Origin of the sequence: Streptomyces sp. NBC_01549, from assembly GCF_026339955.1 — a bacterium.
Lineage (GTDB): Bacteria > Actinomycetota > Actinomycetes > Streptomycetales > Streptomycetaceae > Streptomyces.
The window spans coordinates 4,600,935-4,716,277 of the sequence record NZ_JAPEPW010000001.1 but is presented as its reverse complement, the minus strand read 5'-3'; the positions used below and the strand labels follow the sequence as shown (position 1 = coordinate 4,716,277).

85 protein-coding genes, 4 tRNA genes and 3 pseudogenes (2 of these 92 cut by a window edge) are annotated in these 115,343 nt (G+C 69.7%); 24 read left to right on the top strand and 68 right to left on the bottom strand.

The features are described 5' to 3' along the window. Positions 1-463, top strand: partial view of a DUF3097 domain-containing protein gene (locus OG819_RS20910; protein WP_266650814.1) — the 3' portion only. 353 nt of this gene lie to the left of the window's left edge; 463 of the gene's 816 nt are visible here — the last part of the coding sequence; its start codon lies off the left edge, out of view; its stop codon occupies positions 461-463. Between the two features lie 202 nt (positions 464-665). Here OG819_RS20910 and hemW read toward each other — a convergent pair whose 3' ends face one another. Both hemW and OG819_RS20900 read right to left on the bottom strand, forming a co-directional pair. After that, on the bottom strand, positions 666-1,898 hold the full coding sequence (hemW, locus tag OG819_RS20905) for a radical SAM family heme chaperone HemW (protein WP_266624659.1): 1,233 nt from the start codon (positions 1,896-1,898) through the stop codon (positions 666-668). Positions 1,899-2,006: 108 nt separating this feature from the next. Next, positions 2,007-4,064, bottom strand: a complete 2,058-nt coding sequence (locus OG819_RS20900; protein WP_266624660.1) for a SpoIIE family protein phosphatase — start codon at positions 4,062-4,064, stop codon at positions 2,007-2,009. A gap of 163 nt (positions 4,065-4,227) precedes the next feature. On the opposite strand from OG819_RS20900, the gene OG819_RS20895 reads away from it, so the two are divergent. Beyond that, on the top strand, positions 4,228-8,406 hold the full coding sequence (locus OG819_RS20895; protein WP_266650813.1) for a HAMP domain-containing protein: 4,179 nt from the start codon (positions 4,228-4,230) through the stop codon (positions 8,404-8,406). 11 nt (positions 8,407-8,417) lie between these two features. Beyond that, positions 8,418-9,002 (top strand): response regulator, encoded by a 585-nt coding sequence (locus OG819_RS20890; protein WP_266650812.1) that lies wholly within the window; start codon positions 8,418-8,420, stop codon positions 9,000-9,002. 81 nt (positions 9,003-9,083) lie between these two features. On the opposite strand, the gene OG819_RS20885 is transcribed toward OG819_RS20890, so the two are convergent. After that, positions 9,084-10,958, bottom strand: coding sequence for a long-chain fatty acid--CoA ligase (locus OG819_RS20885; RefSeq protein WP_266624662.1), 1,875 nt, complete (start codon positions 10,956-10,958; stop codon positions 9,084-9,086). 466 nt (positions 10,959-11,424) lie between these two features. Further along, entirely contained in the window at positions 11,425-13,293 is a 1,869-nt protein-coding gene (lepA, locus tag OG819_RS20880; protein WP_266414027.1) for a translation elongation factor 4, read from the bottom strand. 224 nt (positions 13,294-13,517) lie between these two features. On the opposite strand from lepA, the gene rpsT reads away from it, so the two are divergent. Further along, positions 13,518-13,784: a 30S ribosomal protein S20 gene (rpsT, locus tag OG819_RS20875; RefSeq protein ID WP_054231951.1), complete on the top strand. Its 267-nt coding sequence runs from the start codon at positions 13,518-13,520 to the stop codon at positions 13,782-13,784. A gap of 428 nt (positions 13,785-14,212) precedes the next feature. Here rpsT and holA read toward each other — a convergent pair whose 3' ends face one another. From holA to leuS, 9 genes are all read right to left on the bottom strand, one after another. Continuing rightward, the gene (holA, locus tag OG819_RS20870; protein ID WP_266624663.1) at positions 14,213-15,199 is read right to left on the bottom strand and encodes a DNA polymerase III subunit delta; all 987 of its coding nucleotides are present in this window, start codon (positions 15,197-15,199) and stop codon (positions 14,213-14,215) included. A gap of 202 nt (positions 15,200-15,401) precedes the next feature. After that, a complete protein-coding gene (locus tag OG819_RS20865; protein ID WP_266414026.1) occupies positions 15,402-15,647 on the bottom strand; it encodes a hypothetical protein in 246 nt (81 codons plus the stop codon). A 41-nt stretch (positions 15,648-15,688) separates the two neighbouring features. Beyond that, on the bottom strand, positions 15,689-16,570 hold the full coding sequence (locus tag OG819_RS20860) for a YceI family protein (protein WP_266650811.1): 882 nt from the start codon (positions 16,568-16,570) through the stop codon (positions 15,689-15,691). 174 nt (positions 16,571-16,744) lie between these two features. Further along, entirely contained in the window at positions 16,745-17,572 is an 828-nt protein-coding gene (locus OG819_RS20855) for an arylamine N-acetyltransferase (protein ID WP_266624665.1), read from the bottom strand. A 4-nt stretch (positions 17,573-17,576) separates the two neighbouring features. Next, complete coding sequence (locus tag OG819_RS20850) at positions 17,577-20,090, bottom strand: ComEC/Rec2 family competence protein (RefSeq protein WP_266650810.1); 2,514 nt, start codon at positions 20,088-20,090, stop codon at positions 17,577-17,579. Positions 20,091-20,224: 134 nt separating this feature from the next. Beyond that, positions 20,225-21,418 (bottom strand): ComEA family DNA-binding protein, encoded by a 1,194-nt coding sequence (locus tag OG819_RS20845; protein WP_266650809.1) that lies wholly within the window; start codon positions 21,416-21,418, stop codon positions 20,225-20,227. 182 nt (positions 21,419-21,600) lie between these two features. Then, a complete protein-coding gene (locus OG819_RS20840; RefSeq protein ID WP_266414009.1) occupies positions 21,601-22,446 on the bottom strand; it encodes a DegV family protein in 846 nt (281 codons plus the stop codon). A gap of 69 nt (positions 22,447-22,515) precedes the next feature. Next, positions 22,516-23,232 carry a hypothetical protein gene (locus OG819_RS20835; protein WP_266624668.1) on the bottom strand — a complete coding sequence of 239 codons (717 nt, stop codon included), beginning with the start codon at positions 23,230-23,232 and terminating at the stop codon, positions 22,516-22,518. Between the two features lie 163 nt (positions 23,233-23,395). Continuing rightward, positions 23,396-26,284 carry a leucine--tRNA ligase gene (gene leuS / locus OG819_RS20830; RefSeq protein WP_266650808.1) on the bottom strand — a complete coding sequence of 963 codons (2,889 nt, stop codon included), beginning with the start codon at positions 26,282-26,284 and terminating at the stop codon, positions 23,396-23,398. A 417-nt stretch (positions 26,285-26,701) separates the two neighbouring features. Between leuS and OG819_RS20825 the strand changes: the two genes are divergently transcribed. Continuing rightward, on the top strand, positions 26,702-28,018 hold the full coding sequence (locus OG819_RS20825; protein WP_266624670.1) for a cytochrome b/b6 domain-containing protein: 1,317 nt from the start codon (positions 26,702-26,704) through the stop codon (positions 28,016-28,018). Next, positions 28,015-29,634, top strand: a complete 1,620-nt coding sequence (locus OG819_RS20820) for an NADH-quinone oxidoreductase subunit NuoF family protein (protein WP_168491452.1) — start codon at positions 28,015-28,017, stop codon at positions 29,632-29,634. The genes OG819_RS20825 and OG819_RS20820 overlap by 4 nt, the downstream gene beginning before the upstream one ends. Before the next feature lie 51 nt (positions 29,635-29,685). Here OG819_RS20820 and OG819_RS20815 read toward each other — a convergent pair. Continuing rightward, positions 29,686-29,758 (bottom strand) — tRNA-Ala (locus OG819_RS20815). Between the two features lie 147 nt (positions 29,759-29,905). Here OG819_RS20815 and OG819_RS20810 point away from each other — a divergent pair. Continuing rightward, positions 29,906-31,090 (top strand): glycosyltransferase 87 family protein, encoded by a 1,185-nt coding sequence (locus tag OG819_RS20810; protein WP_266624671.1) that lies wholly within the window; start codon positions 29,906-29,908, stop codon positions 31,088-31,090. Here the strand turns inward: OG819_RS20810 and OG819_RS20805 are convergent. The 3 genes from OG819_RS20805 to OG819_RS20795 all read right to left on the bottom strand — a co-directional run bounded on the left by OG819_RS20805 (position 31,059) and on the right by OG819_RS20795 (position 32,903). Beyond that, complete coding sequence (locus OG819_RS20805) at positions 31,059-31,292, bottom strand: hypothetical protein (protein WP_010986886.1); 234 nt, start codon at positions 31,290-31,292, stop codon at positions 31,059-31,061. The genes OG819_RS20810 and OG819_RS20805 overlap by 32 nt on opposite strands. Before the next feature lie 3 nt (positions 31,293-31,295). Next, entirely contained in the window at positions 31,296-31,469 is a 174-nt protein-coding gene (locus OG819_RS20800) for a hypothetical protein (RefSeq protein WP_101405208.1), read from the bottom strand. 69 nt (positions 31,470-31,538) lie between these two features. After that, on the bottom strand, positions 31,539-32,903 hold the full coding sequence (locus OG819_RS20795; RefSeq protein WP_266650807.1) for an MFS transporter: 1,365 nt from the start codon (positions 32,901-32,903) through the stop codon (positions 31,539-31,541). A 224-nt stretch (positions 32,904-33,127) separates the two neighbouring features. On the opposite strand from OG819_RS20795, the gene OG819_RS20790 reads away from it, so the two are divergent. Beyond that, positions 33,128-34,087 carry a helix-turn-helix transcriptional regulator gene (locus tag OG819_RS20790; protein WP_266650806.1) on the top strand — a complete coding sequence of 320 codons (960 nt, stop codon included), beginning with the start codon at positions 33,128-33,130 and terminating at the stop codon, positions 34,085-34,087. A 38-nt stretch (positions 34,088-34,125) separates the two neighbouring features. Here the strand turns inward: OG819_RS20790 and OG819_RS20785 are convergent. The 7 genes from OG819_RS20785 to OG819_RS20755 all read right to left on the bottom strand — a co-directional run bounded on the left by OG819_RS20785 (position 34,126) and on the right by OG819_RS20755 (position 38,823). Next, positions 34,126-34,198, bottom strand: a tRNA-Ala gene (locus OG819_RS20785). 107 nt (positions 34,199-34,305) lie between these two features. Then, a complete protein-coding gene (locus tag OG819_RS20780) occupies positions 34,306-34,926 on the bottom strand; it encodes a histidine phosphatase family protein (RefSeq protein WP_266634318.1) in 621 nt (206 codons plus the stop codon). Between the two features lie 125 nt (positions 34,927-35,051). Beyond that, positions 35,052-35,495, bottom strand: coding sequence for a ribosome silencing factor (gene rsfS / locus OG819_RS20775; protein WP_168491454.1), 444 nt, complete (start codon positions 35,493-35,495; stop codon positions 35,052-35,054). A 173-nt stretch (positions 35,496-35,668) separates the two neighbouring features. Beyond that, positions 35,669-37,498 carry an LCP family protein gene (locus OG819_RS20770; RefSeq protein ID WP_266650805.1) on the bottom strand — a complete coding sequence of 610 codons (1,830 nt, stop codon included), beginning with the start codon at positions 37,496-37,498 and terminating at the stop codon, positions 35,669-35,671. Positions 37,499-37,523: 25 nt separating this feature from the next. Beyond that, positions 37,524-38,258 carry a nicotinate-nucleotide adenylyltransferase gene (gene nadD, locus OG819_RS20765; protein WP_266650804.1) on the bottom strand — a complete coding sequence of 245 codons (735 nt, stop codon included), beginning with the start codon at positions 38,256-38,258 and terminating at the stop codon, positions 37,524-37,526. Positions 38,259-38,347: 89 nt separating this feature from the next. Further along, positions 38,348-38,509: a hypothetical protein gene (locus OG819_RS20760; RefSeq protein ID WP_266624675.1), complete on the bottom strand. Its 162-nt coding sequence runs from the start codon at positions 38,507-38,509 to the stop codon at positions 38,348-38,350. 155 nt (positions 38,510-38,664) lie between these two features. Next, positions 38,665-38,823 carry a hypothetical protein gene (locus OG819_RS20755; protein ID WP_266413994.1) on the bottom strand — a complete coding sequence of 53 codons (159 nt, stop codon included), beginning with the start codon at positions 38,821-38,823 and terminating at the stop codon, positions 38,665-38,667. Between the two features lie 103 nt (positions 38,824-38,926). On the opposite strand from OG819_RS20755, the gene OG819_RS20750 reads away from it, so the two are divergent. Next, a complete protein-coding gene (locus OG819_RS20750; protein WP_266650803.1) occupies positions 38,927-40,069 on the top strand; it encodes a M48 family metallopeptidase in 1,143 nt (380 codons plus the stop codon). 52 nt (positions 40,070-40,121) lie between these two features. On the opposite strand, the gene OG819_RS20745 is transcribed toward OG819_RS20750, so the two are convergent. The 5 genes from OG819_RS20745 to proB all read right to left on the bottom strand — a co-directional run bounded on the left by OG819_RS20745 (position 40,122) and on the right by proB (position 45,325). Next, a complete protein-coding gene (locus OG819_RS20745; protein ID WP_266624677.1) occupies positions 40,122-41,189 on the bottom strand; it encodes a hypothetical protein in 1,068 nt (355 codons plus the stop codon). A gap of 146 nt (positions 41,190-41,335) precedes the next feature. Then, complete coding sequence (locus OG819_RS20740) at positions 41,336-41,992, bottom strand: hypothetical protein (protein ID WP_266650802.1); 657 nt, start codon at positions 41,990-41,992, stop codon at positions 41,336-41,338. 151 nt (positions 41,993-42,143) lie between these two features. Beyond that, positions 42,144-43,430 (bottom strand): glutamate-5-semialdehyde dehydrogenase, encoded by a 1,287-nt coding sequence (locus tag OG819_RS20735; RefSeq protein ID WP_266624679.1) that lies wholly within the window; start codon positions 43,428-43,430, stop codon positions 42,144-42,146. Positions 43,431-43,491: 61 nt separating this feature from the next. Then, positions 43,492-43,980, bottom strand: coding sequence for a hypothetical protein (locus tag OG819_RS20730; RefSeq protein WP_266624680.1), 489 nt, complete (start codon positions 43,978-43,980; stop codon positions 43,492-43,494). A gap of 205 nt (positions 43,981-44,185) precedes the next feature. Further along, complete coding sequence (gene proB / locus OG819_RS20725) at positions 44,186-45,325, bottom strand: glutamate 5-kinase (RefSeq protein WP_266650801.1); 1,140 nt, start codon at positions 45,323-45,325, stop codon at positions 44,186-44,188. A gap of 248 nt (positions 45,326-45,573) precedes the next feature. Between proB and OG819_RS20720 the strand changes: the two genes are divergently transcribed. Continuing rightward, positions 45,574-46,971 (top strand): polysaccharide pyruvyl transferase family protein, encoded by a 1,398-nt coding sequence (locus OG819_RS20720; RefSeq protein WP_266650800.1) that lies wholly within the window; start codon positions 45,574-45,576, stop codon positions 46,969-46,971. 124 nt (positions 46,972-47,095) lie between these two features. On the opposite strand, the gene OG819_RS20715 is transcribed toward OG819_RS20720, so the two are convergent. From OG819_RS20715 to OG819_RS20665, 11 genes and pseudogenes are all read right to left on the bottom strand, one after another. Continuing rightward, complete coding sequence (locus OG819_RS20715; protein WP_266413984.1) at positions 47,096-48,301, bottom strand: glycosyltransferase family 2 protein; 1,206 nt, start codon at positions 48,299-48,301, stop codon at positions 47,096-47,098. A gap of 194 nt (positions 48,302-48,495) precedes the next feature. After that, positions 48,496-50,598 carry a hypothetical protein gene (locus OG819_RS20710; protein WP_266624682.1) on the bottom strand — a complete coding sequence of 701 codons (2,103 nt, stop codon included), beginning with the start codon at positions 50,596-50,598 and terminating at the stop codon, positions 48,496-48,498. Between the two features lie 174 nt (positions 50,599-50,772). Further along, complete coding sequence (locus OG819_RS20705; protein ID WP_266624683.1) at positions 50,773-52,272, bottom strand: bifunctional cytidylyltransferase/SDR family oxidoreductase; 1,500 nt, start codon at positions 52,270-52,272, stop codon at positions 50,773-50,775. 204 nt (positions 52,273-52,476) lie between these two features. After that, the gene (locus OG819_RS20700; protein ID WP_266650799.1) at positions 52,477-53,688 is read right to left on the bottom strand and encodes a hypothetical protein; all 1,212 of its coding nucleotides are present in this window, start codon (positions 53,686-53,688) and stop codon (positions 52,477-52,479) included. Positions 53,689-53,777: 89 nt separating this feature from the next. Continuing rightward, positions 53,778-55,329: pseudogene (locus OG819_RS20695) on the bottom strand (alkaline phosphatase). Positions 55,330-55,577: 248 nt separating this feature from the next. Continuing rightward, entirely contained in the window at positions 55,578-57,014 is a 1,437-nt protein-coding gene (obgE, locus tag OG819_RS20690) for a GTPase ObgE (protein ID WP_266624686.1), read from the bottom strand. A gap of 132 nt (positions 57,015-57,146) precedes the next feature. Continuing rightward, positions 57,147-57,401, bottom strand: coding sequence for a 50S ribosomal protein L27 (gene rpmA, locus OG819_RS20685; protein ID WP_028802588.1), 255 nt, complete (start codon positions 57,399-57,401; stop codon positions 57,147-57,149). A 14-nt stretch (positions 57,402-57,415) separates the two neighbouring features. Further along, positions 57,416-57,736: a 50S ribosomal protein L21 gene (gene rplU / locus OG819_RS20680; RefSeq protein WP_054231928.1), complete on the bottom strand. Its 321-nt coding sequence runs from the start codon at positions 57,734-57,736 to the stop codon at positions 57,416-57,418. 251 nt (positions 57,737-57,987) lie between these two features. After that, entirely contained in the window at positions 57,988-62,073 is a 4,086-nt protein-coding gene (locus OG819_RS20675; RefSeq protein ID WP_266650798.1) for a ribonuclease E/G, read from the bottom strand. 261 nt (positions 62,074-62,334) lie between these two features. Next, positions 62,335-63,111: a TIGR03936 family radical SAM-associated protein gene (locus OG819_RS20670; protein WP_266650797.1), complete on the bottom strand. Its 777-nt coding sequence runs from the start codon at positions 63,109-63,111 to the stop codon at positions 62,335-62,337. Between the two features lie 48 nt (positions 63,112-63,159). Next, a complete protein-coding gene (locus OG819_RS20665; RefSeq protein WP_266650796.1) occupies positions 63,160-64,356 on the bottom strand; it encodes a hypothetical protein in 1,197 nt (398 codons plus the stop codon). Between the two features lie 189 nt (positions 64,357-64,545). Here OG819_RS20665 and OG819_RS20660 point away from each other — a divergent pair, with 189 nt between their 5' ends. Then, positions 64,546-65,130 carry a TerD family protein gene (locus OG819_RS20660; RefSeq protein ID WP_266624690.1) on the top strand — a complete coding sequence of 195 codons (585 nt, stop codon included), beginning with the start codon at positions 64,546-64,548 and terminating at the stop codon, positions 65,128-65,130. A 156-nt stretch (positions 65,131-65,286) separates the two neighbouring features. On the opposite strand, the gene OG819_RS20655 is transcribed toward OG819_RS20660, so the two are convergent. The 12 genes from OG819_RS20655 to OG819_RS20600 form a co-directional block, all read right to left on the bottom strand. After that, a complete protein-coding gene (locus OG819_RS20655) occupies positions 65,287-67,830 on the bottom strand; it encodes an amino acid permease (protein ID WP_266650795.1) in 2,544 nt (847 codons plus the stop codon). Between the two features lie 367 nt (positions 67,831-68,197). Then, entirely contained in the window at positions 68,198-70,168 is a 1,971-nt protein-coding gene (locus tag OG819_RS20650) for a TIGR03960 family B12-binding radical SAM protein (protein ID WP_266650794.1), read from the bottom strand. 81 nt (positions 70,169-70,249) lie between these two features. Then, on the bottom strand, positions 70,250-71,866 hold the full coding sequence (locus OG819_RS20645) for a CYTH and CHAD domain-containing protein (RefSeq protein WP_266650793.1): 1,617 nt from the start codon (positions 71,864-71,866) through the stop codon (positions 70,250-70,252). A 470-nt stretch (positions 71,867-72,336) separates the two neighbouring features. Then, the gene (rodA, locus tag OG819_RS20640; protein WP_266624694.1) at positions 72,337-73,533 is read right to left on the bottom strand and encodes a rod shape-determining protein RodA; all 1,197 of its coding nucleotides are present in this window, start codon (positions 73,531-73,533) and stop codon (positions 72,337-72,339) included. After that, positions 73,530-75,791 (bottom strand): penicillin-binding protein 2, encoded by a 2,262-nt coding sequence (mrdA, locus tag OG819_RS20635; protein ID WP_266650792.1) that lies wholly within the window; start codon positions 75,789-75,791, stop codon positions 73,530-73,532. The genes rodA and mrdA overlap by 4 nt, the downstream gene beginning before the upstream one ends. Before the next feature lie 152 nt (positions 75,792-75,943). Continuing rightward, on the bottom strand, positions 75,944-76,609 hold the full coding sequence (gene mreD, locus OG819_RS20630) for a rod shape-determining protein MreD (RefSeq protein WP_266624696.1): 666 nt from the start codon (positions 76,607-76,609) through the stop codon (positions 75,944-75,946). A 13-nt stretch (positions 76,610-76,622) separates the two neighbouring features. Further along, complete coding sequence (gene mreC / locus OG819_RS20625) at positions 76,623-77,561, bottom strand: rod shape-determining protein MreC (RefSeq protein ID WP_266650791.1); 939 nt, start codon at positions 77,559-77,561, stop codon at positions 76,623-76,625. Between the two features lie 201 nt (positions 77,562-77,762). Then, positions 77,763-78,782, bottom strand: coding sequence for a rod shape-determining protein (locus OG819_RS20620; protein ID WP_037747701.1), 1,020 nt, complete (start codon positions 78,780-78,782; stop codon positions 77,763-77,765). A 417-nt stretch (positions 78,783-79,199) separates the two neighbouring features. Next, positions 79,200-79,613 carry a nucleoside-diphosphate kinase gene (gene ndk / locus OG819_RS20615; protein WP_054231901.1) on the bottom strand — a complete coding sequence of 138 codons (414 nt, stop codon included), beginning with the start codon at positions 79,611-79,613 and terminating at the stop codon, positions 79,200-79,202. Positions 79,614-79,850: 237 nt separating this feature from the next. Then, on the bottom strand, positions 79,851-80,204 hold the full coding sequence (locus OG819_RS20610) for a DUF4233 domain-containing protein (protein ID WP_266624698.1): 354 nt from the start codon (positions 80,202-80,204) through the stop codon (positions 79,851-79,853). 5 nt (positions 80,205-80,209) lie between these two features. Beyond that, positions 80,210-81,751: a folylpolyglutamate synthase/dihydrofolate synthase family protein gene (locus OG819_RS20605; protein ID WP_266624699.1), complete on the bottom strand. Its 1,542-nt coding sequence runs from the start codon at positions 81,749-81,751 to the stop codon at positions 80,210-80,212. A 277-nt stretch (positions 81,752-82,028) separates the two neighbouring features. Continuing rightward, a complete protein-coding gene (locus OG819_RS20600) occupies positions 82,029-84,659 on the bottom strand; it encodes a valine--tRNA ligase (RefSeq protein WP_266650790.1) in 2,631 nt (876 codons plus the stop codon). A 136-nt stretch (positions 84,660-84,795) separates the two neighbouring features. Here OG819_RS20600 and OG819_RS20595 point away from each other — a divergent pair, with 136 nt between their 5' ends. Continuing rightward, complete coding sequence (locus OG819_RS20595) at positions 84,796-85,794, top strand: hypothetical protein (protein WP_266624701.1); 999 nt, start codon at positions 84,796-84,798, stop codon at positions 85,792-85,794. Positions 85,795-85,903: 109 nt separating this feature from the next. On the opposite strand, the gene clpX is transcribed toward OG819_RS20595, so the two are convergent. From clpX to OG819_RS20570, 5 genes are all read right to left on the bottom strand, one after another. After that, on the bottom strand, positions 85,904-87,190 hold the full coding sequence (clpX, locus tag OG819_RS20590; RefSeq protein ID WP_054231969.1) for an ATP-dependent Clp protease ATP-binding subunit ClpX: 1,287 nt from the start codon (positions 87,188-87,190) through the stop codon (positions 85,904-85,906). A 171-nt stretch (positions 87,191-87,361) separates the two neighbouring features. Next, positions 87,362-88,042 (bottom strand): ATP-dependent Clp protease proteolytic subunit, encoded by a 681-nt coding sequence (locus OG819_RS20585; protein WP_266624702.1) that lies wholly within the window; start codon positions 88,040-88,042, stop codon positions 87,362-87,364. 137 nt (positions 88,043-88,179) lie between these two features. After that, positions 88,180-88,785, bottom strand: a complete 606-nt coding sequence (locus tag OG819_RS20580; protein WP_266421778.1) for an ATP-dependent Clp protease proteolytic subunit — start codon at positions 88,783-88,785, stop codon at positions 88,180-88,182. Positions 88,786-89,215: 430 nt separating this feature from the next. Further along, positions 89,216-90,622 (bottom strand): trigger factor, encoded by a 1,407-nt coding sequence (gene tig, locus OG819_RS20575; protein ID WP_266624703.1) that lies wholly within the window; start codon positions 90,620-90,622, stop codon positions 89,216-89,218. 259 nt (positions 90,623-90,881) lie between these two features. After that, positions 90,882-90,958: transfer RNA gene (locus OG819_RS20570), tRNA-Pro, on the bottom strand. A 152-nt stretch (positions 90,959-91,110) separates the two neighbouring features. Between OG819_RS20570 and OG819_RS20565 the strand changes: the two genes are divergently transcribed. After that, positions 91,111-91,184: transfer RNA gene (locus tag OG819_RS20565), tRNA-Gly, on the top strand. Positions 91,185-91,470: 286 nt separating this feature from the next. Here the strand turns inward: OG819_RS20565 and OG819_RS20560 are convergent. Then, entirely contained in the window at positions 91,471-91,665 is a 195-nt protein-coding gene (locus tag OG819_RS20560) for a hypothetical protein (protein ID WP_054231893.1), read from the bottom strand. Between the two features lie 634 nt (positions 91,666-92,299). Here OG819_RS20560 and OG819_RS20555 point away from each other — a divergent pair. Further along, positions 92,300-93,496, top strand: a complete 1,197-nt coding sequence (locus OG819_RS20555) for an acyltransferase family protein (RefSeq protein WP_266650789.1) — start codon at positions 92,300-92,302, stop codon at positions 93,494-93,496. Positions 93,497-93,502: 6 nt separating this feature from the next. Here OG819_RS20555 and OG819_RS20550 read toward each other — a convergent pair whose 3' ends face one another. Together OG819_RS20550 and OG819_RS20545 are read right to left on the bottom strand one after the other, a co-directional pair. Then, positions 93,503-93,958 (bottom strand): HD domain-containing protein, encoded by a 456-nt coding sequence (locus OG819_RS20550; RefSeq protein ID WP_266650788.1) that lies wholly within the window; start codon positions 93,956-93,958, stop codon positions 93,503-93,505. Between the two features lie 154 nt (positions 93,959-94,112). After that, complete coding sequence (locus OG819_RS20545; RefSeq protein ID WP_266413942.1) at positions 94,113-95,285, bottom strand: PP2C family protein-serine/threonine phosphatase; 1,173 nt, start codon at positions 95,283-95,285, stop codon at positions 94,113-94,115. Between the two features lie 150 nt (positions 95,286-95,435). Between OG819_RS20545 and OG819_RS20540 the strand changes: the two genes are divergently transcribed. Further along, positions 95,436-96,665, top strand: coding sequence for a GNAT family N-acetyltransferase (locus tag OG819_RS20540; RefSeq protein WP_266650787.1), 1,230 nt, complete (start codon positions 95,436-95,438; stop codon positions 96,663-96,665). Positions 96,666-96,687: 22 nt separating this feature from the next. Here OG819_RS20540 and OG819_RS20535 read toward each other — a convergent pair whose 3' ends face one another. Then, positions 96,688-97,497, bottom strand: a complete 810-nt coding sequence (locus OG819_RS20535; RefSeq protein WP_266650786.1) for a DNA-formamidopyrimidine glycosylase family protein — start codon at positions 97,495-97,497, stop codon at positions 96,688-96,690. Between the two features lie 280 nt (positions 97,498-97,777). Further along, the gene (locus OG819_RS20530; protein ID WP_266624722.1) at positions 97,778-98,266 is read right to left on the bottom strand and encodes a ribose-5-phosphate isomerase; all 489 of its coding nucleotides are present in this window, start codon (positions 98,264-98,266) and stop codon (positions 97,778-97,780) included. A 238-nt stretch (positions 98,267-98,504) separates the two neighbouring features. Between OG819_RS20530 and OG819_RS20525 the strand changes: the two genes are divergently transcribed. Further along, complete coding sequence (locus OG819_RS20525; protein WP_266624723.1) at positions 98,505-99,980, top strand: amino acid permease; 1,476 nt, start codon at positions 98,505-98,507, stop codon at positions 99,978-99,980. An 81-nt stretch (positions 99,981-100,061) separates the two neighbouring features. Here OG819_RS20525 and OG819_RS20520 read toward each other — a convergent pair whose 3' ends face one another. Continuing rightward, positions 100,062-102,095, bottom strand: coding sequence for a serine/threonine-protein kinase (locus tag OG819_RS20520; RefSeq protein WP_266650785.1), 2,034 nt, complete (start codon positions 102,093-102,095; stop codon positions 100,062-100,064). A 184-nt stretch (positions 102,096-102,279) separates the two neighbouring features. Between OG819_RS20520 and OG819_RS20515 the strand changes: the two genes are divergently transcribed. Continuing rightward, positions 102,280-103,005 (top strand): LPXTG cell wall anchor domain-containing protein, encoded by a 726-nt coding sequence (locus tag OG819_RS20515; protein ID WP_266650784.1) that lies wholly within the window; start codon positions 102,280-102,282, stop codon positions 103,003-103,005. A gap of 136 nt (positions 103,006-103,141) precedes the next feature. Here the strand turns inward: OG819_RS20515 and OG819_RS20510 are convergent, their stop codons facing one another. Next, complete coding sequence (locus tag OG819_RS20510) at positions 103,142-103,732, bottom strand: biotin transporter BioY (RefSeq protein ID WP_266624726.1); 591 nt, start codon at positions 103,730-103,732, stop codon at positions 103,142-103,144. 494 nt (positions 103,733-104,226) lie between these two features. On the opposite strand from OG819_RS20510, the gene OG819_RS20505 reads away from it, so the two are divergent. Further along, positions 104,227-104,499 carry a hypothetical protein gene (locus OG819_RS20505; RefSeq protein WP_323139357.1) on the top strand — a complete coding sequence of 91 codons (273 nt, stop codon included), beginning with the start codon at positions 104,227-104,229 and terminating at the stop codon, positions 104,497-104,499. Positions 104,500-104,514: 15 nt separating this feature from the next. On the opposite strand, the gene OG819_RS20500 is transcribed toward OG819_RS20505, so the two are convergent. Further along, entirely contained in the window at positions 104,515-105,882 is a 1,368-nt protein-coding gene (locus OG819_RS20500; protein WP_266647750.1) for an IS701 family transposase, read from the bottom strand. A gap of 100 nt (positions 105,883-105,982) precedes the next feature. Between OG819_RS20500 and OG819_RS20495 the strand changes: the two are divergent. The 3 genes and pseudogenes from OG819_RS20495 to OG819_RS20485 form a co-directional block, all read left to right on the top strand. After that, positions 105,983-106,981: pseudogene (locus OG819_RS20495) on the top strand (RNA-guided endonuclease InsQ/TnpB family protein); the annotation flags it as partial. Between the two features lie 143 nt (positions 106,982-107,124). Continuing rightward, positions 107,125-107,439: pseudogene (locus OG819_RS20490) on the top strand (TauD/TfdA dioxygenase family protein); the annotation flags it as partial. Between the two features lie 122 nt (positions 107,440-107,561). Beyond that, on the top strand, positions 107,562-108,956 hold the full coding sequence (locus tag OG819_RS20485; RefSeq protein ID WP_266650783.1) for an amino acid permease: 1,395 nt from the start codon (positions 107,562-107,564) through the stop codon (positions 108,954-108,956). 110 nt (positions 108,957-109,066) lie between these two features. Here the strand turns inward: OG819_RS20485 and OG819_RS20480 are convergent, their stop codons facing one another. Further along, positions 109,067-109,723 carry a histidine phosphatase family protein gene (locus tag OG819_RS20480; protein WP_266650782.1) on the bottom strand — a complete coding sequence of 219 codons (657 nt, stop codon included), beginning with the start codon at positions 109,721-109,723 and terminating at the stop codon, positions 109,067-109,069. Between the two features lie 157 nt (positions 109,724-109,880). On the opposite strand from OG819_RS20480, the gene OG819_RS20475 reads away from it, so the two are divergent. After that, on the top strand, positions 109,881-110,117 hold the full coding sequence (locus OG819_RS20475; RefSeq protein ID WP_266650781.1) for a hypothetical protein: 237 nt from the start codon (positions 109,881-109,883) through the stop codon (positions 110,115-110,117). A 12-nt stretch (positions 110,118-110,129) separates the two neighbouring features. Here OG819_RS20475 and OG819_RS20470 read toward each other — a convergent pair whose 3' ends face one another. Further along, positions 110,130-110,786 carry a DsbA family protein gene (locus tag OG819_RS20470; RefSeq protein ID WP_266413920.1) on the bottom strand — a complete coding sequence of 219 codons (657 nt, stop codon included), beginning with the start codon at positions 110,784-110,786 and terminating at the stop codon, positions 110,130-110,132. A 180-nt stretch (positions 110,787-110,966) separates the two neighbouring features. Between OG819_RS20470 and pepN the strand changes: the two genes are divergently transcribed. Then, a complete protein-coding gene (gene pepN / locus OG819_RS20465; protein WP_266650780.1) occupies positions 110,967-113,558 on the top strand; it encodes an aminopeptidase N in 2,592 nt (863 codons plus the stop codon). A 211-nt stretch (positions 113,559-113,769) separates the two neighbouring features. Beyond that, a complete protein-coding gene (locus tag OG819_RS20460) occupies positions 113,770-114,831 on the top strand; it encodes a hypothetical protein (RefSeq protein ID WP_266650779.1) in 1,062 nt (353 codons plus the stop codon). Positions 114,832-114,918: 87 nt separating this feature from the next. Here OG819_RS20460 and OG819_RS20455 read toward each other — a convergent pair whose 3' ends face one another. After that, positions 114,919-115,343 carry the 3' portion of a hypothetical protein gene (locus OG819_RS20455; protein WP_266624731.1) on the bottom strand. The gene runs 100 nt beyond the window's last position, so the window shows 425 of its 525 coding nt (coding positions 101-525); its start codon lies off the right edge, out of view; its stop codon occupies positions 114,919-114,921.

Sequence of the window (115,343 nt, the reverse complement as noted above, 5' to 3'; positions counted from 1 at the left end):
CCACGACGCCGAGCTGGTCGAACGGGTCTGGGGCGACGATCTGCGCATCGAGGGCGTCGTGGTCGAGTACCTGGAGGGCATCGACGACCTGCCCGCGATCGTGACGGAATTCTCACCCGGGCCGGACGCCCGCCTCGGCGTCCTCGTCGACCACCTGGTCCCCGGCAGCAAGGAGTCCCGCATCGCGGCGTCGGTCACGAGCGATCACGCCCTGGTCCTCGGCCACCCCTACATCGACATCTGGGAAGCCGTGAAGCCGTCCTCCGTGGGCATCCCGGCCTGGCCCCGGGTCCCCCACGGCCAGGACTGGAAAACGGGCGTCTGCCGCGCCCTCGGGTGGCCCGAGAACACCGGCGCCGCCTGGCAGTACATCCTGTCCCGCGTCCACTCCTACAAGGACCTCCAGCCGGAGCTCCTGGGCCGAGTGGAAGAACTCATCGACTTCGTCACAACGCCGCACTGACAAAACCGATCTTCGCCCCCGCCGCCCCGACCCGTCCCATCCCTACTCGGGGGCTCCGCCCCCGAACCCCCGACCGGCCCGAACGGCCTCGTCCTCGAACGCCGGACAGGCTGAAGGCTTTTAGGGGCGCGGGGTACTGCGTGACCAGCCCCCACCCGCCCGCAGCCGAGGAACACAGCCGGAGGTGGGGGCGCAGCCCCCCTCAGTCCACCAGGTCCCTGACCACCGCATCCGCCAGCAACCGCCCACGCAACGTGAGAACCGCCCGTCCCTCGCCGTACGGCCCGGACTCGAGCAACCCTTCAGACAGCGCACGCCCCGCCGCCGCAAGCCCCGCGGGCCGGAGCAGAGACAACGGACACCCCTCCCGGAGTCGCAGCTCCAGCAGGATTCGCTCCACCCTCCGGTCCTCCTCGGAGAGGAGCTCACGCCCCGCCCCCGGAGACCGCCCCGCGGCCAACGCCCCCGCATACGCCCCGGGATGCTTCACGTTCCACCACCGCACCCCGCCCACGTGGCTGTGGGCCCCGGGACCGGCCCCCCACCAGTCGGCACCCCGCCAGTACAGCTCGTTGTGCAGGCACCGGCCGGCGTCCGAAGTCGCCCAGTTGGACACCTCGTACCAGTCGAATCCCGCCTCGGAGAGCACCTCGTCGGCGATCAGATACCGGTCCGCGTGCACATCGTCGTCCGTCATCGCGACCTCGCCCCGCCGGATACGACGGGCGAGCTGCGTCCCTTCCTCGACGATCAGCGCGTACGCGGACACATGGTCGGGCCCGGCACCGAGCGCGGCGTCCAGCGAGGCCCGCCAGTCGTCGTCGGACTCACCGGGCGTGCCATAGATCAGGTCGAGGTTCACATGCTCGAACCCGGCCGCACGCGCCTCCGCGACACACGCCTCGGGCCGGCCGGGGGTGTGCGTACGGTCGAGCACCTTGAGGACGTGCTGCCGTGCGCTCTGCATGCCGAAGGAGATCCGGTTGAACCCTCCGGTCCGTAGCGTCCGCAGATACTCCGGGTCCACCGACTCCGGGTTCGCCTCGGTCGTGATCTCCGCGTCGTCCGCGAGCCCGAACTCGTCCCGGATCGCCCCCAGCATCCGTACGAGATCGTCGGCGGCCAGCAGCGTGGGCGTACCGCCTCCGACGAACACCGTACGGACGGGTCGAGGGTCGTCGCCGAGGACCTTGCGGGCGAGCCGCACCTCGTCGATCAGCGTCTCCGCGTAGTTGTCGCGGGAGGCGAGCACGCCTCCGGTGCCGCGCAGCTCGGTCGCCGTGTAGGTGTTGAAGTCGCAGTAGCCGCAGCGGGTCGCGCAGTACGGCACATGGAGGTAGAACCCGAGGGGGCGCTCGGCGGCTCCGGCCAGGGCGTGCGCGGGCAGCGCCCCGTCGGCGGGGACGGGCTCACCGTCGGGAAGTGCGGAAGGCATGCCTTCCATTGTCCCGTACCCGGCCGCATACCCCTTTCCAGCCGCTCACCTGCCGTTTCTCCCCTGCGCCCCCTGCTCCGCCCACTCCCCCCACTTCGCCCGCTCTCCCTACTCCGCCTGCAGCACCAACAGCGCCAGGTCGTCCTCCGGCGGCTTGCTGCCGAACTCGTGCACGAGTCGCCGGATGCGTTCCGCGACGAGCTCGGCGCTCAGCCCCGTACAGCCCGCGAGGGCCTCCGCGAGCCCTTCGTCGTCATCGAACTGGCGGGGCCCGCTGCGGCGCTCCGTCACCCCGTCGGTGACGCACAGGACGGTGTCGCCGGGGTACAGGTCGAAGGTCTCGGAGACGTAGGTCGCGTCCTCGAAGACACCGAGGAGGGTCTGCGGCTCGGCCACTTCCCGTACGTCGCCGTCGGGGCCGAGGATCAGCGGCAGCGGATGCCCGGCGGAGGCGAGGGTGCAGCGTACGCCGCCCTCGAAGGGCACCAGCTCGCCGTACAGCATGGACAGGAAACGGGTCTGCGGGCCCTCGTCGGGGCCGAGACCGGGCCCGCCCGCGGCCACCAGCGCGCGGGCAGCCGCGTCCGCCGCCTCCGTCGCGTCGTCGAGGAGGAGCTGGTTGAGACGGTCGAGGACGTCCGCGACGTGGTAGCCCTCACGGGCCAGCAGCCGCACCCAGGGCCGGGCGAGGCCGATCACGACGGCGGCCTCGGGCCCTTTGCCCTGGACATCGCCGAGGACGAAGCACCAGCGCCCGTCGCCCGCGGGGAACAGATCGTAGAAGTCGCCGCTGGGTCCGCCCTTGTCGAGCGGCTCGTACACGAGGGCGCTGCGCACCCCGGGGATCTCGGCGACCGCGCCGGGCAGCAGGCCGCGCTGGAGGACCCGGCTGATGGTGGCCTGGCGGGCGTACTGGCGGGCCGCGCCGATGGCGAGGGCGATCCGGCGGCTGAGGTCCTCGACGAGCCCGGTGATCTCGTCGGGGAAGGCGGTCAGTCCGGCCCGACCGATGACGAGGGTGCCGAGCGGCCGGCCGCCCGCGATCAGCCGGTACGCGAGCGCCGCCCCGCCCGCGCCCTCCATCTCCCCCGACACCTGTCCTGTGCCCAACGCCTCGTCCGTGCCCAACGCCTCCCCCGGCCAAGGCACCGGCACCGCCCGGGACCGCACCGAGTCCGGCAACCGCGGCGGATCCTTCTCCAGGTCCCGTCGCAACTCCTCGATCCGGTTCTCACTGCCGTGCCAGACCCGGGCGAGGCGTGGCCCCAGGGCCAGTCCGAGCCCACCCGCCCGGTCGGTGGCCTCGTCCTCCAGCCATACGGCGCACCAGTCGGCGAGCCGCGGTACGAGGAGCTGCCCGGCGAGCGCGGCCACGAGGTCCTCGTCGAGCTGCCCGGCGAGCAGGTCGGAGGCCTCGGCGAGGAAGGAGAGGGCGCCCCGGTTGAGCCAGTCGCCGTCCTGTCGCGGCCTTCGCCGCGGTCCGGGAGCGACCGTCTCGCCGGCCGGTCCCGGCCCGATGCCCGTCCCCCTGTCGGCACCGAGCCCATCACCCATACTCAACCCACGCTCAACGCCGAACCCGCCTTCAACACCCACCCCGTCTTCAACACCTAACCCACCTCCCACACCTAACCCACCCTCAACACTCGCCCCACCTTCAAGCCCCAACCCACCCTGGACCCCCAGCCCCTCGTCGCCGCCCAGCCCCCCGTCCACGGGCAGCCGCGCCCACACGGTCTTGATTCCGGTCCGATACGTGATCCCCCACGCCTCCGACAGAGTGGCGACCAACCGCAGCCCCCGCCCGTACTCCGGTGTGCCGTAAGCCCGTTCGGCCGCCTCCTCGCGTACCGCCCGCGAGGGATGGTGGTCGGAGACCTCGACGACCACCGCGCCCACCGCACCGCCGTCAGTGATCTCCAGCCGGCACAGCAGCTCGACGTCGGTGCCCGCGTGCACGACGGCGTTGGTGACGAGTTCGCTGACGACCAGGACGGCGTCCTCGGCCAGGCGCTCGCGGACGATCTCGGCGCCGGGCAGGGCGAGTTCCCCCCAGTCGGCGAGCGCCTCGCGCACCATACGGCGGGCGGCGCCGGGCGCGAGCGGAGTACCCGGCAGCGCGGCGCGCGCTATGGCTTCCTGGCCCACGCGGTAGTGCGCAGGCATACCAGGGGCAAGCGCCATGGAGTCCGGTTGCGACTCCCGTTGCGTCGGAATGGCCCCCACTGTGCGGCTCCCTGAGCAGTTCGGACGAATACGCCTCAGGCGACACGGACAGAGTGACAGACTGGCCACGCCCATAAGCACCGAGTTACCGAAGTGGGCCGCCATGAGTGAGAACAGTGCTACGCGTGTGCTCGAAGACGGACAGATTCGGGCATTCGAAGACGGCCGGATCGCCGCGTCCGATCTGCGTCCGCTGCTCGCCGCGATGACCGCCGCACGGGACGGCGACTTCACCAAGGTTCCGGAGACGGGGCACGGCCTGGTGGCCGACCTGAGCGCGGCGTTCAACCAGATCATCGACCGCAGCACCCACTTCAACACGGAAGTGCAGCGGGTCCGGCGGGAGCTGGTCCGGCACGGACGGCTCGACGAGCGGCTGTCGGCGAGCCCGGGACAGGGCGGTTGGACGACCCGCGTGAACGACGTGAACCAGCTGCTCGACGCCCTGGTGGCGCCCGCCGCGAACGCGACACGCGTCCTGGACGCGGTGGCCGGCGGCGACCTCACCCAGCGGGTCGACCTGCACGACGGCAACCGCCAGCTCAGAGGCGATCTGAGGAGGTTGGGGCGAGCCGTCAACAAGATGGTCGATCAGCTCTCCCTCTTCACGGGCGAGGTGACCCGGGTCGCGCGCGAGGTCGGTACCGAGGGCCGTCTCGGCGGGCGCGCCAAAGTGCAGGGGCTGTCGGGCAGTTGGCGCGATGTGACCGAGGCGGTCAACACGATGGCGTCCCGGCTGACGGCCCAGGTCCGTGACATCGCCCTGGTGACCACGGCGGTGGCGCGCGGCGACCTGACCCGTACGGTGACCGTCGAGGCGACCGGTGAGCTGCTCGAACTGAAGCTCACCGTGAACACAATGGTCGACCAGCTGTCCGCCTTCGCCGACGAAGTCACCCGCGTCGCCCGCGAGGTCGGCACCGAAGGGCAACTGGGTGGCCGCGCCCAGGTCAGGGGCGTCTCCGGGGTCTGGAAGGACCTCACCGACAACGTCAACTTCATGGCCTCGAACCTGACCTCCCAGGTCCGCAACATCGCCCAGGTCACCACGGCCGTGGCCAACGGCGACCTCAGCCAGAAGATCACGGTGGACGCGAAGGGCGAGATCCTCGAACTCAAGTCGACCATCAACACCATGGTCGACCAGCTCTCCGCCTTCGCCGACGAAGTCACCCGCGTCGCCCGCGAAGTCGGCACCGAGGGAAACCTCGGCGGTCGCGCCCAGGTCAGAGGCGTCTCAGGCGTCTGGAAGGACCTCACCGACAACGTCAACTTCATGGCGGACAACCTGACCTCGCAGGTCCGCAACATCGCCCTCGTCTCCACGGCCGTCGCACAGGGCGACCTCGGCAAGAAGATCACGGTCGAGGCGAAGGGCGAGATCCTCGAACTCAAGTCGACCATCAACACCATGGTCGACCAGCTCTCCGCCTTCGCCGACGAAGTCACCCGCGTCGCCCGCGAAGTCGGCACCGAGGGAAACCTCGGCGGTCAGGCCCAGGTCAGGGGCGTCTCGGGCGTCTGGAAGGATCTGACGGACAACGTCAACTTCATGGCCCTGAACCTGACCTCCCAGGTCCGCAACATCGCCCAGGTGACGACGGCCGTCGCGAACGGCGACCTGTCGAAGAAGATCACCGTCGACGCCCGTGGCGAGATCCTGGAGCTGAAGGACACCGTCAACACGATGGTGGAGCAGCTGCGCGCCTTCGCCGACGAGGTGACCCGGGTGGCCCGCGAGGTCGGCACCGACGGGCGGCTCGGCGGCCGAGCCCAGGTCCTCGGTGTCTCCGGCGTCTGGCGGGACCTGACCGACAACGTCAACTACATGGCCGACAACCTGACTTCACAAGTACGGAACATCGCCCAGGTCGCCACCGCCGTGGCGCAGGGAGACCTCTCCAAGAAGATCGACGTGGACGCCCGCGGTGAGATCCTCGAGCTGAAGACGACCATCAACACGATGGTCGACACGCTCTCCTCCTTCTCCTCCGAGGTCACCCGGGTGGCCCGCGAGGTGGGTTCGGAGGGCCAGCTCGGCGGTCAGGCGCGGGTCGAGGGCGTGTACGGCACCTGGAAGCGCCTCACGACCAACGTCAACGAGCTCGCCTCCAACCTCACCACCCAGGTCCGCGCGATCGCCGAGGTGGCCTCCGCCGTGGCCCAGGGCGACATGTCCCGCTCCATCACCGTGGAGACGCAGGGCGAGGTCGCCGAGCTGAAGGACAACATCAACCTGATGGTGGCCAACCTCCGCGAGACGACCCGCGCGAAGGACTGGCTGGAGTCGAACCTCGCCCGCCTCGCCGCGCTGATGCAGGGCCACCGCGACCTGATGGAGGTCGCCGACCTGATCCTGCGCGAGCTGACCCCGCTGGTGAACGCGCAGTACGGCGCCTTCTTCCTGGCCGACCCGGAGGAGGACGGGACCTCCCTGCACACCGCCGTCCCCGCCAAGGGGCTCGCCTTCATCGCCGGATACGGCTCGGCGCAGGGCGCCACGGTCGACACGGGCGGCATGCCGGTGCACGGCCTGGTCCGACAGGCGGCCCGCGAGAAGAAGCGGATCCTCGTGGAGGAGGCCCCACCGGACTACATCAAGATCAACAGCGGTCTGGGGGAGGCCGCCCCCGCCAGCGTCGTCATCATCCCGATCCTCTTCGAGGACAAACTCCTCGGCGTGATCGAGCTCGCCTCCTTCTCCCGCTTCTCCGACGTCCATCTGGCCTTCTTCGACCAGTTCGTGAACACCATCGGCGTGGCCATCAACACGATCATCGCCAACTCCCGTACGGAGTCCCTGCTCGGCGAGTCCCAGCGCCTCGCCATCCAGCTCCAGGACCGCTCGGACGAACTCCAGTCGCAGCAGGCGGAACTGCAACGCTCGAACGCCGAACTGGAGGAGAAGGCGGCGCTCCTGGCGACGAGCTCGCAGTACAAGTCGGAGTTCCTGGCGAACATGTCGCACGAGCTGCGCACCCCGCTGAACTCGCTGCTGATCCTGGCCCGGCTGCTGTCGGACAACCCGGACGGCCATCTCTCCGACCAGGAGGTGCAGTTCGCGGCGACCATACACCGCTCGGGATCGGACCTCCTCCAGCTCATCAACGACATCCTCGACCTGTCGAAGATCGAGGCGGGCCGCATGGACGTACGCCCGAAGAAGCTCCCCCTGATCAAACTCCTCGACTACGTCCACGCCACGTTCCGCCCGCTCACCCTCGACCGGGGTCTCGCCTTCGAGGTGACGGTCGGGGAGGACGTACCGCGGGAGATGTACTCGGACGAGCAGCGGCTCCAGCAGATCCTGCGCAATCTGCTGTCCAACGCGATCAAGTTCACCGCGACCGGCCGGGTCGAACTGCGCGTCAACCGCCTCAAGGACCCCGACCACGCCTTCACCCGGGAGAACAGCGACGACGTGATCGCCTTCGCCGTCTCCGACACCGGCATCGGGATCGCCGCCGAGAAACTCCCGGTGATCTTCGAGGCGTTCCAGCAGGCCGACGGCACCACCAACCGCAAGTACGGCGGCACCGGCCTCGGCCTCTCCATCAGCCGGGAGATCGCCGGGCTGCTCGGCGGCCGCATCATCGCGGAGAGCGCCCCCGGCAAGGGCTCCACCTTCACGCTGTACGTCCCTGTCATCAGCCCCGGACACACGGCGACCGGCCCCGCCCCCGAGGACCACCGGCCGCTCGTGCCCGAGCAACTGTCCACCGAGCCGTACACCTCGCACGACACCGACGACTCCTGGCCCACCCCCACCAAGCTGGAGGCGTGGAAGGCCGGCCGGGCCGGTCAGGTCCTGCCGGGGCGGCGGGTGCTGATCGTGGACGACGACATCCGCAACGTCTTCGCGCTCACCCATGTCCTGGGCCGCGTCGGCATGCCCGTCCTGTACGCGGAGAACGGCCGCGAGGGCATCGAGACCCTGGAGCGTAACCCCGACGTGGAACTCGTCCTGATGGACATCATGATGCCGGAGATGGACGGCTACGAGACGATCTCCGCCATCCGCCGCACCCCCCGCTGGACGGGCCTGCCGATCGTCGCGCTCACCGCGAAGGCGATGCCGGGAGACCGCGAGAAGTCCATCGCGCGCGGTGCCAACGACTACGTACCCAAGCCGGTGGACGTCGACCAGCTGCTCACGGTCGTCTGCGCCCTCCTCGACCCGGAGAGCGCGCACGACGCGGAGCGGGGCGACTCCGAAGGATCCGTTGTTCCGGGGCCGAGCACATCGTCCGAGGAGGCCGCGGCCCCGCCGACGACCGAATGAGGACAGTCACCATGAGCGCTGAGGAAACGACCTACGAGCGCGCCAGCATCCTCCTGGTCGACGACATGGAGGACAACCTGATCGCGCTGGAGGCCGTCCTGGGGTCCCTCAACGAGCCGCTCGTACGTGCGCGTTCGGGCGAGGAGGCGATGAAGGCACTGCTCAGGCAACGCTTCGCCGTCGTCCTCCTGGACATCCGCATGCCGGGCATGGACGGCTTCGAGACCGCCGCCAACATCAAGCGGCTCGACCAGACCAAGGACGTCCCGATCATCTTCCTGACCGGCACCGACGCCGACGCGGGCTACGCCTTCCGCGGCTACGCCACCGGCGCCGCCGACTACCTGACCAAGCCGTTCGACCCCTGGGTCCTGCGCGCCAAGGTCACGGTCTTCCTGGACCTCCACCGCAAGAACCAGCAACTGGAACGCCTGCTGACCCAGGAACACACTCATGCGGCCCAGATCAGCACGCGGCTTGCGGCCTTGGAGAAGCGCTTGTCGTCCGAGGACCCCCCGGACGTTTCCGACCTACGGAGGCAGGTCCGAGAACTGCAGAGCCTGGTGGCAGGGCTGGGCCGCAACCGCGCCCTTTAGGGGCGCGGGGCCGCGACATATGCGGCTCCGCCGCGTGGGCGCGACCAGCCCCCACTCACCCGCAGCCGACAACGAACAGCCTCACGCTTCCCGAGAACCCGCGTACATCTCCTCAATCAACGCCTTGTACTCCCGCTCCACCACCGGCCGCTTCAACTTCAGACTCGGCGTGATCTCCCCGTGCTCCACATCGAGATCCCGCGGCAGCAACCGGAACTTCTTGATGGTCTGCCACCGCTGGAGCCCCTCGTTGAGTTCCTTGACGTACCCCTCGACGAGGGCGACCGTGGCGGGGGCCGCGACGACCTCGGCGTACGACTTGCCCTCCAGCCCGTTCTCCTTCGCCCACTCCAGGATGGACGGTTCGTCCAGGGCGATGAGGGCGGTGCAGAAGTTCCGGTCGGCGCCGTGCACGAGGATGTTGGAGACGTAGGGACAGACGGCCTTGAACTGGCCCTCGACCTCGGCGGGCGCGATGTACTTGCCGCCCGAGGTCTTGATGAGGTCCTTCTTGCGGTCGGTGATGCGCAGGTACCCGTCGGGCGACAGCTCGCCGATGTCGCCGGTGTGGAACCAGCCGTCGGATTCGAGGACCTCGGCGGTCTTCTCGGGCAACCCGTGGTAGCCCTCCATGATGCCGGGGCCGCGCAGCAGGATCTCGCCGTCGTCCGCGATGCGCACCTCCGTGCCGGGCAGCGGCTTGCCGACCGTGCCGGTGCGGTACGCCTCTCCGGGGTTCACGAAGGAGGCCGCGGAGGACTCCGTGAGGCCGTACCCCTCCAGGATGTGGATGCCGGCGCCCGCGAAGAAGTAGCCGATCTCGGGGGCGAGCGCGGCGGAGCCGGAGACGCAGGCACGCAGCCGGCCGCCGAACGCCTCGCGGATCTTGGCGAAGACGAGCGCGTCCGCGACCTTGTGCTTGGCGCCCAGCCCGAAGGGGACGGAGGCCGTGCCGGTACGGCGGAAGTTGTCCTGGCTGGCCTTCGCGTACTCGCGGGAGACCTCGGCGGCCCACTGGAAGATCTTGTACTTGGCACCGCCGCCGGCCCGCGCCTTGGCCGCGACCCCGTTGTAGACCTTCTCGAAGATGCGCGGGACGGCCGCCATGTACGTCGGCTGCACGACCGGCAGATTCAGGATGATCTTGTCGACACGGCCGTCGACGGCGGTGACGTGCCCGATGTCGATCTGGCCGGAGGTGAGCACCTTGCCGAAGACGTGGGCGAGCGGCAGCCACAGGTACTGCACGTCGTCAGGGCCGAGCAGCCCGGTCGCGGCGATGGCCTTCGCCATGTACGACCAGTTGTCGTGCGGGAGGCGGACGCCCTTGGGGCGGCCGGTGGTGCCGGAGGTGTAGATGAGGGTGGCGAGCTGGTCGGCGGTGATCGCGCCGACGCGCTCCTTGATCAGCTCGGGGTTCTTCTCCACATACGCGGCACCGCGCGTCTCCAGTTCGGCGAGGGTGAGCACCCCGTCACCGGTCTCGACGCCGGCCGGGTCGATGACGACGATGTGGGTGAGTGCGGGCAGCTCGGCGCGCTTCTCCCGCGCCTTGGCGAGCTGAGCCGCGTCCTCCGCGATCAGGACCTTGCTGTCGGAGTCGGAGAGGATGAACGCGGACTCCCCGGCGTTCGTCTGCGGGTAGATCGTCGTCGTGGCCGCGCCCGCGCACATGATGCCGAGGTCGGCGAGGATCCACTCGACCCGGGTGGAGGAGGCGAGCGCGACGCGCTGCTCCGGCTGGACGCCCAGTTCGATCAGTCCGGCCGAGATGGCGTAGACCCGCTCGGCGGCCTGCGCCCAGCTCAGTGACTTCCACTCGTCCGGGCCCTCGCCCGAGGCAGGCGGGACCGGGTAGCGGTAGGCCTCGGCGTCCGGCGTGGCTGCCACGCGCTCCAGGAAGAGGGCCGCCACGGACGGCGGACGGTTCTCGATCAGGGTCTGTGTGTCGCTCACGACATCCTCCGGGGCCCGCGACAGTACGTGCGTCTGGCTCGACCGACTGTTGACTGTTGCTGTGCGGCTGGCTGGTTCGGCTGTTGTTTAACTCGCGAGTAACCATCGAGCAGGGATCAGAGTAAAGCGCGACCGGCCCCTACGTAAGAGGCCACGGTCCGCGATCTTGCGAATCCCCCGGATTCTTCATCTGCGGACCGCGTACGCTGCGCCCAGTGCGTCGCGAGAGCCAAGCGCGCGCTAATCCTTGACATTTGATGTCAACCGGGCTGGTTCCAACCCGGCTGGTGTTGATCGCGTGAGACTGGACCGTTCGCTGAGCGGCCGAGCAGCGTGAACCAGGAATCCCCTGCTTCGGCTGGGGCGGGTTCAATTGCTACAGAGAGCGACCGTTCGCATACTGAGGGCCCGCCGCGCATTCGCGCGACGGGCCCCTGTTGCGCCCGGCTTTCCGAGGCGAGCGCCGTTACTTCTTGCCCTTGGCCGAACCACCGCTGTCGTCGCTGGACAGCACGGCGATGAAGGCCTCTTGCGGAACCTCCACAGAGCCCACCATCTTCATCCGCTTCTTGCCCTCCTTCTGCTTCTCCAGCAGCTTCCGCTTACGGGAGATGTCACCGCCGTAACACTTGGCGAGGACGTCCTTGCGGATGGCGCGGATGGTCTCGCGCGCGATGACGCGCGACCCGATGGCGGCCTGGATGGGCACCTCGAAGGCCTGCCGCGGGATCAGCTCGCGCAGCTTGGCGACGAGCCGCACACCGTACGCGTACGCAGCGTCCTTGTGGGTGATCGCCGAGAAGGCGTCCACCTTGTCGCCGTGCAGCAGGATGTCGACCTTGACCAGGCTGGAGGTCTGCTCACCGGTGGGCTCGTAGTCGAGCGAGGCGTAACCCCGGGTCTTCGACTTCAACTGGTCGAAGAAGTCGAAGACGATCTCGGCGAGCGGCAGCGTGTACCGGATCTCGACCCGGTCCTCGGACAGGTAGTCCATGCCGAGCAGGGTGCCGCGCCGGGTCTGGCACAGCTCCATGATCGAGCCGATGAACTCGGAGGGCGCGAGGATCGTGGCGCGCACGACGGGCTCGTACACCTCACTGATCTTCCCCTCGGGGAACTCGCTCGGGTTGGTGACCACGTGCTCCGCCCCGTCCTCCATGAGGACGCGGTAGACCACGTTGGGCGCGGTGGCGATGAGATCGAGCCCGAACTCGCGCTCGAGCCGCTCCCGGATCACGTCGAGGTGCAGCAGCCCGAGGAAACCGACGCGGAAACCGAAGCCGAGCGCGGCGGAGGTCTCCGGCTCGTAGACGAGCGCGGCGTCGTTGAGCTGCAGCTTGTCGAGGGCGTCGCGCAGCTCGGGGTAGTCGGACCCGTCCAGCGGATAGAGCCCGGAGAAGACCATGGGCTTGGGGTCCTTGTACCCACCGAGCGCCTCGGTCGCCCCCTTGTTGAGGGTGGTGATGGTGTCACCGACCTTCGACTGCCGGACGTCCTTCACACCGGTGATGATGTAGCCCACCTCACCGACGCCCAGCCCGTCGGCCGGCGTCATCTCGGGGGACGAGACGCCGATCTCCAACAGCTCATGGGTCGCTCCGGTGGACATCATCCGGATCCGCTCACGCTTGTTGAGCTGCCCGTCGATGACACGCACATACGTCACGACACCGCGGTAGGAGTCGTAGACGGAGTCGAAGATCATCGCACGAGCGGGGGCATCCTGGACGCCGATCGGGGCGGGGATCTCGGCGACCACCTTGTCGAGCAGGGCCTCGACACCCAGCCCCGTCTTGGCGGAGACCTTCAGCACGTCATCGGGGTCACAGCCGATGAGGTTGGCGAGCTCCTCCGAGAACTTCTCCGGCTGCGCGGCCGGCAGGTCGATCTTGTTGAGTACGGGGATGATCTTGAGGTCGTTCTCCATCGCCAGGTAGAGGTTGGCGAGGGTCTGCGCCTCGATGCCCTGGGCGGCGTCGACGAGGAGAACGGTCCCCTCGCAGGCGGCCAGCGACCGGGACACCTCGTACGTGAAGTCCACGTGCCCGGGGGTGTCGATCATGTTGAGGATGTGGGTGTTGCCCGGATCCTCCGTCGGGGCCCAGGGCAGCCGGACCGCCTGGGACTTGATCGTGATGCCGCGCTCGCGCTCGATGTCCATGCGGTCGAGGTACTGAGCACGCATCTGCCGCTGCTCGACCACCCCGGTCAGCTGGAGCATGCGGTCGGCGAGCGTGGACTTGCCGTGGTCGATGTGCGCGATGATGCAGAAATTGCGGATCAGAGCCGGGGCGGTACGGCTCGGCTCGGGCACATTGTTAGGGGTCGCGGGCACGCAGGGTCCTGTCTCTTGAGGCGCCTGTCGCCTCGGGTCGGATCGATACGTAGGCTCCATGGTCCCACGGGTGGGGAGCTGCGACCGGTTTGGGCCGGTCGTGCGGCTACTGGTAGCCTGGGTGGCTGTGTCTCGTGCCCTCTCTGCAGGAGGCACAGCCCAAGGAAATCAAACGGCGAGCGAGACGTGCTGTCTCGCGCGCCTGAACCTGTAAAGGCTCATTCGTGGCGAACATCAAGTCCCAGATCAAGCGGATCAAGACCAACGAGAAGGCTCGGCTGCGCAACAAGTCGGTCAAGTCCTCCCTGAAGACCGCGATCCGCAAGGCCCGCGAGGCCGCTGCCGCGGGTGACGTCGAGAAGGCCACCGAGTACACGCGCGCTGCGTCGCGCCAGCTCGACAAGGCCGTCTCGAAGGGCGTCATCCACAAGAACCAGGCCGCCAACAAGAAGTCGGCGCTTGCTTCGAAGGTCTCTTCCCTCAAGGGCTGAGTCGGCTGGGCCCTATCGGGCTCAACCCCTGACTTGACCGCCGGAAAGGACCCAGCGGGCCCTCTCTTCCGCTCCTGCCCGGCACCCCCGGACCCACGCGCGGCCTGCGTTCGCCACGCGGGCGTGGATCCACCATCGTGAACCGAAGGCCCCGTTCCCCTCCTTCCCCAGGAGGACGGACGGGGCCTTCGGCGTGGGCGAAGCCCCGTCCGGGGGCGGACAAACGGGAATCGGGGCGAGGCCCCGCCCGAGGGGCGCGGGGAACTGCGCGACCAGCCCCCACCGGCCCGCGGCCGAAGATCGCACCCCAGGGGCCTGGGGGCGGAGCCCCCAGGTCGGGGATGGGACCGGGTAGGGGCGGCGGGGGCGAGAGAACCCGGGCTCAGCCCACTCTGGCTCAGCCCACCCAGACTCAGTCCAGCCGGGCGCTAGCCCCGACGAGACCGAGCCGCCCGAGCGATCGCCACGACCGCCTTCTCCAGCGCGTACTCAGGATCATCTCCCCCACCCTTGACCCCCGCATCGGCATCGGCGACCGCCCGCAGGGCGACCGCGACCCCGTCCGGCGTCCACCCCCGCATCTGCTGCCGCACCCGATCGATCTTCCACGGCGGCATCCCCAGCTCACGGGCAAGATCGGCCGGCCGACCGCCCCGCGCGGAGGACAGCTTCCCGATCGCCCGCACCCCCTGAGCCAACGCACTGGTGATCAGGACGGGCGCGACGCCGGTCGACAGAGACCACCGCAACGCCTCCAACGCCTCCGCGGCCCGCCCCTCCACGGCCCGGTCGGCCACGGTGAAGCTCGACGCCTCGGCCCGCCCGGTGTAGTACCGCCCGACGATGGCCTCGTCGATCGTCCCCTCGACATCCGCGGTCAGCTGCGACACCGCGGACGCCAGCTCCCGCAGATCACTCCCGATCGAGTCGACCAGCGCCTGGCAGGCCTCGGGCGTCGCCGATCTCCCGAGCGCCCGGAACTCCCCGCGCACGAACGCCAGCCGGTCCGCCGGCTTCGTCATCTTGGGGCACGCCACCTCCCGCGCCCCCACCTTGCGCGCCGCGTCGAGCAGCCCCTTGCCCTTGGCCCCACCGGCGTGCAGCAGCACCAGGGTGATCTCCTCGGCCGGCGCGTCCAGGTACGCCTTCACGTCCTTGACGGTGTCGGCCGACAGATCCTGCGCATTGCGTACGACCACGACCTTGCGCTCGGAGAAGAGCGAGGGACTCGTGAGTTCGGCCAGCGTGCCGGGCTGCAACTGGTCCGGAGTGAGGTCTCGTACGTCCGTGTCGGCGTCGGCGGCCCTGGCGGCGGCCACCACCTCCTGCACGGCACGGTCGAGCAGGAGGTCCTCCTGGCCCACGGCAAGCGTGACGGGGGCGAGAGGGTCGTCTTGAGCGGTCTTCTTGGCCATCACCGAAAGCATCCCACGCGCCACTGACATTGATACTCGTAGGCGGTTTTGACGGTCGTGGCTCCGCCGCTGAGTGACAAGGCGTCCCGCACGATGACCCGCGCGACCAGCCCCGCCCCACCTCCAGACCCCCGAGCCGGCGAACCACCCGCGGCTCCCCGCCTCGGCAAGCCACCCGCACTCCCCGCCCCCCGGCGGAGCGCTACGGCTCCTCGCGCCAGCCGTCCCACTCCCGCGCGAACTCGTCCAGCTCCTTCGGATCGAGCCGCTCCCCGGGATCCGTCAGGACCACCAGCCACTGCGCGTCCTCGGCATCGTCCTCACCGGCCAGCGCGTCCCTGACGAGCTGCGGCTCCTCGTCGAGCCCGAACCGGTCCCCGATCGCCTCCACCGCCTCTTCCGCGGCATCACGGTCGGGCAGTACCAGCACATGTCTCACATCGCTCACGAGGACATTTTCCGCCACGCCGGACAGCGCCGACGCCGGGGTCAGCTCTTCTGGACGATCTGCACGTCCAGCTCGATCCTGATGCTCGGCCCGACCACCGCGATGCCGCGCGCGAGCATCGTCTGCCAGCTCACCGTGAAGTCGTCCCGGTGCAGCTCGGTCGTGGCCCGGCAGGCCGCCCGCACCTCGCTCTCCATCCCGTGGCCGAGCCCGAGGTACTGCGTGTCGAGCGTCACCGTACGCGTCACCCCGTGCAGCGACAGCGCCCCCGTCACCGCCCAGCGGTTGCCGCCCCGGTGCACGAACCGCTCGCTGTAGAACTCCAGCGTCGGAAAGCGCGCCACGTCCAGGAAGTCCGCGGACCGCAGATGGTCGTCGCGCATCTTGACGTTGGTGTCGATGGACGCAGCGTCGATCACCACATGCATCGCCGACCGCTCCACGCCCTCGTCGATCCGTATCGCCCCCGCGAACGTGTTGAACCGCCCGTGGATCCTGGCCAGTCCGATGTGCCGCGCGGTGAAGCCGATCGACGAGTGCATCGGCTCGATCTCCCAGTCGCCCGGCTGCGGCAACACCGGTGGCTGGGCCACCTGCAACGTCACATCACCGAGCGAGGCCAGCGCGTTCTCCCCGACCACCGCGTTCGCACGGTAGGGCGTGTACCCCTCCGCCGACACCGCGAGCCGGTACTCACCCGCCGGCACCGTCGCCACGAAGGACCCGAACGGGTCCGTTCCCCCGCCCATCACCTTGCGCCCCATGGCGTCACTGACCGCGAACTCCGCGTGCGGCACCGGCTCGTTGACCGGGTCGAGCACCCGGCAGCTCAGCACCCCGGCACTGGGCGGCGTCTGCACCGCGGCGAGAGGACCCGTCCGCTGCGTCCGATCCGTTCGGTTTCCCCACCAGCGGCCGATCATCCACGACACCCCGCACGACTTGAAAGCACCTGTTGTCGAAGATGCATTCGACCACTGGTGCGGCTTTCGGGGCAACTCGGGGCCACATCACGGGAATCCAGCACATGTGCTGGGACTACGCACGAGTAACCCTATTTGACCCCTCCGACCGACCACTCTCCCAAAGAGCCGGAATCAGTCCTTCCGCACCTCCGGCACCCGGCCCAACTCGAGCCCGAAGCGCTCCCGGTAGAACGCCAGCACCTCCTCGTCCGTGGCGAGTTCGGACACCTCCTTCGTCCCGTCCGGCGCCGTCGCCGTCAGGTTCCGACCGCTGAGCGTGATCCGCCCTCCGTCGTCCGTCACCCGCGAACAGACCAGCGATCGCGTGAAATGCGACTTGGGCGAGGTGCTGTGCCACCAGGCCCCGGTGACGAAGTCCCCCAGCACCCGCGGCCGCACCTCCAGGCGGTACTGCGGACCACCGTCCCTGATGACGTCCAGATCCTCGGCCTCCCGCCGCCCGCCGACGCCCCGCACCCCCGCCGAGTCCGGCCCGGCCTCGACCACCCTGAACGTGCCGCCCGGATCCACCTGTTCGGCCCGCACCCCGAAGGCCAGCGGATAGTGGCTGTGCGCCCCGAACCCGACGTCCGCCAGCCAGTCGCCCCCGTCCACCGTCCGCACCCGCAGCGCGAGATGGTCGTACGGGACCCCGAGCTGCCCCTCCTCCCCGTACGCCCGTCCCGCGAGCAGCGTGACGTCGAAGCCCAGCGCCCCGAGCAACGCCCCGAACGCGCCGTTCAGTTCGTAGCAGAAGCCACCCCTGCGCGCGCCCACCACCTTGTCCAGCAGCCGCTTCTCCTCCAGCACGATCTCCTCACCCAGATGGATCGACAGGTTCTCGAACGGCACCGCCTTCAGATGACGCAGGTGCAACTCGCGCAGCACACCCGAGGTGGGCCACGCGGGGTGATGGGCCCCGATCCGACGGAGGTAGGCATCGGCCTGTGCGGAATTCATGACCTCAGTCTCTCGCCACACTCAGCCCGCCGCCCGCGCCGACGACGGCCAGCGCCCCGTCCCTGTCCGTCCGCAGCACCACGGCTCCCCCGGCGCGCAGCGCCGCGACCGTGCCGGGCGCGGGATGCCCGTACGGGTTGTCCCGGCCGCACGAGATCAGGGCGAGCCGCGGGGCCGCCCTCCGTATGAGCTCCGGATCCTGATAGGCCGAGCCGTGATGGGCGACCTTGAGCACGTCCACGGCCGCCAGCTCCCCGGCCGCGGGCGATCTCAGCAGCGCCTGCTGCGCCGGTGGTTCGAGGTCGCCGAGCAACAGCAGCCGCAGCCCCGCCGACCGTACGAGGAGGGCGACGCTGGCGTCGTTCGGCCCGTCCGGTGTGGGTGCCGGGCTCGATGGCGGCCACAGCACCTGCCAGTCGAGACCTCCGACGCGCTGCCGTTCACCCGCCACGGCCGACGTCACCGAGATATGCCGTTCGGCCGCCTCCCTCCGTACGAACTCGGCCTGGTCCGGCGGCTCCGCGAACCCCGTCGTCTCGATCGCCCCCACCGCACGCCCGCGCAGCACCCCCGGCAGCCCCGCAACATGGTCGGCATGGAAGTGCGTCAGTACGACGAGCGGGATCCGGGTGATGCCGAGCGTGGTCAGACAGTGGTCGACCAGCGCCGGATCGGGTCCCGCGTCCACCACCACCGCGGTCCCCTCACCCGCCGCGAGCACCGTCGCATCACCCTGTCCCACGTCGCACATCGCGAACCGCCAGCCGGGCGGCGGCCATCCCGTGATCACCCTGGTGAGCGGGGCCGGCTGAACCACGACCAGCAAGAACACCACGACACAGGCCCCGCTCAACCAAGGGTGCCTCAGGAGCCGTCGGCCGACGAGCACGACGACCGCCGTGACCAGGGCGAGCAGCAGCGCCCCCGGCCAGCTCGCAGGCCAGTCCACTCCCCCACCGGGCAGCGCGGCGCCGGTCCGGGCGATGTCGGCGATCCAGTCGGCCGGCCAACTCGCGCACCACGCCAGCCCCTTGGCCACGGGCGGCGCCAGCGGCGCCGTCGCCAGCGTCGCGAACCCCAGTACCGTGGCCGGCGCGACGGCGAACTCCGCGAGGAGATTGCACGGCACCGCCACCAGACTCACCCGGGCCGACAGAACCGCGACGACCGGCGCGCACAGGGCCTGTGCGGCACCCGCGGCGGCGAGAGCCTCGGCCAGGCGCGGCGGCATCCGGCGTCTCTGGAGCGCCGCGCTCCACCGCGGGGCGAGCGTGAGCAGGGCGCCGGTCGCCAGCACGGAAAGCAGGAAGCCGTAACTCCGGGACAGCCAGGGGTCGTACAGCACCAGCAGCAGTACGGCCGTGGCCAGGGCGGGGACCAGCGATCTGCGGCGGCCGGTCGCGAGGGCGAGCAGCGCGATCGATCCGCAGGCCGCGGCCCGCAGCACGCTCGGGTCCGGCCGGCACACGATCACGAAGCCGAGCGTGACCGCGCCACCGAGCAGGGCGGTGGCCCGCAGCGGGATGCCGAGCCTCGGTGCCAGGCCACGCCGCTCGGCGCGCTGAGCGAGACCCGGCGGTCCGACGAACAGGGCGAGCAGGATCGTGAAATTGCCTCCGCTGACAGCCAGCAGATGCGTGAGATCCGTCGCCTTGAACGCGTCGTCCAGCTCGGGTGTGACCCGTGAGGTGTCCCCCACGACCAGGCCCGGCAGCAGCGCCCGCGGGTCCACCTCCAGCCCGTCGGTTGCCTGCCGCAGGCCCTCGCGCAACCGGCCGGCGAACCGCTGCAGCCCGGACGGGGGGCCCACCACCTCCGGCGGCGCGCTCCCCCGCACTCTCAGCACGGCCGCGATCCGGTCCCCGTCCGACAGCGCGGGAGCCAGCCTCGCGGCCACCCGCAACCGTGTGGACGGCAGCAGCGACAGCCAGGGCGAGCGCCCGCCGGGCAGCCGGGGCGAGCCCCTCGGCGAACGCGCGTCGACGATCACCAGCACCGGCGTACGCGTCGTCACCACGGCCCCGTCTCCGCCCGCCCGGGTCACACGCCGGACCTCCGCATCGAGCAGTACCGCCATGGGAGACGCGTGATCCCCCTTGATCCGGGGCCGGGTCAGCCATGGGTCGGAGGTGACCTCCACTTCGGCGGTCACCTGGGCGTACTGCCGTGCCAGGGCGGGGATCGGGCCGCGGCGCACATCCGCCCCGTGCAGCCCCGCGGAGGCGGCGGCCGCCGCGACACAGAGCAGCGAGGCGGCGACGGAGACCCGCGGCCACGCGCCGGACCGTAGTGCGCCGTACGCCGTCGCGCCGCGCACCCTGATCCGACCCACCACCAACAACGCACCGGCCACGACCAGGCAGCCCACCACCACGGCTGTGACCGGTCCGGGCGGGGCGCCCACTGTCACCGCCGCCGTCACCCAAGCCGCGAGCGCGGGTGGCACGAGCCGCAGATCCGTCGGCCCTTCCTCCCGGGGGTGCGCGCTGCCGAGCCGCTTTCCCGAGGCGGCGTGCACGGCTCGGCGGCTCCGGGAGTGCCGGATGCTCCGCGTGGCATCCGTCGGCGCGGAGGCCGCGTCGGCCGAAGAGAGCGATGAGGGCGAAGAGGGTGAAGAGGTCACGGAAGTCGGCGAGGACCTGGTGGGCCCGCTCATGGCCGTACGAGTTTCTGCAGATCGGAGAACCGGCGGTCGCCGATTCCGTTGACCTCGCGGAGCTCGTCGACCGAGCGGAAGCCGCCGTGCTGGGTTCGGTAGTCGATGATGTGCCGGGCCAGGACGGGACCGACGCCCGGCAGGGTGTCGAGCTGGTCCACGGTGGCCGTGTTGAGGGAGACCGGAGCCGAAGGAGCCGCTCCTGAGGCGGATCCGCCGGTCCCGGTGGCGCTGGAGCCGCCACCCGTGACCGGTCCGGCCACGGAGGCGGAGGCACCCACCACGATCTGTTCGCCGTCCACCAGGAGGCGGGCCCGGTTGAGCCCCTCGGTGTTCACCCCCGGCCGCACCCCGCCCGCGGCCCGCAGCGCGTCCTCGACCCGGGAGCCGGCCGGTAGTCGTTGCAGCCCAGGACTGCGCACCTTGCCGCTGACGTCCACCACGATCGCGGTCCCGGTCGAGCCGGTCGAGCCGGTCGGGGTCGGCGCCCCGGCCGATTCTCCCGGCTCCGTGGACTTCCGCTCCACCGAGCCGCTCTGCCCGCCGTACGGCGCCACTGCCCGCACCACCTCGGGAGCCCGCACCGACTGCGTCCTACCGCCCCAGAACTGCTGCACGGCGAAGACGACGGCGACAACGAGCAGTACACCGAGTGCGGTCACACTCCTGCGCTCCAGACCGCACCTCGACTGAAGCCACAGCGGCATCCGCTCCCGCACCGCAAGCCCGGCCCGCTCCCGCCATGCCGCCGATACCCCGGGCGCGGAAGCGCCGCGCTCCGCACGGTGACCCGCACTCACACTTGGATTCGCACTCGGGCTCCGGCTCGGTTCGGCACGGTCCAGGACGCTGGTGTGCGAAGAGCCGCCGCTTCCCCGAACCTCGGCGAACCCGACCCCTGCCGCGGTGCTCCCCCTTGGGCCTCCCACATCCCGGTCCACGCCCGGTGGCCCGTTCCCCAACTCCCCTCGTGTGCCGGACCTTTCTGAGAAGAGCGCCTGCGCGCGCAGCCGGAGCGCCTCGGCCGAGGCATCGCGGCGTCGGACGCGGGCGCCAGTGCCGGCACCTGTACCTGTACCTGCGCGGCTTGGCGAGTGGTGGCGGCGGTGGCGGGTGCGGCCGTCGGAGACGGGACCGCGGCCCGGACCGCTGGTCGGTGTGGCGGTGCGTGAGCGTGATCGAAGTGCCATGCGTCGAGGATCGGGCAACTCCCCACCCTCGCGATGATCTTGCTCAAATCTCGGGGAAAACTACCCACTTGTGGATAACTCCGTCACCCACACGAGTCACCCCAGGCACAACAGACGCAGCAGACACAGTGGTCCCGGCAGACGCGGCCGCCCGCGCTCCGCCACCACCGAATTCCTCCGCCTCACCGAGGCGAGACGACCGCCCCCAGCAGTCCGGGGCCCGTGTGCGCCCCGATCACCGCGCCGACCTCACTCACATGCAGATCGACCACGCCCGGCACCCGCGCCCGCAAACGGTCCGCGAGGGCGGACGCCCGCTCGGGGGCGGCGAGGTGGTGCACGGCGATGTCGACCTGGGCGCTGCCCGCGCGTTCGGCCACGATCTCCTCGAGCCGGGCGATCGCCTTGGACGCCGTCCGTACCTTCTCCAGGAGTTCGATCCGCCCTCCGTCGAGCTGCAGCAGCGGCTTCACCGCGAGCGCGGAGCCCAACAGCGCCTGCGCGGCGCCGATCCGGCCACCGCGGCGCAGATAGTCGAGGGTGTCGACGTAGAAGTACGTGGAGGTGCCGGCGGCCCGCTTCTCCGCGGCCGTGACCGCCTCGTCAACGGTGCCCCCCGCCTCCGCGGACTCGGCCGCGGCCAGCGCGCAGAACCCGAGGGCCATCGCGACCATCCCGGTGTCCACCACCCGCACGGGGACCGGGGCCTCACGGGACGCGAGGACGGCGGCGTCGTACGTGCCGGAGATCTCGGCGGACAGATGGAGCGAGACGATGTCGGTCGCGCCGGACTCGGCGACCCTGCGGTAGACCGAGGCGAAGACCTCGGGGCTGGGCCGGGATGTGGTGACGGGGCGCCGCTTCTGGAGTGCCTGCGCCAGGGAGCGGGCCGAGATCTCGGTGCCCTCTTCGAGCGCCTGGTCGCCGAGAACCACGGTCAGGGGCACCGCGGTGATGCCGTGGCGCTCCATCGTCCGGGGCGGCAAGTAGGCCGTTGAATCGGTGACGATCGCGACATGGCGGGACATGAGCTGGAGGTTACCTGCCGGGGGGCGCGGACGGCAGCCCGCCCCCTTTCACCTGCGGTCTAGGTCAGGTCAAGTCGTGCCCTCGGGACGGGGTTTCTTCTGCCAGGGGTAGGCGGGCCGCTGTCCCGGCGGGGCGATGGCGGAGCGCGGCGGCTCGCTTGCCGGGCGGGACTGCGGGGGCTCCGGCCAGGTCTGGCCGCTGGACGTGTCCGGGGTCGGCGCCTCGGGCCAGGAGGCCGTGGGCCTCGGCTCGGTCGTCCAGTGCCGCAGGGCGCCCGCCTCGACGTCGATCTGGTCACTCAGCGAGTCCAGGTCGTCGGCGGCGAACCGGCGGGCCCGGTCGCGTGCGGCCCAGCGCAGTGAGTCGGCGGACTGCGTGATCCGTTCGGTGCGCTCGCGCAGCTCGGGCAGCCGGGTGGAGAGCGTCCTCTTGTCCGGTTCGCTCTCCAGGCGCCTCAGCTCGTCGTCCAGCTCGCGCCCGTGCACACTGAGCCGCTCGAACAGTCCCAGGGATTCCTTCAGGGACTCGTCCTCGGTCACGCCCGAGTGCAGCGCGTCCTGCGTGGCCCGCATCGAGGTGCGCAGCGTCAGCCTCAGCTGGGCGATCTCGCCCGCCGGGCCCGGCTGGGCGAGGGTCCTGGCGCGCAGGGTGGTGTCCTCGACCGCGCGGCGGGCCTGGGAGACCGTGCGGTCCACACCGCGCTTGGCGGCGCCGATCACCTTCACAGTGGCGTATGCGCCCAGCACCACGAACAGCAGGAAGAGCAGGGCGATTACTGTGATCACGGCTTCCACCACGCTCCTCCTCCGGACGGTCGCGGCAGCCGCCGCGTCGCTCTTCAACGGTAAACGCAACGGGCAGGTCCGGAGTTCCGGAAGAACCCCGAACCTGCCCGTAGGGGACTACCCCTAGCCAAGCCACCCATCCGTGCCGGACCGGGACAAACGGCTACGCCGTGACGATGTTCACGAGCTTCGGCGCCCGCACGATCACCTTGCGGATGCCCGCGCCGTCCAGCGCGGCGACGACCTTCTCGTCGGCCAGCGCGATCTTCTCCAGCTCCGCGTCCGAGATCGACGGGGAGACCTCCAGGCGCGCCTTGACCTTGCCCTTGATCTGCACGACGCAGGTCACGGCCTCGTCCACGACGTACGCCGGGTCGGCCACCGGGAAGTCCTGGTGGACGACCGAGTCGGTGTGGCCCAGTTTGCGCCACAGCTCCTCGGCGATGTGCGGGGCCAGCGGCGCGACCAGCAGCACCAGGGCCTCGGCGACCGTGCGCGACACGGGGCCGCCGGCCTTGGTCAGGTGATTGTTCAGCTCGGTGACCTTGGCGATGGCGGTGTTGAAGCGCAGGCCCTCCAGGTCCTGGCGCACGCCGTCGATCGCCTTGTGCAGCGCCCTCAGGGTGTCCTCGTCGGCCGGGGTGTCGACGACCGTGACCTCGCCCGTGGTCTCGTCGACGATGTTGCGCCACAACCGCTGCAGCAGGCGGTACTGGCCCACCACCGCGCGCGTGTCCCATGGCCGCGACACGTCCAGGGGGCCCATCGCCATCTCGTACAGGCGCAGGGTGTCCGCGCCGTACTCGGCGCAGATCTCGTCCGGAGTGACCGCGTTCTTCAGGGACTTGCCCATCTTGCCCAGCAGCCGGGAGACCTTCTCGCCCTGGTAGTAGTAGGCGCCGTCGCGCTCCTCCACCTCGGCGGCGGGCACCGCGATGCCACGGCTGTCGCGGTACACGAAGGCCTGGATCATGCCCTGGTTGAACAGCTTGTGGAACGGCTCGGCCGAGGAGACATACCCCAGGTCGTACAGCACCTTCGACCAGAAGCGCGCGTACAGCAGGTGCAGCACGGCGTGCTCGGCGCCGCCGACGTACAGGTCGACGCCACCGTGCGGCTGGCCCTCGCGCGGGCCCATCCAGTACTGCTCGATGGCCGGATCGACCAGCTTCTGGTCGTTGTGCGGGTCCAGGTAGCGCAGCTCGTACCAGCAGGAACCGGCCCAGTTGGGCATGGTGTTGGTCTCGCGGCGGTACTTCCGCGGGCCGCGGCCGTCACCCAGGTCCAGGGTGACGTTCACCCAGTCCTCGTTGCGGGACAGGGGCGTCTCCGGGGACGTGTTCGCGTCGTCCGGGTCGAAGGTGCGCGGCGAGTAGTCCTCGACCTCCGGCAGCTCCAGGGGCAGCATCGACTCGGGCAGCGAGTGCGCGACGCCGTCCTCGTCGTAGACGATCGGGAAGGGCTCGCCCCAGTAGCGCTGGCGGCTGAACAGCCAGTCGCGCAGACGGAAGTTGACGGTGCCCTCGCCGATGCCCTTGCGCGCCAGCCACTCGGTGATGCGCGCCTTGGCGTCGACGACGCCCAGGCCGTCCAGGGAAACCTCGTCACCGGCGGAGTTGACGATCTTCGCGTCGTACGAGGCGAAGGCGTCGTCCCAGGTCGAGGCGTCCGTACCGCGGTCGTCGGAGGGCTCGACGACGCAGCGCATCGGCAGCTCGAAGGCGCGCGCGAACGCGAAGTCGCGGGTGTCGTGCGCGGGGACGGCCATGATCGCGCCGGTGCCGTAGCCCATCAGCACGTAGTCGGCGATGAAGACGGGGATCCGCTCGCCGCTGACCGGGTTGGTCGCGTACGCGCCGGTGAAGACGCCGGTCTTGTCCTTGGCCTCGGCCTGGCGCTCGACGTCGGACTTCGAGGCGGCCTGGGCGCGGTACACGGCGACGGCCTCGGCCGGCGTCGCGTGACCGCCGGTCCACACCTCGTGGGTGCCCTCGGGCCAGGTTTCGGGGACGAACTTGTCGACCAGCGGATGCTCGGGCGCCAGCACCATGTAGGTGGCGCCGAACAGCGTGTCCTGGCGGGTGGTGAAGATCGTGATGACTTCGCCGTCGATCGGGAAGTCGACACGGGCGCCCTCGGAGCGGCCGATCCAGTTGCGCTGTTGCAGCTTGATGGCCTCGGGCCAGTCCAGCGCCTCCAGGTCGTCCAGCAGCCGGTCGGCGTACGCGGTGATGCGCATGTTCCACTGGCGCAGCTTGGCCTTGAAGACGGGGAAGTTCCCGCGCTCGGAGCGGCCGTCGGCGGTGACCTCCTCGTTGGCCAGCACCGTGCCCAGCCCGGGGCACCAGTTGACGGGCGCGTCGGAGGCGTACGCCAGTCGGTACTCGCTCAGGACGTCGGCACGTTCGGCGGCGGTCAGCTCGTTCCACGCGCGCGTGGCGCCGTCAACGCCCGGTACGGCGCGCTCGCCGCTCTCGAACTGGGCGATCAGCGCGGAGATCGGGCGGGCCTTGTCCGCCTCGTCGTCGTACCAGGAGTTGAAGATCTGCAGGAAGATCCACTGGGTCCACTTGTAGTACCCCGGGTCGATCGTGGCGAACGACCGGCGCTTGTCGTGACCCAGGCCCAGCGCGCGCAGCTGAGCCTTCATGTTCTCGATGTTGGCCTCGGTGGACACGCGCGGGTGGGTGCCCGTCTGCACGGCGTACTGCTCGGCGGGCAGACCGAAGGCGTCGAAGCCCAGGGTGTGCAGGACGTTGTGGCCCGTCATGCGCTGGAACCGGGCGAATACATCGGTGGCGATGTAGCCCAGGGGGTGGCCGACGTGCAGACCCGCACCCGAGGGGTACGGGAACATGTCCATGACGAACTTCTTGGGCTTGGCGGCCAGCTCCGGGTCGCCCGCCAGGTCACCGCTGGGGTTCGGCGCCTCGTACGTACCCTCGGCGTCCCAGAAGTCCTGCCAGCGTGCCTCGATCTCAGCGGCCATCACAGCCGTGTAGCGGTGCGGCGCTGCCACCTCGGAGGCGGCAGCGGGGTTCGTCTCGCTCATGATCCTCAAAGCTCCATCGATCGTCTCTGCCAGCGGCTTAGAAATGAAAAATCCCCTCGCACAGGAGGGGACGCCGCGCCGATTCCGACCACGAGTCGTCAGTGGCCGGGACTGATCAGCGCGGCTCGCTAAGCAGAAGGCGTACGGCACGCATGGCGTCAGGGTACCGCAGCCCCCGCGCGCGCCGCGACGAGCTTCCGGCGGCGCTCGACACGCCGTGCCCCTCGTCACAATCACGCCAAAAAAACTGAACAATATTCAAATATTACTTCGCGTAACGGCCACTAAGGGGACAACGCAAAGACCTGGAAGCTCTTTGGTAACAACGCAATAACTCAAACCTCGTACCCATCGGTATGGCTCGACTTAGAGTTCGGCTTCGGGACCGCTTCCCCGAACCGTTGGGAGTAACCCCCTATGAACCCTCGTCGCAGTGGCAGCACGCTTCCCCGACCGGGCCGCTCGGCCTACGGGGTGGCGACGGCTGCCGTCCTGCTACTCATACCCGTGGTCGTGCTGACTGGAGGCAACCGACTCCAGGACTTCCTCAACTTCGGTGCGGGCGTCCTGTCGCTCGTCTCCCTCACGTGTTCGGTCATCTGGGGCCTCATCGCCCAGGACCGGCTCATCCTCAACACGCGTCAGCGGATCGTGGCACAGGGCATCCACCGCGTGACGGCCGTCGGCTCGATCGCGTTCCTCTTGGTGCACATCACCATCAAACTGGCGCTGGACCACACCGTCCTGATCGCCGCGCTGATCCCCTTCAGCCTGGGCGTCAAGGGCAGCGCCGGACTCATCGGCCTCGGCTCTCTGGCCGGGCTGCTCATGATCTTCGTGGGTATCACCGGCGCACTGCGCAACCAGTTCGCCGCCCCGGCACCGGTCGCAGCGCGCTGGCGCGCGATGCACATGCTGGCCTACCCGGCCCTGTGCGCGGCGCTGATCCATGGTCTCTTCGCGGGACGGGCGGCGAAGCCGTTCTTCATGGTGTCGTACGAGCTGTGCCTGGTCGGGGTCGGCGCGGCCCTCGCCCTGCGTGCGGCTCCCCACCCCTTCAAGCGCAAGGTCGCCGACCGGATCCTGGCGATCCTCGGCGAGGGCGGCGGTGCCGGTGGCCGCGCCGCCCGTGAGGACCTGACGGCCTCCCGTGCCGCCCTGGCGGAGAACTCTCTGCCGGGCTTCGCCCCGCGCCCCGCACAGCAGTCCTCTGGCGACTCCTTCGTACCCCCGCAGCGCACGCCGTCCCCCGAGCAGACGCTGTACCAGACCCCGGCCGACCCCGCCGCCGCGGACACGACGTCCGGCTTCGCGGCCGCCTACCGGGCCGTCTCGGGCACGCCCGGCGCGAACCCCCCCGGCGCCTCCCCGACCGAGCGCATCCAGATGCCCATGAACATGCAGCCGACGGAGACGTTCCCCCGCGCCGACAGCGGTGGCAGCACGTCGGGCAGCTGGCCCGTCCCCTCGCCGCCGCCGGTCGGCGAGGCGCCCCGCTCCGCGTACGACCCGCTCGCCGACACGGGATACAACATCCCCGTCTACGACAATTCAGCCACCGGCGGGTACGGCACGAGTGATGTGTACAACAACAGTGAGTCGAACCCCGCCTTCGGTACGTACAACACCAACGACACGTACGACAGCGGTCCCACGACTGACGTACTGCCGGGCGCCTTCGACGCTCCTGGCTCCGGTGAACCATGGAACGCCCCTTCCGGAGGCTTTAAGTGAACGAGGCCCTGCCCGACGTCCCGGAGGTCCGCGTCGTCGGACTTCCGCAGCTCACGTCGGGCTTCGACCTGGTTGAACGGCTCGATCTGCCCATGCACCTCAAGGTGCACGGGCCGCTCGAGCCGATGGGCGGTGAACAGCTCGCGGGCCTCGCCGAGGCCATCGGCCTGAAGGGCCGCGGCGGCGCGGGCTTCCCCTTCGCCAAGAAACTGCGCTCGGTCGCCGAGTCGGCCATCAGCAAGGGCATCCGACCCGTCGTGGTCGTCAACGGAAGTGAGGACGAACCCGCCTGCCGCAAGGACACGGTGCTCATCAACCGTGCCCCTCACCTCATCCTGGACGGCGCCCTGCTGGCCGCGGAGGCCATGGGCGCCCGCACCCTGGTCATCGGGGTGACCCGTGAGTCGACCCAGCGGTCCATGGAGGCCGCGCTGGCCGAGCGCGGCCTGAGCGACCGGCGCGGATCGCCGCTGCGCGCGCGCGTGCAGCGCAATCCGGTGCGCATGGTGACCGGAGCGGCCGCTTCGCTCATCCGTTCCATCGACGGCGGCCCGGCCGTCCCGCCGGGCCGCAAGATCAGCGCGTCACAGAGCGGCGTCGGCGGCGCGCCCACCCTGCTGTCGAACGCCGAGACGTACGCGCAGCTGGCCATCGCCGCCCGTATCGGCCCCGACCGCTACCGCAACACCGGTCTGTACGACGAGCCCGGCACCGTCATGCTCACCATCTCCGGCGCGGTCGCCCGCCCCATGGTGATCGAGGTCCCCACCGGCGTGCCGCTGCGCTATGTGCTCCAACTGGCCGGCGCCCCGCCGATGCCCCAGGGTGTACTGACCGGCGGCTACCACGGCAAGTGGCTGGACGCCGCGACGGTCAACGAGGCGATCGTCTCGCGCAACTCCCTGGACGCGGTGGGCGGCGCGCTCGGCGCCGGCGCGATCCTCCCGATCACCCAGGAGACGTGCCCGCTGGGCGAGTCGCTCCGGGTGGCCCAGTGGCTGGCCGAGGAGAGCGCGGGACAGTGCGGTCCCTGCTACCTCGGCCTGCCCGCCGCGGCGCGCGGCCTGGAGGACATCCTCAACGGCGGTGGGCCGGCCGCCCTGGAGGCCGTGAAGCAGGTCGCCAAGGCCGTGAAGCGACGCGGCGCCTGCTCGCACCCGGACGGCTCGGCGATGTTCATCGAGTCGACCATCAAAGCGTTCACGGACGACCTGGCCGCCCATGTCCTCGGCAATGGCTGCGGAAGGCCCGTGGAGGGCGTTCTGCCGCTCTTCGAGGGCGGTCAGCTCCCCACCGGCATCCCGGGCGGCCAGGCGGTCGAGGAGGCGGGCCCCAGCCGCCAGAAGATCTACGTCGACTGGACCCTGTGCCGCGGGCACGGCCTGTGCGCGGACATCCTCCCCGAGGTCTTCGAACTGGGCGCCGACGGCTTCCCCACCGTCGCGCAGGCCCAGGTGCCCCGGTACGCGGAGGCGAAGGCACTGCGGGCCGTACGGCGCTGCCCGGCGCTCGCGCTGCGCATCGAGGAGGACACCCGGTCCTCCGCCCCGGCACGCAACAACCTGCCGGTCCTCTCGCAGCGGCGTGGCCGTCGGGCCCTCGGCAGCGGCCGCTGAACAACGACGAAGGCGGGTCACCCTGATCGGGTGACCCGCCTTCAATCTTTGTGGAGCTAAGGAGAATTGAACTCCTGACCTCCTGCATGCCATGCAGGCGCTCTACCAACTGAGCTATAGCCCCTCGCGGCCATGCGGCGAAACCGCATATCCACCGTGTCGCCCGGTTTCCCCGGCGGCGACGCCAACATTACACGGTCCTCCCCGTGGACCACCAAATCGATTAGGCGCCGTGCGGACAATACGGACATGAGGGATAGTGTCGGCCTTCGTGACCGTGATCGCGCTCCCCCGTGTCCGCCGCCGTGCGCCCGTCGCCCTGGGGGCGTGCCTGTTGTCCTTCGCCGTCTTCTGGTGGGCGCAGCGGGCCGCGCACGTGTCGATGATCGATCTGATGGTGTACCGGGCGGAGGGCGAGACCGTCCGCGCGGGCGGCGACCTCTACGCGCTGCGTACGACCGAGGCCCATCTGCCGACCACCTACCCGCCGTTCGCCGCGCTGCTGTTCACACCGCTGACGCTGCTGGACACGTCGACCATGCGGACCCTGGCGACGGCAGGAAACCTGGCCCTTCTTGTGGTGTTCGTGGCCTTCTCGCTGCGGCTCGTCGACCACGCGCGCGTAGAGGGCGTCTGGTGGGCGTCCGCGATGGCCGTCTGGTGCGAGCCGGTGTGGACGACCGTGCGGTACGGGCAGATCAATCTGCTGCTCGGTGCGCTGGTGCTGTGGGACCTGACACGGCGGCCCTGGCACCGCTGGGCCGGGGTGGGCATCGGACTCGCGGCGGCGATCAAGCTGACACCGGCACTCTTCGCGGTGTTCCTGCTGGCCACCGGCGTCGTGGCCCGCGCGCGCCAGGGCCCCGGAGGTCCCTGGCTGCGGCACGCGCGCGGGGCGGCGGTCGCGTTCGCCGGGGCGACACTGCTGGCGGCCTCCGTGCTGCCGTACGACTCATGGCACTTCTGGGGGCGCATGGTCTTCGAGACGGGCCGGGTCGGGCTCGTGGAGGACACCGCGAACCAGTCGCTGCGGGGCGTGCTGGCCCGGCTGCTGCACACCGCGCGACCGGGCCTCTGGTGGATCGCCTCTGCGGCCGTGGCCGGCTCCCTGGGCATCGCGTTCGCCGTGGCGGCGGAGCTGCGCGGACGGCGCGCCTGGGCGGTGGCCGCCTGCGCGGTCACGGCGCTGTTGATCAGCCCGGTGTCCTGGTCGCACCACTGGGTGTGGTGCGTGCCGATGGTGCTGATCCTCGGCACGCGCGGCCGAGCGGCCGCCGTCGGTACGGCGCTGGTCTTCTGCTCGTACGCGCTGTGGTGGGTGCCACACGGCCCGGGACGGCTCGAACTGCACCAGACGAGCGCCCAGTTGACGTTGTCGGCCCTCTACGAAGGAGCCGGTCTCGTCTTCCTGACCCTGATCGGGGTCAGGCTGTGGCGAACGAATAGAACCGTTTGAGCGTGCAGTGCTCGTCGAGGAGCCGGCCGTAGATCGGCTCGCCCTCCAGCTCGCGGTACGTCTCGATCGGGTCGCCTTTTATGATCAGCGCCCGAGCGCACTCCTCGCACCAGTACTGGTAGTCGTGGTTGACCGGCTCCATGTCGCGGACGATCGGCGTACCACTGCCGCACCAATCGCACTTCCGCCTGTGTGCACCCATCGATCAGCTCCAGCTGTGGCCGCAGGCCGTGCACACGTAGGAGATCCCGCCGTTGTCGCCGAGGACCTGGGCGACGTGGACCGATCCGCAGGAAGGGCAGTCGAGGAGAGTGGCTCTTCTACGTGTCTGTGCCACATCGAGGAGATCGTCGACCTCCTCGAGGATGCTCGCAGGCATCGCTTCTCCCTCCCGTCGGGCCGCGCCCCCTTCCGGCCGTTTGATTCTGCCACGGCCGGAGCAATACGGTCAGCGACGCCTTCGTACCAGTCCGGACACGGCACCCGACGTGGCCGTCGCGGCCAGCGCATACGTGCACACGAGGAGCGCGTCCGCAGAGGTATACGCCCCGGGAGCCCCAAGTGACTCAAGCCGGTTCAAGAAGAGTGTGCCGAAGGCCGCGACACCGATCAGCTGACCGAGCTGGGTGACCGTCGCGAGCAGTCCGCTGGCGTCCGCCGCGTCCTCGGGCCGCACCGTGGCCAGAGCCCTGGTCAGCGTGGGGCTGAAGCCCAGCGCGAGACCGGTCCCCACGCCCGTGAACGCCACATACAGCCAGGGACCGCCGTCGCCCCCGCCCTTCAGCACGGCTCCGACGCCGGCCACGGAAGCAGACGCGATCGCGAAGCCGACCGGGATCAGGACACGTTGCAGGGCGGCCGGCCAGTTGCGCCAGGTCAGACCGACCAGGCCGAAGACCACCGCGGTCGGCGCGAAGGTGAGACCGGCGCGCAGCGCGCTGTACCCGAGGCCGCCCTGAACGTGCAGAGTGAGCACGAACAGGAAGCCCGCATTGACCGCCATCACCGCGAGCAGGCGGAAGACCGCGAGGCTCATGCCGGGGTGGCGCAGCACCTGGGGCGCGATCAGTGGCGCCCCACCGCGCCGGGAGAGCCGGGACTCGTACAGGCAGAAAAGGGTGAAGGAGGCCGCGGCCGCGCCGAGCGACAGCCAGGACCACAGCGGCCAGCCCTCCTGCTGGCCGAGCACGAGCGGCACGGCGAACAGCGACACGGCGGCGGCGAGCAGGACGAGGCCCGGCAGGTCGAGGCCGCGTGAGCGCTCGACGGCTCCCTCCTCGTCCCGGGGCAGGACGCGGCGGCCGACGGCCACGAGCACGAGGCCCACGGGCACGTTGACCAGGAAAACCGGCCGCCAGCCGGTGCCGAACAGGTCGGCGCTGACCAGTACACCGCCCAGCACCTGTCCGGCCGCGGCGCCGGTCGCGAGGACGGCGGAGTACGCGCCGAGGGCACGGGCCCGGGCCTCGCCGGTGAAGTGTCGCTGGATCAGGCTGAGCACCTGCGGGATCATCACGGCCGCACCGGCGCCCTGCACCAGCCGGAAGGCGATCAACTCCCCGGTTCCCCGCGCCAGTCCGCAGGCCAGCGAGGCGGCCGTGAACAGCCCGAGCCCGGCGAGGTGGACGCGGCGGTGGCCGAGCAGGTCGCCGAGGCGCGCGCCGGTGATCAGCAGTACGGCGTACGCGATGGAGTATCCGGCGACCACCAACTGCAGTCCCGCGCCGGACGCGTGGAGTTCGGAACCGATCGTGGGCACGGCGACGTTCACGATGAAGACGTCGAGCAGTGCCATGAACTGGGCTGTGAGCACGACCGCGAGCAGCCGTCCGGGGCGATTGTCAGTGCCGGGGGCTTTACTGGTTGCAGGACGTGAATCCGCTGCGGGACCTGTGCCCGCGGGGGTCGTCGTCGTCATGGCTCCGAGCCTGGCGGCGGCCGGATACGGGTGACGAGAGCCCGCCGATGCTGGTACTGACAGCACCTGGCAGCGGGCGGGTTCGGCACGGACGATGAAAGACGGGGGAAGTGAAGCCGATGAACACGACACAGCGTCGCAGGCCGGAGCTGGCCGCCTTCTTGCGCGGCCGGCGGGCGCGGGTGACACCCGCCGACGTGGGAATGCCCCCGGGCTTCCGGCGCCGTACGCCGGGGCTGCGCCGCGAGGAGGTCGCACAGCTCTCCGGAGTCGGTGTGACCTGGTACACATGGCTGGAGCAGGGCCGCCCCATCAACGCCTCTCCTCAGGTCTTGGACGCGGTGGCGCGCACCCTGCGCCTGGACCAGACCGAGCGGGAGCATCTGTATCACTTGGCCGAAGTGCCCTACGAGGCAGAGCCGGAGCTCCCCGCGCACACCGTGGGCGCGGAGATCCAGGGCATCATCGACGCCCTCGAGCCGCGCCCCGCGGCGGTCTACAACTCGCGGTACGACATCCTCGCCGCCAACCCCCCTTACCGCGACCTGTTCTTCGTGCCGCAGACGCTCGACATCGGCGTTCCCAACGTGTTGTGGACCCTGTTCACCGTGCCCGAGCCCGGCTGTCCCGTGGTGTTCCGGGACAGCGAACTGCCGTTGATGGTGGCGACGCTGCGCTCCGCGTACGGCAGACATGTCGGCGAGCCCGCCTGGGAGGACTACATACGCAGGCTGTCGGCCGCCAGCCCGCGCTTCGCCGAGCTGTGGGCGGGCGGGGACGTCCTCCCGCCGGGACCGCGTGTGAAGACGTTCCGCCATGAGGCGGTGGGCGAGCTGCGGATGACCTCGGTGTCGTTGTCCATCGACGGGATGCCGGAGTGCCGGATCGTCGCCTACACCCCGAACGACGAGAAGGCGCGCAAGGCGCTGGCGATTCTGCGGGAGCGGCGGGAGCGGTTGTGGCCACCGTCACTCGCGGCGGCCACGGAGTCCCTGGGACCGACGTCGTCCATGTCGCCGACATCTTGGGGGACAGGAAGAAATCCCGCTCCTCGAAAGGAACGGGATTCTCATCACTGATCTGTGCTGATCTTTGACAACTCAAGAGAGTTGATCTGTGGAGCTAAGGAGAATTGAACTCCTGACCTCCTGCATGCCATGCAGGCGCTCTACCAACTGAGCTATAGCCCCTTGCGTTCTTCCCGCCCGGCGGGGCGAACAAGAAGAACTTTAGCCTGCGACCTGCCAGAAAGTGAAATCAGGTCCCGCTCGGCCCCCGGGACCGGACAGAGGGCCGCTCAGTCGTCGTCGCCGAGCACCGGCTCCGGCAGTGTGCCGGCGTTGTGCTCGAGCAGTCGCCAGCCCCTCGCGCCCTCTCCGAGGACGGACCAGCAGCAGTTGGAGAGGCCACCGAGACTCTCCCAGTGCCGGGACTCCAGGCCGAGCAGGCGCCCGATGGTGGTCCGGATCGTGCCGCCGTGGCTGACCACCACGAGGGTGCCGTCCTCGGGGAGCTTGTCGGCGTGACTCAGCACCACGGGGGCGGCGCGGTCGGCGACCTCGGTCTCCAGTTCGCCACCGCCGCGGCGCACCGGCTCACCGCGCTTCCAGGCGGCGTACTCGTCGCCGTACCGGGCGATGATCTCCTCGTGCGTCAGCCCCTGCCAGACGCCCGCGTAGGTCTCGCGCAGGCCCTCGTCGTGGACGACGTCGATGTCGGTGAGAGCGGACAGCTCGGCGGCCGTGTTCGCGGCGCGCTGAAGGTCCGAGGCGACGATCGCGTCGGGCTTCAGCGAGGCGAGCAGCCGGGCGGCGCGGCGGGCCTGCCCGATGCCCGTCTCGGTGAGCTCGACGTCCGTGGTGCCCTGGAAGCGGCGATCCACGTTCCAGGAGGTCTGGCCGTGCCGCCACAGGATGATGCGGCGGCCCCGGCCGGGCTTCTCCCCGGCCTCGACACCGGCGACGGTCGGCTGCCGCCCCGCCTGGGCGCCGCCCGTGGCCGGCGCCCTCCCCGGCTCGGCACCCGGCTCTGCGCCCGCCGCGGTCACCGCAGCTCCCCGAGTTCGGCGGAGTCCTCCTCGGCCTGCAGCTTGGCATGCTCGGCGGCCTTGCCGCGGGTGGCCTTGGCGTCGGCGGGCAGGTCCAGCTCCGGACAGTCCTTCCACAGCCGCTCCAGGGCGTAGAAGACACGCTCCTCGCTGTGCTGCACGTGCACCACGATGTCGACGTAGTCGAGCAGGACCCAGCGGGCCTCGCGGTCGCCCTCGCGGCGCACCGGCTTGGCGCCGAGCTCCTTGTTCAGCCGCTCCTCGATCTCGTCGACGATCGACTTGACCTGGCGGTCGTTGGGGGCGGACGCCAGCAGGAAGGCGTCGGTGATCGAGAGAACGTCGCTGACGTCGTAGGCGATGATGTCGTGCGCGAGCTTGTCTGCGGCCGCCTGTGCGGCGGTGGTGATGAGCTCGATGGAGCGGTCCGTGGCGGTCACTACGCGGCTTTCCGTCGGCGGTCAGTAATGACTCAAGGGTCTCACGGACCGCCGACGGCACCCCACGCGTTTCCGGGGCCACGTCCCGGGAGCCTCGGAACGTGGCGCCTACCGCTTCGGAGTGTTCACGAGTGACCACTCTTCGTGATCGCCCGGTGAAGTGGTCACCGCGATCACCCGGTGGAGGTGGTCACCTTGTAGTCCTGGCCGAGGACCACCGAGACGTCGGCGCTGGACGAGCCGCTGCCCTTCTTCACGGTGCTGGTGGGCAGGCCGAGGGTCTTCGCGACCTCGATGGCGTCGTTCTTCTTGGCGGCGTCGGTGTACGTGATCTGGGACACGCTCTGGGCGGTGGCGGCGGTGCCGGAGTCCAGGAAGGTGTAGCCGCCGTTGACCAGGACGACGCGGACCTTCTCGGTGGCGTCCTTGTTCCCGGTGGCGTTCTTGATGCCGACGCGGACGGCGGCGTCGGCGTCGGGGCTCTTGGCGGTGCCTCCGAGCACGTTCTTGACCACGCTGTTGGTGTCGCTCTCGCTCAGGGTGCCGTCCTGCTGCACGGGCAGCAGTGCCGTCTTGTAGTCGCCGCCCTTGGCGAGGTCGGCGAGCTTGGCGAGGAAGGCGCCGAGGTCCTGGTCGGTCAGGGAGGGGTCGAGGATCTGCGCCAGGGTCTGCACGGTGGTGGTCGCGGCCTGCTTGTCCGAGGACAACTTGCGCAGCACGCCCTGCATGACCTGCCCGAACCGCTCCAACTGCGCGTTCTGGGCTTCGCCGGAGGCTCGGTAGGTGGCGTAGGCGACGGCCATCTTGCCGCTGAGGGTCTGGTTCTCGCCCTTCTTCACGAGGGGCGCCTCGCCCTTCTTCTTCGCAGCGGGGTCCGGCACATCGGCGTTGGTGGTGAGGTCGATGTTGCCGACGAGGTCGACAAGGTTGTTGAGATAGGGGGTGTCGAGGCGCCAGGTGCCCTGGATGTCGGTCCCGAGGACCGTGTCGATCGCGTCCCGGGTCCCGGAGGAGCCGTCGTCGCCGACGGACTTGGCGAGCGTGGTCGTCGAGCCGCTGTCGTCCGTCAGGGCAAGAGAGTTGGGCAGCAGGACGGTGGTGCCCTGCTTGGTGGTGGTGTTGTCGACGAGCAGCGCCGTGGAGGTGCCGCCGCCCTTCGTGTTGTGCAGGTGGACGACGATCACATCGCGGTTCTGGGCGCCCGTGGCCGTCGTCGCGGCGGACTTGCCGCCGGAGGAGGTACCGGGCAGCTTCCCCGCGTACCAGAGGTAGCCGACGCCGCCGACCACGACCAGGGCGAGCACCACGGCCAGGGCGACGATCCTGCTGCGGGCGCGGCGCTTGGCCTCCTCACGGCGCTCGGTGCGGTTCTCTGTGAAGTTCAGCCAGTCGATGACGTCTTCGGACTCGGCTTCCTGCTCCTCGACGAAGGCGAACTGCTCGGTGCGGTAGTCCCGGTCGGCCCGGGGCTCGTTCTCCTCCGCGGGGCGCGCCTGCTGCGGGATGTAGGCGGTCTGCTCGGCGACCCGAGGCTGCTGCCCGGTGCTCGTGCCCGCGGCGCCGGCCCCGGTCCGGGACTGGCCGACCTGCCCGCCCCGCCCCGGCTGCCTGCCCCGGCCTGTCTGCCCGGTCTGCCCCACCTGCCCGGTGTGCGCCGACTGCGCCGTCTGCCCGTAGGGGTCGTACGACGTCGTCCCGGCGGCACCGGACGCGCCGGCTCCGTACGGGTCGTAGGGGTCGTAGGCGGGGACCGCGGTCTGCTGACCGGTGTCGTACGAGGACACGGGCTGCTGCTGACCGGTGTCGTAGCTCCCCGTGCCGGTCGCGTAGGGGTCGTAGCCGTAACCCTGGTGCTGCTGGGGCTGCTGCGGCTGCGCATAGGGGTCATAGCCCTGCTGCGGCGGCTGGGGCTGCACCTGCCGGTACACAGGCTGCCCGAACTCGTCGTAGCCGACGAGCTCGTACTGGTCGCCGCCCGCGTATCCGTCGTATCGGTCGTTCACCGGTGCCCCTCTCGGCTTACTCGCCTCACTCGCCGCGGTACAGCTCACGCTTGTCGATGTAGCGCACCACACCGTCCGGCACCAGATACCAGACGGGGTCGCCCTTGGCGACTCTCGCACGGCAGTCTGTGGAGGAGATGGCCAGCGCGGGAACCTCGACCAGCGAAACGCCGCCCTCGGGCAGGCCCGGGTCGGTCAGGGTGTGACCGGGCCGGGTGACGCCGATGAAGTGCGCGAGGGAGAACAGCTCCTCCGCGTACCGCCAGGTGAGGATCTGACCGAGCGCGTCGGCACCGGTGATGAAGAAGAGGTCGGTGTCGGGGTTGAGAGCGCGCAGGTCGCGCAAGGTGTCCGTGGTGTAGGTCGGGCCGCCGCGGTCGATGTCGATGCGGCTCACCGAGAACTGCGGGTTCTCGGCGGTGGCGATGACCGTCATCAGATAGCGGTCCTCGGCCGGGGAGACCTTGCGGTCGGACTTCTGCCACGGCTGCCCGGTCGGCACGAACACCACCTCGTCGAGGTGGAACTGCGCGGCGACCTCGCTGGCCGCCACGAGGTGCCCGTGGTGGATCGGGTCGAAGGTTCCGCCCATGACGCCGAGGCGGCGCTTGCCCGGATTCGAGGGGCTGTTCCCTGGACCGGTCGTCAGCCGGCTCACCCCGCCTGTGACCGGGCCGCCGAGCGCGTCACCCGCGGCGCCGCCGACGGCGCCGCTCTCCGTGTCACTCGCCGGACCGGTAGGCATGTCCTGCTCTCCCATGCGTGCAGACCCTACCGGCCCGGTCGACGGGCTCCGCCCGACAGGGGTCCCCGGGACGGCTCCGAACTGCTCCGAACGGCTGAAAAGGCTCAGCGGTCGCGGTTGAAGCGTGTGGTGATCCACAGCAGCAGGAGCAGCACGAGCAGCGCGCCACCGCCGGTCAGGAACGGATTGAGGCTCTCGTGGTTACCACCCTGCTCGCCCTCGGCGGCAACGGTGACCAACTGTGCAGCGGTGCTGTGGAAGCTCATCTCGGCAGGACCTATCCGGTGTGGGCGGGATAAAGACGTCGGCCCATCGTATGCGGGGGTCTCGGTCGCGATCACGCCGACTCCGCCGTCGGGGACGCCGGTTGCTCCGGCCTCCCCGGCCGGAGCACGCCTCAGTCGTCCCGCTTGTACCCGCCTCAGTCGTCCCGCTTGTACCCGCGCAGCAGGAACCAGGCGGTGAGGGCCACCCCGATGATCATCACAATCAGCACGACACGGAGCAGATTGCCCGGGCCCTGCTTGTCTGCCGCGCTCGCGGCCTCGGTGAGCCAGGCGGCTGCGGGGATGTGCTCCATGGCGTTGGACTCCTTCTCTGTACTGCCCGTCCACGGTATATCCGCCTAGGCTGGGCCGTGCCTTGGGGGCGCATAGGGCACTCAGACGCACATGGGGGAACACATGTCCGACAACGGCCACCAGCAGAACGGGCACGAGAACGTGCACGAGAACGTGCCGAGCAGGCAGCGCAGGCGTTTCGAGGGGATCTCCTCGCGCACCTACGAACACCCGGCGGACCGCTCGGCCCTGGTGGCCCTGCGCAAGCTCAGCGGCTTCGACACGGTCTTCAAGGCCCTGAGCGGCCTGCTTCCCGAGCGCAGCCTGCGGCTGCTGTTCCTGTCCGACTCGGTGCGCGTCTCGGACGCCCAGTTCGCGCACCTCAACGTCATGCTGCGGGACGCCTGCCACATCCTGGACCTGGAGAAGGTCCCGCCGATGTACGTCACCCAGGACCCGCAGCCGAACGCGATGTGCATCGGCCTGGACGAGCCGATCATCGTCGTCACGACCGGGCTCGTCGAGCTGCTGGACGAGGAGGAGATGCGGGCCGTCGTCGGGCACGAGGTCGGCCACGCGCTGTCCGGTCACGCCGTCTACCGCACGATCCTGCTCTTCCTGACCAATCTGGCGCTGAGGGTGGCCTGGATCCCGCTGGGCAACATCGCGATCATGGCGATCGTGACCGCGCTGCGCGAGTGGTTCCGCAAGTCGGAGCTGTCGGCCGACCGGGCGGGCCTGCTCGTCGGGCAGGACCTGAAGGCCTCGATGCGCGGCCTGATGAAGCTCGCGGGAGGCAATCACCTGCACGAGATGAACGTGGACGCGTTCCTCGAGCAGGCCGAGGAGTACGAGGCCGGGGGCGACCTGCGCGACTCCGTGCTCAAGATCCTCAACACCCTCCCCCGCACGCACCCCTTCACCACCGTGCGCGCCGCCGAGCTGAAGAAGTGGGCAGAGACCCGCGACTACCAGCGGATCATGGACGGTCACTATCCGCGGCGCACCGAGGACAAGGAAACCTCGGTCTCGGACTCCTTCCGGCAGTCGGCGGCGAGCTACGCCACCGACGTCAAGAACTCCAAGGACCCTCTGATGAAGCTGGTCAGCGACATCGCTGGGGGCGCGGGTGACCTCGGCGGGCGGGTGCGGCGCGGGTTCGGTGGCTTCGCAAGCGGCGCCCCGAAGGACCAGACCACCCCGAACGACCAGACCGCGCCGAAGGACCAGCCGCCCCACGACAGCACCCCCGAGGACGACGACTGACACGCACGGAAGCGCACGGAAGCCGGGGACGCGACGGTCACGGTCGGACGACTCAGACCTTCGGCTGCGCGCTCGTCGCCAGTGAACCGCACAGCGCCGTCGCACTGCCCGTCGCGTACGGGTCGGTGCCGGCCGGGCCGCCCGCCTTCGCCGTCTGTCCCGCGAGCAGCGGGTTCAGACGGTTCACCGAGTCCTCGGAGCAGGCGAGCGGTCCGGCCTGGACGTAGGAGACGACCAGCTCGGCCTGGTGCATGCGCAGGTCGTCGCGGTCGAAGCGGAACTGCAGCTCGCGCCGGACGGTGAACAGCGAGGCCTTCGCCTTGGCGTCCGAACCGGTCGGCTTCAGGGCGTACACGAAAGTGTGGTCGGCGACGACCTCAAGGGTGCTGGAGTCGAACTCGGCGGCCTGAAGGGTGCCCTGCACCCTGATCCTGGAGTCGGCGAGCTGGGCGCGGGTGGGGTCGACGCGGACCAGCCAGCCCGTGGGCGCGTGCCGTCCGTCGGCGGCCGGGTGGTCGAAGCTCTGGTCGAACTGGTCGAGCTGCTGTGGGGCGAGCAGGATCCGTACGGGCCGGTTGGTGGCGCCCCTGAGCACCTCCGGATCGAGCGAGGACTTCACCAGGTAGTCCTTGGCGGTGGTCAGGGCGGCCACGACCTGGCTGTCGGAGAAGTGCGCGGTGCGCCGGTAGGCGGGCAGCGCGATGCCGTCGGCGCCGACGCCGAACTGGGCGGCCGGGCTGTGCGCGTACAGTTCCTCGGCGCTCGTGGCCCCGGGCACGGCGGCCTGGGGCGCGAGGGGTATGACGGTCATCCGCAGAGGTTCGGGGGGTTGGGCGACCGGGGTCTGGTACGGGTGCCGTACGCCCATGTAGATCGCGGTGCCGAAGGCGACGGCGATCAGCAGGACCAGGATGAGTGCCTGCCGGGGCAGACCGCGCTGGAGGGTGGGGCGGCGGCGTACGGCCGGGGCGTGGTCGGCCATCCGCTCCTGCGCCGAGAACTCCTGGAGGCGGGCAGCACGGACGAACGACTCGTCGAAGACGACGGATCGGTATTCGTCCTCTCCACCAGCGGGAGCGCCCTCGGGTGTCCCCTCAGGTGGGTCTCCAGGCCCGCCCATACCTTCAGAGTAGGTCTCCGGGAGCTCAGGTAAACGCCGTGGTACACGACAACTTCTGACAGGTTCTCACCAGGATCGCCAGGGACCGTCGGGATCGCCAGGATGTTCGAAAGGCCGTCGGAGGCGGCGCGAGTGCCGCCCCCGGGTCAGGGCGTTCGGGGAACCGCCGACACGGCGGGCTGGGAGTAGTCGGCCGAGGCGGAGGGGCCGGTGACGGTGCCGGTGATCTTGTCCTGGCCTTGTTCCAGGCCGGTCGAGGCGGGTGGCGGGACTTGGTCCTGGCGGCCCGATGAGGCGCCCCGGTAGACCGCCGTGAAGGCCAGGGCGACCATGCCCACGCCCATCACGAGGGCGAGCACCCAGGCGACGGGGCGGTGCCAGCGGGCCTGCTTCCCGTAGGCCCTGCCGTATCTGCCGTACGGGCCCGGCACTCCGTAGCGGCCTTCGAGGACCTCGGTGTCATCGAGGTCGTCCAGGTCCGGATCATGGCCGTAGTGGCCAGGGCCGTCGGGCCCGAATCCGTCGTCGTAGCGCTCGTCGTCGCCGCGGGCACCCCGGGAGTGCGCCCGGCGCGCCTCGGCCTCTGAGGCCTCCGCGCGGGCCTGCGCGGCTGCTAGGAGGCGTTCGACGGCGGTCGGCTCATGGATCACCGCCGCACGTACGAAGTCCTCGTCGAAGACCACGGAGGCGAACTCTTCGTCCGCACCCCCGCGGTCGCGGTCGTCGTCGGGCTCCCAGCCGTCAGGGAACGGCGTGCCCCCCACGTCCTCCGGCACGGATCCAGAGTAGACCTGGGGGGTCATTTTGGGCAGACGGTATGGAAATTCATCCGCCTGACGAGACGCGCCTCACGCGGAACGCGGGCCGCGCACCGCACGCGGCGCGCCCCCTGACCGGCCCCGGCGCCTCCCTGACACCCCGGCGCCGGATGTGTCCGGCACTTCTCCCGGCGCCTCAGCGCCGGATGTGTCCGTCGCCCGTGACGATGTACTTGGTGCTCGTCAGCTCCGGCAGCCCCATCGGCCCCCGCGCGTGCAGCTTCTGCGTGGAGATGCCGATCTCGGCGCCGAAGCCGAACTGGCCGCCGTCGGTGAAGCGGGTCGAGGCGTTCACGGCGACCGTGGTGGAGTCCACCAACTGGGTGAAACGGCGGGCGGCCTGCTGCGAGGTGGTGACGATGGCCTCGGTGTGGCCGGAGGTCCACAGCCGGATGTGCTCGACGGCCCGGTCGAGCGAGTCGACGACGGCGGCGGCGATGTCGTACGAGAGGTACTCGGTCTCCCAGTCCTCGGGCGTGGCCTCGACGACGGTGGCCTTGGAGTCCTTGGCGTAGGCGAGAACGCGCTCGTCGGCGTGCACGGTGACCCCGGCGTCCGCGAGGGCGTCCAGCGCGCGCGGCAGGAACACGGGCGCGATGTCCTGGTGCACGAGGAGCGTCTCGGCGGAGTTGCAGACACTGGGCCGCTGCGCCTTGGAGTTGATCAGGATGTCGATCGCCATGTCGAGGTCGGCGTTCGCGTCGACGTACACGTGGCAGTTGCCGGTGCCGGTCTCGATGACGGGGACGGTGGACTCCTGGACGACCGTGCGGATCAGCGAGGCACCGCCACGCGGGATGAGGACGTCGACCAGACCGCGGGCGCGCATCAGCTCGCGCACCGACTCACGGCTGTCGCCGGGCACCAGCTGGATGGCGTCGGCGGGCAGTCCGGCGCCGCCCACGGCGTCGCGCAGGACCCGGACCAGGGCGGTGTTCGACTCGAAGGCCGAGGAGGAGCCGCGCAGCAGGACGGCGTTGCCGGACTTCAGGCAGAGGGCGGCGGCGTCGACCGTGACGTTCGGGCGGGCCTCGTAGATGATCCCGACGACGCCGAGCGGGACGCGCACCTGGCGCAGGTCGATGCCGTTGGGGAGGGTCGAGCCGCGCACGACCTCGCCGACCGGGTCGGGCAGCGAGACGACGTCCCGTACGTCCGAGGCGATGGCACGCACGCGCTCGGGCGTGAGCGTCAGCCGGTCGATGACGGTCTCGCTGGTGCCGGCCTCACGGGCGCGCGCGATGTCCTTGGCGTTGGCCGCGACGATCTCGCTCGTACGGACCTCCAGCGCGTCCGCGATCGCGAGCAGCGCGTCGTCCTTCTCGGCCCGCGGCAGGGGCGCGAGGTCGGCGGCGGCGGCCTTGGCACGGTAGGCGGCCTGGGTGACCGGGGACATCGAGTCGTACGGCGAGAGCGTGGTCATATCGGAAGCGTAGTGCGCCGGACGGACCCGTTCAGCGGTTGTCCCACACCCCGAGACAGGGTCAAAAGGGATGGACTCCGACCGGAGTGGCCGGAAGGGTTCCATACCCCTCCGCGATGCGCTGGTGGTACGTCTCGCGGTCGATGACCTCCAGGCCGACGATCTCCCAGGGCGGAAGCTTGGCGGTCTGGCGGTGCTCGCCCCACAGACGCAGGGCGACGGCCGCCGCGTCGTGCAGGTCGCGGGCCTCTTCCCAGTAGCGGATCTCCGCGTGGTCGTTGGCGTACCGGCTGGTCAGCAGGAAGGGGTGGTCGTGAGCAAGCTGTTCGAGGGCACGCCTGACCTCCTTCAGTGGGGCCTCGCCACCCGAGACGCTCAGCGTGACGTGCCACAGCCGGGGCTGGTCGGCGGGCTTCTCGCCCTCGTAGGTGTCACCGGCCGCGACGCTCGTCAGGGCCCGCTCCTCGCCCGCCGTGCGGGAAGCCGGACCACCCACTCGGGAGGCGGCACCGCCGCGGGACGCCGCCGCCCCAGGGCGTACTCGTCTCACGACGGCCTCCTTTTCACAATGGTCCGTAATGACCCGTAATGGTCAGCAACCGTCATACCGCAACGGGGTCTCCCCGCAACAAAGTTGAGCAGGTGGGGAGCCGTCGTGTGGCGCTTTTACACAACGTCCTCCGGCGGGGGCCTCGGAATCGGCCTTTTACGGGTGTACTGGACAGCTGTTTCGTAGGTGGTGCGGAACAGGCGTCTTACGGATGCAGGAGCACGAGGTCGTCCCTGTGTACGACCTCGCGTTCGTACGCCGGGCCCAGCTCACGGGCCAGCTCGCGGGTCGAGCGCCCGATGAGCTGGGGGATCTCCTTGGCGTCGAAATTCACCAGGCCCCGTGCGACCGCCCGCCCCGTACCGTCGCGCAGTTCGACGGGGTCGCCCGCGGTGAAGTCGCCCTCGACGGCCGCGATGCCCGCCGGCAGCAGCGAGGTGCGCCGGTCGACGACGGCGCGCACGGCCCCGTCGTCCAGGACGAGCGCGCCCTGCGGGGTCGAGGCATGCTGCAGCCACAGCAGCCGGTCGGCGGAGCGTTTGCCGGTGGGGTGGAAGTACGTGCCGGTGTCCCCGCCCGCGAGGGCCTCGGCGGCGTGCACGGCGGAGGTGAGTACGACGGGGATGCCCGCGGCCGCCGCGATCCGGGCCGCCTCGACCTTGGTGACCATGCCGCCGGTGCCGACCCCCGCCTTGCCCGCGCTGCCGATGTCGACGTGCGCGAGGTCCTGCGGCGCGCGGACCTCCGCTATCCGCGAGGTGCCCGGCTTGCTGGGGTCGCCGTCGTACACGCCGTCCACGTCGGAGAGCAGGACCAGCAGGTCGGCGCGTACCAGGTGGGCGACGAGCGCGGCGAGCCGGTCGTTGTCGCCGAAACGGATCTCGTCCGTGGCGACGGTGTCGTTCTCGTTGACGACCGGCAGGGCGCCCATCGCGAGGAGCTTGTCCAGGGTGCGGGCGGCGTTGCGGTGGTGGGCGCGGCGGCTGGTGTCGTCGGAGGTGAGGAGCACCTGCCCGACACGGACGGCGTGGCGGGCGCAGGAGGCGGTGTAGCGGGCGACCAGGAGGCCCTGGCCGACGCTCGCGGCGGCCTGCTGCCGGGCCAGGTCCTTGGGGCGGCGGCGCAGCCCGAGCGGGGCGAGGCCGGCCGCGATGGCGCCGGACGAAACGAGGACGATCTCCTTCTCGCCACCGCTGCGGTGCTTGGCGAGGACATCGACGAGCGCGTCCACGCGGTCCGCGTCGAGACCGCCCGCGGCCGTGGTCAGCGACGAGGAACCCACCTTGACGACGATCCTGTGGGCCTCGGCCACGGCCTGCCTCGCCCCTGCCACCTGGCCTGCCATGTGCCCAGTCACCTGCCCTGCCACCTGCGGTGTGTCCCCTCGCGTCGGTTCCGCCCGGCAATCTACGCGAAAGGGCGGGGGTGGCGCCCGTCGGTCCAGTACGCGGACGGCGCCCGGCCCTCATTGATCATCGGCGTGTAGCCACTCGCTCACGTCCCGCGTATGCAAAAAAGGTTGTGCGGGTTCCTCATAGAACTTAAATATGGCGCAAAGATAAATTGACCAACGTGGCATCTAATGTTCATCCGGTGAAGCGCATACTCCTGAGATCAGGGAAAAGCCCGTACGACGTCGTCCCTGTGGAGCAGGCTCTCCATCAGGACGTCATCGCCACCAACGCGGGAAACCTGATCTTCAGTGACGCCGCGCACAAAATCCTCGAGACGCCCCGCGCCGAGGTCGTGTCGAACGGCATCCGTACCAACGTCGCCGCCGCGGGCCGCATCAACGAGGAGTACGACGCCTTCGTCGTTCCGCTGGCCAACGCGTTCCGGCCCTCGTTCGAGCCCCAGCTCAGGCGGCTGACGCAGCTCATCAGCAAGTTGAAGATCCCGGTGGTCGTGCCGGGCATCGGCGCGCAGACCGGTCTGGACTACAACCCGGCCAGGCTCAAGCCCATGGAACCGGCCGTCCGGGAGTTCGTCGGCGCGGTGCTCGAGCGCAGCGCGTCCATCGGGGTGCGCGGCGAGTTCACCGAGCGATACCTGAAGGACATGGGCTTCCGTGACGTCGAGGTCATCGGCTGCCCGTCCATGTTCATGTACGGCAGGGATCTCGACGTACGCAAGAACGCGCCCGCGCTCGGTCCCGAGTCCCGGATCGCGATCAACGGCTCGCACAGTGCGGTGAAGTCCCAGGGCCTGGACCGGATCATCCGCCGGGCGCACGCCCGCTACCCCCATCTGCGGTTCATCGGACAGAACCTCAGCGACGCCCGCCAGCTGCACTGGCGCGACCTGTCGGATCCGAACGGTTCCGTCACCGCGATGCCCACGCACCCGGATCACCCGATGTACCGCGAGGACAAGGTCCGTGTGTACATCGACCCCGTGACCTGGATCGACGACCTGCGGGACTTCGACTTCTCGTTCGGCTCCCGCATCCACGGCAATATCGCGGCGCTGCTGGCGGGTACGCCCGCCACCGTGCTGTGCGCCGACTCGCGCACTCTGGAGCTGTGCCGCTACTTCGGCATCCCGCACCGCAGGATCAACGCGCTGCCGGAGGACCTCGATCCGGCCGAGCTGTACGCGGAGGCGGACTTCGGCGCGCTGACGGGCGGCCACCGGGAGCGCTTCGACCGCTTCATGGGCTTCCTCGAGCACAACGGCCTGGAGAACACGTTCACGCACGGCGACGGGGGCGCGGCCCACGAGAAGCGGCTGCGCTCGCTCGCCTTCCCGGCCGGCGTCCGCCCCTGGAACGACGCCGACGTCGCCTCGCTGACCAGCCGGTTCGGCTGGCTCCAGACCCGTATCGGCGAACTGTCCACGGACAACGCGAAGCTCAAGCGTGAACTCGACAAGGCCCGCAAGACCGCCGTGAAGCCGGCGGCCGCGGCGGTGCCGCAGCGCTCCGTCTACCGCATGGCCCGGCGGGCGGTGGGGCGCCCGCTGCGGAAGGCTCTGCAGTCGGGGCGCCAGTAGCCCTCAGCGGCCCTGAGCGGCCCTCATCGCCGGCCTTGGACGGCCTTCATCGGCGGCCTTGAGGCCAGGCGGTTCATCGAACGCCCGTTCCGTAACCCTCCGGGTCGCGGAACGGGCGTCTTCGTCAGCCCGCGCGGCGCGGTCCGAGGACCTTGCGCGCCATCTTCCGGGCGGTGCGCATGCCCGGGAAGTGGGCGGCGGGGGGGAACTTGAAGCTCTCGATGGTGACCGTCTCGCGGGAGGTCGGGATGAACCAGCTGTCCGGCAACGGCGCCGCCTTGTCCCGGAAGTGCGGGTAGGCGAGGTAGGCCTTGCGGCTGCGCGGGTCCACGTGGAGGGTGGGCGCCTTCTTCTTCTTGATGAAGTCCAGGACGTCCACCAGCAGGTCGCCGCGGCCCTGACCGGCGAGGTTCACCCGGAGCCGCTCGTTGACCTTGAGGCGGTTCGCGACCCCCTCGGTCCAGTGCGCGTCGATCAGCGGCTTGGCCAGCGCGAGCTTGTTCTGTCTGACCTCCTCGTCATCTCTGAGGAAGACGGGGCCGAACTGCGGCAGCAGCGTGACGAGGAAGGGGCGGACCATCAGGCCGTCGCGGCGCTTGCCCGCGGGCACGTGCTCGGCGATCAGGCCCATCAGGGCGCGGGCGGAGTCGAAGCGCAGGGTGTAGCTGCCGCTCTTGGTGACGTGCTTCCCGTCGTCGCGGCCGACCAGGTAGTAGCAGTCGTAGTCGGCGACCACCGAGACCCCGTCGGCGCGGAGGTAGGCCTCCATGGTGAAGAGGGCGTCCTCGCCGGTCTTCAGCGACTCGTCGAAGTGCATGTCGTGCCGGGTGAGCAGTTCGCGCCGGAAGAGCTTCTGCGCGCTGAGCGTGAACTTGATCTGCGAGGAGAAGACGTCCGTGCGGGGCTGGTTCTTGCCCCACATTGACTTGGGGGCGTTGCGGTTGACGCCGATGACCTTGCCGAGGACGACGTCCGTGCCGTGCTCGTCGGCCATGGCGACCATGCGCTCCAGGGCCTCGGGGCCGAAGTAGTCGTCGGCGTCGAGGAAGAAGACGTACCGGCCGCGGGCCTTGTCGAGGCCGACGTTGCGCGGACCGCTGGGGCCGCCCGAGTTGGCCTGCCGGATCACCGTGACGGCCATGGCCGCACGCTCCGCGAATTCTTCGAGGTACTCGCCGGTGCCGTCCTTCGACCCGTCGTCGACGGCGATGACCTCGATACGAGCGGGGTCGAGGGTCTGGGCCTCGACCGACTCCAGGCACTTGACCAGGTAGGGCATGGCCTCGTACGCCCCGATGATCACGCTCACATCAGGCTGCGTCACGGTCACGTTTCTCCATTGTCATCCGAACATTTCCCCCGTATCAGCTCAAGGGCTACCTCAAAGACGGTTGAAAGCACGAGGAGGTTGCCTGACAGGGCCTCACATGTGACGCGGTTCACAGGTCTACCGGGAACGGGACAGGGCCCGGTCCCGAGGACGTTCCTCGGGACCGGGCCCTGTCACTGGTACGGCGATGTGGTTCAGCCCTTGACGCCCGCGCCGCCCGTCTCGTCCGCCGAGGCCTTCCGCTGACCGGGAACTCCGTTCGCGAGCTCCACGGCGGCGGCCGACGCACCGGTCTCCTGGCCGAGGTTGCGCGCCAGGGACTTCTTCGCGAGGTCGCGCACCGCGGTGTTGAACTGGTCGATCGACGCCGGCTCGTCGGGACCGAGCAGGTACTCCTTCAGCTCCCGGCGGTCGGTGGCCAGCGCGTCCGAGGACGGGTCGGTGACCTCGGCGAGCAGCTCGCCCAGCTCGCTCGCCGAGTTCGACAGGATCACGGCGGCACGCACCGCGGTGTTCTGCCGCTTGAACTCCTCGACGCCCAGCTCCGCGGAGTCCGTGACCGCGTACGGCTTGCCGCTCGCGATGAAGTCGGAGACCACGGACGAGATGTCGGAGACCATCGCGTCGGAGACGTTGAAGCAGTCGTACAGGCGCGGCTCGGCGCCCGTGATGACCCGGTGCTCCCAGCTGCCGAAGGAGCGCCAGTAGGCGTCGTTCCACTCGGCGCGCAGCCGGGCGACCTCGGCGTGCGCCGCCGTGTCGACCAGTCCGTCACGGGTGGCCTCGGCCTCGTCGCCGCTCTCGGTGACGCCGGTCAGCTTCTCGATGCGGGCCCCGAGACGGGCCAGCTCGGCCTTGGCCGCGGCCTGGGCCGCCGCGTCGACGGTGAAGCGCGGGTCGGAGGCGCGCTCGGCGGCCGCCTTCTCGACCAGCGCGACGATCTTCTCGTGCGCGGTCTTGGCCTGCGGGCTGCGGGTGCCGGTGAACGGGTGCGGCTTGTAGAGGACGCGGACGGGCTGCTCGGCCTTCAGCAGCGCGCGCACGATGTTGGCGCCCGCCAGCAGGATCGAGGTGTTGCCCGGGTTGTCGTCCCAGCCCTCCCAGGTGGGGGCGTACAGGACCGTGGGGATACGTCCCTCGGGCACGCCCTGCCAGGTCTGGATCGGGGCGAGCTGCGGGCGGCCGACCTCCGCTATGTCGTCGTCGCGGACACCGACGTCGGCGATGGCGTAGCGGTCGCGGCCCGCGCGGCCGGCGGTCCACACCTCGTCGTACGCCTTGCTGAACGGGTTGACGCTGGCCAGCTTGTCGCTGTCGCCGTGGCCGATGAAGACGTGCTTCATGGTCGGCACGCGCAGCATGTGGATGTTCTTGCCGACGTTCGCCGCGTACAGCGCGACGCGCACCGTGGACAGGTCCATGTTCATCAGGTGCACCCCTCCGGGCACGCAGATGACCGGCACGGTGGTGGGCGCCATGCGCTCCAGGATGGCGCGCTCGCGCAGGATGATGAGCGGCCGGGTGTCCAGCTGCTCCATCGTCTCCAGCCACATGTTGACCTGGTACGCCGAGTCCTTGGAGCCGGAGAAGTACAGCACCGTCTCCGGGCGGTACTCGCGCAGCCAGCCGTCGACCGCCGCCAGGACCGTGTCCGCGTTCGGCGGGGTCTTCTTGCCGCGGATGTACGGGACGAGCACGACGACGTAGACGAACGCCAGCACCAGCGTGGCCGCGATGCCCACGAAGCCGTACACGTCGGAGTCGGTGGCGCCGGTGACTAGGACGCCGACGACCGCCACCAGGTCGAGGTGGAGCATCTTCTCGGCGGCCCGGTTCACCAGGCCGCGCGGCGGCGCGTCCGGGATACGGATGCGCGAGGCCAGGTCGACGTTGCGGGTGGCGACGGGCATCTTGCGGCGCGACCGGATCAGGGTGATCAGCGCGCTGTGCGGGGCCTGGAAGCCGTAGAAGGCGAGGAAGCACGCGATCGCCGCGTAGAAGACCATGCTGTCGGTCAGGTCGAGACGCGCCAGCAGCAGGACCAGCAGCAGCTGTCGGATCAGGAACCTGATGGACAGACCGGCGCGCACCTTGCTGAGGCGGTTGACCAGATAGCTGCCGCGTCGGTGCAGATAGTGGTCCGCCAGGTACGTCACGGCGGCCGCGGCGGCGAAGGCACCGACGCTCGGGAGGAGCGCGGCCAGCATCAGGCAGGGGAAGCCCAGCATCATGAGGGCCGCCGCGGCCAACTCGGCCGCACTGCCCACCCGGGCAACGCGTATAGCGGTGGATATCACGGAGAAACCTGCTCTTGAGGGGTATGTGCCGGTTTTGTTACTGCTTGATCGACGAAAAGGGCCTTGCGGGCGATCGCGGACAATGCGGGAATTTTACGGACTCAGGCCTCTGTGAATACGCGGCAAACGCGCAGACTCAGAGGCCTGAATTCCAAGAAAACTAATTGGCGTTAATTATGCCACGCCGTCCTGACGGTCCAGCACGCTGGCCAGCGCCGCTTCGAATCCGGAGGCCCGCCCGGCGCCGGCGGTCGGGTCCTGCTGGCGTACGTCGATGACGTGACCGGTCATCTCGGAGAGGAGGACGTCGAGCGAGGTACGCGCGACCGCCTCGGAGGAGAGCAGCGAGCCCGCGGGCTCCTGGCCGAAGGCCTTGGTGCGCATCGGCGTCGCGGTGCGCTCGGGGTTGATGCAGTTCACGCGGATGCCGTCGCCGGCCCACTCGTCGGACAGCGCCTGGGTGAGGTTCACCATGGCGGCCTTGGTGGAGGAGTAGAGGCTGTACTCGGCGCGGCCGCGGGTGTAGCTGCTGGAGGTGTAGAGCAGCAGCTGGCCGTTGGTCTCGGCGAGGTACTTGTAGGCGGAGCGGGCGATCTGCACCGGGGCCAGGTAGTTGACCTTCAGCGCTTCCTCGATCGTCGCGTTGTCCGTCTCCGCGAGCTTGCCTATGCGCAGCACCCCGGCGGTGTTGATGACGTAGTCGATGCGCCCGGTCTCGGCGTACGCCGTGGACAGCGCGTCGTCGACCTCCTCCGGGTTCTCGACGTGGGTGCCGGTGGTCGAGCGGCCGAGCGCGTAGGTCTTCGCGCCGTAGCCCTCGGCGAGTTCGGCTATGTCCTTGCCGATGCCGTACGAACCGCCGAAGACCACCACCGTCTTGCCGGTGAGCAGCTCGCGGTAGGCGGCCTCGTCGGCCTGCTCGGGGGCGGCGGTGGAGGCCAGCTGGAAGAGCTTGTCGGCGATGAAGACGTCGACGGGCTGGGTGACCTTCATGTTGTACTCGTCGCCCGCGACGACGTGGATCGGCACGTCCGGCAGGTACTTGAGGACGACCGAGCAGTCGTCGGTGGCCTGGAAGTTGGGGTCGCCGGCCGCGACCTCGTAGGCGCGGCGGATCGTGGACAGCTTGAACGCCTGGGGCGTCTGGCCGCGGCGCAGCCGGGAGCGGTCCGGGATCTCGGTGATGAACTCGCCGTCCTCGCCGTGGGTGCGGGTCACGATGATCGTGTCCGCGGAGGGGATGGCGACGTCGACGGCCTGGTAACGCTCCAGGGCCGTGACGCAGTCGTCTATGACGCGCTCGGACAGCAGCGGGCGCACGGCGTCGTGGAAGAGGACGTTGGCGTCCTCGCCCTCGGCCAGACCCTCGCCGAGGGCGGCGATCGCGCGCTCGGTGGTCTCGTTCCGCGTCGAGCCGCCCTCGATCACCTTGGTGACCTTCTTCAGCCCCGCCTTCGCGACGATCTTCTCGACGTCCGGCACATAGCCGGGAGCCATCAGCACGATGATGTCGTCGATCGAGTCGGCCTGTTCGAAGGTGGTCAGCGTGTGCTCGATGACCGCCTTGCCTGCGATCTTCAGCAGCTGCTTCGGAATCGACAGACCCACGCGCTGACCGGTGCCGCCGGCCAGGATCACTGCGGTGGTACGGGGTTTGGCAAAGTGCTCAGACACAGGTGACCTACCTTGGGGCGACAGGGAACCTCGGAATGCTCCCACTTTCTGTTACTGCCATGCAAGGTGAGCGCCCTCTGCTGCATATGTGCGCGCAACCGGTTATTCACCTTGCATGCAGGCGACTTCCGAGATCCCGAACCGTATTGTCCGGATTTGCTGTGAGTAACTGCACACGTTTTACGTACGCTCTTCACGCCCGCTTCAGACGCTTGATGACCCGGTGACCGAGGACCCGGACGAGTTCCTTCGACGAGGTCTGGTGAACCAAGCGCACAGAGACGGGATGCGTGGGCGTCGCGGCCGCCACGGCGAGCGCCCCGTACAGCGCGTGGGCCGCCACCTCCGGGTCGATCCGCGGCGGCTCCGCCTCCCCGGCACTTCCAACGCTGGGTACAGCGGACAGCGACACCGGGTCACCGGGTCACCGAGTACCCGTACGCCCATGACGGCTATCCGCTCGGCCATCTCCGCGCCGATACCGGCGGCCGCCTCCAGCGCCCAGCGGGGTGTGGTGATCCGCGCGTCGTCCGGAGCGGGGCGGCAGGTGTTCTTCATATGCATGACGGCGCCGTTGCGCACCATCTTGGAATAGACCTCGTCGGGCAGACCATTGCCGCGGAACTCCATATTGAGTTTCCGCAGCATTTCGGTCTCGGCGAGCGTGAGTGAGCGATTGGCCGCGTCCGGCACCGGCTCCAGGAGACCGTCGGGCAGACCGAGGAGGGATTCGAAGGTGCGCATCAGACCATCACGGTCGCGGTCGTCGACCACCACGACGGTGACGTTCTCGGCGCCGGCGACCCGCACCCAGCGTTCGACGAGCCGGTCGTGGCGGTGGCGGCGCCAGAAACTCGGATTGGGCTTCTCGTACGGAGCCTTGCGCAGCATGTGCTCGAGCCAGTCCTCGTAGCCCATGCGCAGACCGTTCTGCACGTACTGCTGCCACTGCGAGGGCATGATCTTCGCCAACGGCCGCAGGGTGACCAGGACATGAACCTGATCCCGGCCGAGGCCGTCGACGATCCGGGCGATGGACTCGTCGTCGGGCGCGTCGGCGAAGAACTCGCTGCTGACCACCGAGGTGCGCCTGCCGGTGGCGTGCACCGCGTCGACGAGCCGCTTCCAGTGGCCCTCGGTGGGCTTGGTGTCACCCATCATCCCCGGCCGGGCGCAGACCGCGAGGGCGGCTTCCATCGGGTGCCTGCTGTGGGCCGGGAAGTCGACGCCGTGGCCGGCCATCGCGTCCTTCGCGGCGAACAGGGCGCCCTGGATCGACGTGGTCCCGGTCTTGTGCGGGCCGATGTGCAGCAGCCGGGTGCCGGGGGGCAGCGGCGCGGGGGCGCCCTTCGGCGCGGTGTCGCCGGCCTCCGCCTCAGGGGCCGCCGAGTCGTGATGCGTACAGTCGCTCTCCATGGTCAAAGGACGTTAAATCTCTTACCTGAGCCTTACCTGAGAATGTCCTGGGACCCACATGAGTCCCAGGAGTCCCAGAACAGCTCTGCTCAGATCAGGCGTACGCCCGGCTTCCCCGCCTCGACCCGCAGCCGGGCCAGCGTGCCGGACGCGGCGTCCGGCCGCAGCACGGTCTCCGGGGCGCGCACGGTGGCGTCGATACCGTCGCGCCGGATGTCGAAGAGATGGTAGCCGCGGTGGGCGTCGATGAACTTCCAGTGCGGGTTGTCCGGCATCCGCGGATCCCACTCGTCATGGAAGGCCACCTGGTCCTGGTCGCCGCCGCTGGAGATGGAGGTCCCGACGAACTCGGCGCCGACGACGTCGGACTCCGGGTCGGCGAAGTCCTTCTTGAGGTCGCTGACCATGGTGAGGTGACGGTCGCCGGTCAGCACGACGGGGTTGCGTACGGCGGCCAACTCCCCCATGAGCGCGTTGCGTTCGGCCTGGTAGCCGTCCCAGACGTCGTAGAACCAGAGCTTGCCCGGGCCGATCTGCAGATCGGTCTCGGCCATCATGATCTGCGAGGCGATCAGGTTCCAGCGGGTCGGTGAGTGGCGCAGCCCGCGCAGCAGCCAGGCCTTCTGCTCGACGCCGAGCATGGTCATCGAGGGGTCCTCGGCGCCCGCCCGGGTGGTCGCCTGGTCACTGCGGAACTGCCGGGTGTCCAGGACGTTCAGCCGGGCCAGCCGGCCGAAGTCGAGCCGCCGGTACATCCGGATGTGCGGACCGTTCGGCACCGCGGTCGCCCGGACCGGCATGTGCTCGTAGTACGCCTGGTAGGCGGCGGTCAGCCGGGCCACGAACGCGTCGTGCGACTGCTTGGCCGGGTCCTGCGGGATCTCCCCGGCGAAGTCGTTGTCGACCTCGTGGTCGTCGAAGGTGACCACCCAGGGCGCGGCGGCGTGCATCGCCATGAGGTGCGGGTCGGTGCGGTACTGCGCGTAGCGGTTGCGGTACTGGACCAGGGTGTACGGCTCCCCGCCGCCCTCGTGCCGGCGGACGGCCGTCGCCGCCGGCGCGGACTCGTAGATGTAGTCACCGACGAAGAGCACGAAGTCGGGGGTCCTGGGCGAGCATGTCGGCGTACGGGGTGAAGTAGCCGTTCTGCCAGTTCTGGCAGGAGGCGAGCGCGACGCGCAGCGGGCCGCCCGAGCTGCGGGGGTGCGGGGCGGTGCGGGTGCGGCCGGTCGGTGAGAGCTGGCCGTCGACGCGGAAGCGGTACCAGTACGCGCGGCCCGGGCGCAGTCCGCGGACGTCGACGTGGACGCTGTGCCCGTACTCGGGCAGCGCCTGCGCGAGGCCCCTGCGCACCGGCTTCCTGAAACGGGAGTCCTCGGCGATCTCCCACTGCACCGGTACCGCGCGGTCGGGCATGCCGCCGCCGTTCAGCGGGTCGGGGGCGAGCCTGGTCCACAGCACGACGGCGTCGGGCAGCGGGTCGCCGGAGGCGACGCCGAGAGTGAACACCCCGTCGGGGAGCTGGGGTTCGGCGGCGCGAGCGGTGCCCGGCAGCCACAACTGGCTGGTCGCGGCGGCGCCCAAGGCCGCCGCGCCGGCGGTGAGAAAGCAGCGTCGATCGCGCGAGACGGTTCCGGTCATCGGTGAACTCCCCTGCGTCGGTGGCCCCTTGGACATCGGGAGGCTCACATGGCGCAGTGGCCCGCTCGCTGAACGGAGTTCATCAAGGGCATGACAAACAAACGAAGGGCGACCCTCCCCGCTTGGGGGCCGCCCCCCAGACCCTCAAAAGATCGCGCAGTTCCCCGCGCCCCCAAGACGCGCAGTTCCCCGCGCCCCCAAGAAGGGGCGCGGGGAACTGTGCGAGCAACTCGCGGCCGAGCGTCGGCCTAGAACGGCTCGAAGTCGTCGTACTCCTTGTCCGCCTCGTCCCGCTCCGCCTGCTTGTCGCGGCGGCGCTGTGCGGCGGGCCGCGGGACGTCGAGGCGGTGGTCCTCGCCACGGCGGCCGAGCATCTCCGCACCGGCCATGACGGTGGGCTCCCAGTCGAAGACGACCGCGTTCTCCTCGGGACCGATGGCGACGCCGTCGCCCGAGCGGGCACCCGCCTTCATCAGCTCCGCCTCGACGCCGAGGCGGTTGAGGCGGTCGGCGAGGTAGCCGACGGCCTCGTCGTTGTTGAAGTCGGTCTGACGGACCCAGCGTTCGGGCTTCTCGCCGCGCACGCGGTAGAGGCCGTCCTCCTCCTGGACCACGGTGAAGCCGGCGTCGTCGACCGCCTTCGGGCGGATGACGATCCGGGTCGCCTCCTCCTTGGGCCTCGCGGCACGCGCCGTGCCGACCAGCTCGGCGAGGGCGAAGGACAGCTCCTTCAGGCCCATGTGGGCGACCGCCGACACCTCGAAGACGCGGTAGCCGCGACCCTCCAGGTCGGGGCGGACCATCTCGGCGAGGTCCTTGCCGTCGGGCACGTCGATCTTGTTGAGGACGACGATGCGCGGACGGTTGCCGAGGCCGCCGTACTGCTTCAGCTCTTCCTCGATGATGTCGAGGTCGGTGACCGGGTCACGCTCGGACTCCAGGGTCGCCGTGTCCAGCACGTGGACCAGCACGCTGCAGCGCTCGACGTGGCGGAGGAACTCGAGGCCGAGGCCCTTGCCCTGGCTGGCGCCGGGGATGAGACCGGGCACGTCCGCGATCGTGTAGACCGTCTCGCCCGCCGTCACCACGCCCAGGTTGGGCACGAGGGTCGTGAAGGGGTAGTCCGCGATCTTCGGCTTGGCGGCCGACAGGACGGAGATGAGGGACGACTTGCCGGCGCTCGGGTAGCCCACGAGCGCCACGTCCGCGACGGTCTTCAGCTCCAGGACGATGTCCTGGAAGTCGCCGGGGACGCCGAGCAGCGCGAAGCCGGGCGCCTTGCGGCGGGCCGAGGCCAGCGCCGCGTTGCCGAGGCCACCGCGACCGCCCTGCGCGGCGACGTACGACGTGCCGTGGCCGACGAGGTCCGCGAGGACGTTGCCCGCCCCGTCGAGCACGACCGTGCCGTCCGGCACCGGCAGGATCAGGTCCTGCCCGTCCTTGCCGGAGCGGTTGCCGCCCTCGCCGGGCTTGCCGTTGGTGGCGCTGCGGTGCGGCTTGTGGTGGTAGTCGAGCAGCGTGGTGACGGACTGGTCGACGACCAGCATCACGTCACCGCCCCGGCCGCCGTTGCCACCGTCCGGGCCGCCGAGCGGCTTGAACTTCTCCCGGTGTACGGAGGCACAGCCGTGGCCTCCGCTACCCGCGGCGACGTGCAGCTCGACGCGGTCCACGAAGGTGGTCATGGGATGTGCCTCCAGTTACGTACGAAAGTCCTGCACAGCCCTGTATGCCACAGAGCCGCTTCTCTACAAAACACGCGAAAGGCGGACCCGCTTCCCGTACGGGAAGTGAGGTCCGCCTCGCGAAAGAACCGGTCAGGCGACCGGAACGATGTTCACGACCTTGCGGCCACGGTGGGTACCGAACTCCACCGCACCGGCGTCAAGGGCGAACAGCGTGTCGTCCTTGCCACGGCCGACGCCGTTGCCCGGGTGGAAGTGGGTACCGCGCTGGCGGACCAGGATCTCACCGGCGTTGACGACCTGACCGCCGAAGCGCTTCACGCCGAGCCGCTGAGCATTGGAGTCGCGACCGTTCCGAGTGGACGATGCGCCCTTCTTGTGTGCCATCTCTCCTCAGTCCCTTACTTCGCAGCCGCGGGGATCTCAGTGACCTTGATCGCCGTGTACTGCTGGCGGTGGCCCTGACGACGGCGGTAACCGGTCTTGTTCTTGTAGCGAAGGATGTCGATCTTGACGCCCTTGTGGTGGTCCACGATCTCGGCCTGGACCTTGATGCCGGCAAGGACCCACGGGTCGCTGGTCACGGCGTCGCCGTCGACAACGAGCAGGGTCGAGAGCTCGACCGTGTCGCCAACCTTGGCAGTGGGAATCTTGTCAACCTCAACGATGTCGCCGACAGCAACCTTGTGCTGGCGACCACCGCTGCGCACGATGGCGTACACGCGGATCTCTCTCTCGCTCGGAACGGAACCCCGCAGTCCAGCCACGCGCTGCGCGAGCGGCCTCTCCCGAAGCGCACGGCATGCGAACACGCATGACACGCGGAATTCCGGGAGGAAGAGGTTTACGGGGGTGCGGCGCGTCAGGGGACACGCCGACGGTCTAGGTTACGGGGCCCGGCTTGAGGGGTCAAACCGGGCCTCGCGGGGGCGGAGGGGACCGACTTCCGTCGCTCCCCTCCGCCCGTTGCGCGTCAGTCCTCGGTGGTCGCCGAGACCGTGGGACGGTCCTGCTGCTCGGCCGCCGCGGTCTTCTTCGCGGTCGTCTTCGCGGCCGTCTTCTTCGCGGCGGTCGCCTTCTTGGCCGTGGCCTTCTTGGCGACCGTCTTCTTGGCCGCCGTCTTCTTGGTGGCGGCCTTCTTCGCCGTCGCCTTCTTGGCCGTCTTGCGGGCGGCCGTCTTCTTGGCCGGAGCCGCGGCCTCGGTGTCGGCCTCCGCCTCGGCCTCGGGCGCCGTCTCGGGCGCTTCAGGGGCCTCGACCGGCTCAGCCGCGGCCGACGGGACGACCACGACGGCCGCCTCCTCGGACGCGGTGGGCGCGGTGGCCTTGCGGACGGCGCGGCGACGCGGGCGGGCCGGCGCGGCGGGCGCCTCGACGACCGTCTCGGGCTCTGCTTCGACGACCTCGGCGGCGGCCTCGGACACGGGCGCCGCGACCGGCTCCGTGACCGTCACCACGGTCTCTTCCGCCGCCTTCGGGGAACCGGCCGGAGCCGACACCTTGCGCGTCGCACGACGGCGCGTACGGCCCTTGGGAGCGGCCTCGTCCTCGGTTACGGCGGCCGGGGCGGCCTCGGGCGCCGACGTGACCTCGGGAGCCTCGACGACCGGGTCCTCGACCGCGACCGGCTCGGACTCGGCGGCCTCGCGGGACGTCAGAGCCCGCTCGGTCCGCTCGGCCCGCTCCTCACGGCGGCTCCGGGGAGCACGCTCCTCGGCCCTCGGCGCACCCGCGGGAGCCGACACGCGCCGGGTCGCCCGGCGCCGCGAACGGCCGCCACGGGAAGCCGCGGCCTCCGCCTCGGCGGCGCTGCTGTACAGCTCCTCGTCCGGCTGGAACTCGGCCTCGACCAGCGCGACGGGCGCGGCGACCTCGGCGGCCACCTCGGCCTCGCTCTCGACCGTCTCCGGCTCCTCCGCGATCTCGTGCGTGTGCTCGAGCTCGTGGTCGTGCTCGGCACCACCACGGCCGCGCTTCTTGCGCTTGCCGCCGCCTCCGACGGAGGTCGGCTGCTCCATGTGCACGATCACGCCACGGCCGTTGCAGTGGACGCAGGTCTCCGAGAAGGACTCCAGCAGGCCTTGTCCGACACGCTTGCGCGTCATCTGGACGAGACCCAGTGAGGTCACCTCGGCCACCTGGTGCTTCGTACGGTCGCGTCCCAGGCACTCCAGGAGGCGCCGCAGCACCAGGTCCCGGTTGGACTCCAGGACCATGTCGATGAAGTCGATGACGACGATGCCGCCCAGGTCGCGCAGCCGCAGCTGGCGCACGATCTCCTCGGCCGCCTCCAGGTTGTTCCTGGTCACGGTCTCTTCGAGGTTGCCGCCCTGACCGGTGAACTTGCCGGTGTTGACGTCGACCACGACCATGGCCTCGGTCTTGTCGATCACCAGCGAACCGCCGCTGGGCAGCCAGACCTTGCGGTCCAGGGCCTTCATCAGCTGCTCGTCGATGCGGTACGTCGCGAAGACGTCGACCTCGGAGGTCCACTTCGAGAGGCGGTCGGACAGGTCGGGCGCGACGTGGGACACGTACCCGTGGATGGTCTCCCACGCCTCGTCGCCGCTGACGATGACCTTGGTGAAGTCCTCGTTGAAGATGTCGCGGACGACCCGGACGGTCATGTCCGGCTCGCCGTACAGCAGGGTCGGAGCGTTGCCGCTCTTCGCCTTCTTCTGGATGTCCTCCCACTGCGCCTGCAGTCGCTCGACGTCGCGGCTCAGCTCGTCCTCGCTCGCGCCCTCGGCGGCGGTGCGCACGATGACGCCCGCGTCCTCGGGGACGATCTTCTTGAGGATGGTCTTCAGGCGCGCGCGCTCGGTGTCGGGCAGCTTGCGGCTGATGCCGGTCATCGAGCCCTCGGGCACGTAGACCAGGTAGCGGCCGGGCAGGGAGACCTGGCTGGTGAGGCGGGCGCCCTTGTGGCCGATCGGGTCCTTGGTGACCTGCACGAGGACCGACTGGCCGGACTTCAGGGCGCTCTCGATGCGGCGCGGCCCGTTGGCCATGCCGAGCGCCTCGAAGTTGACCTCACCGGCGTAGAGCACGGCGTTGCGGCCCTTGCCGATGTCGATGAAGGCGGCCTCCATCGACGGCAGCACGTTCTGGACCTTGCCCAGGTAGACGTTGCCGACGTACGAGGTCGACTGCTCCTTGTTGACGTAGTGCTCGACGAGCACGTTGTCCTCGAGGACGCCGATCTGGGTGCGCTCGCCGCTCTGTCGGACGACCATCACGCGCTCGACGGCCTCACGACGGGCCAGGAACTCGGCCTCGGTGATGATCGGAACGCGACGGCGGCCCTGCTCACGCCCTTCACGACGGCGCTGCTTCTTGGCCTCGAGGCGGGTCGAGCCCTTGATGGACTGCACCTCGTCCGTGCCATCGCCGGGCCGCTCGTCCTTCTTGCCGCGCGGCTCGCGGACCTTGACGACGGTGCGCTCGGGGTCGTTCTCGCCGGGCTCGGCCTCGGGGCCGGAGTCACCGGCACGACGGCGACGGCGACGACGGCGACGGCTGCTGCTGGAGCCGGAACCGCCCGGCTCGTCGCGCTCGTCCGCCTCCTCGGCGTCCTCCTCGGCCTGCTCGGCGGTGTCCTCGGCGTCCTGCGCGGCCTGCTCGGCGGCGTACTCGTCGTCACCGGCCTCACCGTCCGCCTCGGCGGACTCGCCACGGCGACGGCGACGGCCACCACGACGGCGACGGCGGCGCGAGCCCGCGGACTCCTCCTCGGACTCGTCACCCTCGATGCCGTCCTCGACGTCCTCGGCGGACTCGGCCGACTCCTCGGGTTCCTCCACCTCGTCGACGGGCTCCGCGGCCACGGGCGCCTCCTCGACGACCCGGCGACGACGGCGACGGCGTCCGCCGGTCTCCTCCTCGACGGCCACGGGTGCCTCGACGACCTCTTCGGCCTCGGGCGCCTCGGTGGTCTCGGCGGCCACTTCCGCCGCCTCGGCGGCGGCCGCGGCGGCGGCCCGCTCCGGCGTCTGGAACATCGGCTCGGTGAACACGGGCGCCTGGAACACGGCGACGGCGGGACGCGCGGGACGCCGTGCGGACTCGGCCTCCTTCGGCGCGGGAGCGGAGAAACCGACGGCGGCCTTGCGCGTGGCACGGCGGCGGGTACGGCGCGGGGCGCCGTCCTCGGCGGTCTCGGCCTCGGCGGCGGGCTGGGTCTCGGCGGCGGGCTCGGCGGGCTTGCTCTCGCTGGGGCTGGTCTCGCTGGTCACGGGCGCCTCCACACGCTCGTCGGCGGCGTCGCCCTCGGGCGCACCGGCGGGCGCGGAGGCGCGCCGGGTGGCGCGACGACGGGTGGTGCGACGAGGTGCGGCGTCCTCGGCGGCGGGGGTCTCTTCGACCTGCGCCTCGACGGGCTCCGTGACGACCTCAGGGGTCTCGGTGGCCGCGGGGGCCTGAGCGGTCTCGGCGGCCTGAGCGGTCTCGGCCGCCTTGGGCGCACCGGTCGGCGCGGAGGCGCGACGGGTCGCACGACGGCGCGGACGGGCGGCGGGGGCCGCTTCCTCGACGGCGGGGGCCGTCTCGGTGGCAGGGGCCGCTTCGGCCGCGGGGGCCGCTTCGACCCGGGCCTCGGTCGCGGACTGGGCGGGCGCGGCCGCGGCCACCACGGTCTCCGCGGCCTGGGCCGCTTCGCCCGTCACCGGCGCACCGGCGGGCGCGGACACCCGGCGGGTGGCGCGACGACGCGTACGGCGCGGAGCGGCGTCCTCGGCGGGTTCGACCGGCTCGGCGGCAGCGGGCTGCGCCACCGCCTCCTCCACCGTCTCTTCGGCCACCGCAGTCTCTTCGGTCTCTTCGGTCTCTTCGGCCTCGATGACCTCGGGCGCCTCGACGACCTCGGCGGTGGCGATGGCCTCCGCCGATGCCACCGGCGGTATGGCCGGAGCCGTGGTCTCGGCCACGGCCTGGGACTCGGCCGCGCCCGTGGGCGGGCCGGCCGGGCGCGACGCCGCACGGCGGCGGCGCCGCGGCGGCAGGGTGTCGCTCGGAGTGTTGTTGTTGTCGGAACCCTCAGTGGGTTCGGTCGGCTCGAGCATGCGGGTGGATCTCCCGTCAGGCTCCCGGGCGCCGCGCCTGGTCCGGCAGTGCCGGTGACGTCCGCGGCTCGCGCGATGCGCGGTGCCGCCGTCCGGGGCGCGGGCGCCGCACGGGAGCTCTCTGTGTCCTGTCTCGCCGGTTCCGTACGCCATGTGTGCGTACGGCCTGGCGAAAGTCTTCTGGTCGGTACGCTGCCCGACCCAGGTGGCTCCCGGATCCGAGGGCGGCGCTACGACATCCGTCCTTACGCGGGACCTTCCTTACGCCGACGCCTTCGCGGCGGCAGCTTCGGCGGCCCCTGTGCGATCGGCTGGGGCGGCCATGACTGCCTCGCGGTCGGGCGCGAGCGGGTCGGTCACCGTGCCGGTCTCTTCATCGAACAGCCCCTGCGCCAGCCTGGTCACCGCTGCGGGGACCGGCGGCGCCAGGTCGGCCACGGCGCGAAGACCGGACAGGACGTCGTCGGGTCGTACGGCAGGCGTCACGTGCCGAACAACCAGCCGCAGTATCGCACAGGGCTGGTCGGTCGGCCTATCGGCCTGCGGACTGTGCGCCTCGAGGTCCGCCACGGCACTGCGGGCGTCGAAGGTGCGCATCCCGTTCTTGGTCCTGCGCTGGACTTCCACCGCGTCGGCCGACTTGAAGGCGTCGACCGCGCGCTCCGCGTCCTCGAGGGCCACGCCGTCGAGGCGCAGCTCCCAGACGGATGCGGTAAGCCGGTCGGCGAGACCCGAGGTGCGGGCCTCGACCGCGTCGATGACGTCGAGCCCGTCGGGCAGCGACTCGTCGAGGAGCTCGCGCAGCTTCTGAGGGTCACGCGTCTGGGTGAGCGCGATCTCCAGGTACTCCGCCTCGCTGCCCGTGCCGGTGGGTGCGGCATTGGCGTACGACACCTTCGGATGCGGCGTGAACCCCGCCGAGTACGCCATCGGCACCTCGGCACGGCGCAGCGCACGCTCGAAAGCGCGCTGGAAGTCACGGTGGCTGGTGAACCGGAGGCGGCCGCGCTTGGTGTAGCGCAGTCGGATGCGCTGCACCGCGGGTGCGGGCGGCGGGCCTTCGGGCTGTCGCTTGCCCAGTGTCGTTCAGTCCTTCGTGAGAGCCGTCGTACTGCTACCTAGAGTACGTGTCTCGGCGGCTCCCGGTTCCCGCGGAACCTTCGCCAGGGGCACCCGCCCGGTCTCCCGGGGCGTGCCGAAGAGCATGCGGCGGATATCGGCGCGGGTCTGCCGCGCCGCCTCGCGGGCGGTGGCCAGGGCCTGCCGGGTCACGCGGCCCACACTGCGCGCGGCCTCGGCGGCGGGCCGCAGGACGGTGTCCCGGACGACGTGTCCGACCGGCGTCAGCACACTGCGGTACACCCACCGCACGGGCTCGACGAAGATCCACCGGAAGAGTCGTCCGAGGAACCGGCCGACGGCGAGCGAGAGGTGTCCGGCCACCCGCCAGGCGTGCCCGAGCGCGTCCCCGACCTCCCGCGCGACGACGGCGAGGACGCGCCCGACCGGTACGAGCACCCAGCGCCACAGGGCGAGGGCGGGCAGCACGAGCAGAACGCGCAGGGTCCAATAGAGCGCGGCGCCGATCCCGGTGAAGATCATCCGTACGAGCCACCCGAGTCCGCGCGCCGCCCACGCGATCGCCCGTCCGACGGGGGCGAGGATCCACTCGTACAGCCACAGCGCCGGTACGACGATCAGATGGCGGACCAGCCAGGCCACCGCCCGGTACACCCCGAGCCCGACCGCCCCGAACCCGATCCCGAGGCCCCTGAGCAGCCAGGCGACGGCCCGTCCGACGGGGGCCAGCACCCGGGCGTACACCCAGGCGAGTACGGCCCCGATGCCACGAAACACCCACGCGAACCCGGCGCCGACACCGCGGAGGACCCACATGAGCCCGGCGCCGACGCCCCGCGCCGCCCAGGCGATCGCGTGTCCGACGGGCGTGAGCACCGTCTCGTACATCCACACGGCGGGCACGACGAGCAGCACGTACCCGAGCCACGCCAGCGCCTTTCCGGCCGGCACCACGGCATGGCGCCACAGCGTCAGCCACGGCCAGACGAACACCGCCCACGCCACCCGCCGGAGCACCCGCCCCAGCGGGCGCAGCACGGTGTCCAGCAGAAACCTTCCGCCGACCACCAGGGCGTCCCACAGCATGCGTACCGGCACGACGAGCACAAGGACGACGATCCGCACGGGCAGGCGGATCGCGACCGTGAGGCACCCCTCGGCCGGTACTGCGGGTCGCTCAGCAGGCGACTTTTCCAGATCCATACCGTTGTAGACGCGTCAGCGCGGCATCTGGATGCACGCCAGGAGGCCGGTTGCACTCCCGGTGGAACATCCGGTGGTCGTACTGTTCCGCCCGGCCAAGAGCAGCTCCCAACCCCCGCCAGGGAAGCGCCAGGAACTCCGGGCACACTTTGCGTGTCGCAGTCCCGTCTCCAAGAGGATGATCCACGCATGATTACGCTCACTAAAGAAGACGGCCCGGCGGATCTGGACGGAGTCACCCATCTGTCCATCGGAGTGTCCTGGGATCCCACCGCGGGCAGCAGCGGTGGAGTGATGGGCGTACTCCGCCGCAAGACCGGCACCGACCTGGACCTGATCGCCATCGCGATGCAGGGCGCGGACCCGGTGCGTCTGGCAGGGCTCGACTCCCTCGACCCCATGGGCAACGGTTCCCTGGTCCACAGCGGTGACAACCAGACCGGGCACGGGGAGGGCGACGACGAGACAGTGACGGTCGAGTTCGCCCGGATACCGCCCAACATCACGTCGATCGTGTTCGTCGCCGCCGCCTTCAAGAAGAGCAGTTCCTTCCAGAAGGCACGCAACATCAGCTTCAAGGTGTACGACGCGACCGGCGGCACCACTCAGCAGGTCGCCGACATCTGGCCGAGCCTGCTCACCCAGGACAACGGGTGTGCCGTGGCCAAGGCCGTTCGGGTCGGCGGCAGCTGGAAGCTCGAGGTCATCAATGTGACGGGGAAGATCAAGCAGGGTGACGAGCACGCCCTGATGCGCTTCGCCGTCAGCAAGTAGTCCGACCTCAGTAGGTAGAACGAGGCTCCCGCACCGCACCGCGCTGGGCCTGGGCCGAGGCCCGGGCCCAGGCGCAGGCCGGACAGCGAAGGTGTCGAGGAGCCGGGCGAAGTCGAGGCGCTGGGCGAAGAGTCAGGTGCGCCATCACGCCACCGATCACGCGTCCGCCGGTGACAGGTCCTGCTCGGTCCAGATCGTCTTGCCGGTGGGTGTGTAGCGCGTGCCCCAGTGGTGGGTCATCTGGGCGATGATGAACAGACCCCGGCCTCCCTCGTCGTCGCTCGCGGCGTGCCGCAGATTGGGCGTGGTGTGGCCGGTGTCGGAGACCTCGCAGATCAGGGTCCGGTCGCGGATCAGGCGTACCTGGATCGGGCCGCCGACGTAGCGGATGGCGTTGGTGACCAGTTCGCTGACGATGAGCTCGCTCGCGAACGCCAGGTCGTCCAGCCCCCAGTCGCGGAGCTGCTTGCTGACGGCGGTGCGGATGGTGGCCACCGCCGCCGGGTCCGGGGACAGCTCCCACTGGGTGAACTGGTTCCGGTCGAGCAGCCGTGTGCGGGCGACGAGCAGCGTCGCGTCCTCGTCCACCGCCCCGGGCAGCAGGCTGGTCACCGCCCGGTCGCACAACTCCTCCAGGGACGCTCGGTCGTCGGCGAGGACCTGGGACAGCTGCGCGAGCCCGGCGTCACGGCCGTCGGCCGCCTGGAGCAGGCCGCCCGTGAAGAGGGCGACGAGACTGCCCGGCGGGAGCTCCAGATCCGTGCTCTGGTAGGGCACGCCGCCGATTCCCAGCGGCGGTCCGGGGGGCAGCTCCGGGTGGTCGACGACACCCGTGTGCGGTTCGACGACCAGCAGCACCGACTCCCCGGCCCGCGCCAGACTGCACTTCCCCGAGACGGGGTCGTACACCGCGTACAGGCAGGTCACGCCCAGGGCCGCGTCGGCGTGCGGCCTCAGGTGACCCGGGCCGTGGCCGACGCCGCCGTCGTACGCGGTCTGCTCGACCAGGTCGTCGAGGCGGGACAGGAGCTCGTCCGGGCTCAGGTCCAGCCGGGCCAGGACGCGCACACCCGTGCGCAGGCGCCCCATGGTGGCCGCTGCGCGCAGGCCGTGACCGAGCACGTCCCCGACGACCAGGGCGACCCGGGTGCCCGACAGGGGGATGACGTCGTACCAGTCGCCGCCCACCCCGGATCCGCTGTCGGCGGGCAGGTAGCGGCTCGCCGAGTCGACGGCGGCGTGCCGTGGCAGGTGGCGCGGAAGCAGGCTCCGCTGGAGTTTGAGGGCCACGGCGTGGCCGCGGGTGACCATCGGCATCAGCAGGAGACCGAGCAGCAGGGCGCCCAGACCCAGGACGGTGACCCCACCCGTCCTGCCGATCAGCGGCAGGTCGACGCTGGTCGTGCCGTATCTGGGGTCCGCGTAGACGACGAAGGCGGCGTAGAGGAACAACAGGAGCATGATCAGCCCGCCGAGCCCTGGCAACACGCCCTTGAAGACCAGGTCTTTGGTACTGCGGGTGAGGACCTTGCGGTGGTACCAGACGCAGGCGAAGCCGGTCAGTCCGTACTGGAACGCGATCGCGAGACCGACCGAGTCGATCGAGTCCGCCAGGACGTTCCGGCTGAACGCCGTCAGCAGGACCAGCAAGACGATCGACGCCGCACCCATGCCGACGGTTCCCCACGTCGGGGTGAGGAACCTGCGGTGGACCCGGGCGAACCGGGAGGGGACGGCCTTGTGGACCGCCATGGAGAAGACGGTCCTGGCCAGGGGCAGGATGGTGGTCTCGGCGGAGGCCAACGCGGAGGTCAGCACCATCAGGATCAGCAGTCTCGACAGGATCAGCCCCGCCTCGTCGCTCCCGAACACGGCCTCGCCCACTGCCGAGAACACGTCGCCCGCGTTCTGCGTGTTGCCGAGCCCGATACCCGAGGTGCCGACTCCCGCGAACGCCTGCGTCGAAGTGGACACCAGCCCGTACATGATCAGGAGCAGCACGGTGGACAGGACCGCGGCACGCCCGGGGACGCGCCTGCTGTCGACGGTTTCCTCGTTGACCGAGAACGCGGTGTCCCAGCCCCAGTAGAGGAAGACCCCCGCGAGGACACCGGAGGTCAGGGCTGTTGCCGAGGGCACCTCGAAGGGGTTGAACCAGGAGACGGAGACGTGGATCGCCGTCGGGGGAGGGCTGGTGTAGACCCTGACCAGCGCGGCGACGGCGAACAGGATCAGCATCACCACTTCCAGGAACAACAGCCAGCGCTGGACAGCCGCGGAGAACTCGATGCCGACGTAGCAGACCACCGTCAGCACGGCGATCCAGGCGATACCCGCCACGGTGGTCCACAGCCGGTTCTCCGCCAGTCCGTTCAGGCCCACCAACCGGAAGCCGTAGGTGGCGGCGATCTCGGCGAGGCTCGCCATGACGATGATGTTGGCGACGATGAGGCCCCAGCCGCCCATCCAGCCGGTGCGCGGTCCGAAGGTTCGGGTGGCCCAGGTGAAGGTGGTCCCGCAGTCGGCGTTGCTCGCGTTGAGCTCCCGGAAGGCGTACGCGACCATCAGCATCGGGATGAACGCCAGCATGGTGACGATCGGGGCCTGCAGTCCGACCCCGGCGACGATGATGCCCAGCGTGGCGGCCAGGCTGTACGCCGGGCCGGTGGAGGCCAGGCCCATGGCCAACGAGGAGAACATGCCCAGGGCGTCGTTCTTGAGCCCTTTCCGGCCGGCCCCCGTCCCCGGAGCGGGGCGGCTGGAAGACTCGGCGCCGCCAAAGTGCCTCACACTTGATTCCAACGCCGGGCCACTGCCCTCCGCAACAGCGCGGGGCCGACGGGAAAGCCGCCGGTAGCCGCACTGAGGCCCGTATCGGCCTCAGACCCACTCCGCCACCGAGTGGACGTCCGAGGAGCCTCTGGGCCCCGGCAGGGGTGTTCGAGGGCCGCAGCCCGACGCCGACTTCCGACAAACACAAGCGCCGTCGGCAGCCAAGGCGCCAGCCACCTCGCCCTCACCCACCCCCGCCAGGGCCTCGATCACCCGATCGAGCGCCCCGCGCACCTCAGTGCGCGTGACCGCTCCCAGCGGGGGCCGGGGCGGCGTTCTTGACGGTCAGCGGCAGCAGCTTCTTGCCCGTCGGGCCGATCTGGATGCTCGTGTCCATCTGAGGGCAGACGCCGCAGTCGAAGCACGGGGTCCAGCGGCAGTCCTCGACCTCCGTCTCGTCGAGGGCGTCCTGCCAGTCCTCCCAGAGCCAGTCCTTGTCGAGGCCGGAGTCGAGATGGTCCCAGGGGAGGACCTCCTCGTAGGTGCGCTCGCGGGTGGTGTACCAGTCGACGTCCACGCCGAAGGCGGGGAGGGTCTTCTCGGCGCAGGCCATCCAGCGGTCGTACGAGAAGTGCTCGCGCCAGCCGTCGAAGCGGCCGCCGTCCTCGTAGACCGCGCGGATGACGGCGCCGATGCGGCGGTCACCGCGGGAGAGCAGGCCCTCGACGATGCCGGGCTTGCCGTCGTGGTACCGGAAGCCGATGGAGCGGCCGTACTTCTTGTCGCCGCGGATCTTGTCGCGGAGCTTCTCCAGGCGGGCGTCCGTCTCCTCGGCGGAGAGCTGGGGCGCCCACTGGAAGGGGGTGTGGGGCTTGGGGACGAAACCGCCGATCGACACCGTGCAGCGGATGTCGTTCTGGCCGGAGACCTTGCGTCCCTCGGCGATCACGCTCATCGCCATGTCGGCGATCTGCAGGACGTCGTCGTCCGTCTCCGTCGGCAGACCGCACATGAAGTACAGCTTCACCTGACGCCAGCCGTTGCCGTACGCCGTGGAGACGGTCCGGATGAGGTCCTCCTCCGAGACCATCTTGTTGATGACCTTGCGCATGCGCTCGGAGCCGCCCTCCGGCGCGAAGGTCAGACCGGAGCGACGGCCGTTCCTCGTCAGCTCGTTCGCCAGGTCGACGTTGAAGGCGTCCACGCGAGTGGAGGGGAGGGAGAGGCCGATCTTGTCTTCCTCGTAACGGTCGGCCAGGCCCTTGGCGATGTCGCCGATCTCCGAGTGGTCGGCGGAGGAGAGGGACAGCAGGCCGACCTCCTCGAAGCCCGTCGCCTTCAGGCCCTTCTCCACCATCTCGCCGATGCCCGTGATCGAGCGCTCGCGCACCGGGCGGGTGATCATGCCCGCCTGGCAGAAGCGGCAGCCGCGCGTACAGCCGCGGAAGATCTCCACCGACATCCGCTCGTGGACCGTCTCGGCCAGCGGGACCAGCGGCTGCTTGGGGTACGGCCACTCGTCGAGGTCCATGACCGTGTGTTTGGACACACGCCACGGGACGCCCGACTTGTTGGGCACGACACGGGCGATACGGCCGTCGGAGAGGTACTCGACGTCATAGAACGCCGGAATGTAGACGTTGCCCGTCTTCGCCAGGCGGAAGAGGACCTCCTCGCGGCCGCCCGGGCGGCCCTCCGCCTTCCAGGCCCGGATGATCTCCGTCATGTCGAGCACGGCCTGCTCGCCATCACCGATGATCGCCGCGTCGATGAAGTCGGCGATCGGCTCGGGGTTGAACGCCGCGTGGCCGCCGGCCAGGACGATCGGGTCGTCGAGCGTACGGTCCCTGGACTCCAGCGGGATCCCGGCCAGGTCCAGGGCCGTCAGCATGTTCGTGTAGCCCAGCTCCGTGGAGAAAGACAGGCCGAAGACGTCGAAGGCCTTCACCGGGCGGTGGCTGTCCACCGTGAACTGGGGGACCCGGTGCTCACGCATCAGCTCCTCCAGGTCCGGCCAGACGCTGTACGTGCGCTCGGCGAGGACGCCCTCGCGCTCGTTCAGCACCTCGTAGAGGATCATGACGCCCTGGTTGGGCAGTCCGACCTCGTAGGCGTCCGGGTACATCAGCGCCCAGCGGACGTCACAGGCGTCCCAGGGCTTGACCGTGGAGTTGAGCTCTCCGCCGACGTACTGGATCGGCTTCTGCACATGCGGGAGCAGAGCTTCGAGCTGTGGAAACACCGATACAGCGGCTTCGGCAGGCATCTCGCGAACCTTCGTGAGCTGGGAGGTACTGACAGGGGTGACCATCCAGACTAACGCGGCCGGAGCCTGCCCCCGTACGCCTCAGACGGCACCCTTGTCCTCGATCGCCTCCCACTCCCCCGGCAGCGCCGCTTCCGCCGCCGCCGCCCGCTGCTCCTCACGGCCGTACAGCACCCCGTACGTGAACGCGTTCTCGTCCGCCCCCTGCGCCTCGGTCGCCAGCTCCCGCAGGGTCTCGCGGACCATCACGCTGTCCTGGTGGTCGCCCAGCAGGGTCTGCAGGGACTTCATCGACTTGACCAGCTCGGCGGCGGGTTCACCGAGCGCGGGGGTGGCCGTCTCGGCCGCGTAGCGCGTGCGCTTGGCCTTCTTGCGGGCGTCGTGCATCGCGAGGTCGCGCTCGGAGCCGGGCGACAGCTCCAGGGCCTGCCCTACCAGGTCGGCGACCTTCTTGAAGTCCTTCCGTACGGCCTTGGCGATCACCTTCTCGGGCTCCTTCGAGGCCGCCTCCAGCAGGGGCGGCCCGGCCACCAGGGTGTCCAGTGTCGTCAGCAGGTCCAGGTAGCGCCTGCCGTCCAGTACGGCGATCAGGCGTTGCCGGGAGCCGGAGCGGCGGGCCCCCGACCAGGTGTCCAGGCGGTCCTGGACGGGGCCCATGATCAGGTCGGACGGGAGGCCGTCGAGCGCCGCCGTCAGGTGCTCGGTGAGAACCTCCTGGTCGCGGTCGACGCCCAGCTCGGCGGCGAGCCACTTCAGCTCGTCGCCGACCGGGCCGGTGACGGTGCGGTCGAGGACCTTGCCGTACGAGCGGAAGGTGCTGCGGAGGCGGCGGGTGGCGACGCGCATGCGGTGCACGGAGTCGGGCACGTCGCGGCGGACGGCGGGGTCCAGCTCGACGATCGCGTCCCGCTGGGCGCGGACGTAGGCGAGGACGTGGTCGCCGGCGGTACGCGGGGCCGACTCGCGGGGTCCGGACTTCGCGTCCGTCGCCGCCTTTGTTGCCTTCGTCGCCTTCTCGCCCTTTTCCGCCTTCCCCGATCTCTCTGATTTCTCCGACTTCTCCGGCTTCCCCGGCTTCGTGGACCTCCGGGGAGCCGTGTCCTCGAGCGCCTTGGCCAGTTTGGACGCCGAGGCGGAGCGCCTGAGGCCCGCCTTCCGGAGCTTCTTCTCGACCTTGTCGAGGAAGGCCGGGTCGCCGTCGTCGGCGAGTTCCACCTCGATCTCGGTCCATTCGGCGCTGCCCGCGCCGCCGCTGAGGCGCTCCGCGCGGACGCGGTCGACGCTGACCTCGGCGAGGAGGGTGCCGGAGGCGTCGACCAGGTGGCGGACGTCACGGGCCGACAGGAGACGTACGACAGGGACCAGTTCGGCCTCCCGGACGCGGGAGCGGACGAGGGCGGTCAGGTCGTCGGGGACGGAGTCGGAGAGGGGGGCGCGGATTTCGTCGCGGACGCCCTCGGAGACGGGGAGTTTGAGGTGCCAGCCCGCGTCGTCGCCGCCGGTGCGGCGGCGGAGGGTGAGGGAGGCGGTGGCGAGCCGCTGGTCGGCCGTGTCGTAGTAGGTGGCGTCCAGTTCGGCGACGCCCTTGTCGATGACGCGCGAGACTCCTGGGACGTCGGTCAGGTCCGGGAGTGGCGTGTCGCCGCCGGCCGGGGGACCCTCGTACTTTCGCTCGATTTCGCGCTTGGTGTCCACCATGAACTGAATCTAGTGGCTGTCGGGCCGGGATGGCAGGGGCAGCCTCTGCCGGGACTCCCGGGAACGACCGGATCTCGCCCCCGCCGCCCCTACCCGTCCCATCCCCAGGGGCTCCGCCCCTTCAACCCCACCAGGGGCGCTGCGCCCCCTGGACCCCCGCATCGGCCTGAACGGCCTCGTCCTCACACGCCGGACGGACTGAAGACCCGGGCCAGGCGGAGGCTTTTAGGGGCGCGGGGAACTGCGCGACCAGCCCCCACCCGCCCGCGGCCAAAGAACCTCCCGACCGACGGGGATCCGGGGCGCAGCCGCGACCCCTCAGGGGCGCGGGGAATTGCGCGACCAGCCCCCACCGGCCCGCGGACAAAGAACCTCCCAGCCGGCGGGGATCCGGGCCGCAGCCCCGACCCACCCGCGGACAAGGAACCCCCACCCACCAACGCACCCCCTCCCGCCCAACCGCCGGAGGCCTACGCCGACATGGGGCGCTGGACTCTGATCGACTGCAACAACCCCACCGCCACCCACACCGCGAACATCGACGAACCGCCGTAGGAGACGAAGGGGAGGGGTAGGCCCGCGACCGGCATGATGCCGAGGGTCATGCCGATGTTCTCGAAGGCCTGGAAGGCGAACCAGGCGATGATGCCGGCGGCGACGATCGTGCCGTACAGCTCGGTGGTCTCGCGGGCGATGCGGCAGGCCCGCCACAGGACGACGCCCAGCAGGAGCAGGATCAGGCCCGCGCCCACGAAGCCCAGTTCCTCGCCCGCGACCGTGAAGACGAAGTCTGTCTGTTGTTCGGGGACGAACTGGCCGGTGGTCTGGGAGCCGTGGCCGAGGCCCGTGCCGAAGAGGCCGCCGGAGCCGATGGCGATACGGGCCTGGTTGGTGTTGTAGCCCACGCCCGCGGGGTCGAGGTCGGGGTTGGCGAAGGCGGCGAAGCGGTTGATCTGGTACTCGTCGAGGATCTTGAGCTGCCAGATGGCCACCGCGCCCAGCGCACCGGCACCGAGCAGACCGAACACCCAGCGGTTGGAGGCGCCGGAGGCGAGCAGCACCCCGAGCACGATGATGACCGCGACCATGATCGTGCCCAGGTCGGGCATGAGCAGCACGACCGTCATCGGGACGGCCGCGAGGCCCAGGGCCTGCAGCACCGTGCGGTGGTCGGGGTACTGCTTGTCGCCCGCGTCCACTCGGGTCGCCAGCAGCATCGCCATGCCCAGGATGATCGTGATCTTGATGAACTCGGCGGGCTGGAGCGACAGACCGCCCGCGACGAGCCAGTTGCGCTGGCCGTTGATCGTCGCGCCCAGCGGGGTGAGCACCAGCAGGATCATGAAGACCGAGAGGCCGTACAGGATCGGGACCGCCGTGCGCAGGGTGCGGTGGCCGAGCCAGATCGTGCCGACCATCAGGCCGAAGCCGATGCCGGTGTTCATGAGGTGGCGGATGAGGAAGTAGTACGGGTCGCCCTGGTTGATCTCGGTGCGGTTGCGGGTCGCCGAGTAGACGAGGGCCGAGCCGATCAGGGAGAGCGCCATGGCCGAGAGCAGTATCGGCCAGTCGAGGCGGCGGGCCAGTGAGTCGCGGGCCAGGAGCCGCGACATCCCGCCCCGGGCGGGGCCGTAGCCGGAGACGGAGAAGTTGTTCGCTCCGGTCATGTCAGGATCCTCGTCCCCCGCCGCTTCTTCGGACGGTCCGTACGCCTTCGGGTGTTGCGGTTACTGGCCGTCGGGGACGGCGTGGTGCCCGCGGGCAGCTGCTGGTCGGTGGCCCCGGGTGAGGGCGACTCGCTGGCCTGGAGGTCCTTGACGGGGTCCTTGGAGATCTCCGGGGTGTCGATCGAACCGTCCGTCTGGATCTTCGGCAGGCCCTTCTGCGGGGTGGGGAGGAGGGCCTTCGAGTTGTCGATGGAGCCGTCGGCCTGGACGCCGTACAGCGCGTTGTAGATGTTGCGCACAGCCTCACCGGAGGCGCCGGAACCCGTACCGGCCTGGGCGATGGTCATGACGACCGTGTAGTCCTTGGTGTACGTGGCGAACCAGGACGTGGTCTGCTTGCCGTAGACCTCGGCGGTACCGGTCTTGGCGTGCAGCGTGATCTTGTCCTGCGGCCAGCCGCCGAACTTCCAGGCGGCGGTACCGCGGGTGACGACGCCTTCGAGGGCCGAGTTCATGCCCTTGAGCGTGTCCTTGCTGATCGGGAGCTTGCCCTTGACCTTGGGCTTGATCTCCTGGACGGTCTTGCCGTCGGCGCTGACGATCGCCTTGCCGATGGTCGGCGCGTGGACGGTGCCGCCGTTGGCGAGCGCCCCGTAGATCATGGCCTCCTGGATCGGCGTGACGAGGGTGTCGCCCTGGCCGATGGAGTAGTTGATCTCGTCACCCTCGCGCATCTTGTTGCCCTCGAGGCAGTTCTCGTACGCGATCTTCTGGACGTAGTCGCCGTCCTTCTTGCCGGTCTTGCACCAGACGTCCTTGTTGGCCTTCCAGTAGCTCTGCTTCCACTGGCGGTCCGGCACGCGGCCCGTGACCTCGTTGGGCAGGTCGACGCCGGTCTCCTTGCCGAGGCCGAACTGGTGGGCGGCCTTGAAGAAGTAGTCCTTCGGCTCCCCCTTCTTGGGGTTGATGCCGCCGTCCTTCTTCCACTCGTTGTCCGCGAGGCCGTAGAAGACGGTGTCGCAGGAGACCTCGAGGGCCCGGCCGAGCGAGATGGGGCCGAAGTTCTCGCCCTCGAAGTTCTTGAAGACCTGGCCGCCCACCGAGTACGAGCTGGTGCAGGGGTAGCCGCCGTCCCACTCGTAGCCGGCCTCGACCGCGGCGGCCGTGGAGACCACCTTGAAGGTCGAACCGGGCGCGGACTGACCCTGTATGGCCCTGTTGAGCAGCGGGTAGTCGGAGTTCTTTCCGGTGAGGGCCTTGTAGTCCTTGGCCGAGATGCCGCCGACCCAGGCGTTCGGGTCGTAAGTCGGGGCGGACGCCATGGCGACGATCCGGCCGGTCTTGGCCTCCATCACGACGACGGCGCCCGAGTCGGCCTTGTAGTTCTCGCTGGTGATCTTGTCGTACTGCTTGCGGGCGGCCTTCATCGCCGTGTCCAGCTCGTACTCGGCGACCCGCTGGACGCGGGAGTCGATGCTGGTGACGAGGTTGGAACCGGACTGCGCCGCGTCGCTCTTGGCCTTGCCGATCACCCGGCCGAGGTTGTCGACCTCGTAGCGGGTGACGCCGGCCTTGCCGCGCAGCTCCTTGTCGTACTGGCGCTCGAGGCCGGAGCGGCCGACCTGGTCCGAGCGGAGGTAGGGCGAGCTGCTGTCCTTGGCCTGGGTGATCTCGGCGTCCGTGACGGGCGAGAGATAACCGAGGACCTGGGCGGTGTTGGCCTTGCCGGGGGCGGCGTAGCGGCGTACGGCCTCGGGCTCGGCGCTGATGCCGGGGAAGTCCTCGGAGCGCTCACGGATCTGCAGGGCCTGCTTGGCGGTGGCCTCGTCGGTGATGGGGATGGGCTGGTACGGGGAGCCGTTCCAGCAGGGCTGCGGCGTCTTCGCGTCGCACAGCCGGACCTTCTGGATGACGTCCTCGGGCTTCATGCCGAGCACGCCGGCCAGCTTGGTCAGCACCGCCTTGCCGTCGTCCTGCATCTTCATCAGGTCGGTGCGGGAGGCGGAGACCACGAGCCGGGTCTCGTTGTCGGCGATCGGCACACCGCGCGCGTCGAGGATCGAACCGCGCACCGCGGGCTGGACGACCTGCTGGACGTGGTTGCCGGAGGCTTCCTTGGCGTACTCCTGGCCGTTGCGGATCTGGAGGTACCAGAGGCGGCCGCCGAGGGTGCCGAGGAGGGAGAGGACGAGGATCTGGATGGCGACGAGTCGGATCTGGACCCGTGGGGTCCTGCCGGTCTCGGGAATGTTGGTCACTGGTGCTGCCTCCCCCTCTCAGAGTGGGCACGGGACATGGGCGCGCGAGCCGTCTGCGTACGGGGCACCACATGCGTACGAGCCATACAAGTCATACGAGTACACGGCGAACCTTGGAGGCTTGACCCCGGGGTCGGTCAACTGACGTGTCCTCACAGGCGCTTGACCCCCTTGATACGCCCCGCGCGGGCGACGCGCGCCCGGGCGGCCTTGACTCGGTGGCCGCGCTGACTGCCGATGCGCAGGCCGGTGCCCGAGGCCAGCCAGCCCGAGGAGACGTCCGAGGCCTTGGCGCTGTTGGAGTCGCCGAGCGGATTGCCCTCCGAGCGCCGGGCCAGGGCCATCAGCCCCGGAACCACGAACGGCGCGAGGAGCAGGTCGTACAGGGCGGCCGTGAACAGCAGGCTGCCGAGGCCGACATGGCGGGCGGCGGTGTCGCCGACGAGGGCGCCGACACCGGCGTACAGCAGGGTGGAGCCGATCGCGGCGGCGACGACCACGGCCATCGGGCCGGTCGCCGACTTGAGCTGACCGTTCTCCGGTCTCGCCAGCCCCGCGAGATAGCCGATGACGCACAGCACGAGGGCGTAGCGCCCGGCGGCATGGTCGGCGGGCGGGGCGAGGTCGGCGAGCAGGCCGGCGGCGAAGCCGATGAGGGCGCCGCCGACATGGCCGTACACCATGGCGAGGGCCAGCACCGTGAGGAGGACGAGGTCGGGGACGGCGCCCGGAAGGTGGAGACGGGCGAGGACGCTCACCTGGATCACCAGGGCGACCACCACCAGGGTGGCGGAGAGCAGCAGCCGATTGAAACGCATGGGGATTCAGCTCCTACGGCGTCTGGCCGGTGACGGGCTCGGACGCCGAGGGGGTGACCGTCACGGTCACGGTCGGCGTGGGCGTCGGTTTGGGCTTGGCCGGCAGCACCGTGTCACGTGGGTCCTTGCGGGGGGCCTCGACGACGACACCGACGATGTCGAGCTTCGAGAACGAGACGTACGGCGTGACGTAGATCGTGCGGGTCAGGTCGCCGCCTGACGGGTCGACACGGGAGACCACACCGACCGGAACGCCGGGCACGAAGGGCTTGTCGGCCTGCGAGCCGAAGGTGACCAGCCGGTCGCCCTTCTTGATCTTCGCCTTGCCGTTCAGCATCTCCACCCGCAGCGGGCGGTCGCCCTGCCCGGAGGCGAAGCCGAGCTCGTCGTTGGACTCCATCCGCGTACCGACCGTGAAATCGGGGTCGTTGGCGAGCAGCACCGTGGCGGTGTCCGGACCGACGGTGGTGACGCGGCCGACGAGCCCGTCGCCGTTCAGGACCGTCATGTCGCGCTGGACGCCGTCGTTGCTGCCGACGTCGATGGTCACGGTCCAGGAGAAGCCCTGGGCGGCTCCTATGGCGATGACCTCGGCGCCCTTGATGCCGTATTGCCCGGCGCCGGCCATCTTCAGCATCTTGTCGAGCTGGCTCAGACGGCTGCGATTGCGGTCGTCACTGCCGAGCTTGGCCTTCAGCGCCGTGTTGTCGTGCTCGAGTTGGGCGATGCGATCGTGTCGGCTGTCCGAGTCGCGGACCGCGGCGATCGCGTTGCCGACGGGGTCGACCGCGGAGGACACCCCGTTCTCGATCGGGCCGAAGACCGCCGCGGCGGCCTGGCGGGCACCCTGGACCGGTGAGTCCTGTCCACCACGGATGTCCACCGTGATCAGAGCGAACGCGATGGCGATCAGCAGCACCAGGAGCAGCCGGCTCTCTCGTGTGTCCCTCACGTGCGGCGGCCGTGCCTTCCTCGTCGGAATGGGTCGGAGTCGGAGTCGGAATGGATCGGAGTCGGATCCGAACAGGTCAACAGGAACGCACCCCGAGCGAGTGCTGACGCCCAAGGGTGTTATGGGGGAGCTTATGCCTCAATATCAACGATCCGCCGTACGAGAAGCGATCATCCCGTACGGCGGAATCGAAGAGTTACCTCATCTGCGCGGCTGGGCGTCCAGAACCTGCTGGAGCGCCTCGAATTCCTCGACGCACTTGCCGGAGCCGAGCGCCACGCTGTCCAGCGGGTCCTCGGCGATGTGGATCGGCATACCGGTCTCGCGGCGCAGTCGCTCGTCGAGCCCGCGCAGCAGCGCCCCGCCACCGGTCAGCACGATTCCGCGGTCCATCACGTCACCCGACAGCTCCGGCGGGCACTTGTCGAGCGTCGTCTTCACCGCGTCGACGATCGCGTTGACCGGTTCCTCGATCGCCTTGCGGACTTCGGCCGCGGAGATGACGACGGTCTTCGGCAGTCCGGAGACCAGGTCCCGGCCGCGGATCTCGGTGTGCTCGTCATTGTCGAGGTCGTACGCCGAACCGATCGTGATCTTGATCTGTTCGGCGGTGCGCTCACCGAGGAGGAGGCTGTACTCCTTCTTGATGTGCTGGATGATCGCGTTGTCCAACTCGTCGCCCGCGACGCGGATGGACTGGGCGGTGACGATGCCGCCGAGCGAGATGACCGCGACCTCCGTGGTGCCGCCGCCGATGTCCACCACCATGTTGCCGGTGGCCTCGTGGACCGGCAGGCCGGAGCCGATGGCCGCGGCCATGGGCTCCTCGATGATGTGCACCTGGCGGGCGCCGGCCTGGGACGACGCCTCGATGACGGCACGGCGCTCGACGCCCGTGATGCCCGAGGGCACACACACGACGACACGGGGGCGGGCGAGATAGCGCCGCTTGTGGATCTTCAGGATGAAGTAGCGGAGCATACGCTCGGTGATCTCGAAGTCGGCGATGACACCGTCCTTCAGCGGGCGCACGGCAACGATGTTGCCGGGGGTCCGGCCGATCATCTTCTTCGCCTCCGCGCCGACCGCGAGGATGCCACCGGTGTTGGTGTTGATCGCGACGACGGACGGTTCGTTGAGTACGATCCCGCGACCCCTGACGTACACCAGCGTGTTGGCGGTCCCGAGGTCGACAGCCATGTCACGGCCGATGAACGACATTGAGTTCCCCATCAGGATTCGTCTGGCCTTCCCAAGCGTAGCTTTGACGGCTTTTTAGGAACGGCGAGGTGGGTGCAGTGACGTGAAGGTCTCCATCGTAGACGCGCCTGCACGAACACTGCGCGAGGGTCTTCGCCATTGTCAGCATGCGTGGCGCCGCCTCGCTTCTGGAGACGGGCCAACGGGGGCACGCGTTCCCCCGATCGGCACGCATATGCCGCGGGACGGCCGGAATTCCCACGGCCTTCCCTGATCAGGCATCGAGCCGGGAGCGCAAGTCCTATTCAAGCCTTTACAAGCCGTTACAAGAACATCTTGTAATCGTGATGTACCCGCGGCTCGGACGCGACTTGGAAGCGACTCGAACGCGACTCGGACGCGACCTGGAAGCGGCTCGGACGCGACTACGAGGAGGCGTCAGACGCGGCCGGGGAAGAAGATCTTCAGCTCGCGCTCGGCGGACTCCTCGGAGTCGGAGGCGTGGATCAGGTTCTCGCGGACGATCACGCCGTAGTCGCCGCGGATGGAGCCGGGGGCGGCGGCGATGGGGTCGGTGGGACCGGCGAGCGCGCGCACGCCCTCGATGACCCGCTCGCCCTCGACGACCAGCGCCACGACCGGGCCGGACGCCATGAACTCCACCAGCGGCTCGTAGAACGGCTTGCCCTTGTGCTCGCCGTAGTGCTGCTCCAGCGTGTCCTGGTCCAGCGTGCGCAGCTCCAGCGCGGTGATCTGCCAGCCGGCCTTGCGCTCGATACGGCTGATGATCTCGCCGGTCAGGCCGCGACGGACGGCGTCGGGCTTGAGGAGGACGAGGGTGCGCTGGCTCACGGTGGTGGCTCCTTCGGGTCACAAGTGTGCGGGTGACCGAGGCTACAGGGCGTGTCCTGGTGGGTGTCACGCAGAGTCAGGTGGGCGGGGGTGCGTGGGGGCGGGCAGGTGGACTTTCGCCGCGGGTCGGTGGGGGCTGGGCGCGCGGTTCCCCGCGCCCCCGGGGCGGGGCCGCGCCCCGCATCTCCCGTCCGCCCGGAGTCAATTGGCCGCGGGCCGACCCGGGGCGCGAAGCGCCTACGCCGCGTTCCCCTCGGCCTCCGCCTGCGCGGCGAACCTCGCCTTGGCCTCGTCGATCTTCCGTCCGTAGTGCACCGAGGCCCACCACAGCGCGGCGAAGATCGCCCCGAGGAAGAACATCGACCCCACCACGAACCCACTGGCGATCAGCGCGATCTGCAGGGCCCAGCCGAGCTGGACACCCCCGGGCCGGGTGATCATCCCGCAGAGCAGCACACTCACCGCCATGAAGATCCCGCTGACCGTCCACACCGTGGCCATGGACAGGTCGGGGTCCTTCATCGCGACGAGCCCGGCGAAGCCGATGACGAAGAACTCGCCGATCAGAGTGGAAGCACAGAGCGTACGCACAGCGGTCAGCCCCTCCTCAGGAGCAGTCGGGCCTCGCCGACAGTGATGACGGAGCCGGTCACGAGGACGCCACCACCCGCATACTCGCCCTCCTCCTCGGCCAGCGTGATCGCCGCCTCGATCGCGTCGTCGAGCCGCGGCTCCACCTGCACCCGATCGTCGCCGAAGATCTCGACCGCGATCCCGGCGAGTTCGTCGGCGCCCATCGCGCGATGGCTGGAGTTCTGGGTGATCACGACCTCGGCGAAGATCGGCTCGAAGGCCTCGAGCAGCCCCCGTACGTTCTTGTCGCCGCTCGCGCCGACGACTCCGATCAGCCGGCTGAAGTCGAAGGCCTCGCCCACAGCTTCGGCGGTGGCACGGGCGCCCGCCGGGTTGTGCGCGGCGTCCAGCACGACGGTCGGCGAGCGCCGTACGACCTCGAGGCGGCCCGGCGAGGTGACGGAGGCGAACGCCTTGCGCACGGTGTCGATGTCGAGCCGCTGGGCGTGCGCCGCGCCGACGCCGAAGAACGCCTCGACCGCGGCGAGCGCCACGGCGGCGTTGTGCGCCTGGTAGGCGCCGTGCAGCGGCAGGAAGATCTCCTCGTACTCCCCGCCGAGCCCGCGCAGGGTGATGAGCTGCCCACCGACGGCGACATGTCGTGCGACGACCCCGAACTCCAGGCCCTCCCGGGCCACGGTCGCGTCGACTTCCACGGCCTTCTTCAGCAGCACCTGAGCCGCGTCCACTGGCTGCTGAGCCAGGATCACGGTCGCGTCCTGCTTGATGATGCCGGCCTTCTCGGTGGCGATCTCGCCGGGCGTCTCGCCGAGCCGGTCGGTGTGGTCGAGGTCGATGGGGGTGACGACCGCGACGTCCCCGTCGATCACGTTGGTGGCGTCCCAGCTGCCGCCCATGCCGACCTCGACGACGGCCACGTCGACGGGGGCGTCCGCGAAGGCGGCGTACGCCATGCCGGTGAGCACCTCGAAGAACGACAGCCGGTACTCCTGCTGACCGTCGACCATCTCGACATAGGGCTTGATGTCGTTGTACGTCTCGATGAACCGCTCGGCGGAGATCGGGGCGCCGTCGAGGCTGATCCGCTCGGTGACCGACTGGACGTGGGGGCTGGTGTACCGGCCGGTGCGCAGCTCGAAGGCACCGAGGAGGGCCTCGATCATGCGGGCGGTGGAGGTCTTGCCGTTCGTGCCCGTGATGTGGATCGAGGGGTACGCGCGCTGGGGCTCGCCCAGGACGTCCATCAGCGCGGCGATCCGGCTGACGGAAGGCTCCAGCTTGGTCTCGCCCCAGCGGGTGGCGAGCTCGGCCTCCACCTCGCGCAGCGCCTTGTCGACCTCGGGGTCGGCCGGGCGCGCGGGCACGTCGGCCTGCCGGTCCGCGTCGGCGCCCTGGGCGCGGAGGGTACGGCTGCCGGCCTCGATCACCGCGAGGTCGGGGTCGCGGTCGGTCTCGGCCGCGACGATCTCGTCGAAGAGACCGTGCGGGTCGCGGCGTTCCGGCTCGTCCGGCTCGTTGCTGTCGTGCGGGGGGAGCTCACTCACGCTTCCAGTCTACGGAGCCGAACCGTCCCCGGGTCTCTCGCCCCCGCCGCCCCTACCCGTCCCGTCCCCGGGGGCTCCGCCCCCAGCCCCCCGGGTGGGTTCTTCGGCCACGGGCCGAGTGGGGGCCGGTCGCGCAGTTCCCCGTGCCCCTGGGGCACGGGGCTGCGCCCCGGCGCCCCAGCGCGCCAAGCCCCCCACCCACCCCCAGACGACGGACGTCGAAGGCCCCCGGGACCAATGAGGTCCCGGGGGCCTTCGTTCACCTACGGCGGAGCCGTCACGCCTCCGGGAGGCGTTCCAGCTGGGCCTGGATACGGGCGATGTCCTCGTCCGCCTTGGCGAGCCGCGTACGGATCTTGTCGACGACCTGGTCCGGCGCCTTGGCGAGGAACGCCTCGTTGCCGAGCTTTGCGTTCGCCTGGGCCTTCTCCTTCTCGGCGGCGGCGAGGTCCTTGGCGAGCCGCTTGCGCTCGGCCGCGACGTCGATCGTGCCGGAGAGGTCGAGCGCCACCGTGGCCCCCGCGACGGGAAGCGTCGCCGTGGCCGCGAAGGCCTCACCCTCCGGCTGCAGCCGGAGCAGCTGCCGGATCGCCGCCTCGTGCGGAGCGAGCGCCGTGCCGTCGAGCGTCAGCCGGGCGGGGACGCGCTGCCCGGGCTGCAGGCCCTGGTCGGCGCGGAAGCGGCGGACCTCCGTGATGACCTGCTGAAGCGTCTCGATCTCGCGCTCGGCGGCCGCGTCGCGGAAGCCGGAGTCGGTCGGCCACTCGGCGATGACGACCGACTCGCCGCCGGTCAGCGTCGTCCACAGCGTCTCGGTGACGAAGGGGACGATCGGGTGCAGGAGGCGGAGGGTGACGTCGAGGACCTCACCCAGGACACGCCCGGAGACCTTCGCCGGTTCGCCGCCCGCCATGAACGTCGTCTTGGACAGCTCGACGTACCAGTCGAAGACCTCGTCCCACGCGAAGTGGTAGAGGGCGTCGGACAGCTTGGCGAACTGGAAGTCGTCGTAGAACGCGTCGACTTCGGCCACCGTCTTGTTCAGGCGGGAGAGGATCCAGCGGTCGGTCGCCGTCATCTCGGACGGGTCCGGCAGCGGGCCCTCCACCGTCGCGCCGTTCATCAGCGCGAAGCGGGTGGCGTTCCAGATCTTGTTGGCGAAGTTCCGGGACGCCTGGACCCAGTCCTCACCGATCGGCACGTCCGTACCGGGGTTGGCACCGCGAGCGAGGGTGAAACGGACGGCGTCGGAGCCGTACGCGTTCATCCAGTCGAGCGGGTCGACGGCCGTGCCCGAGGACTTCGACATCTTCTTGCCGAACTGGTCACGGACGAGTCCGGTGAGGGCGATGGTCTTGAAGGGCGCCTCACCGTCCATCGCGTACAGGCCGAACATCATCATCCGGGCGACCCAGAAGAAGATGATGTCGTGACCCGTGAGGAGGACGTCGGTCGAGTAGAACTTCTCGAGGTCCGGGGTCCGTTCGGGCCAGCCGAGGGTCGAGAAGGGCCACAGGCCGGAGGAGAACCAGGTGTCCAGGACGTCGGGGTCCTGCTTCCAGCCTTCGGCTTCGGTGCCCGGGGGCTCCTCGTCGGGCCCGACGCAGACGACCTCTCCCTCGGGGCCGTACCAGACGGGGATGCGGTGGCCCCACCACAACTGGCGCGAGATGCACCAGTCGTGCATGTTGTCGACCCAGTCGAAGTAGCGCTTCGACATGTCGGCCGGGTGGATGCTGACCCGGCCGTCCCGGACGGCGTCGCCGGCGGCCTCGGCCAGCGGGCCGACCTTGACCCACCACTGCATGGACAGACGCGGCTCCAGCGTCGTCTTGCAGCGTGAGCAGTGGCCCACCGAGTGGACGTACGGGCGCTTCTCGGCGACGATCCGGCCCTCCGCGCGCAGCGCGGCGACGATCGCGGAGCGGGCCTCGAAGCGGTCGAGGCCCTGGAACGGGCCGTGCACGGTGATGACGCCGCGCTCGTCCATGACGGTCAGCGACTCGAGGCCGTGGCGCTGGCCGATGGCGAAGTCGTTCGGGTCGTGGGCCGGGGTCACCTTGACCGCGCCGGTGCCGAACTCCGGGTCGACGTGGGTGTCCGCGACGACGGGGATGGTGCGGTCGGTCAGCGGCAGCTTGATGCGTCGGCCGACGAGGTGCCGGTAGCGCTCGTCGTCGGGGTGAACGGCGACGGCCGTGTCACCGAGCATCGTCTCGGCACGGGTGGTGGCGACGACGATCGTGTCGTCCCCCTCCCCGTACTTCATCGACACCAGTTCGCCGTCGTCGTCCTGGTACTCGACCTCGATGTCCGAGATGGCGGTGAGGCAGCGCGGGCACCAGTTGATGATGCGCTCGGCGCGGTAGATCAGCTCGTCGTCGTAGAGCTTCTTGAAGATGGTCTGGACAGCCTGCGACAGCCCCTCGTCCATGGTGAAGCGCTCGCGGGACCAGTCCACGCCGTCCCCGAGCCGGCGCATCTGGCCGAGGATCTTGCCGCCGTACTCTTCCTTCCACTGCCACACGCGCTCGACGAAGGCATCACGGCCCAGGTCGTGGCGGGACTTGCCCTCCTTGCCGAGTTCGCGCTCGACGACGTTCTGCGTCGCGATACCGGCGTGGTCCATACCCGGCAGCCACAGCGACTCGTACCCCTGCATGCGCTTACGGCGTGTCAGGGCATCCATGAGCGTGTGCTGGAAGGCGTGGCCCAGGTGCAGCGACCCGGTGACGTTCGGCGGCGGGATGACAATGGTGTACGCGGGCTTGTCGCTCTTCGCGTCGGCCGCGAAGTAACCCCGTTCTACCCAGCGCTCGTACAGCTTCCCCTCTACCTCGGCCGGCGCGTACTGGGTCGGCAGTTCGGAAGTGGGCGCTGATTGCGGCTGCTGAGAGTTCTCGGTCACGGGGTCAGTTTAGAGGCGTCACCGCCCTGTCCCGAAACTCAGTTCTTTCGTAACGGTCCGCCCCCCACTGCCGTGGCACCCCAGGCGTTACGCCAGGATGTCAGGAACACATAAGCATCTGGAGGGGAACCCAGAGATGAGCTACAACCAGCCGGGCCCGTACGGCGGGCCGCCCCAGCAGCCCGGACCGTATGGTCAGCCGGGGCAGCAGGGCCCTTACGGCCAGCCGCCGCAGGCCCCTCAGCCCGGTTACGGCTATCCGCCGCAGGCTCCTCCGCAGCCCGGCTACGGCTACCCCCAGCAGGCTCCCCAGGGCGCCCCGCCCCAGCAGCCCGGACCGTACGGTCAGCAGCCCGGGTACGGCCAGCAGCCCCCTTACGGGCAGCAGCCTCCCTACGGCCAGCAGCCCTACGGCGCCCCGCAGCCGCCCGCGCCCGGCGGCGGCAAGAAGAAGACGGCGCTCATCATCGGCTCGGTCGCGGTCGTCGCCGCGATCGCCGTGGCGGCGTACCTCGTCATCGGTGGTGGCGGCAGCAGCGCTTCGGTCGCGGACGACGGCCCGCACAAGCTGACGGCGCCCACGACGGTCGTCAACGGCACCTACAAGAAGTCCAACAGCTCCAGCGACACCCCCTCGATGTCCGACAGCGACATCAAGGACTTCCAGAAGTGGGGCGTCAAGAACGCCAAGGACGCCGGCGCGGGCTACGTGAACGGCACCGGCATGACCGCGAAGAACCTGTCCTACAGCGGGGTGTACGGCACCATCGACGACCCGGCGGCCGTCGTGGACGCCATGTTCGCCAAGGTGAAGACGGAGTCCGAGAAGGACCAGAGCAAGGACAGCAGCAAGGGCAAGCTGCTCGGCAGCCCGCAGGAGTTCAAGCCCTCGGGGTTCAGCAACGGCATCCTGAAGTGCCAGGAGGCCGAGATCACGAACACCGACTCGTCGACCTCCGCGGCCGGCGCCCCCAAGACCGTGAAGGTGCCCCTGTGCATCTGGGGCGACCACAGCACGGTCGCCTCTGTCACCTCGGTCGACATCGCCGCCTTCCTCACCGGCAAGAGCGCCACCATGGAGGACACGGCGGCCCTCGTCGCCAAGCTCCGCAACGACGTCCGCGTCAAGATCTGACCGTCCACGTCAAGATCTGACCGCACACGTCAACCGCGAGCACAGCAACGGCGAAGGGGCCCCGGTCGGTTGACCGGGGCCCCTTCGCCGTACGTCCGTGCGGTGGCGGTTACGCCGTCTTCTGCTCACCCGGGCCACGCCCGCGGGCGTCACGCGGGATCAGCGTCGGGTTGACGTTGGACAGGACCACGTCCGCCGTGATGACGACCCTCGCCACGTCCTTGCGCGAGGGAACCTCGTACATCACCGCCTGGAGGACCTCCTCCATGATGGCGCGCAGGCCGCGCGCGCCGGTCTGGCGGAGGATCGCCTGGTCGGCGATGGCTTCCAGGGCCTCGCGCTCGAAGTCCAGCTCCACGCCGTCGAGTTCGAACAGGCGCTGGTACTGCTTCACGAGCGCGTTGCGCGGCTCCACGAGGATCTGGAGGAGCGCCGGCCGGTCGAGGTTGTGGACCGAGGTGATGACGGGCAGTCGGCCGATGAACTCGGGGATCATGCCGAACTTCACCAGGTCCTCGGGCATGACGGCCTCGAACTGGTCCTTGGACTCGAGCTCGCGCTTGGAGCGGATCGTCGCGCCGAAGCCGATGCCCTTGGCACCCGCCCTCGACTCGATGAGCTTCTCCAGGCCCGCGAAGGCGCCGCCCACGATGAACAGGACGTTCGTCGTGTCGATCTGGATGAACTCCTGGTGGGGGTGCTTGCGTCCGCCCTGGGGCGGAACGGAGGCCGTCGTGCCCTCCAGGATCTTGAGCAGGGCCTGCTGGACGCCCTCGCCGGACACGTCTCGCGTGATCGACGGGTTTTCGCTCTTACGGGCCACCTTGTCGATCTCGTCGATGTAGATGATGCCCGTCTCGGCCTTCTTGACGTCGTAGTCGGCCGCCTGGATGAGCTTCAGCAGGATGTTCTCGACGTCCTCGCCGACGTACCCCGCCTCCGTGAGCGCCGTCGCGTCGGCGATGGCGAACGGGACGTTGAGCATGCGCGCGAGCGTCTGGGCGAGCAGAGTCTTGCCGGAGCCCGTGGGGCCCAGCAGGAGGATGTTGGACTTCGCCAACTCGATGGCGTCGTCCCGGTTCTGACCGCCGCCGTTCTCACCGGCCTGGACCCGCTTGTAGTGGTTGTACACCGCGACTGAGAGGGCCTTCTTGGCCGACTCCTGGCCGACCACGTACCCCTCGAGGAACTCGTAGATCTCGCGGGGTTTCGGGAGTTCCTCCCAGCGGACCTCGCTCGTTTCCGCGAGTTCTTCCTCGATGATCTCGTTGCAGAGATCGATGCACTCGTCGCAGATGTATACACCGGGGCCTGCGATGAGCTTCTTGACCTGCTTCTGGCTCTTGCCACAGAACGAGCACTTGAGCAGATCGCCGCCGTCACCGATGCGTGCCACGGTGTGCTTCCCCTTCGCCTGGGAGACGCCTAGGTCCAGCGGCTCCTGGTGCTGCCTTATGTCCGACGGTACCTTGCCGAGCCCCCCGTTCGGGCCCCCCTTGGCGCGGTTCACTTTGTCGTGAACCACGCCAACGGGCGACAGACGAGCGGCAGACGATACAGCGATACGTCAGACGATCGCGGAACTGTTCATCTTGCGGGTGGAGATGATCTGGTCGATCAGGCCGTACGCCAGCGCGTCCTCAGCGGTGAGGATCTTGTCGCGCTCGATGTCCTCGCGGATCTTCTCGATCGGCGTGGTCGAGTGCTTGGCCAGCATCTCTTCCAGCTGCGCACGCATCCGGAGGATCTCGTTCGCAGCGATTTCGAGGTCCGAGACCTGGCCGCGGCCGGTCTCGCTGTAGGGCTGGTGGATCAGCACGCGGGCGTTCGGAAGCGCCATGCGCTTGCCCGGCGTACCGGCGGCCAGCAGGATCGCGGCGGCCGAGGCGGCCTGGCCCATGCAGACCGTCTGAATGTCGGGTTTCACGAACTGCATCGTGTCGTAAATGGCCGTGAGGGCCGTAAACGAGCCACCGGGGCTGTTGATGTAGACCGAGATGTCACGGTCGGGGTCCATCGACTCCAGGCACAGCAGCTGCGCCATGACGTCGTTGGCGGAGGCGTCGTCGATCTGCACGCCGAGGAAGATCACGCGCTCCTCGAAGAGCTTCGCGTACGGGTCGTACTCACGCACGCCCTGCGAGGTGCGCTCGACGAAGCGCGGGATGACGTAGCGGGACTCCGCACGAGGACCGGTGTACTCGGCCTGCGTGCGGGCGTAGAGGCCGCTGCCGGGGAAGTCGTTCACTGTGTCTCCTGAAGAGCCTGTAAGAGCCTGAGGCGGTCAGCTGGGGCACTGGAGGGCCTTCTGGGCCACTCCGGGGCACTGGGAGTGCCGGGGAGTGGCCGAGGGGCCCAACGCCGCCCTGGGGGGCGCTGAGGGGCTTACGCCGCCCCGGTGCCGCCACCGCCCGGCATACCGGCAGCGGTGGGCATGATGTCGTCGATGAGGCCGTACTCCTTGGCCTCGATCGGGTCGAACCAACGGTCGCGGTCCGAGTCACGAGTGATCTGCTCGACCGTCTGACCGGTGTGGAAGGAGGTCAGCTCGGCCATCCGCTTCTTGGTGTGCAGCAGCCGCTCGGCGTGGATCTTGATGTCCGACGCGGAGCCCGCGAGGCCGGCCGAGGGCTGGTGGATCAGGATCTCGGCGTTCGGCAGGGCGAAGCGCTTGCCGGGGGTGCCCGCGCTGAGCAGGAACTGACCCATCGAGGCCGCCATGCCCATGGCGATCGTCACCACGTCGTTCTTGATGTACTGCATGGTGTCGTAGATCGCCATGCCGGCCGTGATCGATCCGCCGGGGCTGTTGATGTAGAGGTAGATGTCCTTGTCCGGGTCGGAGGCAAGGAGCAGCAGCTGCGCCGTGATCTTGTTGGCGATGTCGTCGTCGACCGCCTGGCCGAGGAAGATGATCCGCTCGCCGAGCAGCCGGTTGTAGACCTGGTCGCCGAGGCCACCACCGAAGGGTTCACCGGCAGCTGTGGGCATCAGATTCGTCACGTATCCACCTGCTCGTCTTACGACGGCGCCGGGCCGTCTCACGTCTTCTGCTGGGGGCGTGGGACCCCGGTGCGACAACCGCCCGGGGCGGCTTCGGGGACTCCCCTGCCCTCGTATTCATGGACCCTAACGCGCGGGTCCCTCCGGGGAATCCCGCAGAAGGAACTGTTCGCTGTGAGCGCATGCGCTCCGCTGGGTTGGACAGGGGGTTCGGCGGGGCTGTGCCCCGTCGGGGGCGCGGGGAACTGTGCGATCCGCCCCCGCAAAGCCGCGGTCGCGTCTGCCACGGGTGGTCCAACGGCGGGTGCGGCTTGTCGTGGGTTGCTCGCGCAGTTCCTCGCGCCCCCAAAGGCCGACGGGCCCCCGGGGACAAGAAGTCCCCGGGGGCCCGTCGTACAGCTGCTGAAGCGCCGCCGGCTTACGCCTCGGGCTTCTCCTCGGAAGCCTCGGCGGAGGCCTCGTCACCGTCGGTGACCTCGGCGACGACCTCGGTGGCCGACTCGGTCTCGTCCTCCTCGTCGTCGAGGTCGACGACCTCGCCGTTCGTGTCCTTGACCGTGGCGGCCTCGACGACGACCGCGAGGGCCTTGCCGCGGGCGACCTCGCCGACCAGCATCGGGACCTGGCCGCCTTCGACGACCGCCTGGGCGAACTGGTCGGGGGACATGCCGGAGGAGGCCGCACGCCGCATGAGGTGCTCGGTGAGCTCCTCCTGGTTGACGTTCAGCTTCTCCTTGTTGACGAGCTCGTCAAGGACGAACTGGGTCTTGATGCCCTTGATCGCCGCTTCCTTGGTCTCGGCGTCGAACTCCTCCTCGGTCTTGCCCTGGATCTCCAGGTACTTCTCGAGGTCGAGACCCATCTGGCCGAGCTGGTGGTGCTCGAGGTTGTGCTTACGGGTGTTGATCTCGTCCTCGAGCAGCTTCTCGGGGACGGGGACCTCGACCAGCTCGAGCAGCTTCTCCAGGACACGCTCCTGGGCCTGCGTGGCCTGGTCGTACTGCTTCATGTTCTCGAGGCGCTTACGGCTGTCCGCCTTGAGCTCTTCGAGGGTGTCGAACTCCGAGGCGAGCTGCGCGAAGTCGTCATCCAGCTCGGGCAGTTCGCGCGCGGCGACCTGGGTGACCTTGACGGTGACCTCGGCCTCCTTGCCGGCTGCCGAGCCGCCCTTGAGCTCGGAGGCGAAGGTGGCCTCGCCACCGGCCTCCAGGCCCTTCACGGCCTCGTCGATGCCGTCCAGCAGCTCGCCGGAGCCGATGGTGTAGGAGACGTCGGCTGCGACGCCGTCCTCCAGCACCTCTCCGTCGACCTTGGCCTCCAGGTCGATCGTGACGACGTCGCCGTCCTGGGCGGCGCGCTCGACGGGCGAGGTGGACGCGAAGCGCTCACGGAGCTCCTCGACGGCCTTCTCGACGTCCTCGTCGCCGACCTCGACAGCGTCGACCTCGACCTCGATGCCGGAGTAGTCCGGGATCTCGATGGTCGGGCGGACGTCGACCTCGGCGGTGAAGTTCAGCGTTTCGCCGTCCTTCAGCTCCGTGATGTCGACCTCGGGCTGGCCGAGGACGTTCAGCTCAGCCTCGTTGACCGCTTCGGTGTAGAACTTCGGGAGCGCGTCGTTGACGGCCTCTTCGAGCACGGCACCGCGACCGAACCGCTGGTCGATGATGCGCGCCGGGATCTTGCCCTTCCGGAAGCCCTTCACCGTGACCTGCTGGTTGATCTTCTTGTACGCCGCGTCGAGGCTGTCCTTGAGCTCCTCGAAGGGCACCTCAACAGTGAGCCGAACCCGAGTCGGGTTCAGGTTCTCCACGGCGCTCTTCACGGTTCGGTCTCCTTGTGGCTGACTTCTTGGGGGTACTGCTGCGGGGTTCTGCTGCTTGTTTCTGCCGAGATCGGGCAGAGCCTCAGCGGATTCGCGGCCCTTGAGAGACGTAACAGTGCAGACATACGGGCGCGCAACCTGCATAGTAACCGCAGGCGGTACACGCCCCAAAAGGCGATCTTGCGATCCCGGCCATCGACCGTCGGACGCCTGTTCTCTCGCCTGATCCGTCGCCTGACGTGTCGCCGGAACCGGCTGGTGGTCGGGGTGGCGGGATTTGAACCCACGGCCTTCCGCTCCCAAAGCGGACGCGCTACCAAGCTGCGCCACACCCCGTCGGTGCGACACGTAGGGTACATGCCCGGAGACGGTGCGGTTGCCGCATTTCACGACCGTCCGCGGGGTCGCGGAACGGGGTGTGCGGGCATGGGGTGCGAACCGCTACGATGCCTCCTGTGCCGGGGTCAGTGACCTGCGGCGCTCCCTGTGCGGGCGTAGCTCAATGGTAGAGCCCTAGTCTTCCAAACTAGCTACGCGGGTTCGATTCCCGTCGCCCGCTCCATACGGCTCAGGGCCAGGTCAGAGGTTCATTCCTCTGCCTGGCCCTGATCGCTTTGCGGGACTCCGACCCGACCGTCATGTGGCACTCCGGGTCGACTTCGCCCGGCCTGAGGCATGACCAGCGGGGAATACCGACGGAGGCCCGCAGACGCGCGGGTCACCGTCTCACCACGCCGGTGCCCGCGTGCGTACGCGATCTTCCGGGCGCGGTCGGCCCGGGGCGCGACCGTCGGGGCCGCGTCCATGAATGGGGCGACGGTGAAGCGCCGGCCCGTCCCGCTCGGAGATCAGAAGCTGATCGAGTTGATCGTCTGCGCTATCGAGTCGAGGAACCGTTGGATGGACGGAGCCATTCCGGTCGACGCGAGGAAGAAGCCGAAGAGCACCGCGACGATGGCGGGCCCCGCCTTGATCGATCCCCCTCGGATCAGCACCACGAGGATGATCGCCAACAGCAGTACCACTGACAGCGAGATGGCCACAACTGATCACACCCTACGGTCGGTCCGCTCTCCCGGCCCGGGGGTGCAGCCCCGCACACCCCCGCCAGAACCATCGTGCCACCAACCCGGCCCGCGTATGCCGCAGGTGACGCATCGTCGGTTGGCAGCGCCTGGAATCCGGACTCCCCCACCCTCCCGGGACAGGCCAACTTCACGGCGCCGCAAGACAATTCGACCGCACACTCGCCCGGGAAATTCAGAACGATCGTTGCCGTGTCCACACACCCTGTTCGCAGGTATTTCCAATTGTTGTCACAGGCTCGGCGAAGAAACCCCGGAAGACGCCAGGAACATGCCGCCGAAGACACCGAAGACCGGACATTTCACCAGAGTCGCCCGCGAGTGTTATGCACCAATTAGTCATGACGAATGCGGACAGACCGGCGCCACAACTGCCAAACACGGTAAGGGGATATCCTCAAATCCGGGGTACTCGAAGAGCAACTCACGGACGAACTCACAGGCGATAAGCAGGAATGACGCCAGGAGATTTACGAAAACGCACAGACAACGCTAGGGTGCCTCAGATGTTCCACGCCGCCTCGTCCCCCGCAAGCGCAGCAAGGTCCTGGATCGTCTCCCCCGCTCCCCGCCGTTCATGGTCGGAGGGCCTGTGACGAACTCGCTCCGGCCGAACGGTCCCCGTCGAGCGCCGCTCCCCCCGGCAGAGCCGTCGACGGAGGGAGTGGCGACTCCGCGCTCAGCCCCGAGTCAGTCGTCCGGCCTGCCTTCACAGTTGGCCGGTGCCACCGCCGCCGCGGCCGCCCAACCCGGCAGACCGCGTGACGCCTTCTTCGACAACGCCAAGTACCTGGCGATCGTGCTCGTGGCCATGGGCCACGCCTGGGAGCCCCTGAAGGGCCAAAGCCGCGTCCTCGAAGCCGCGTACATGGTCGTCTACGCCTTCCACATGCCGGCCTTCATCATCATCTCCGGCTATTTCTCACGCAGTTTCGACATGCGCGCCGACCGGCTGAAGCGGCTGGTCACCGGTGTCGCCGTGCCGTACGTCGTCTTCGAAGTGGCGTACGTCCTCTTCAAGCGCTGGGCCGACGACGATCCGTCGCTGCCGGTCAGCCTGCTCGACCCCTGGTTCCTCACCTGGTTCCTGTGCGCGCTGTTCATCTGGCGGCTGACGACGCCGCTGTGGAAGCTGGTCCGCTGGCCGCTTCCGCTCGCCATCGCGGTGGCCATGCTCGCGACCACCTCACCGTCCATCGGTGACGACCTGGATCTGCAGCGGACGCTCCAGTTCCTGCCGTTCTTCGTGCTGGGCCTGTGCATGAAGCCCGAGCACTTCCAGCTGGTGCGCCGCCGCGAGGTGCGCATCCTGTCGGTGCCGGTGTTCGCCGCCGCGCTGGTCGTGAGCTGGTGGGCGGTGCCGCGGATGAACCCCGGCTGGTTCTACCACCGCGACAGCGCCCAGGAACTGGGTGTCCCCTGGTGGGTCGGCCCCGTGATGGTGCTCGCCCTTCTCGGCTGCTCGCTGCTGCTCACCGCGTGCTTCTTCGCCTGGGTGCCGCGCCGCAAGATGTGGTTCACGGCCCTCGGCGCGGGCACACTGTACGGCTATCTGCTGCACGGCTTCCTGGTCAAGGGCGGCGACTACTGGGGCTGGTTCGACCACAAGTGGCTGCACCGGCCGCTCGGCGAGATCTTCGTGACCCTCGTCGCGGGCGCGGCCGTCACCCTGCTGTGCACGGCGCCGGTCCGGCGGGTCTTCCGCTTCGCGATGGAGCCCAGCATGGAGTGGGCGTTCAAACGGGACGCCACGGAGCTGGCCCGCGAACGGGCCAAGGCCCCGGCGTAGCCACCGTCAGCCCGGCGGCAGTCCGAGCAGTGACCGCATCGCGGCGTACTTCTTGGTCAGCCGCGCGCGGGTGTGCTCGTCGAGGACCGCGAGCCGGGCCGGATCGCCGTTGTGCGCCAGGTCCGACGCCTTGACCACGAGAGCCCCCGGAGTCGTACGAATGCGCTTCGCGTACGACTCCGGGGGCTCTCCTTCGCGTTTGGTCAGCGCCAGCACGATGTCCTTCGTCCGCCGGGTCAGCGCGGCCTCGCGCAGCCAGTCCTCGGAGAGCACGTCGTCCTCGACGGCGTCGTGCAGCCAGGCCGCCGCGATCTGCTCGTCGTCGCCCCCGCGCTCACGAACCCCGTCCGCGACGGCCTGGAGGTGCTCGGTGTACGGCCGCCCCGCCTTGTCGGTCTGGGCGGCGTGCGCCGTACGGGCGAGGGCCTCTATTTCGGCCAGGGTCAGGAGAGTCTGCGTCACGCCCCCAGTGTCTCCCGCCGCAGCGCCGCACGGGCCGGGACCGTGACCGCCGTCAGACCGAGCATGACAACCGCCCGACGATGGATCCATACAAAAGGGGCGCAACATACGGTCCCTGTCCGGTCAGCCCCTTCGACCATCAAGAAGGCCGTCGTCAGCGGGTTGCCGTGGGGCCCTCTCGGCAGATCAGGAGGAGGGCCCGGTCGTCGTTGACGTCCTTGGCGACGGCCTCGATGAGGTGCCACGCGGCGCCGTGGAAACCGCCGGCGACATAACGGTCGGCCTCACCGGTGAGGCGGTCGATGCCCTCGACGATGTCACGGTCGGAGGTTTCCACCAGACCGTCCGTGAAGAGCATCAGGACGTCCCCGGGCCGCAGGGAACCCTTGACGGGGTCGAACTGGGCACCGTCGTACACCCCGAGGAGTGGACCTTCGGCAGCCTTCTCCTCCCAGCGCCCGCTGCCCGCGCTGAGCTGAAGGCCCGGTGGGTGCCCGGCGGAGAAGAGTTCGTAGTCGCCGGAGTCCAGGTCCAGGACCAGGTGGATCGAGGTGGCGAAGCCCTCGTCCCAGTCCTGGCGCAGGAGGTAGCCGTTCGCCGCGGGGAGGAAGGCGTGGGGTGGGAGCGATCCCAGGAGACCGCCGAAGGCTCCGGAGAGGAGCAGGGCGCGCGAACCCGCGTCCATGCCCTTGCCGGACACGTCGGTCAGGACGACTTCGAGGCTTCGGCCGCTGTTCGTACGTGCGGCCACGACGAAGTCCCCCGAGAACGACTGACCGCCCGCCGGGCGCAACGCCATCTCCCGGTGCCAGCCCAGCGGCAGACCCGGCAGCTTGCTCTGTACGCGGATGCGTTCGCGCAGGTCGAAGAGCATGGTGCCGCCGCGCCGCCAGGGCACACCGACACGGCTGCGGAACTGGGCGATCAGCAGCCCGAAGAAGCCGCAGGCGGCGACCACCAGGACCACGCCCGGGGTGACCCGGGAGGGGCCCTCCGTGTACGGGCCCAGCTTCACGGACTCCACTATCAGCGCGGTGGCGGCGGCCGCGTACAGGCCGAGCAGGCTGGCGGGGCGCAGCAGAAGGCCGCCCGCGACGATCGGGAGGACCAGCGCGGCCGGGGAGCACCAGACCGAGTTCATCAGCGTCGTGGCCGCGATCACGGGGATGGTCAGCAGCAGACCGGCCAGTGCGATCCAGTCCGAACCGTCACCGCGGAAGTAGTCGACGGCGGATCTGCGCACGCCGGTGCGAGCCCGGTGCCACTGCTTCTTCAACCGGGCCGTGAACGTCTCGGCTTCCGCGCGCCGCTCTCGTCCTGCTGCCATTAGTTCGGGACCCTATCCATCGGACCAGGTGCTTGGCACGGGAGGTCCCACTTGTCCCCCGTCCGAGCGCTCAACATCACAGTGAACGGCACCTCCGGGGATGGGGGAAATTCCCTCGCTCGTACCGCATTGCCCTGGTAGGCATGGCGTATGACGACTGACTTGCGGGTTCTGCGGCAGCCCGAGTGGGACACGTGGTACGACAGCCTGGTCCGCGCGTTCGGGGGCGTACCGGAGTCGTCCGAGGAGCGCGAGGTGTGGAACGCGCTGACAGAGTACGACCGTTTCCTGGGTATCTGGGACGGCGACCAGTGTGTGGGCACCTCGGGGGCGTTCTCCTTCCGGGTCACGGTCCCCGGCGGCACCTCCGTACCGGCCGCGGGCATCACGATGGTGACGGTCGCGGCCACGCACCGGCGGCGCGGGCTGCTCAGGTCGATGATGCGGCGGCAGTTGGACGACATCCGCTCATGGGGCGAGCCGCTGGCCGTGCTGACCGCGTCGGAACCGGTGATCTACGGCCGGTTCGGCTACGGCATCGCGACCCATCAGTACAACGTCGAGATCGACACGACCCGGGTACGACTGTCCGTACCGCCCGGCACCGATGACGTACGTCTGCGGTACGCCGCGCCGGCGGACGTACTGGACGCCTGCGAGGCGGTGTACGCGCGGCTGGTTCCGGGCCGGCCGGGGAGGCTGGCGCGGCGGCCCGGCTGGGAGCGGGTGGCGCTGCTCGACCCGCAGGGCGACCGGGACGGCGCCTCGCCGTTGCAGTGCGTGGTCGCCGAGCGGGACCACGAGGTCGTGGGTTACGCCCGGTACCGGATCAAGCGGGGCGGCGACCACCGCGGGGCCGCGTTCACCGTCGTCCTCGACGAACTGGAGGCGCTCGACCCGGCGACGCACGCGGCGCTGTGGCGGTTCCTCCTCGAGATCGACCTGACGTCCACGCTCGTGGCGCGCGGTCGCCCCGTGGACGAGGCGTGGCAGTACATGGTGTCCGACATCCGGCGCTGCGCGGTGCGGATGCGGGACGCGCTGCACGTGCGGCTCGTGGACGTCGGTGCCGCGCTGGAGGCACGGACGTATCAGGCGCCGGTGGACGTGGTGTTCGAGGTGGAGGACGCGTTCTGCCCCTGGAACGAGGGGCGCTGGCGGCTCACCGGGGACACCAAGGGCGCCATCTGCGTGCGTACCTCGGACGCCGCCGATCTCGCCCTGTCCGTCAGGGAGTTGGGGGCGGCGTATCTCGGTGGGGTGTCCCTGGCCTCGCTCGCGGCGGCGGGGCGGGTGCGGGAGTTGCGGCAGGGCGCGCTCGCGGAGGCGTCGGTGGGCTTCTCGTCGGCGGTCGCGCCCTGGTTGCCGCACGGGTTCTAGCCCCCGGGCGTCCGAACCCGGTTCAGCCGTTCTGGCAGGTCGGGCACCAGAAGAGGTTGCGGGCGGCGAGATCAGCGGTGCGGATCTCGCCGCCACAGATGTGGCAGGGCAGATTGGCCCTGCGGTACACGTACACCTCGCCGCCGTGGTCGTCCACGCGCGGTGGGCGGCCCATGGCCTCCGGGGTGTGTTCCGGGCGGACGGTGTCGATGCGGTTGTTGCGGACGCCCTCGCGCATGAGTGCCACCAGGTCCGTCCAGACCGCGTCCCACTGCGCCGGGGTGATGTCCTTCCCCGCGCGGTACGGATCGATGCCGTGCCGGAAGAGGACTTCCGCGCGGTAGACGTTCCCGACGCCCGCGATGATCTTCTGGTCCATGAGGAGGGCGGCGATCGTCGTACGGCTGCGGGAGACGCGGTGGTACGCCGCCGACGGGTCCGCGTCCGCACGGAGGGGGTCCGGGCCGAGGCGGGCGTGTATCGCCCGCTTCTCGTCGTCCGTGATCAGGGCGCAGGTGGTGGGGCCGCGGAGGTCGACGTACGACGTGGCGTTCGCGAGGCGGAGACGGACCGTGTCGGTGGGGGGCGGGGCGGGGGCGTCGCCGAAGTTCACCTTACCGAAGAGGCCGAGGTGGATGTGGATCCAGTCGGCGGCACGGAAGGCGAGGAAGAGGTGTTTGCCGTGGGCGTCGGCGCGTTCGAGGGGGGTGCCGTCGAGGAGGGCGGCGGCGTCGGTGAACTTGCCCTGGGGGCTGGTGACGCGGGTGGGGTCGCCGGTGAATCTGGCCGCGTAGTCCTCGGCCAGCCGGTGAATCGTGTGCCCCTCGGGCACGGGGTCCTCCTCGTGCGGCAGTCTCTCGTACGGCGCCGACGGCCTGGGGGGTTGTTCCGCCCCCGCCGCCCCTACCCGTCCCATCCCCAGGGGCTACGCCCCTTCAACCCCACCAGGGCCTACGCCCCCGCATCGGCGTGAACGGCCTCGTCCTCAAACGCCGGACGGGCTGAACGATGCGCGCCAGCGCTCTTAAGGGGCGCCGGGAACTGCGCGACCAGCCCGCACCGGCCTGCGGCCGGAGAACAAGTCGGCGGGGTCCGGGGCGCAGCCCCGGGAGTCAGGCCTGCTGGGGGTGGTGGGGTGGGATGGGCGGGAGGTCGCCCGTCTCTTCGTAGGCCGACAGCATGTCGATACGGCGGACGTGCCGCTCGTCACCGGAGAAGGGCGTGGAGAGGAAGACCTCCACGAACTTCGTCGCCTCCTCCTGGGTGTGCATACGCGCCCCCACGGCCACCACGTTGGCGTTGTTGTGCTGGCGGCCGAGCGACGCCGTCTCCTCGCTCCAGGCGAGCGCGGCACGCACACCGTCCACCTTGTTCGCGGCGATCTGCTCCCCGTTGCCGGAGCCGCCGATCACGATGCCGAGGGCCTCGGGGTCGGCCGCCGCACGCTCCGCGGCGCGGAGGCAGAACGGCGGGTAGTCGTCCTGGGCGTCGTAGATGAGGGGCCCGCAGTCGACGGGCTCGTGCCCGGCGGCCTTGAGCCACTCGACGAGGTGGTTCTTGAGTTCGAAACCGGCATGATCGGAGCCGAGATACACGCGCATGGTCCGAGTGTGACACGGCTGTTTCGGATCGGACTCGCCGGGTGCCGCCGGTGAAAAGTGCGAGTAAGTCTACAAACCTCAAGGAAACCTCAAGTAACGATCTGGATTCAAAGGTTCACGAATCCCTTTGCCTCCGATTCACTGGACCGGCTCGTTACAGGGTCCCTACAAGGACCCGCGCGGGCCCGTACACCGCTCGTACGGGAATCTGCTCACCCGGCGCAAAGGAATCCCCCCTATGACCTCGCAGCCGACCCCCACAAAGGCCGCAAGCGGCCACGGAGGCCCCGGAGAACCCGGTTCGGGCCTCCAGGCCGGACTCAAGAACCGTCATCTGACCATGATCGCCATCGGTGGCGTCATCGGCGCCGGCCTCTTCGTGGGCTCCAGCTCCGGTATCGCCACCGCAGGGCCCGGCATCCTCCTCTCCTACGCCCTCGTCGGCACGCTCGTGGTGCTGGTGATGCGGATGCTGGGCGAGATGTCCGCCGCGAACCCGACCTCCGGTTCGTTCTCCGCACACGCGGACCGCGCCCTCGGGCGCTGGGCCGGTTTCTCGATCGGCTGGCTCTACTGGTTCTTCTGGGTGGTCGTGCTCGCCGTCGAGGCGACCGCGGGGGCCAAGATCCTCGAAGGATGGGTGCCCGCCGTACCGCAGTGGGGCTGGGCGCTCATCGTGATGATCGTGCTCACCGCGACCAACCTGGTCTCCGTCGGCTCGTACGGAGAGTTCGAGTTCTGGTTCGCAGGGATCAAGGTCGTGGCGATCGGCGCGTTCATCGTCGTCGGCGCGCTCGCGATCTTCGGCGTGCTGCCGGGTGTCGACGCCCCGAAGGCCGGCCTGGGGAATCTGAGCGACCACGGCGGCTTCCTGCCGCACGGGCCCGGCGCGATCCTCACCGGTGTGCTCCTGGTCGTCTTCTCCTTCATGGGCAGCGAGATCGCCACCCTCGCCGCCGGTGAGTCCGAGGACCCGCAGCGAGCCGTCACCAAGTCCACCAACAGCATCATCTGGCGCATCGCCGTCTTCTACCTCGGCTCGATCCTCATCGTCGTGTCCCTGCTGCCGTGGAACGACCCCTCCATCAAGGACAAGGGCTCGTACGTCGCCGCCCTCGACTCCCTCGGCATCGCGCACGCCGGTCAGATCATGAACTTCATCGTGCTGACCTCCGTGCTCTCCTGCCTCAACTCCGGGCTCTACACGGCCTCCCGGATGGCGTTCTCGCTCGGCGAGCGCGGTGACGCGCCCAAGGCGTTCGCGAAGACCACCTCGCGCGGTGTGCCGATGGCCGCGATCGTCGTCTCGGTCGTCTTCGGCTTCGTCGCCGTCTTCTTCAACTACAAGTTCCCGGACTCGGTCTTCCTCTTCCTCGTCAACTCCTCCGGCGCGGTCGCCCTGTTCGTCTGGCTGGTCATCTGCTTCTCGCAACTGCGGATGCGGAAGATCATCCAGCGCGAGGCGCCGGAGAAGCTGGTCGTGAAGATGTGGCTGTACCCCTACCTGACCTGGGCGACGGCCGCGCTGATCGTCTTCGTCCTCGGCTACATGCTGACCGACACGGAACACGACGGACGCGAGACCGTCCTGCTGTCGCTGCTCGTCGCCGCGATCGTGCTCGTGATCGCCTTCGTGAAGCAGAAGCTCGGCGGCTCCGCGGCGACCGAGCCGGTGGGCGCCGGGGAGCCGGTCGACGCCACGTCGGAGGCCTGAGCACCCGGACGCGGTGTTCGGCGGATTCGGTGAGGGGGAGGGGCCCGGCGGCAGCTGCCGCCGGGCCCCTCCCCTATCTGTTCACAGGGGCGTGAAGCTCTTCTTGACCTCGTCGTAGACGGGGAGCGCGGTCGCCTCGATGTCGGGGTGGTACCAGGTGCTGATCTCGTACGACGTGCCACCGGAGCGGAAGCCGAGCAGTCGGACGTGCCAGAGCCGGCCCTTGGCCGTGACGGTGTACTCCCAGACGACCGCGGGCGCGCCACGGAACGTGGTGCGCTCCAGGCGGATCCGGCGGTAGTTCAGGCCCTTGCTGGTGTCCACCTCCGCCTGCTGCCACTGCGCCAACAGGTCACCCCGGGCCGGGGTCGCGTTGGCCACGATCTCCTGCGCGCGGTCGGGCGAGGTGTAGTGCACCTCGGAACCGCTCTGCGCCACCCGCTGCCAGCCCTGCGGCGGCGTCCACGCGTACAGCCCGGCCTCCTTCCGGGCGCCCGCCGGCAGGCTCGGCGGGCGTGACGTGCCGTCGACGGTGGGGGGTGGGGAGGAGGGGGTGGCGGACGGGTTCTGTGCGGAGTTCGGTGACTTCGACAAGGACGATGGCGCGGTCGAGGTCGAGGTCGGAGTGAGCGCGCCGGTCGTGTCGTGGGAGGAGCCGCCGGTCTGCGTCAAGACGAGCCCTACGACGGCTCCCACGACCACCACACCCCCGGCGGCGGCCAGGCCCATCCGGCGCCGGCTCCGCCGTGGGGCGGAGGGCACGGCGGGGCGGGGGAGTTCGCCCGGCGGCGTGATCATCACGCGGGAGACCGTGGTGTGTGTGGCGAGGGAGGGGGGTTCGGGAAGCCGCGGGGGTGCGCTGGGTTCGGGTGTGGGGGTGGGGGTGGGGTCGGGTGCAGGCGCGGGTGTGGGGTCGGGCTCCGGGATGGCGTCCTGTACGAGGTCCGGCTCGGGGGTCGGTACGGGGGTCGGTTCGGGGTCCCGCTGGGGCGGGGGGTGTTGCGCGGCGCGTATGAGGCTCACGTCCAGGAGTGCGCGCGTGGGCGACTCCTGGTGGAACGGAGGGACGGGGGGTGGCGCGGATTCCGGCGTCTCCGTCTTCTCCGGTGCGTCGGGAGGCTCAGCCGTCCCTCCCACCTCTGGCGTCTCGGATGCCTCCGGTGTCTCCGATGTATCTGATGTATCTGATGTATCTGACGCTTCCGGTGATGCCCGTGTCTCTGGCGCTTCCGGTGATTCCGGTGATTCCGGTGATTTCGGCGCTGGTTCGGGTACGAGTCCCGTTTCCGGGGACGGGGATTCGGTCTCCTCCGGTCGGGGGAACGCGATCGGGCGCAACGCCGTCTCCAGTTCCTCCAGGCCCGGTCGGGTCGACGGCTCCTTCTCCAGCAGGGCGGCCAGGATCTCCCCCAAGTCACCAGCCGTGGAAGGAAGTTCGGGCTCCTCGTACAGGACCGCGTGCAACGTCGCCAGGGTGGTCGAACGGGAGAACGGCGAGCGGCCACCGAGGGCCGCGCTGAGCGTCGCGCCCAGGGACCAGATGTCGGACGGCGGGCCCTGGGGGCGGCCGGAGACGCGCTCGGGTGCCATGTAGTCGGGGGAACCGACCAGCATCCCGACCATGGTGAGCGCCTCCGCGTCCTGCAGCGCGGCGATGCCGAAGTCGGTGAGGACGACACGGTGGCCGCGCCGCTCGACCAGGACGTTGCCCGGCTTGATGTCCCGGTGCAGTACTCCCCCGGCGTGCACCTGGCGCAGCGCCGCGACCAGTTCGAGCCCGAGACGAGCCGCGGTGGGCGGGTCGAGCGGGCCGTCCTCGACCACGAGTTGTTCGAGGGAGCGGCCCGCGACGAGTTCCATGACGATCCACAGCCGCTCGCCCTGGTCCACGACGTCGTAGATGCGCACGACATTGGGATGGTCGATCCGGGCCGTGGCCCTGGCTTCGCGCAGAGTGCGTTCGCGGCGGGTTCGGGTGTCCTCCGGGTCGAGTCCGTCGATCCGCATTTCCTTGACGGCGACCTGCCGGTCGAGCATTTCGTCGGTGGCTCGCCACACCCGCCCCATTCCCCCCTGGCCGATACTCTCGGCCAGCCGATATCGACCCGTCACCAATAATCCCGGAACACCGCCACTCGCATTCCCCGTCAATCCCCTGCACCCCCTCAACACCCGCCACAATCGTCCGCCACAGCAGAAACACAATGGTCACACTTCATGCCGTACCAGCATAGTGCGGAGAAATCTTGTGGTACCTCTTCAAGTACTGCGAATTCAGGCGCAGCCAAGGGGGACGAACATGAGTTCTCGTCACACGACGACCATCGCGGGATCGCTGCTCACGGCATCTTTCTCGGCCGTGATGATCCTTTCCTTCACTGCCGTCGCGGACGACCAGGGACCGGGTACCAGCAAGGGGGGAAAGGTCGTGGACCCGGCGCCGGCGGGCGTGAAGCTGACCACGTTGTTGCCCGAGAAGATCTCGGTGGACAACAGCTCGCACGAAACGGCGCTGACCGCCACGGTGAAGAACGAGGGGACCAAGGACAGCGGAAAGATCCGGCTTTTGGTGGTCGGCTTCGACGGTCTGAAGGTCAAGAGCGTCAAGGGTTGTTCCGCCATGGCGGACAAGGATCTGCCCAAGGGTTCGAACAGTGGATTCGTGTGCGAAGTCGGTAATCTCGCGGCCGGAAAGTCGCGGTCGTACGCCGTCGCCGCGACCTTCGATCTGAGCAAGACCGGAAAGATCTGCCTGCCGGTTCAGGACAGCGACGGGAAGAAGACGTTCTGGCAGCAGGGACCGGTGCCGTTCGGTACGACGAACCCGTCGCCGAACGCCCCGGCCACTCCGCTGTTGCTCGACACCGAGAACAAGCCGGTGACACCCGGCGGCGACCAGTTGCCCAAGACCGGCGCCGGGAGTGACCTTCTGCCGCTCGGCGCGGCGGGGGCGGCGCTCGTCTCCGTCGGGGCGGCGGGGATGTGGTGGGCCCAACGGCGGCCTCGCCGGCAGCCGCAGGCGTGACGGCGTGGGCCGGGACGCCGTGTGCGCGGCGTCCCGGCCCGCCTTCTCCGACATCCCGGGCCCGAAACGCGCGAGAGGCTCGCCGGGTCGACGTCGGAGTACGACCCGGCGAGCCTCTCGCGAGGGAACTACGGCCTCAGCGGTTGAGGAACTTCCAGGCGGTCGGCAGGACGCCCATCGCCAGCGCCGCCTTCAGGGCGTCGCCGATCAGGAACGGGGTGAACCCCGCCGCGAGGGTCGCGCTCAGCGACATGCCGGTGGCGGCGGCCAGGTACGGAAGGCCGACAGCGTAGATGATCGCCTCGCCCAGCAGCATCGTGCCCGCCATGCGCAGGAACGAGCGGTCGGCGCCGCGCCGGGCGAGGGCGCCCACGGCGGCGGAGGCGAACATCATGCCAAGGATGTAGCCGAGGGACGGGGCGGCGGTGCCGGAGCCGCCGTCGGCGAACCACGGCATGCCGGCCATGCCGACGAGGGCGTAGAGCGCGAGCGAGAGGAAGCCGCGGCCCGTGCCGAGGGCCGTGCCGACGAGGAGGGCGGCGAAGGTCTGGCCGGTCACCGGGACCGGGGAGCCCGGTACGGGCAGAGAGATCTGGGCGGCGAGGCCGGTGAGGGCGGCGCCGCCGAGCACGAGGGCGGTGTCCCTGACGCGGGAGGCCGGGAGCAGGTCGGCGAGGACCTCGCCGGGGCGGATGCCTGGGCGGGGGGTGACGGCAGCGGTGCTCATGGGGACTCCGGCGGGTGACGGGGGGGGTCGGGACACGGTGACGCTATCCCAGGGGGACGGGTGGATCACCGTGTGCGGTCGACAAAGCGGGGATCCAGGGCTTGGTGGAGCCCTTACAAAGGAGGCCGTGTACACCTATCGGGGCGTGATGCTGGTCACTGAGGTGGGATGGTTTTGTCCCGGGGGAGAGGTTGGGCGCATGCTGTAGGGTCCCACCAAATCGGCCTCACTCGGGTGCCAGCCGGATTGCCGCCCCTGCCGCCCCACTCATTCCCCTCCCCGTACCACCGTGACAGTCGGGCGGTTGCACGGTCCGGTTCCCCGGATTGCGCGTCGGCCGTGGGGTGCGGTCCACACAGCTCCTGATGTGCACTATCGGAACTTACCGGGCATCTCCATCGAGCAGAGTAATTCATCATGCAATCTGCAAATTAACTCAATACGGTGATAGGTATCGAATATGCGATTGCAGATCGCACAGACATGTAGGTTCGGTGATCGTGAAGTTAATGATGCAGGTCAGGCTCCTACCGACGCCCGACCAGGCGACGGCGCTCGAGGCGACGCTGCTCGCTTGCAATGAGGCCGCCACCTGGGTCAGCAAGGTCGCGTTCGAGCGCAAGGAATTCAAGAACTTCGCGCTGCGCAAGGTCACCTACGAACTGGCCAAGGAGCGTTGGCAGCTGGGAGCACAGGCCGCCCAACACGTGATCAAGAAGACGTGCGACGCATACGTGACTCTCAAACACGGCAGCTGTAGTTCGTGACTCGTGAGGTTCCTGTCATGCGATGGCCACTGCTGTGACGTTGTTCCAGCGGCGGTGGCAGGCCGTCGCGCGATGCTGGTGTCGGCGACGCCAGTTCGACCAGCGCAGGGCGTGTGCCGGATCGGTGTCCTGGCGGGGCCTTGGCAGGGCGAAGACCCGCAATAGCGCGAGGAGTTCGCGCGGGCTGACGGGCACCATGGCCAACTCGTCGTCGGAGTTGGCGGGGTGGGCGCGTTGCCGCTCGTGGAGGGCGCCGACGGCCAGAAGTGCGTAGGCGATCATTGACATGAGGCTCCAGCGGTGCCAGGACGTCCAGCAGGTGACCTGGCCGGTGTCGAGGTGGGCCAGGCCCTTGGCTCCCTGGAAGTCCTCCTCGACCCGCCACCTGCGGCAGACCGCGCTGACCAGCACCGATATCGGCTGCGGGTCGGGGTGCCAGGTCCGGTAGAAGGAAAGGGTGCCGGTGCGGCGGTGGCGTCGGACCAGGACCTGGCTGTGCCCGGCGGCCTGTCCGGGCGGCGCATCGTCGGGGTTCACGTCGATCATCGCCCAGTCGTAGAGCCGCTCGGCCTTGGTGCCATGGCCGGTCCTCAGCCGCATCCAGGCCCGCTTCGGCACCCGCTCCAGCAGCGCGGTGACCTTCTTCTTCCCGGCGCCCGGGGTGGTGACCCGGTGGCTGGTGGGTACCGCGATCGCGTAGCCGTAGCCCAGCGCACGGATCCGCGCACGCAACTCCCGTCCACCGTAGACCTCGTCGGCGGCCACCCACGCGGTGTGCACCCCCGAGGCGTGGGCGTCCTCCAGCATGTCGCCGGCCAGTTGCGGCTTGGTGGCGAACACCCTCTCGTCGGGCACCCCGACCAGCTCACGGCGCTCGTCGTCCGCCGCCCATGCCTCGCCCAGGTACAGCCGACGGTCGACCAGCGCGTGCCCCTCGGCACTCACGTAGGAGAGGTGTACCGCGACCTGGCACAGCCCGATCCCGCCCAGCGCCCCGGAGTACTGCCGGGCCGCGCCGACCGCGTCGAGGGACGACTTCTCATCGCCCGTCTCGTCCACCACCAACATCACCTCCCTCTCGCCGAGTTGCTCCACCGTCCAGGCCGCGACCGACCGGCGGACTGCCTCGGTGTCGAAGCGGGCCCTCGACAAGAAGTGCTGCAGGACATGCGGACCGCTGTGGCCGATCGCCTCGGCCAACGACCAGCAGTTCGCCGATTCCTTGACCATCAGCAGCCCAGAGACCATGTTCCGGCAGGTCAGCCGGGTCTCCCGGCGCGGGAAGCAGCTCGCGAACCGGCCCATCAACCCCTCGAACAACCCGTCCCACCCGGCGTGTACTACCGTGGCCTGCGCGGCCACCGCTTCTTGATTCTTCGTCACACAAGATCACGATGCCGGTGGCCGTACCCCTGCCGCAGGCACCCCACCCACCACGCTGGCCAGCGGCGATGCCTCACGCCTCACGAACTACAGCTGCCGTGTCAAAGCGAACCTCAAGGCCGGAAATCTCGGCAGGCCCGGCTCGAAGCGCTACCGCAAGGCCACCGGAAAGCCGATCGCGTTCCGGCCGCGCGGCGCGCAACCTTACGACGACCGGATGCTGTCCTGGCAGATCGCCGAGCGCACGGTCTCGATCTGGACCACTGGTGGGCGGGTCAAGAACGTGGCCTTCACCGCCTCGGCGGAGCAGCTCGCCACTCTCGCCCAGTACCGCAAGGGCGAATCCGACCTGCTGGAACGCGACGGCATGTGGTTTCTGAACGCCACCTGCGAGGTCCCCGAAGCCGAGCCGCATATCGATCCAGTGGACTTCCTCGGCATTGATCTGGGCGTCGTGAACATCGCCACCACCTCGGACGGCGAGATCATGGCCGGTCGCGAGCTGAACCGCTTCCGCGCGCGTGAGCGCGGCCTGCGGACCAAGTTGCAGAAGAAGGACACACCGTCCGCCAACCGCCGCGCCAAGAAGCGGCGTCGCAAGGAGGCCCGGCGGGCGAAAGACATCAACCACAAGATCGCGAAACACGTGGTGGCCGAGGCAGAACGCACCGGTCGCGGAATCGCCCTGGAAGACTTGACGGGCATCCGTGAGCGGGTACGGCTTCGCAAGCCCCAACGGGCCACCCATTCCAGCTGGTCGTTCGCCCAACTGGGTGCTTTCATCGCGTACAAGGCCCGCCGGGCGGGAGTGCCAGTGGTGTACGTCGATCCGGCGTACACCTCGCGTACGTGCGCCGAATGCGGGCACATCGACAAGGCGAACCGGGTCTCCCAGGCCTGGTTCGCGTGCCGGAACTGCGGATTCGTTGATCATGCAGACCGGAACGGCTCCCGCAACATCCGCGCGAGAGCGCGGGAGTTGCGGAGACGCGGGGCCGAGTCAACGCCCCCTGCTCACCCCCAACAACCACAGGGTAGGGCTGGACGCAAGCGCCGTATCACCGCCAGTGATGCTCGCTGTGCAAGCCCGACGCTCTAGCGTCGGGCAGCTGACAAACTCGGAATGTTGACACGCATGGTGCGCAACGTCCTGATCACGAACAGCGCGTGGGCCTGGTTGCCGATGTTTCAGGCTCCGCAAGAGCGCACCCGAAACAGCTACCGCCACGAGGCACAATCTGTCAGCGCGGGCTGTTCATCGGCGGGTTCGCGCAGCGGATCGTCGGGCTGTCGGTGGGCGAGTCCCGCAAGCTGCTCGACCTGTTCCAGTCGTACATCACCCGCCCGGAGAACATCCTGCGCTGGCGCTGGTCCCCTAACCAGCTCGTCCTGTTCGACAACCGCACCACCCAGCACTACGCCATAGACAACTACGACGGACAGCCGCGCCGCCTCAACCGCGTCACCGTCGCCGGTGACATCCCGGTCGGCGTCGAGGGCAAGGAGAGCTACTCGATCGAGGGCGACGCCTCGCACTACACCCCCGTGGCCGAGTAAAAGGAATCTCACGCTCCGCACCGCGGGTGTCCGCGTAATGGGCAGCCTCTCCCTCCGAGCGGAGAGGCTGCCCAGACTGTGGGCGTTTTTGCTCACTCGCACGTAAGGGACCACCCGCTCTCATGTCCCGCACCACCCTCGACACCCCACTTACCGATCCCGGCACACACGCCCCGCTGTCCCACGGCCTCAAGCAGCGCCATCTGTCGATGATCGCCCTCGGCGGCGTGATCGGCGCCGGTCTGTTCGTCGGGTCCGGCGCGGGGATCGCCGCCGCCGGACCGTCGATCGTGATCGCGTACGCGGTCTCCGGTCTGCTCGTCATGCTGGTGATGCGGATGCTCGGCGAGATGTCGGCCGCGTATCCGTCCTCGGGCTCGTTCTCGGCGCACGCCGAGCGGGCGATCGGACCGTGGACGGGCTTCACCGCGGGGTGGTCCTTCTGGGTACTGCTCTGCACGGCCGTGGGGCTGGAAGGGATCGGGGCGGCGAAGATCGTCACCGGCTGGCTGCCGGGCACGCCCGAGTGGGCCTGGGTGGCCCTGTTCATGGCGGTCTTCTGCGTCGCCAACCTCGCCGCCGTGAAGAACTTCGGCGAGTTCGAGTTCTGGTTCGCCGCGCTGAAGGTCGGCGCGATCAGCCTGTTCCTGGTGCTGGGCGTGCTGGCCGTCGCGGGCGTACTGCCCGGCACGGACTCCCCCGGCACCTCGAACCTCACCGGCCAGGGCGGCTTCCTCCCGCACGGCGGCGAGGGGCTGGTCGTCGGCCTGCTCGCGTCGGTCTTCGCGTACGGCGGTATGGAGACGGTCACCATCGCGGCGGCCGAGTCGCAGAACCCGGTCCAGGGCGTCGCACGCGCCGTCCGTACGGCGATGTGGCGCATCGCGCTCTTCTACATCGGTTCCATGGCGGTCATCGTCACGCTGGTCCCGTGGGACTCGAAGGAGGTCGTCGAGAAGGGCCCCTACGTCGCCGCCCTCGACCACCTGGGCATCCCCGGCGCCGGTCAGCTGATGAACGTGGTCGTGTTCGTCGCGCTGCTGTCGGCGATGAACGCCAACATCTACGGCTCCTCGCGCATCGCCTACTCGCTGGTGGAGCGCGGCCAGGGCCCGAAGGCCCTCGGCAGGGTCTCGGCCGGGGTCCCGCGCGTCGCGGTACTCGCCTCCTGCGTCTTCGGCTTCGTGTGCGTGCTGCTGAGCTACTGGCGGCCCGACGACGTCTTCCCGTGGCTGCTGAACATGATCGGCGCGGTGATCCTGGTCGTGTGGATCTTCATCGCGGTCTCCCAGCTGCTGCTGCGCCGCAGGGTGGAGCGCGAGGCACCGGAGAAGCTGGTCGTGCGGATGTGGGCGTTCCCCGTGCTGACCTGGGTGGCGCTGGCCGGCATGGTCGCGATCTTCATCCTGATGGCCCGGCAGCCGGACACCCGGGGGCAGCTGTACTCGACCGGCGGCATGACGCTGTTCCTGGCGGCCGTCGGATACGTATGGCAGCGGGCCCGCGCGGCCCGCTGATCCTTCCCGCTCCCCCGAAAAGCCCTCGCGCGACCCGCACGAGGGAGAAACAAAGGGCCCCCGCGAGGACGTGACTCGCGGGGGCCCTCCTCCCGCGTACACCGCCCGCGTCAGGCGCAGGGCACGTTGAGCGACAGCAGCGCGGCGGCCCCGTCCGTCATACGGAGTTCGGTGATCGCCGCGTTGCGCAGGCGCGGGAGGACCCGGCGGTACTCGCCCAGCGGGATGGACAGCACAGAGCAGAGCACCAGACGGAGCAGGGTGTTGTGGGCGACGACCAGGACACGTTCGCCGTGGTGCGCGGCCGCGATGCGGCGCAGGACGGCCGCCCCGCGGGCCGCCGCGGTGCGCGGGTCCTCCGCCTCCGGGAAGGGGTACGACACCGGGTCGGCCCGGTACGCCTTCGCCCTGGCCGGGTTCTCGGCCTCGAACTCGGCGAGCGTACGGCCCTCCACCACCCCGAAGTCGCATTCACGCAGTGCCGGTTCGCGGTGCGCGGTGAGACCGAGGGCACGGCAGGCGGGTTCGGCCGTGGCGGCGGCGCGAGAGAGCGTCGACGTCCAGACGGCGTCCACGGGGTGCCCGGCGGCCCAGCGGCCCAGCGCCTCGGCCTGGGCACGGCCCTCGTCGGCGAGGGGGACGTCACTCACTCCGGCGTAGCGGTTCTCGGCATGCCAGACGGTCCGGCCGTGCCGGGCGAGCAACAGGGTCGTGCTCACCGGAGCTGCGGGACTCACGGCGCTGTGGGTCATGTTCGTCGTACTCATGACCCGCCAGTATCCCGGTCGCGGCGCACTCGCGTGTGCGCTCCGGCGCGAGCCCACCGTCCGGGCCTGTTCGGAGGTGGAGCGAAGGCCCCGTGAAGAACGAAAAGGAGCCTCACGGGGCCTTACGCTACGAACGCTTCCGGGGCATCGTTGCGGGATGCCGAGGGAAAAGACGTATCCCTGCTACACATGCGGGTCCGACCAGCCCCACCGCCAGCCCCGGGACGACCGGGAGCGGGCGGTCATCCGGGAACTGGCGAACCTCCAGAAGCCGAACGCGTATGTGGACGACTACTGGATCTGCGGCCGCACCGACTTCGACTGCCGCAACATCCGGCACGCGTGGCGGGTCAAGCCGTTCGACCCGCCCGAGAAGATGCCCGAGCCGGAATGAACCTGGTCGCCCTTACAGGTTGCTGAAGTCCGGGCCCTGCGTGCGGGTCCGCTTGATCTCGTAGAAGCCGGGGGTCGAGGCGACCAGCAGCGTGCCGTCCCACAGCCTGGCCGCGGCCTCGCCCTTCGGGGCGGGCGTGACGACCGGGCCGAAGAAGGCGACCTGCTCGCCGTCGGCGCCGGGGACCGCGATCACCGGGGTGCCGACCTCCTGGCCGACCTTCTCGATGCCCTCCTTGTGGGAGGCGCGCAGCTCGGCGTCGAACTCGAAGTCCTCCTGCTCGGCGTAGTCGAGCAGGGAGGCCGGGAGGCCGACCTCCTCGAGGGCGCCCGCGATCGCCTCGAGGGTCGCGCCCTCGCCCTGGTTGTGGATACGGGTGCCGAGCGCGGTGTAGAGCGGGCCGAGGACGTCCTCGCCGTGCTTCTGCCAGGCGGCCGTGACCACGCGGATGGGCTTCCAGGCCTGGGTGGCGAGCATGTCCCGGTACTCCTCGGGCAGCTGGTCCAGCCGGTCCTCGTTGAGGACCGCGAGGCTCATGATGTGCCAGTGGACTTCGATGTCCCGGACCTTCTCCACTTCCAGCACCCAGCGCGAGGTCATCCAGGCCCAGGGGCACAGCGGGTCGAACCAGAAGTCGACGGGGGTCTTGGGAGCAGCGGTCTCGGGCATGGTTCTCCTCGGAAAACGGTGTTTCCCCGAGCAACACCGGAGGTCACTCGCCTCATTCCCGGGTGTCCAGCGTCAGGGGCACATGGCAGGATCGCTCCTGTCCAACCGTATCCGACACCGGATGCCGGACATCCGTTCCGCAGTATCCGTCCGTGACGCCGCCCCGAGGGAGTGCCGCCCGTGCCCGGTGAGAATCTGACCCGCGACGAGGCCCAGGAGCGGGCAGCCCTGCTGTCCGTGGACGGGTACGAGGTCTCCCTCGATCTGTGCTCCGCCCTGGGCGACACCGCGACTGAACCGCGTACGTTCCGCTCGATGACCACGATCCGCTTCCGCTGCGCGGAGCCCGGCGCCGCGAGCTTCGCCGACCTGGTCGCACCGAGCGTCACCGCGGTCTCGCTCAACGGCAAGGCTCTGGACCCCGACGAGGTCTTCGACGGCTCCCGCATCCGGCTGGAGAACCTCCAGGCCCACAACGAGCTGATCGTCGACGCGCTGTGCGCCTACTCCCGTACCGGCGAGGGCATGCACCGCTTCGTCGACCCCGAGGACGGCGAGGTCTACCTCTACACCCAGTACGAGCCCGCCGACTCCCGGCGCGTCTTCGCGAACTTCGAGCAGCCGGACCTCAAGGCCCCCTTCCGCTTCGAGGTGCGGGCCCCCGAGGGGTGGACGGTCTGGAGCAACGGCCTCGGTGAACTCGTCCACGGTGTGTGGAAGTTCGCCGAGACCAAGCCGATCTCGACATACATCACCGCGTTCGTGGCGGGCCCGTACCACTACGTCACGGACAGCTACACGCGCACGCTCGACGACGGTACGACGCTGGAGATCCCGCTCGGCGCGATGTGCCGCAAGGGCCTGGCCCCCTACTTCGACTCCGACGACGTCTTCCTCGTCACCAAGCAGGGCCTGGACTTCTTCCACGACCACTTCGACTTCCCCTACCCCTTCGGGAAGTACGATCAGGCGTTCGTGCCCGAGTACAACCTCGGCGCGATGGAGAACCCGGGGCTCGTCACGTTCCGCGAGGAGTACATCTTCCGCGGGAAGGTGACCGCGGCGTCGTACGAGGGCCGGGCGAACGTCATCCTGCACGAGATGGCGCACATGTGGTTCGGCGACCTCGTCACCATGGAGTGGTGGGACGACCTGTGGCTCAAGGAGTCCTTCGCCGACTTCATGGGCGCGTTCGCGCTGGTCGGGGCGACCCGATTCGAGAACGGCTGGATCACCTTCGCCAACCGCCGCAAGTCCTGGGCGTACCGCGCCGACCAGCTGCCCTCCACCCACCCCGTCACGGCCAACATCCACGACCTGCAGGACGCCAAGCTCAACTTCGACGGGATCACGTACGCGAAGGGGGCGAGCGTGCTCAAGCAGCTCGTCGCGTACGCCGGGCAGGACGCGTTCCTGGAGGGCGCGCGCCGCTACTTCAAGCGCAACGCGTACGGCAACACACGCCTCGGCGATCTGCTGTCGGCCCTGGAGGAGACCAGCGGACGTGATCTGGCGACCTGGTCGCGCGCGTGGCTCCAGACGGCCGGGGTGAACTCCCTCACCCCGCAGGTGATCCTGAGCGCCGAGGGCCGCGTCACCGAGCTGGCCGTGCTCCAGGAGGCCCCCGAGTCGCACCCCGAACTGCGTCCGCACCGTGTCGCGGTGGGCCTGTACCGGCATGACGGCCTGCGGCAAGGAGGGGCCGGCTCCCTGGTGCGGTACGCCCGCGCCGAGGTGGACGTCGACGGCCCCCGCACGGTGGTCGGGGAGCTGGTCGGCGTGGACGCCCCCGAGCTGGTCCTCGTCAACGACGACGACCTCACGTACTGCAAGATCCGCTTCGACGAGAACTCGCTGGACACGCTGCGCGAGAGGCTCGGCGACATCACCGACCCCCTCGCCCGCGCGCTGTGCTGGTCGGCGCTGTGGAACCTCACCCGGGACGCGCTGATGCCGGCGCGGGACTTCGTGAGCCTGGTGCTGCGCTTCGCGGGCCGCGAGTCCGACATCGGCGTCCTGCAGATGCTGCACGCCTGGGCGAACTCGGCGCTCGTCCAGTACGCGACCCCCGAGTGGCGGGCCGAGGGCGGCCGGCTGCTCGCCCAGGGCGCCCTGAAGGAACTGCGGCTCGCCGAGCCCGGCAGCCAGCACCAGCTGACCTGGGCCCGTTTCTTCGCGACGGTCGCCTCCGACAAGGCCGATCTGCACCTGCTGCTGCATCTGCTGGAGGGCACCGCCAAGGTCGACGGCCTGGACGTCGACCAGGAGCTGCGCTGGGCGTTCCTGGAACCGCTGGCCGCGCACGGCGTCGCCGACGAGGCCCTCCTCGCGGCCGAACTGGCCCGCGACGACACGGCCTCCGGCAAGCGCCACCAGGTCCGCTGTCTCGCCGCCCGGCCCTCGGCGGCGGTCAAGGCGCAGGCCTGGGCCCAGGTCGTCGAGTCGGACGCGCTGTCGAACGCGCTGGTCGAGGCGACCATCGCGGGCTTCTCGCAGCCCTCCCATCGGGAACTGCTGGCCCCGTACGCCGCGAAGTACTTCGCGGCCATCGAGCGCGTCTGGGCCGAGCGGTCCATCCAGATCGGCATGGACGTGGTCAAGGGACTGTTCCCGTCCCTCCAGGACTCCCAGGAGACCCTGGACGCGACGGACGCCTGGCTCACCGCCCACGAGGACGCGCCCCCCGCCCTGCGCCGTCTGGTCCTGGAAGCGCGGGACGACCTGGCGCGCGCCCTGCGGGGGCAGGCGTGCGACGCGGCGGCGGGCTCGTAGAGACGACGGGCCCGGCAGTGACGGGGCCCGGGTCGCCGACGCGGCGCCTTGGGCCCCGTTACCGAACCCGCGCACAGGGCCCCGTAACCCCGATCGGGACCAGCGCCTTTCGGCAGTCGAACGCCCGTACTTTAGGGCGAGCTTGTCCGGATTTGTCGACGGGCGTGTAACAGCGGTTAGGGGACGGACCGGACGCGGGAAACCCCCGTTCATGAACCACAACACCCCGCTCTCCCCCCGCCCCCTGCGCCACCTGTCCCGCACACAGCGGCGGGTCCTGACCACCGCTCAGCTGCGCGCCCACGGCGTCACGGCCGCCGACACGAACGAGCGGTGCCGGCCGGGCGGCCCCTGGCAGCAGATCCTCCCCGGCGTCTTCCTCCTCCACCCGGGGCCGCCCACCTCCGAGGAACGCCTGCACGCGGTCCTGCTGTTCGCGGGCCGCACCCCCGCGCAATCGCCGACGCCGGGCATCCCCCTCCAGCCCGGCGCCGAGGAACCGCACGCCCCACGGCCGTACACGGACGCGCTGATCACGGGCCTGGCCGCGCTCACCCTGCACGGCTTCACCTCGGCGCCCCCGCTGACCTCCCTGGACAAGATCGACGTCCTGGTCCCCCGGCTGCGCCGGCTGCGCTCGCACGGCTGCGCCCACATCGTCCGTACGCCCTCGCTGCCCACCCCTGCGTACCTCACGGGTCTCCCGGTCGCCCCGGTGCCGCGCGCCCTGGCCGACGCGGTGGCGGAGTTGTCGGACGCGGGCGCGGTACGGCGGCTGCTGACGGAAGCGGTGCGCGCCGGGCACTGTGAACCGCCGGCGGTGGTGCGGGAGTTGACGCAGGCGCGGCTGCTGAACCGCCCGCACGTGGTGGACGCGGTGGACTCGCTGCTGGCGGAGGGCCGGGCGATCGCGGAGGACCGCCTCTACCGGATGGTGCGGGAGTACGGCCTGCCCGACCCGGTCTGGAACGTCGACCTGCGCCTGCCGGGCGGCCCGCACCTGGGCGGCCTCGACGCGTACTGGCCCGAGCAGGCGGTGGCCGTCGAGCTGGACACCCGGGCGCCCCGGCCGGGCGATCGACAGGACGACGCCCTCTGGTCCGAGTACGCCCGTAAGCGCGAGCACCTGGAGCGGCTGGGCATCACGGTCGTCCACATCACTCCGAGGAAGCTGCGGGACGCGAGGGAGCAGCAGGCGACGGTGGTCCGTACCGCGCTGATGGCGGCGAACGACCGGGATCCGGCGGCGTATGTCGTGGTCCTGCCCCGGTAGTGACGGACCGGGGCGGTATCAGGAGGGGAGAGGAGGGGCCGCCGGTGCCTCGGCGGCCCCTCCTCCTGGGTTCTCGGTGTCCGAGGGTCAGCGGGCGACCCTGAAGTCGACGGACCGGAAGTCGCTCCAGCCCTCGCCCCGCGCCCCCGCCTGGGCCTGCACGCTGGAGACGCTCCTGTCCCAGTGCCGGGGCAGGGACACCCGCACCGTGTAGGTGACCGTGGCGCCGCGCTTCAGTGTCTGACCCGAGGCGAACGCCGCGAACGAGGGGACGCCGGCGTTGCGCTGGTGCGTGCGCCCCCACGGCACGGTCTTCCACATGCCGTGGGTGTACTCCTTGAGGACCGGTCGTTCGGCGGCGTACGTGCTGTAGCCGACGTCGACTCCCTTGAGGGTGTGGTCGGTCCGGTTGCGCACGGTGATCGTGAACGTCCTGGACGCGCCACCCGGCTTCAGTTCGACGTGCTTGGACCAGCCGCCGATCTTCGCCGTCGGGCCGGTCGGGGCGGCGG

What these genes read in the sequence shown, in the direction of transcription:
- holA (WP_266624663.1), bottom strand. Translation starts at nt 15,199, where the DNA reads ATGGCCAAGAAGACCGCTCAAGACGACCCTCTCGCCCCCGTCACGCTT.
- OG819_RS20665 (WP_266650796.1), bottom strand. Translation starts at nt 64,356, where the DNA reads ATGGATCTGGAAAAGTCGCCTGCTGAGCGACCCGCAGTACCGGCCGAG.
- OG819_RS20750 (WP_266650803.1), top strand. Translation starts at nt 38,927, where the DNA reads ATGTCCGACAACGGCCACCAGCAGAACGGGCACGAGAACGTGCACGAG.
- OG819_RS20620 (WP_037747701.1), bottom strand. Translation starts at nt 78,782, where the DNA reads ATGTCGTTCATCGGCCGTGACATGGCTGTCGACCTCGGGACCGCCAAC.
- OG819_RS20480 (WP_266650782.1), bottom strand. Translation starts at nt 109,723, where the DNA reads ATGAGTACGACGAACATGACCCACAGCGCCGTGAGTCCCGCAGCTCCG.
- OG819_RS20840 (WP_266414009.1), bottom strand. Translation starts at nt 22,446, where the DNA reads ATGTCCCGCCATGTCGCGATCGTCACCGATTCAACGGCCTACTTGCCG.
- OG819_RS20760 (WP_266624675.1), bottom strand. Translation starts at nt 38,509, where the DNA reads ATGAGCTTCCACAGCACCGCTGCACAGTTGGTCACCGTTGCCGCCGAG.
- rodA (WP_266624694.1), bottom strand. Translation starts at nt 73,533, where the DNA reads ATGACCGGAGCGAACAACTTCTCCGTCTCCGGCTACGGCCCCGCCCGG.
- OG819_RS20645 (WP_266650793.1), bottom strand. Translation starts at nt 71,866, where the DNA reads ATGGTGGACACCAAGCGCGAAATCGAGCGAAAGTACGAGGGTCCCCCG.
- OG819_RS20755 (WP_266413994.1), bottom strand. Translation starts at nt 38,823, where the DNA reads ATGGAGCACATCCCCGCAGCCGCCTGGCTCACCGAGGCCGCGAGCGCG.
- OG819_RS20515 (WP_266650784.1), top strand. Translation starts at nt 102,280, where the DNA reads ATGAGTTCTCGTCACACGACGACCATCGCGGGATCGCTGCTCACGGCA.
- OG819_RS20735 (WP_266624679.1), bottom strand. Translation starts at nt 43,430, where the DNA reads ATGACCACGCTCTCGCCGTACGACTCGATGTCCCCGGTCACCCAGGCC.
- obgE (WP_266624686.1), bottom strand. Translation starts at nt 57,014, where the DNA reads ATGACCACCTTCGTGGACCGCGTCGAGCTGCACGTCGCCGCGGGTAGC.
- OG819_RS20525 (WP_266624723.1), top strand. Translation starts at nt 98,505, where the DNA reads ATGACCTCGCAGCCGACCCCCACAAAGGCCGCAAGCGGCCACGGAGGC.
- OG819_RS20475 (WP_266650781.1), top strand. Translation starts at nt 109,881, where the DNA reads ATGCCGAGGGAAAAGACGTATCCCTGCTACACATGCGGGTCCGACCAG.
- proB (WP_266650801.1), bottom strand. Translation starts at nt 45,325, where the DNA reads ATGGCAGGCCAGGTGGCAGGGGCGAGGCAGGCCGTGGCCGAGGCCCAC.
- OG819_RS20895 (WP_266650813.1), top strand. Translation starts at nt 4,228, where the DNA reads ATGAGTGAGAACAGTGCTACGCGTGTGCTCGAAGACGGACAGATTCGG.
- OG819_RS20530 (WP_266624722.1), bottom strand. Translation starts at nt 98,266, where the DNA reads ATGCGCGTGTATCTCGGCTCCGATCATGCCGGTTTCGAACTCAAGAAC.
- OG819_RS20510 (WP_266624726.1), bottom strand. Translation starts at nt 103,732, where the DNA reads ATGAGCACCGCTGCCGTCACCCCCCGCCCAGGCATCCGCCCCGGCGAG.
- OG819_RS20660 (WP_266624690.1), top strand. Translation starts at nt 64,546, where the DNA reads ATGATTACGCTCACTAAAGAAGACGGCCCGGCGGATCTGGACGGAGTC.
- OG819_RS20595 (WP_266624701.1), top strand. Translation starts at nt 84,796, where the DNA reads ATGAGCTACAACCAGCCGGGCCCGTACGGCGGGCCGCCCCAGCAGCCC.
- leuS (WP_266650808.1), bottom strand. Translation starts at nt 26,284, where the DNA reads ATGAGCGAGACGAACCCCGCTGCCGCCTCCGAGGTGGCAGCGCCGCAC.
- OG819_RS20545 (WP_266413942.1), bottom strand. Translation starts at nt 95,285, where the DNA reads ATGGCAGCAGGACGAGAGCGGCGCGCGGAAGCCGAGACGTTCACGGCC.
- OG819_RS20800 (WP_101405208.1), bottom strand. Translation starts at nt 31,469, where the DNA reads ATGCCTGCGAGCATCCTCGAGGAGGTCGACGATCTCCTCGATGTGGCA.
- hemW (WP_266624659.1), bottom strand. Translation starts at nt 1,898, where the DNA reads ATGCCTTCCGCACTTCCCGACGGTGAGCCCGTCCCCGCCGACGGGGCG.
- OG819_RS20790 (WP_266650806.1), top strand. Translation starts at nt 33,128, where the DNA reads ATGAACACGACACAGCGTCGCAGGCCGGAGCTGGCCGCCTTCTTGCGC.
- OG819_RS20460 (WP_266650779.1), top strand. Translation starts at nt 113,770, where the DNA reads ATGAACCACAACACCCCGCTCTCCCCCCGCCCCCTGCGCCACCTGTCC.
- OG819_RS20675 (WP_266650798.1), bottom strand. Translation starts at nt 62,073, where the DNA reads ATGCTCGAGCCGACCGAACCCACTGAGGGTTCCGACAACAACAACACT.
- OG819_RS20650 (WP_266650794.1), bottom strand. Translation starts at nt 70,168, where the DNA reads ATGCCTGCCGAAGCCGCTGTATCGGTGTTTCCACAGCTCGAAGCTCTG.
- OG819_RS20825 (WP_266624670.1), top strand. Translation starts at nt 26,702, where the DNA reads ATGAACCCTCGTCGCAGTGGCAGCACGCTTCCCCGACCGGGCCGCTCG.
- OG819_RS20745 (WP_266624677.1), bottom strand. Translation starts at nt 41,189, where the DNA reads ATGGGCGGGCCTGGAGACCCACCTGAGGGGACACCCGAGGGCGCTCCC.
- OG819_RS20805 (WP_010986886.1), bottom strand. Translation starts at nt 31,292, where the DNA reads ATGGGTGCACACAGGCGGAAGTGCGATTGGTGCGGCAGTGGTACGCCG.
- OG819_RS20540 (WP_266650787.1), top strand. Translation starts at nt 95,436, where the DNA reads ATGACGACTGACTTGCGGGTTCTGCGGCAGCCCGAGTGGGACACGTGG.
- OG819_RS20740 (WP_266650802.1), bottom strand. Translation starts at nt 41,992, where the DNA reads ATGACCCCCCAGGTCTACTCTGGATCCGTGCCGGAGGACGTGGGGGGC.
- OG819_RS20900 (WP_266624660.1), bottom strand. Translation starts at nt 4,064, where the DNA reads ATGCCTGCGCACTACCGCGTGGGCCAGGAAGCCATAGCGCGCGCCGCG.
- OG819_RS20890 (WP_266650812.1), top strand. Translation starts at nt 8,418, where the DNA reads ATGAGCGCTGAGGAAACGACCTACGAGCGCGCCAGCATCCTCCTGGTC.
- nadD (WP_266650804.1), bottom strand. Translation starts at nt 38,258, where the DNA reads ATGGGAGAGCAGGACATGCCTACCGGTCCGGCGAGTGACACGGAGAGC.
- OG819_RS20700 (WP_266650799.1), bottom strand. Translation starts at nt 53,688, where the DNA reads ATGGAGAGCGACTGTACGCATCACGACTCGGCGGCCCCTGAGGCGGAG.
- OG819_RS20855 (WP_266624665.1), bottom strand. Translation starts at nt 17,572, where the DNA reads ATGAATTCCGCACAGGCCGATGCCTACCTCCGTCGGATCGGGGCCCAT.
- rpmA (WP_028802588.1), bottom strand. Translation starts at nt 57,401, where the DNA reads ATGGCACACAAGAAGGGCGCATCGTCCACTCGGAACGGTCGCGACTCC.
- OG819_RS20655 (WP_266650795.1), bottom strand. Translation starts at nt 67,830, where the DNA reads ATGTTCTCCTCGTTGGCCATGGGCCTGGCCTCCACCGGCCCGGCGTAC.
- OG819_RS20470 (WP_266413920.1), bottom strand. Translation starts at nt 110,786, where the DNA reads ATGCCCGAGACCGCTGCTCCCAAGACCCCCGTCGACTTCTGGTTCGAC.
- OG819_RS20860 (WP_266650811.1), bottom strand. Translation starts at nt 16,570, where the DNA reads ATGATCGGCCGCTGGTGGGGAAACCGAACGGATCGGACGCAGCGGACG.
- mreD (WP_266624696.1), bottom strand. Translation starts at nt 76,609, where the DNA reads ATGCGTTTCAATCGGCTGCTGCTCTCCGCCACCCTGGTGGTGGTCGCC.
- OG819_RS20485 (WP_266650783.1), top strand. Translation starts at nt 107,562, where the DNA reads ATGTCCCGCACCACCCTCGACACCCCACTTACCGATCCCGGCACACAC.
- OG819_RS20845 (WP_266650809.1), bottom strand. Translation starts at nt 21,418, where the DNA reads ATGGCACTTCGATCACGCTCACGCACCGCCACACCGACCAGCGGTCCG.
- OG819_RS20580 (WP_266421778.1), bottom strand. Translation starts at nt 88,785, where the DNA reads ATGCCCACAGCTGCCGGTGAACCCTTCGGTGGTGGCCTCGGCGACCAG.